The sequence below is a fragment of the Tumebacillus amylolyticus genome, from assembly GCF_016722965.1.
Classification (GTDB): domain Bacteria; phylum Bacillota; class Bacilli; order Tumebacillales; family Tumebacillaceae; genus Tumebacillus; species Tumebacillus amylolyticus.
Window position 1 is genome coordinate 576714 of sequence record NZ_JAEQNB010000001.1, and the last position, 115343, is coordinate 692056.

Here is a 115343-nt window from a genome sequence, read left to right on the forward strand (position 1 = left end):
ATCCGATTTTTGGGCGAGACTTTGGAGTCGATATCCTCCCAAATACATACCCCATACAACCCTTTTGGAGATAGCCCTTATCCGTGCCTCAACCATGCAGCAGATCACTTTCGTGAATCGATCGTAAGCGATCTGAAAATCACGAGGTGTACCGACACGGGCAAGCCGGTAGGGACGTTCACGTGTAATTGCGGATTCCAGTACTCTCGCAGGGGGCCAGATCTTATAGAGACCGATCGCTTTCGAATCGGAAGGATCAAGGAGTTTGGGCCTGTTTGGCAAAGTCGACTGGAAAAATTGATTCACGTCGAAAAACTCTCCTATCGGGCAGCGGCTCGTATGTTGGGTGTTGACCCAAACACAGTGATCAAGTATTCCAAGCAATCGATCCCTAGCGTCATGGTTGAGCCCTCGAAGCCATGTGATCTGTTAGAGATTAAGCAAAAGCAGTGGGTCGACCTGCGCACTCGCTACCCACATGCTGGTACTACCCAGCTTCGTAAAGAGGACAATGCTCTCTATAGCTGGCTGTACCGAAATTGCCGTGACTGGCTGGCTGCGAATTCTCCAATGCCTACGGATAGCAATCAGTCAAAGGCGAGAATTGATTGGGGCGCTAGGGATCTCCGTCTTTCGAAACAGATCCATAAGGCCGCGCAACAGTTACGTCAAGAAACCCCACCGATCAGAATCACTCTGCATGGAATTGCCAGAAGAGTCCGAAGCAAAGCGCTAATTGAGCAACACTTGGACAAACTGCCCGAAACCAAAAAAGCACTGACGAAGTTGAGCGAATCAAAGGATGCATTTCATGTTCGCCGTATCCATTGGGCTGTACAAAAAATTCGGGAAGCAGGGGAAGAGCTGGTAGAGTGGCTGATTCTGAGAGTTGCCGCAATCAGGCAGCCGCTCAGTTTAGCGGTCGAACAAGAGATTCACAATGCTATGATTGATCCAGCCTTTGCAGAAAGGAGCGCCCTGTGAAACTGCGAATTAATGATCGGCAGTTAACCAATCGAACAGTAAAACTCCACTGGTTCGGAAACGTTCGAAAGACCCAGTACAACACTTGGAGAATTCGAGTCGGGTTCGAGAGCGATGGCGAACTCATTACCATAGACCGACCATTGGCGACACTCCCAATGCTTCGAATCGGGGAGCCCTACCACGACGGGGTTCCTCTCTCCTCTCAAAAAAAGGCCGATCTGGTAGACACAGTTTCGATTCCTGTTGAGGCGAGATCGTGGTCCTCAACGGCCCTGCAAGTATGTAGGCCGTTCAACTACTACCTGTACCGCCATCCGGAGTTGATCAACCAACGAGTTCACTCATTTGAATCTGGCGGCCGTGTATTTCACATTCCACATGTTGAACTGATCCGCGCATTATTTGCCCTGCACAAGCCTCTCTGCAATGCGATGCTCCATCCAAACGGGTTGGCCTTCATAGTGGAACGATACAATCAAATTGAGGGCAAGTTGGGAATTCGATTTTCCAATGAGGTTGCGGCTACCTCTTTGACAGAGGATTTTGTACACCATGTTGCTTGGATCATTTCAAAACAGGATGTCCTCCGATCCTACGAATCCATTTTCAGTGCGGCTTATGCAAGTCACCATCCCCAGTACGGGACGCCACTTTCATGTGTTGTGCCCCGACTCGACAACGTGACGATTACGTTCAGAGGACTGGAGTCAGGCAACGAGGTTCTGGTATTGGAAGTATTACGTATAGGCGGACTCGATCTTGACCTGCAAAAGATCATCTACAGGCATCCGTTGATCAAGGAGAAATCCTACGAGCAGGGGCATAAAAAGCGACGCATCCTGCGACCTGATGACGAGGGTTACGATATTGTGGATGAGATCCCCAAAGTAGATTCTCACCAGCCGGTTGTTTCGCACGAACCGACCGTCGTCGGATATTCCAAACGAGCCGAAATCGTGCGGGAAGCGGAGAGCTCTCGGGTGATTCATCAAGGGGGCGCATATGTCGAGAGACTAGGGAAGGGCGGAGCACTTGTTACCGCCAGCGTAGATGAATCTTTCGTTGGCGGTAAAACACAGCCGGTGGACATTCAAAGCCTTGAGATTACACAAGGAGCAGCACACGGAGAATTGAGAGAGTTTTTGGCCATGATACAAAAACTTCGCGCACTTCGCCCTGATCTCGAAATTGATACGAATATCGTTGATCTCCCGTTGGGGCGTCGGTTTTCAAACCTGCCCAATGGTGACCGTAGAAAGTGTGCAGTGGTTCGTGTGCGACGCCAAAGGAGATTGTTCTTCATCTTGGAGGTTGCTAGGCCAGATGGTCATTCTCTTTCCACATTGGTGCTCTATCCAACAACACTCGATCCAAGAGACAATCACAACCTCATCCAAGAGATCTTGCACAACCTTATTTACAATCAAGGCCATTGGGATCTTCAAACGATTGTATCCGCACGAACGCGTAAGCTTCGCCACACTCGCTCATGGGTTGAGGACTGGGCGAGAAGAGTCTCCGATACTTTGAAATAACAAGCCGACTTCAAAGCAAAACCTCCGGTCTACTCACAAGTAGACCGGGGTTTTTTTGTATCGTTTTGAATTGATACGAAGGCATAGTAAAAGACAATACAGCTTTTAAGAGGAAACTCTGTTATAATTATGAAATCTTTGTTATAATTGTCTGACGTAAAATAAGAACGGGAGGGCTCGGCATGAGCGAAAACATAAACATGCTGGTTTTGGGTCAAAAAATCCGCGAATGGCGTAAAGCTGCGGGTATGACTCAAAAAGAGCTGGCAGAAGGAGTTACCTCAGAATCTTTGATTAGCCAATTGGAGAATAATTCGTACCCCACCCTGCCGAATGAGGAAATCTTGGTGGGGATTTGCAGTAAATTGGGCAAGCCGGTCAGTGAGCTTTTCGCTGAGTCCGGGATCGACAAACGCCTCTGGGACAATGAGGTCTTGCTAGACCTGATCAAGGTCTTGTTGCACCAAAAAGATCTGGATCAGGCATACGAATCAATCCAAGAACTCATGGGGCGAGACAATGTTGCCGAACACCAAAAGTACCGGCTCACTCTTTGTCTTGGGGAGTATCACATCCGAAAACAAGAATGGCCTCAGACAATCGAAATACTCACAGGACTGGCAGATGAGTTACAAGGTAAGAGAGAGGCATACGGCCGTTTGCTGGCTGACCTGTATAATCTCCTCGGCACTGCATGGTATCTTTCGACGAAGTATCTAGATGCCTATAAAAACTACTCGTTGGCGTTCCAATATAGCAACAAGTTCCATGAGCCAGACCTACTGTTGGCTCGGATTACCTACAATCTTGGCAATACTTGTCGACAACTGCGATACCACGAAGAAGCGAAGGAATACCTAGAAAAAGCACGTACATACTTTGTTGATTTAGCTGATCATCTGAACTTGGCAAGATCTTTGTATCTCCTCGGAATTGTGCACCGAAATATGGACGACTTCGAAAATGCAGGGAGATATCTAAAACAATCTTTAGCACTCTACGAATCCCTTGAAATCTTTGAATGGGTTGAGACTGCCAAGCGAGTATATGCGTTCTATGTTTTATCGTACGATCATCCGCAGGAAGCGATTGAAGAATTGAAGTCTCAAGCATCGTTATTGAAAGACTCAAAGGATTTCAATACCTTGGCATTAACGTACGCACGCATTGCCGATCTACATCTAGAATCAAAGGAAACAAGTGAGGCTGGCCGTTTCGTTGGAATGGCAGCAAGTCTATTCGAACATGTCATCGAAGCACCGAATGAAGAGTATTTTGCTCATGTTTTGGCGACGAGCGCAAAGTACAATTTACAGCTTAACAAGTTTGATGACTGTATTGAACTGGCATTCAAGTCTGCAGAGATTCTTGGTAAAATGGATCTAGATAGGGACATGGCGGAATCTTTGGAAATTGTCAAATCTGCCTACAAAGCAAAGGGCGACACGTCCAAGGCATTGGAGACAGCGGAGCAAATAAACACAGTATTGTTCCGAACATTAAGACCGCAGGTTATGCCCTAACCAAGGAGGATGAATTATGAAAAAAATGCTTCTTGCAGTCGTGGCTTTTTGCTTTGCATGGAGTTTTACTAGCAATACGATCAATCTTTCTAATGCGGCAGCGGTTGAGGATCCAGGTCCGTTGAGGGTATCTAAACTTGCAGCAGTAGAAGATCCGGGTCCTTTGTTCATTTCCAAACCAATGTCCTTCTTTGAAGATCCGGGTCCCATGGGGATTACGAGAAACGCTTAAAACCGCATTGCTTAGATCTCCCGCTCTTGGCGGGGGATTTTTTTATGCTCAATAACGCCGTATTTCTACAATTAACTAAAGATTTATTGTTGCTACGCTACGGGTTAAGATAACTGCATATAAAGGGTTCCGATCTAACAGCAAATGAGTTCAATATCTTGCAAAGGCACCCCTTAACTCTACGAAACAGGAGGCAATTACATGTCACTTGGTACGAAGATCAGAGAGTTACGGCTCGTCAAAGGTCTTACTCAATCCCAACTTGGTGAGGGACTGGTTACTCCCAGCATGATCTCGCAGATCGAATCGGACAAGGCCAATCCCTCCTACAAAGTCCTTGAAGCGATTGCCATGAGACTAGAGGAGCCGCTTGAATACTTCTTGGCGGATGTCGCAGCCCAGATGGAGCAGACAAACAGCCTCAAAGTGGCAATCGCCTTCATGAAAGCTGAAAAGTATGACCGCGCCGTTACGTTGATGGAGCTTCTGTTGGAAAACTTGTCGCCGGGCATGAACGAAGCGGAATTTCGTTACAACATGGGGATCTGCTACATGAACATGGGGGAGTTTCAGAAATCAGAGGCATCACATGTACAAGCTTTGAAGCTGTATGAGTTGAAGCTCGACTTCGAGGGGGTGATCAAAGTATTGATTCAGTTGGGGCTCGTGTTCATGAACCAGAAAAAGCCCCACAAGTCTATCTACGAGTGGAGACGGGCGCTGGCTCTTTTTGATAATTTGCTTCACAGTCAACCATTGCTCAAATCGGAAGTGCTGATGCATCTCGCCGGTGTTTCCAACCAGTTGGGCGAGTTTCAGGACTCCCTTTTGTATTATCAGGAGGCCTACAAAATGCTCCACAAAACAAACAACCTCAAGGAGATCGGGCTGCTCTACATGGAGATGGGGTCGAGTTACGCGCAAACGCAAGAGTACGAAAAAGCCGGCGAGTACGCCCAGCAGGCGATTGCGATTTTTGACTCCCTGAACATCATCAAACTCAGGTTGAGGATCAATATCCAATACGCGGTCACTCTCCGGGAGCAAGGGAAGCCCGAGGAATCCATGAAGATACTCGAAGCATGTATCAAGACGTGCCACCATCAGTCACTCGAGGAAGAACTCTGCCACATCTATGGCGAGGTAGCTCTTCACCACTACTTCCAACGTGAATTCGATCAGGCTCGAGAAGCGGTTCAGCATGGGCTTGCCTCCTTGTCTATTGATTCCCTACCTACAGGGCATTTGTACAAGACTTTGGGTAAAATTGACGCAGCATGTGGGGACGTTTCCTTGGCTCTTCAAAACTTTAAGATGGCAGTCAACGTGTATCGGGAGCAAAGTCGGCATCTCGACTTAGCGACGAGCTACAAGGAGATTGCAGATCTGTACGAAATGATGGGCGATTTCAAAAAGGCCACGCAGTATCTCAATCTCATGAACGAAGCCTATATGGAAAACCTGCGAGAGCGTGGAATCTTGCTCACGTAAGCGTACTGAAGTGGGAACCATCATCTGTTGTTTTTTCGCTAGACTTGAGACGTTGGGCTTTCACAATATGTAGATCCAACTCCTGACTAATGGCGATCACACAGGCATCCGTGAGGGTGCCCTTTTCTTCATAGGCTTGTGTCATTTGTTGGCGTAATTGGTTGATCAGGGTCTCCAGTTCGAGTTCATGCTCCAAAACCGTCACACCTTTCACAAAAAAACAAGGTAGCATTTCGCTACCTTGGTTCAATCTATGCCGCCCAGGGGATACCAAAGCGACATTTAGGGAGGCCATCCAAAATGTCGTATTCCCCCAACCCATAGGTGAGAGAACCTACAAAATGAATGGTTTGCAAGGGCATACGGCAACACTCATCTTCATGAATGACCTCCCTTGCAAACTAATCGTAACAAAGAGGGTACACAACAACAATGGTTTAGTGGAATTATTACCTTGTTATAGAGATTGAAGTATTGAAAAGCAAAAGCATCCATTGGAGACAGGGCTGCTATCCTACTCGAATTCGCTTGCTGAGGGCGTTGGATGCTTTTTCAAGGGCATCGTAGCACGGTGTTCCAGCAATAACAAGGAAACAGTAAATTGAACAAAAACTGCGCGATTGAAGCTTTGACTGCTTAGTAAGGGAAGGATGTGCAAGCTGATGTTCAATGGTTGGAAAGAGGTACTTGTGAAATGGGAGGACGTAGAGGAGGGGAGGGTTCATAAAATAAATGGGGTATTGCTGACATCGGATCTGGCGCTTGGTATGTTTTATGGAGACGTGGAGATCCATCATGTAGGTTCAACTGCTAATTCAGAGGAATACGACCTAATCTATACCTTCGGACCACTTTTTCATGTAGGTGAGGATCAAGACTGGAAGAAGATTTTGCTTGAACTGCGGGACACCTCTGTTTTGGAGTTCGCGAGGAAGTATCCCCCCCTCGAATATCGCGAATTCAAAATGGAACGGGACGCTTTGTGAAAAAAGGCCGCTGCCAATGTAAGTTTGGCAACGGCCTTTTTTTGTAGGATGGTTCTAGCTTCTATTGTCGTTGAGCCTCCAAGCGACGACGAAGAGTACCCCTACGATAACTTCTCCTTTATGGGTGTAATAAAATTCGAGACCGGAGTTCATGAACCCACTGAGGATAATACGCACAACCATCCAAAGAAAAAATTTAGCCATTTTACTAGTCCTCCTTTTTTGACTACGGTGAATAAGGGCGCAAGAACAAAAAAGCCCCCTCACTAATAAGGGGGGACTTGTGAAAAAAATCGGGGGTTTTGAGTACTTCACAACCAGTATGACAAAAAAATTTCTTTGACTCATCCCCTCGGGGGGGATAAAATGCAGATAGGGAGTGAACTGCATGCACGAACATTCACATTCACATGAACACAAACATCGTAAAAAAGTGGTCAATCGTCTAGCGCGTATTGAGGGTCACGTTCGAGCGATCAAGGAAATGGCCGACTCGGACAGGGATTGCTCTGATATTCTCTTACAGATTGCCGCTGTACGAAAGGCACTAGACAACACGGCGAAAGTCATTCTACAAGATCATATCGAAAGCTGTGTTGCACATGCCATGACTCATGGCGAAGAGGGGCAGGTCTTGGAGGACCTTCGAAAAGCCTTAGAGCACTTCATTCGCTAGGGAAGGCTGGAACACAAATGTACGAGAAGCTACGAGTTATCCTCGCACTGGCGATACCGGCCATTGTCGAGAACATTTTGCAGACGGTCGTTGGATTTGTAGACACGCTGTTCGTCTCCCGGTTGGGTTTGGTCAACTTGACCGCCGTCGGTGTGACAAACTCGATCCTCGCGATCTACATCGCGGTTTTCATGGCGCTCGGGGTCGGGACTTCCTCGTTGATCTCACGAAGCATCGGAGCAGGTGACCTTACGCGTGCAAAAGCCATAGCGAGGCAATCGACTTGGATTTCAGGCGGGATTGGCCTGCTGTTTGGCTTGATCACTTTGTTTTTAGCAAGTCCTTTGCTAGAAGTAATGGGTGCAGAACCGGAAGTTCTCCAAGCAGCGACCGTTTATTTTCGAATTGTCGGGATGCCGGCTGTTTTTTTGTCACTCATGACGATATTCGGAAGTATACTGCGTGCCTCAGGAGATACCAAGTCGCCGATGCGAGTCGGTCTCTGGATGAACGCCGCTCACATCGTATTGGACTACCTCTTGATCTTTGGCCTGTGGAGCGTGCCGGGTCTTGGTCTCGCCGGGGCAGCTTGGTCCACGGTGCTGGTGAGGGCGGTCAGTACGGTCGCTTTGTATTGGAAGATTCGCCAATCACCCGTCTCTTTTCACTTGTTTGGCCGTTCCTCAGGAGAAGAACGGGCGACAGGCAAGGAACTGCTCACACTTTCCACGCCAACTGCCATTGAAAGATTGGTCATGCGTGGCGGGCAAGTTCTGTATTTTGGTCTCATCGTTCATTTAGGCACGTCCACATTTGCCGCGCACACGATCGCCGGAAACATCGAGTCGTTTGCCTATATGCCAGGCTATGGACTTGCTATCGCCGCCACGACTCTGGTAGGCAAAAGCATGGGGGCAAAACAGGAGCGTGATGCCTATTCGTACGCCATGCTGACGACAGCGGTCGGTGTGGTGATTCAAGCGGTGGCTGGGATCGTGCTTTTTACACTCACTCCGTGGTTTGCGCAGTGGTTTACTTCGGATCGGGATGTGATTGAACTGGTCACGACTGCGTTGCGCATCGACGCGTTTGGGCAACCCGCATTGGCGGTCAGCTTGATTTTGGCTGGTGCCCTGCAAGGGGCGGGTGATACCAAGAGCCCGATGTACAGTACACTGGTTGGCATGTGGGCAATCAGAATTATTGGGGTGTACATACTCGGGATTCACATGCAGATGGGAATTGCCGGTGTCTGGTTGTCCATTGTCATCGATTTGCTGATTCGAGCGGTGTATCTGTATCTTCGAATGAAAAAGAGATTTCAGGAGGGAATCGCATGGTGATCCAGGCAAATATGCCAGTGAATCGGATTGTAGAGGTGTGGGGAATAACACAAGAGGTCTTCCAAAGACTTAAGATTCAAGTCGACAGCAGAGAGACTTTGAAGGAACTTGTTCATGAAAATGAATTGCTTCACTTGATTGAGGAGCTGAACCATCTTGTCGGCAGCTCCGGAAAGACTTGCACGGAGGGTGGCTGAAAGGTTTAACAGAAGGAGTAGGTTACTTCTTGAAGCAACGATGAAAACGCGTGAGAGAAGGGCCTGTGAAAACGGGTCTTTTTTTGTTTACGCCGGGTCTCCTTTGGGGAAGATCGTAACGAACGATTTCACAACGGCTTGCATACCATATGGGGGTATGGTATTGTGGTTTCAAATCAAACAAAAGGAGCTGTTCCACATGACAAACGTCTTGAAGGTTGAAGGTATGTCCTGCGGTCACTGTGTCAAAGCCATCGAGGGGGCGCTGTCTGAAATCGGCGTCACAGGGAGCGTTGACCTTACCAACAAAACGGTTACCGTCGAATACGACGAGGCTCAAAAATCTTTGAAAGACATCAAAGCCACTATTGAAGATGCGGGCTACGATGTCATCTAACCGGCCGCTTCGTGCGGCTCTTTTTTTCAAACTCAACATACCCCATGTGGGTATCAATAGATGAGAGGGGGACTCTCAATGGAAATGAAACAAACCAGCCTTCAGATCACGGGTATGACCTGTGCTGCCTGTGCGAACCGAGTGGAGAAGGGCCTTCGAAAGGTGGAAGGTGTGCAAGAAGCGAACGTGAATTTTGCGTTGGAGCGGGCCACGGTTACCTACGATCCTACCCAGACGGACTTGACTGCATTTGAAGAACGCGTCCAAAAACTTGGCTACGGTGTCGCACATGATTCCGTAGAACTGGAACTCACCGGCATGACTTGCGCGGCCTGTGCGAATCGGATCGAGAAGGGCTTGAACAAAATGCCGGGCGTCACGAAAGCGACTGTTAACTTCGCGTTGGAGACTGCACACGTCGAGTACGCGAGCGGTGCCGTTACGGTGGAAGATATGACGCAACGTGTGAAAAAACTAGGCTATGAGGCCACTCCCAAACAGGAGAGCCGCGCAAGTGAAGGAGAACGCCGTCAAGTAGAGATCACCAAGCAGAAGCGCAAGTTTTTGATCTCAGCGCTCTTGTCCCTGCCGTTGCTTTGGACAATGGTTGGCCACTTCTCCTTCACCTCTTGGATCTGGACGCCCGAGTTTTTCATGAACCCTTGGGTGCAATTCCTCTTGGCGACGCCGGTGCAATTCGTGATCGGGGCGCAGTTCTACGTGGGATCCTACAAGGCCCTGCGCAACAAAAGCGCCAACATGGATGTCCTTGTAGCACTAGGCACTTCTGCTGCCTACTTCTACAGCTTGTACCAAACCATTGCCAGCTTCACAAACCCGCATCATAACGGCGTGGAACTCTACTACGAAACTTCTGCAATCTTGATCACGCTGATCCTGCTCGGCAAACTCTTCGAGATGATGGCGAAGGGCCGCACATCCGAAGCGATCAAAAAGCTTATGGGCCTGCAAGCAAAGACCGCCACGGTCATTCGCGAAGGCCAGGAACAAAGTGTGCCGCTCGAAGCTGTCATCGTCGGGGATCTCGTGCTCATCAAGCCGGGTGAGAAGATTCCAGTCGACGGCGAAGTACTTGAAGGCACCTCGGCGGTTGACGAGTCCATGCTGACAGGCGAAAGTCTCCCTGTCCACAAAGAACCGGGTGAATCCGTCATCGGCGCCACCGTTAACAAAAACGGTGTCCTGAAAGTCCGTGCGCAAAAAGTTGGCAAAGAAACAGCACTTGCCCAGATCATCAAAGTGGTGGAAGAGGCGCAGGGTTCCAAAGCGCCGATCCAACGGGTGGCCGACAAAATCTCTGGCATCTTCGTCCCGATCGTTGTTGGGATTGCGGTGGTCACGTTCTTCATTTGGTACTTTGGCGTCGATCCGGGCAATTTCCCAAGCGCGCTTGAAAAGCTAATTGCTGTCCTCGTCATCGCCTGCCCCTGTGCGCTGGGGCTTGCTACACCGACATCGATCATGGCAGGCTCCGGCCGTGCGGCGGAATTCGGCATCCTGTTCAAAGGCGGCGAACATTTGGAAGCCACACACAAACTGGACACCGTGCTGGTCGACAAAACAGGAACCGTTACCAAGGGAAAGCCCGAACTGACGGACGTACTGGTGTCCGGCACGCTCGACGAAACGGTATTACTCCGATTGGTTGCGAGCGCCGAGAAAAACTCGGAGCATCCCTTGGCGGAGGCCATCGTGGCGGGGGCTCTTGTAAAAGGCATCGACTTGGCACCGGTCGAGGGATTCGAAGCCATCCCAGGTTACGGCATTCGATCTGTCGTGGGAGGCAAGGAAGTCCTCGTCGGCACCCGCAAACTGATGATTCAACATCAGGTCGCAGCCGAAGAGGGATTCTCCGTGATGGAGACTTTTGAAATCCAAGGCAAAACTGCGATGCTGGTCGCTGTTGAAGGAACGTACGCAGGTCTTGTCGCCGTGGCCGACACCGTGAAGGAAACTTCCAAGGAGGCCGTCGACCGCTTGAAGCAGTTGGGTATCCAAGTCGTCATGATCACGGGAGACAATCAGCGCACCGCGAACACCATCGCCCGCGAAGTCGGCATTGAACACGTGCGTGCAGAAGTTCTGCCGGAGCAAAAAGCGGCAGAGGTCAAGAAATTTCAAGAGCAAGGCAGAGTGGTTGCTATGGTCGGCGACGGAATCAACGACGCTCCTGCCCTAGCGACTGCAGACATCGGGATGGCGATGGGCACAGGGACTGACATTGCCATGGAAGCAGCCGACGTAACCCTTATGCGTGGCGACTTGCGCAGTATCTCCGACGCAATCTTCATGAGCCGCAAGACGATGGCGAATATCAAGCAGAACTTGTTCTGGGCCTTGATCTACAACGCAATTGGCATCCCGATTGCTGCCAGCGGCTTCCTCGCTCCATGGGTGGCGGGTGCGGCCATGGCGTTCAGCTCGGTGTCGGTTGTACTCAATGCGTTGCGCTTGCAACGAGTGAAGTTGTAGGATGAAGGGTAGAGAGGGGGTCCTGCTATGGAGAATGAGAACGGACGAAGCAGTCACCATTCGCACAAAACGAAGTCAGACCTACTGACTCGATTGAATCGAATCGAGGGCCAAGTTCGCGGCATCAAGGGCCTCATTGAAAAGGACACCTATTGTGATGACGTGCTGAACCAGATCGCCGCCGTACAATCTGCACTTAACAGTGTGGGCAAACTCCTGCTGACCCAACATATGAAAACCTGTGTCGTCGAGCGGATTCAAGAGGGCGACCATGAAGTGATTGAAGAGTTGATGAAGACGATGGGAAAACTCATGAAATAACAGCACACAAAAAAGACCCGATGCCTATGGCAAACGGGTCTTTTTTCGTATTAGACGGCTTTGGCGATCTTCTCTAAGACGGTGAGGTCGGTGCCGAATTTGCACATCGCGTCGCAGTCACACCGGAGTTCGTTGAACAAGATGTAGGAGAGACGGAGCGATTCATTCGTGCGGAAGGACGGTCGTAACAGTTGGGCTTTGATCTCCTTCTCCCGCTTGTTCGGGGCGATGAGGAACAGTTTCTGGGCAGTGTGTCCCAATGAGAGCGAGAGATCATGCAGCCGCAGAATTCCGGAATAGATCGATGTGCTTTTTTCTACTTCGAAGGCGCTGATGATGTTGTGCTGTTGATCCAACCAGAGGACGTCGATCAGGGCCACAGTATCTCCAACGGCTTCCGGGATGTTTGGCAATGGCAGGGAAGACAGAGAGAATTCCCCGAGCTTGGTCCCATTCCATTCGCGGCTGTGATCGTTGCGCGCGATCCAGATCTTATACCCTAGCGCACGGCCGAGTTTGGCGAGGTGGTATTGCATCTCGCTGTGTGCATGCGTCTCTTCGAGGTCTTCAGCTACTTCCTTATGACGCTTTGCTTTGTATTTGTCTTTTTTGGGGTCTTCTGCCGCTTTCAATACAGTTTCATAGTTGGAATCCGTGACGAGTCGTCCCATCCCGACTTCAAACAGGAGGCCGCCGATCGCGCCGAAGTCCTTGGACAGTTGCGAGCGGAACGTATTGTTCGTTTCGATGATATGCTCTCTCATTTCCAAATAGGCAGTCCAAGAGCCGAGTTTGACCTTCTTGTTAAACAGCGCATTGAAGCCATTCACGATGGCGGTGTTAAACGGAGGGAACAAGGTGGGGTGCAGGAAATAGAGGATGTTGGCGACGGCCGGCCCCAACCCTTTGATTTGCAACTGGTCGAGCTTGAGGATTTCCTCCACGACTTGCTTTTCATTGGTGGCAGCAGAGCAGGCCTTGAGAAAACGACCAAAGGCAAGTTGGTTTTTCTCGTCTTCGTAAATGTCAGGTATACGCAGTTTCGGTTTCCAGAAAAAGGCATGTGCGGCACCTTCAAAGATTTGTTTTTGTTCGGAGATCACCGTAACCACCGTTTCAAGAGAAGATCCTTTGAAGTCGTTGCCAAACGTTCTCTGTTCAATTTCTCGGATCACATCTTGGAGACCCGTTTTGATCGTTCGGAATGCTTTCAGACGCTCTTCGTTGTTGAGAAACCAAGTATGGTAAACCGACTCGGTGTCGTTGCGGTAGTCCGTGATCAATTCAATAAATTCCATCTCTGCTAACCTCCCAGAACATTTCACAGTTTCCTAGCTTAATTATAACGGGACGAACTTCCGCAAATCCACACATTTTCTAGGTACGATAGAAACAAAAGCGTAAGGAGGGGACCGTCGATGTTTACAGCAGGAAATCCAACCTTTTGGATCGCGTTCTTGGCAGGGTTGTTGTCGTTCGTCTCGCCTTGCTGTCTGCCTTTGTATCCGTCTTACTTGTCTTACATTACAGGGGTTTCGTATGAGCAGATGCAAGACCAACGGGACCAAGGAGCGGTAAAAAGGCGTGCTTTGGCACACGCCCTGTTTTTTGTGTTGGGCTTCTCCATCATCTTTGTTGCACTCGGGCTCTCAGCAGGTACGATCGGGCGAGTGTTCTCTACTTATAGCACACTCATTCGCCAGGTCGGCGGGATCGTGATCATCGTCATGGGGCTGTTTATGGCGGGATTCCTGCGTGTCGAGTGGCTCATGCGTGAAATGAAATGGCACACGGCCAAAAAGCCGGCGGGGTATCTCGGGGCTGTTATCGTCGGGATCAGTTTTGCAGCCGGGTGGACGCCGTGTATCGGCCCGATTCTGGCTTCTGTGCTTGTCGTTGCCGCCACGAATCCGGTGAGCGGAATGAGTTTAATGGTGTTTTACTCGCTCGGATTTGCAATTCCTTTTTTGATCATGGCCTACACGTTGGGCTCCGTTCGTTGGTTGCTCAAATATTCCGGAATGTTGAGCAAAATTGGGGGAATCGGGATGGTCCTCATGGGTATCCTGCTGATCACCAATGCCATGACCTCGATTACGACATACTTGATCCGTATCTTCGGAGGATTTACAGGTTTCTAAAATGGAGTTGATATGTACCGGTGGCACAGCGGTCCGACATTTCGGAACGGAAAGCTACGCCTCCAAATCTCTTTCAGGGGGGATTTTTAGGGCCTGTTGGGTGTGGTACATGCAGAGAAGAGATGCCGGACCTGCTAGCCACATACAGTAAGTATCAGGACAAGATTGCGTTCTACGGGGATAAACCTAAGCGCTAGGGGGAATGAACAGAATGAATGAAGGGCTCAACGCTTTGATTTGGGGGATTGGCACGAGCGCAGTTGGGCTTGGATTGGCCGCCGTCGTGGTATTGCTGTTTCGGAGGTTCGTGATTAAAGTCATTGCGCCGGCACTTTGTTTATCTGCCGGCGTTATCTTTAGTCTGCTTCTCTTCCACCTTGTACCTGAAAGTCTTGAGGTTGCAAGTTTTTGGGTGCTTGTGATCGGGGTTGGTCTTGGGATGTGGGTCGTGAAAGTTTTGGATCACTGGTTTCATCGGGTGATCATCTTTACAGAGAATGCCGAACGTGACTTGTTGATCCGCAGTGGAGTCTTCGTCGCGCTCGGCATCTCACTACATAACTTTCCAAATGGGATCGCGTTGGGGGCTCTGTTGCATTCACAACCGAACATCGGACTCGACCTAGCGAAAGCGATGGTGGTACACTACATTCCGGAAGGCTTAACGATGGCTTTGCCATTGGTCGTTAGCCGGATGCGTATCTCGTTTCTTGTGGTGGCATATGGTTTGGCCGTAGTACCCACGGGGATCGGAGCTTGGATAGGTAGCCTTTTTGGGACAGTAAGTCCGCTTTTCACAGGATTGTTCTTGGCCGCCGCAATCGGCAGCATCCTCTACGTGGCAACGTTTGAGTTGTTGAAGCAAGGAATTTTACGTCTAGGATATGTGTATGGAATCGCGGCGGCCTTGGCCGGAGGGATATTGGGTGTTTTCATCGTCTAAAAAGCAATCACTTCAAACCAAAATTGCATGGATTTTGACGGGTTTGGCGTTTGTAGTCGTCGTCTTGGCAGCTTGGATTCTGGATTCGATCGACCATTACCACTTCATGCAATACGTTGATCAGAATCGGGAGATGCGCAACCAACGAATCGCCAACGTCTTATCGCAAGCCTACGAGCGAGATGGGGGATGGAAACAGCACACAGGGGAAGATGTCGCAAGATTAAGTTCCTTGGAAGGTTTGCACATCCATCTCCTGAATAGCGAGCATGAGAAAGTCTGGGCGAGTGACACGCCCTCCCAAGAAGGTGTTCACGACACGGTGACCATCCAGAGTGCCGGTCTAACGGTCGGCTACCTAGAGATTTCGTACGTTGATCCTGACTCATACAGCCAATTGGATTACCACTTTCGACAAGCGATGACGCAGGGCGTATTCAGCACCATTGTACCGGTGTTGATGATTGCGCTGGGTGTAAGCTGGTTCCTGTCACGTCGAATTTCACGGCCGCTCGTGGAGATGAACAAACTGGCAGGGCAGATGCGTCGGGGAAACTGGGGATTGCGTATTCAAAAACCGGGCGGAGGCGTAGAACTGACTCAATTGGCTGAATCGCTGAATCACCTGTCCGAAGAGTTGCAGAAACAGGATATGCTCCGCCGACATCTCACATCCGATGTCGCGCATGAATTACGTACTCCGTTGACAACGTTGAAAGGTCATCTCGAAGCGCTGAGTGATGGCGTTTGGGAACCCTCCAAGCAACGCTATGACACCATCAGCTCGGAGGTGGAACGGTTAATAGGCCTCGTGTCGAGTTTGGAGAAGTTGACGGCTGCGGAGAGTGACAGTCTGGACCTGAGAAACCAACCAATTGACTTGGTCGAGCTATCCAAAGACACTGTGGAACTGATCCAACCTTCTTTTGATCAAAAGGGGGTGAAACTGATCATGCACCCTGCTGAATCCGTCACAGTCATGTTGGATGCAGACAAATGGAAGCAGATTCTCTTGAATTTGCTGGACAACGCATTAAAGTACACCCCACCAGAAGGGCGAGTTGAAGTCACCATCAAAATGGCGAAAAGAAAGGTGGTTTTCGAAGTTTCAGACAAGGGTGTTGGGATTTCAGAGGAGCATCTGCCTTATCTATTTGAAAGGTTTTACCGCGTGGACCGATCCCGAAACCGATCAACGGGCGGTGCCGGAATTGGTCTTGCGATCGTCAATAAGTACGTAGAGGCTCATGGCGGGACCATACAGGTAGAGAGCAAAATTGGGTTAGGTACCACGTTTCGTATTGAGCTTCCAACTATAGAAAAAAGCCTTCCCCGTTAGAGCGGGAAGGCTTTTTTTTGACCTGTCGTAGCCGCAAAATAACTTAGAAAAAAGCCGGAGTTGTTACTCCGGCATGTTATTCGCGCTCGCGTCCGGGGTGAAGGATGGCTTGTAGCCTTCGTACTTCAGCTCCGTCATCATCCCGGCTGCCGCATGGTGCAGATCGTGGCAGTGGAACATCCAATCGCCGTCGTTGTTTGCTTGGAAGGCGATCACGTATTCTTCTCCGGGGCGAACATTTAGGGTGTCTTTCATAATGTCAGATTGAAGTGGTTGGCCGTTCTTCGTCAGGACTTGGAAGAAATGTCCATGCAAGTGCATCGGGTGATCGCTGGTGCCGACGTTTTTGAAGGTCACTTTGACCCAGTCGTCTTTTTTCACGGTCAGTGGCGGGATGTCGGGGAAGACTTGGCCGTTGATCGTGTATTTTTCCTCACCGGAGGCATCTTTGCTATTGTTCAAGATCATCTGGAACTCCTTATTGTATTTCTGGTCTTTGGGCGTTTCTTTCGCACCGTATTTGGTGAGGTCTACAGTCGACAGTTTGTCGTTGGAGGTGTGCTCCATTTGCGGTTTCTTTCCACCGACGATCACTGGGATGTTGATGTCTTCCGCTGCTGCGGAGTCGTTATAATCGTCAACCGTGAAGCTGTCACTTGCGGTGAATTCAATGTCATAACGCTCGCCCGGTGCGATGGCGACCAGTTCATTTTTCAGCTCGGTCGGGACTTGGATGGGTTGACCGTCTGTATCCGTAATTTTAAAGGGCTGATTATGCAGATTGATCAAGTGCGTTTGGAAACCAGCGTTGACGAAGCGCAACTTCACGCGCTCGCCGGCTTTGAGATTGATCGGCTGAATCTTGGAACCAGCCGCACCGTTGACTGTGAAGAGGTTGTACATTTGCTTCATCATCTCGTCATGAGAAGCGTTGCCGCTCATATTCATACTGCTGTGATCCATGCCAGACATCCCGGACATGTTGCTATGATCCATACCGCTCATCCCCGACATGCTGTTGTTCGAGCCAGCCATCCATTCGTCGAGGACGAGGGTTACGTCTTTGTCATACTTCACCGTGGGATTTTTCGGATCGACGATAATGGTGCCGTAGAGTCCCATGTCTTCTTGCTCCGCACTTTTCTGGTGGGAGTGGTACCAGTAGGTACCTGGTGTGGTCGCGGTAAATTCGTAGGTGAAAGATTCACCCGGTTTCACTGCGTTCTGCGTCACGCCCGGAATTCCGTCCATCGCGTTGGGGACCGGCAGACCGTGCCAGTGAATCGAGGTCGGGTCCGGCAGGTTGTTTTTCAGCGTGACGCGCACGGTGTCACCCTCCGTAACTCGGATCTGTGAACCCGGCACGCTGCCGCCGTACGTCCAAGCTTCAAACTGGACACCGTCTTTCAAGGTGATTTTTTTCGGCTCAGCAGTCAGGTTGAATTCCTTAACTGTCTTGCCGTTTTCAGAGATGACTTTTGCCTTTGCGACTTGAACTCTATTTGTAAAATCTCCGGGAGACTTCATAAAGACCATGAACCCGGAAGCGATAGCCAATGTGATAAAGGTTCCGCCAACGATCAATTTTGCCTTCTTGTTCATTGAGTTCTACCTCCACTCTTTCTGATCTGCATCCAGTATATTACCTAAATGTGTAGATGCAGTGTAGTAATACTGATTATTTTTTGCTCTGTCATCGTTACTCAATCATACCTGCAGGAAACCTACACTAAATGTACATAATTATGTTCTACGATTAGGAGGATCAAGTCTAAAGGAAGGGAAGAATATCAAATGAAAAAAATGATGCCCCTTGCACTGGGAATTGTACTGGTAGCAAGTCTGCTGACGGCTTGTTCCAGCAACTCCAAAAGCAACAACTCGGGGAATATGCCGGGCATGGACCACAGCAAGATGGACATGGGCGGCAACAACCAGCAAAATAATACCCAAACCAAGTAAAGCACGCAGTCCGCACGCCGAGTGCGGGCTTTTTTATACAGGATAGAAGGAAAATGCGGATATGCACTCATGGAAGCGGTACGTAAGAACACCATGCACTACTGGATTATGTAGGAGGGATCTGTATGCAGTACCGTGGGTTATTGACAGCCTTGTTGCTTATGGCTGTCTTGGCAGGAGTCAAGAATGCAAATGGGCTTGAGCAAAACGTCGCATCACGAAATGGGACTGAACCAGGAACGGTCGCTTCTTTGCCACAACCGGGTTATGCGGCTCCGGACTTCATCCTGACAGATTTAGAGGGTCGTCATGTGAAGATGAGCGAATTAAAGGGCAAGAAATTGTTTTTGAACTTCTGGGCCTCTTGGTGCCCGCCGTGCAATGACGAGATGCCGGACGTCGTAAAACTGAGCCAGAAGTACAAGGGGCAAGTGGAATTCTACGGCGTCAATCTAACCGCTCAAGACAAACTTGAGGCTGCACGAAAGTTCGTGGAAACTTACAAGGTCAACTTCCCAACCCTATTAGATCGCAACGGTGACGTCGCGCGGCGGTATCAGGCCTTCGCCATCCCGACCACCCTTACAGTTGACCAAAATGGGATTGTGGTGGATCGCCGAAATGGTCAATTGTCACCGACCGCAATGGAAGGATTAATTCGAAACTTGGTGGAGTTGAAGTGAAATGGCATTGCTGGGATCTTCTCTTAGTTTAGGCTTGTGGACGGTATCATCCACGTGGATTGGCTTGATTGTTGGATTTTGCATGATGCTGTGGTTCGTTCAAAATGAGACGCGCAAGGCAGGCTATGACGGAAAAAAGTTACGTGAAGCGGTAGGGGATAGTGTTTTCTATGGTGTTTTCGCTGCGCTGTTAACCCCCATATTTGTCATCCCGCGAGAGGTTCTGGATCGTCCGTTTCAGATTTTGCTGGGTGGATTGATCCCATATGCATCATGGGTAGGTTGGACAATCGGACTTGTGTACTTTTTCTGGAGACTGCGAAAGCAACAGATCCCGTGGACGACGCTGTTGGACGTTTTGGTGCCAGCATTTCTGGCAGGCTGGAGCGCTTATTCGTTGCTCGTTGTGGAATATGGAACTCGTACCGGGATGTTCTGGGGAGTGCAAGTCTCTGATGGGGTGTATCATTCTGTGAACCTCTATCGTTTTGTCCTCTTCGCAGTCGCGGTTGGAGGTTTGGTCAGGTGGATGCCACTGTCGGTGAAGGGGAGAAGGGGTACCTTCGCACTCGTCATTTTTGGGTTCTCAACACTGCTACTCTCTCTTGTTCAGTTTAATCAAAACCTTTGGTTGTACCTTACCCCATTGCAGTGGGTGGCCCTTCTGTCTGGGGTCACAGGGATTTATTTGTTGAACAAGGAACGTGAGGAGGAAGTGAACAGTGACCCCAAAGAAACGAATCTTGATCATTGAAGATGAGTCGAAAATCGTTGACGTGATCCGATCCTATTTGGAGATTAATGGGTATGACGTATCCGCCGCGGAAAACGGGGAGGAAGGGTTAAGGTTGCATGCAGACCAGCCGTTTGACTTAATCATTTTAGATCTCATGCTACCCGGTATATCCGGTGAAGAGACTTGCAAGCGGCTGCGGACGATGTCCCGCGTGAGCATCATCATGCTGACGGCCAGGTCGTCCGAGCAGGACAAGATTGCGGGGTTAGGCCTTGGAGCAGATGACTATATGACCAAACCGTTCTCGCCCAAGGAACTTGTGGCTCGTGTGGCAGCGGTGTTGCGGAGAGCTACCCAAGACGACCTGTTGGCCGAGCAGTTTTATCTCACAGACCAGTTGGTGCTGGACAACCGAACCAAAGAAGTTCGGAGGAACGGTGAGACCCTGAATATTACTCCGACAGAGTTCAAAATCTTATATACCTTACTTCAACACCCGAAGCGCTCGTTTTCACGATCGGAGTTGATCGAGAAAGTATTTGGGTTTGATTTTGAAGGCGAGGATCGTGTCATTGATACCCACGTCAAAAATTTGCGGAAAAAGATCGAGGATGATCCGAAGAATCCTCAGATTGTGATCGCCGTGTATGGAGTTGGGTATCGGTTGGGAGATAACGTTTTGTAAACTCGAATCCATGAATCGGAGGGGAGTCGCTTGAGCCGGTATGTTGTGACAGGCGCAGGATTTGTTCTTGTTCTGTGTCTAGTGGTCCTGTTCCGTGCAACATGGCGGGCATGTTACACGAACAGCATATTGAGTCAGTTGACAGGCCCCCTGGAGGGTTTTGAATCAAAAGCCGCAGGGCAACCGCGATTCAGATTCAAGACAAGTCCGGTAAACTGAAAAAAGGGTTGCCTCTGTGAGAGGCAACCCTTTTTTTCGGGCAGAAGCTTATGTCCAGACCGGAGCAGCCGCCGTGGGGGGGTACTAGAGAATGTATTTTAGGACATCTCTTGTCCGCAGTGTAACAAGGAACTATGTGGTTTTTATGAACAATTAGTACTGGGCGGAAGGGTACGCTCCAACCAAACCCGACAACTAACGGGTCAACCGGCTTATCTCGGTGCGAAGTCGTATTTCTAAACAATAAAAAAAGAAGCGAGTTCGCGAAGAACTCACTTCAAAGGGGAAAACAGAGAGAGTTACTCTCTGTCTTCTTACCATCCGTTTATACTATATCACTAAAAAGTGTGGTTTTAGTGAAGAAGCGTTCAATAAAAAAATGGCAAAAGCTCCGAAAACGACAAAGGGAGGTCGTCGGAGCTTTTGCTAGTTGAGAAGGAAGTTCTCTCAAACATTCTACCACTTGAATATGTGGTTTTCGTGAAGAATCGTGGTCTTATCGCCTAACAATAAATCGCCAGGTATTCAGGTCAAAAACGTAACGCAGGGCAGCCGCAAAAAAGCCAATCGTTGGCATCGGGTCTTCTGCCGACAGTGTGTCGTCGGGCAAACTAAAGTTCCAAAACGATGGAGACATCTGGTGACGATCTTTGTTACTCATGTAGTGAAGAAGATCGCCAGGTAAGAGCGCACGTCCTTGTACGCCCGTTTTGTATTTCAAAACAGGCTCAGTGTCTAAGCAAAGTGCGTGTCGATATAGAAGTGTGGGAAAGTCAACCCCACAGCGAATGGCCAAGTGAACGGAGCTCCAAAACCGCGGATTGATTTCCATGAGCTTCAGTTCGCCATTGCGTGGGTCCAACATAAATTCTACGTCTACCACACCATACCAAGGCAAGTTTTCCATGAGTTGCACAGCATAGCGAAGAGCTTCCGGGTACTCGATACTTTCATGGACTGTGCTCGGACCTCTCTCAATTGGATAGTTGCGAATCTGTTTTTGTACGAACGAGCCGGTTAATCGGTGGATAGAGTCATAGAGTAGGCATATGTCAAACTTAGGCCCGAATGGGATATATTCTTGCAAAAGCGGATTCGGGTAGGTTCTATGGATGCCAGGATAGATCTGGAGCAGTTCCTCCTGATTGTTGACGATTCTGACTCCACGGGAACCTGAACTTTTCCGGGGTTTGATCACAAGCGGGTAGGTAAGGTGTGCTGTCTGAACTTGCAAGTCGTGCAGATTCACTTCTCCTTGAAACATGAGTTCTAATGTTTGAGGATGAGGAATACCAGCCTGCTTGGCCAATCGAATCGTCTCACCTTTGTCGCTTGCAATCAGATAACTGTCCAAAGGGGGAACAGGTAAAGCGCAATGCTCCCGAAGCTCCTCTTGGTTACGGACTGCAATTTCCATTGTGTCATCGTCCATCGGGAGAAATACATCTACTTTTTCATTACGTAATAACTCGCGCAACCATTTGTAAAAGTTCTCGGGTTCCTTTTGCGGGTCCGGGTATAGGATGTTTTTGGAGCAAAATTTCGAAAACCCACTTGTATGGAATCGGATCTTCTCTCCGACAACGATACGGTTCCCTTGGCGCCCTAACGATCGTGTCACCGCAAGGGTTTTGCTTAGCATGCCGTTCGTGCAAAAAACGGTTTTCATACAGTCCCCCTCAAATGTTTCTCAGAACCGGGTAAATCGTCGAACCAGGCTGCTTCCTGAGAACAGGGAAGTATCATCATTTTACCGTAGTCGCCTTCCTTGGACTGGTGGTACTTTAAATAGGCCATACCGTTTTCAATCGCAAGTATTTCAATTTTTCCAGAAGAATGACTCATCACCAAGCGGACCCGTTTCCCGAAACCGGAGGTTTTACTCTTCGCTTCTTCGACGAGATCGTAGATGCGTTTCAAGGGCAGAACAAAGGCGGAATTTCCAACAACAGGTCGGTTCACGAAGAAATAATAAGGTGCCACGCCTGCCCAAGATAGTCGATTTAGCAACTCGGCAAGAACACCAGCATGATCATTAATACCACGGAGAATTGGTGTTTGATTCACGAGAACCACACCGGCACTCTGCAGAGCATTGAAGCATTGGAGAGCCTCGGGTGTAATCTCTCGTGGATGATTGATATGCGTAACCACATAGATTCGTTGGTCCGGTCTTGAGTATTTTTTGAGCACTTCGAGTACGTGTTCATCTTCATAGATTCTCATCGGATTGAATACAGGAATTTTTGAGCCGATCCGAATGACCTTGACATGGTCGATTTCTCTGAGGCTTTTTAGGATTGCTTCTATTCTAGCGGTGGACAAAGTCAAGGGGTCTCCACCAGTGAGCAACACATTATTGATCTCCGGGTGTTGTTGGATGTAGGATAACCCTTTTGAGATGTCAACTGTAGATTCATGAACGTCCTCTAAAAAAAGGCGTTTTCTAAAGCAGTAGCGACAATACGCTCCGCACACCTCAGAAACGAGCAGTAGTGCTGTCGTTTCATACTTGTGTTGGCAACCAGGTGCAACATAGTTATGTTCTTCATCTGAAGCGTCCCAGCGTCCGTATTCAGCAAGCTCATCTTGGTGGGGAATAACTAATTTGCGAATAGGGTCCGAAGGGTCTTCCCAATTGATGAGTTTCAGATAATAATCATTGGCCCGAAAGGCAAACTGAGAGGTGACCTCTTGCAACTGATTTCGTTCTTCTTCCGAAATCTGAATGACCTTGTTAATATCTGTGATGAATTGTGGTTTTCGCATTTGTTTTACCTCCGGAAGGTTGGTGGTTGTATTGTACTTCATGGTTGTGTGGTTTTGGTGAACTTGCAAGCGTCCTCACCACAGTAATAGAAAATGAAAATACCCTGTTGGAGAACGGGTCGCAATCCTCAGACCGGTCAGGAAATCACCATTCCGGGTGGTGCGATCCCCGCTTTCAAGCCGGGGAACAAATTGAAAGAAGCTGCGAAGGTCTAAGAAAGAAAACCATCGGGGAACTTGACCCGATGGTTTTTTTATTCACGATGCACTAGGGGGAATTTAATCAATGTAACGGCTTTCTTATGCATCTGTGATATGGTAAAAATAAAAAGGGTGAGAGTTGATTGACAAGTGGAGCAGAGGTTGGGAACGAAAACATACGTTAGATGAGATCAAGGACCTATACGCCTACTATGATCAGTGCGATGACGATACGTTGAACTATTATTTGCTGAGCCATGAGGTTAAGCAAAAATCGTATGAGAACGCTGCCGCTATGATCAATTTCTCGTTTGGCTCAGCTCTGCTGCCAATTTTCGTGGCCTTGCTGGCTGCCGGTTCTGCAACAACGGGAGCATGGATTACGCTACTGAACCAGTCTCGCAGCTCTCCTGGCGCTTATGGAAGCAATGAGTCTGGGCAATTCCTAGATCGTGTAACGGTTGTGTTAAACAAACTATGGCAGTCGAACTACTACTTTCTTCTTTGGTGTTTTGTGGCCTTTTTAGCCGTGATTTTCACAATTCATGTTCGAAGATCAAGGAGATTGAGAAGATATCTGGTCATTCAAAAGGTAATTGCAGATCGTGAGAAGCGCCGAGAGTGTGATGAAGCAACAGTAGTGAATTACGTGAAAAGGAAATATCATTAGTTTACGATGGGGATGTTCAAGTTAGGAGGGAAGTATAGTATGAATTACAGATTGATAGCTACACATGTAGGAGACCTACTAAAATATGACGTAAGCATAAATGTGATCAATCGAATTGCAGGGGCACTGTTTGCATTCCAACGAGACGTGTTCCAAAACGAATCGATAACATCTGAAAGAGCAAAATTAATTTTTGATTGGGCACTCTCTCTCGAAAGACAATCAATAAACCCAGAGGAGAGGGATAGATTGCTTTTTCAGTTCTGTCTTCAGATGGCACCGCCTGACAAAGTTGAAGAAGTACAAGCGATATTCGCAAGGCACGATTTAGGACGAAATAGAAATGCCAATGAAGAAGATCTCAATCTCTTCCAAAGCAGGAGCTTTCATCTGGAGGTTGTGCGCCATTGCCAAGATCTCTTCGTTCAGGGTAATTATTTTCATGCAGTCTTCGAAGCATCCAAAGCTTATAATCTTGCTGTCAAAACAAAGGCCAATAGTGGAAACGATGGGTATAGCCTTATGATGGAGGTATGGGGATGTCCAAATGGGGTTCTAAAGCTAACGGAATGCCAAACGGACACAGATCGAAATGTTCAGGAAGGAATCAAGTTTTTGTCCGGTGGCCTGATGAAAGCAGTAAGAAACCCAACCGCACATGAACCTGCAATTTCTTGGCCAATTGATCGTCAGGACTGTTTAGATAACTTGAGTTTTATCTCGTTTCTGTTTAGAAAATTAGATGCTTCTGTGTATAGTCCCTAGTGTCGTGTCGACCTATATCGTGATGCGTGCATTAATATAGAAAGGACCTCAAATTTGAGGTCCTTTTTTGTGGAGGCAGCCACATTTACTGCGGCGACCCCGTACGCTTCTCATACTGCTTTCGCCAACCATAAGGGGTCATACCCCGCGGCTTGAAAACCGACAGGATCGTGGCCACGAACACCGCCAGCAGGGCGAGACTAGAAACGACTACGAGTTGAATTTGCACTTGGAGATCGGCACTGGACAAAGACGTCTTTGCGGCTATGTTTGCCAAGTAATGAATGGGCTGCAAATGCACCAACAAACCGATGGTAGAAATGATGGTGATCAAGAGTTTCATCAGGATCCAATAATGCCGGAACAGGCCCCACTCAGATCCAAGTGATGAAACAATCCCTGTTAGTAGGGCAGCGAGGCAGAACGGGACGATGACGAACCGGGAGATGACCTCCATTGCAAGATAAGCGGAACGCGCCATCTGAGTATCTTCGCTGATCAGACCGGTAACAGCGAGAGCAAGGAAGCCAACAACCGTGCCGAGCCAACCGACTGAGGAAATGATATGAGCTGTAAGCACGACCTTACGGAGGCGGGGTTTCATACTCAATGCATATGGTGGCCGAGGCCACCGAAACTGTTGCCGGTGAGATGCAAGATGACAAAGAGCAGGACCAAGAGGAGGCTGATCACCCCGGACACCTTCACCCAGCGTGGAGTGCCGGGGTTCGATCCGTAATCTGGCTTGTTCATGTCCTCCTCTGTCGCGAGTTGCTCAAAACTTTCGCTCATTGAGTAATCCTCCTCATGATTTTATGATCTGTTCGTGCAAAACTAGTATAGCAATGTTGCGTGAACAGACGGTGAACGGAGGTTTACTCTCCATATTTGGCTTTGTTCGGAGCGACAGGCAGTGTAAAGGTAAAGGTAGTGCCCTGTCCCACTTCACTTTCGACATGGATATCTGTATGATGAAGGGCTACGATGTGCTTCACAATCGACAATCCAAGCCCTGTACCCGCCTTTTTCGTGCGAGACTTATCAGCTTTATAAAATCGCTCCCAAATAATTGGAAGGTCTTCTTGTCTGATTCCCGGTCCATCATCTCGGATCGAAACCACCGCTTGTTTTTCTTTTTTCAAAAGCAATACGACGGTGCTGCCGGGCGGCGAGAATTGTACGGCATTTTGAATCAAATTGACGATCACTTGATCAATTCGATCCAGATCAGCCAATACAAGGATGTCCTCTGATTCATCAGATATCAATTCAACATTGACTTGCTTAAATAAAAAATCAGGCTCCATGCGAGCCACGACGAGACGAACCAGCTCCGATAAATTAAAGATGTCTGGTCGGATCTCCAACTGCCCCGCTTCTATTCGGGCCATGTCCAGTAGATCATTGACCAGCTTTATCATCCGTTCGGTTTGTTCTTTCATGACCGTCAAATAATGACGCTTTCGGGCATCGGGAATCGTGTCATCCAGAAATGCCCTAACAAACCCATGGATGGAAGTGAGAGGAGATCGTAAATCGTGAGAAACATTGGCCACGAAATCCTTTCGCATTTGATCCAAACTGGCTAATTCTTGAGCCATATAATTGAAGGTATCCCCTAATTGAGCCAACTCATCATTGGTTGTGACATTCACTTTTCGATCAAATTGACCCTTGGCGATCTCATAGGCGGCCCGGTTCATTTCTCGAAGAGGGGCGGTGATTTTTTTAGAGAGGTAGCAGGTAAACAAGCCTGTGATGGTAAAGGAAATCATGGAGGCCAGTGCAAACAAGTGCTTCAATTGGTTGAAATCTCTTACTGAGTCTGGATGTAGATGCATGCCGGTTAGACTGGTTTGAAACAACAAAAAGTAGGCCGCCGCAAGGACGAGATGCGATACGACGATAATTACGATATAGGTGAGAAACAGCTTAGAGAAAATACTTTTGATTCGAATCATTGGTTGTCCACCTCGAATTTATATCCAACTCCGCGTATGGTCTTTACTACCCAATAGGAGTTGGGGTTCCCCAATTTTTCTCGAATCCTCTTAATGTGTACATCAACAGTCCGCGGATCTCCCTCAAAATCCAAACCCCATAACTCATTCAACAGTTGCTGACGTGTGAATACTTGATTGGGATGTGAGGCGAGAAAGTAGAGCAGATCCATTTCCTTGGGCGGTAACACGACTTCCTGATCTGCATTGGTAACTTTGTATTGATGAAGGTCAATCCTCAGCAAGGGTAGGTCAACGACCTCATTTGCATCCAACATTGGATTGACGCGCCGTAGCACTGCCTTCATCCGAGCCAGTAGTTCGTTCGGATCAAAGGGTTTCACCAAATAATCATCCGTACCGAGTTCGAAACCTTTCAGTTTATCGCAGTTTTCGCCTTTCCCGGTCAACATGATAACAGGAGTCTTATTGAATTTTCTTATTTCTTTGCAAACTTCCCAACCGTCCAACTCAGGCATCATAATATCCAGGATGACAAGGTCCGGAAGACTGTCATAAAACATTTCTACTCCTTTCATGCCATCGTTTGCGACATTAACTATATATCCGGCTTTTTCAGCGTATAACATGATCAAATCACAGATGTATGGATCATCTTCCATAACAAGAATTTTTATCTGTTTGTTCATTCCACGGCCCCCATTTCTCCTACATTATATAGTATCAAGTGATTATGAACGGAAAGTGAATCAATACGTACCATATCGAGAATCTCCTCGACATGGTCTCGGTTGCGACAGTCGAATCAGAGTTGATGAGCCTTGCTCTTACCTTCCAAGAATGCCTTTTCATGAAGAATCACAGATTCATCATACTTTCCGTCTATACTGGTGGGAACCTGAGAGATAGAGGTGGTTGGTTATGTTTCAAAGAAACGCAACGATCCTGGTGGTAGATGACGAGCGGCAGATGCGAGCTTTGATCCGGTCCGCTCTTGAAACTGAAGGAAGGGAAATCATTGAAGCTGCTTCCGGAGAGGAGGCTCTCTCACTCGTTCATCGAACACATTTTGATCTGATCATTTTAGATATTATGATGCCCGGGAGTGACGGTTGGGAGGTTTGCTCGCGGGTGCGTGAACATTGTAACGTCCCGATCTTATTTTTATCGGCGCGCAATGAAACAAGGGACAAGGTTCGGGGGTTGCGAATCGGGGCCGACGATTATTTGACCAAGCCATTTGATTTGGAGGAGTTAGCCGCGAGAGTGCATGCGCTTTTGCGAAGATCAGTCGCAGAATCTATTGATTCGGCAGACAACGAAGAAATCCACCTCCATGAACTTACGATCCTGCAGGAATCGAGGGAGGTCAAGGTCGACGGCCGCCAAGTTGCCTTCACTCCCAAGGAATTTGATTTGTTGATGCTCCTAAGCCGAAATCCCAAAAAAGCGTTCACACGAGACAACTTGCTGCAACAGGTATGGGGATTGGACTTTCACGGAGATATTCGCACAGTCGACCAACACGTCAAAAACATTCGTGAGAAGCTAAAGCGCGGCGGGTGTACATTCAACCCGATCAAAACCGTGTGGGGGATCGGATATCAAATGCAAGGCAAGGACGGGTTGTCATGAACCGGATTTCCGTCAAACTCGGCTTCTCCATCGTTGTGCTTTTTCTCATGGTCTATTTCCCGATTGGATATGTGGTGGATAAAGCGATGACGAGTTTTTTCTACCAGCACTCGTTTCAAGAACTTGACTCGCAAAGTGAGCAGATCGCCTTGTATATCAGGTCCCAAGGAGACCTTCGTCGAGTTCAAGACCTCCTTCCGGGGCTTCAGGTCACGTCCCGACAGACATTTGTGTTAGACGCCGATGAGCATGTGATCGCGCACTCCGGTTCTTACCCGACTGAGGTACCGTCCTTGTCGACTCAGGACTGGCAAACGGTAAAGGGGTCAGGTTCAGTTCAAAAGCAAGACACCACCACTGTGCTTGTAGCTCGTCCGATCTTGGTGGGGGAAACGCTTCTGGGAGCTGTCGTTATGACCGCTCCGCTTGAAGATATCGCTGCTTCGATCACTCGTGTCAGGAGCTTTTTGCTGTTGGCAGGTATCGGTGCTTTGTTTTTGGCCTTGGGTTTTACCATCGTTCTTTCAAGGCGATTGTCTGCTCCGCTGCTTCAGTTGGAACGGGTCACGAGGCAAATTGCACGTGGGGAGCTAGATGTGCAGGTAAAGTTGGCGTCCGAGGACGAGATGGGATCATTAGCTCAGGCGATTAACAGTTTGGCGGCTGATTTGAAACAATATCGGGACAGCCGTGCCGAATTTTTTGTCAACATCTCACATGAGCTGCGAACGCCTCTCACGTACATTGAAGGGTATATACAGGTGCTTCGAAATAAGCCTGATCAGACTGCAAGTACCTTGCAGATTCTCGAACAGGAGGCCAAGCGTATGCGTCTTCTCGTCAACGACCTGTTTGATCTGGCGCAATTGGAAGAGGGCAAACTTGCCTTGCTCCAAGAATGGGTCGATCTCTCGGAAATTGTTGACACCACGATACAGAATGTGAAGGCGCGCGCGAACGAAAAGGGGGTCAAGATACTTTTCGAAGAAGACCCCGTCTCTTTAGTTTATTTGGACGGCTACAGGGCGCAACAGATTCTGTTGAACCTGCTCGACAACGCGTTACGGTATACAAATGAAGGGATGATTTGCATTCGCCTCACAAACCGTGAAGAGCATGTACTCCTGTCAGTGAGAGACACGGGGATCGGCATCCCGCAGGAGGAACTGCCGTATATTTTTGACCGCTTTTATCGTGTGGAAAAGTCTCGGTCCAGAGATACCGGCGGAACGGGGCTGGGGCTTTCTATCGTAAAAAAATTGATCGACGTGCAAAACGGCAGGATCGAGGTTCGAAGTCAAGCCGGTTGGGGGACGGAATTTGTCTGTACGTTCCCGTTGTCAGAGGAGGGGAAGTCGGAGTGAAACTGTTGGAATGGTTGGTCGTCATGTTCTTGATTGCGGCCGGGCTGTACTGTCTCTCCATGGCGGCAACTGGGATGAGCATGGGAGCTGGTTCGGATCATTGGCTGCACACCCTGCTTACTGTGTGCTTGTGGACCGCGTTTCCTTTGATCGCCGTGGGAATTTGGCTCGCGGTTCGGCATTTTAAGAAAAAGTGAGACGTTCGAATCTCAGTCACGAATCTATCAAACTTTCTACACACCTGTCCGCTATGATAAACGCATGTACTTGAGAGGGAGGAAATCAAGATGTGGTTCAATGTTGCGGCCATCGTGTTGGTGACGGTGGCATGTATTGGGTTTACCTATAACAAACGGAAGAGACTGACCTGCATGACGGGTATGATGATTGCGATGACGATCGGGATGATGTCGAGTCTCTCGCTTGGTTTGTTGCTAGGGGTGCTGTTCAAGCACGATCTAACCCAAGCCACGATCGGGGCCGTCACGTTTGGTGCCCTCGCTGGATATCTAGCCGGGAAACCAATTAGTCTCATGGCCGCACTAGACGGAATGATGGCTGGAATCATGGGCGGTATGATGGGCGCGATGCTTGGGGTTATGTTGCTCGTTCCGCAGACTATGATCTGGTTCGTGGATTTCTTGTATGTTGTTATCACACTCTTGCTTATCAAACTGATTGAGGAAGAAACGGCCACATCTCGCGAAGCAAAACATGGCCAACCTTCATACGCTCGAACGTTCGGCATGTTTGGGGTTGCACTCCTCGTGGCAGGGCTTTTACTTGCTGCAAAATTTGGTTTGTTCCAGCAAGAGCAGACACCTACTACGCCGGCACCGGAATCCGCTGTTGCTCCTCAGCAATCTGAGCAGACATCGGGGGACTTCCAAACTGCGACGGTCAATGTCAGTACATCCGGTTATGGGCCACAGAACCTCGTCTTGAAAGCAGGTGTTCCAACCAAGATCAATTTTAAAACCCAATCCAATGCCGGCTGTCTCCGGCAAGTGCAGTCGGAGAGCCTCGGGCTGGACAAAATTCTGGAAGCTGGTGACAACTACGTCACACTTCAAGCTTTGAAGCCGGGTACGTATCAGTACGCATGCGGTATGGGTATGTACAGTAGTACCATAACGGTTAAATAAAATGGGATCAAAAAAATAAGTAAAAAGGACATTCCTCTGGTGGAGGGATGTCCTTGTTTTGTAGCCGCCCTAGTGTTCATGAGGGTGTTCGTGATCGTGTTCACGCTCTTCATCCGCACAGAGAATGGTGTTTTTGTGCGGGTGCTCTACGTCTTCCATTTGGATTGTGACGTGTCCGATATTCTCATGGATGAGTTTATGTTCAATCTCCCGAAGGACACCCTGACTGGCTTGGATGGTCATGTGACCGTCGAGCACAATATGACAGGAGAGTGCATTTTTGCCACTGGTAATGCTCCAAACGTGGAGATCGTGAACATCGTGTACACCTTTTACGGAACGAATCGAATCAGCTATCTCCTGGATGTTGATGCCATTAGGTGTACCTTCCATCAAAATGCTGACGGTTTGTTTTACAATTTTCCATGCTCCAAACGCGATCAGAATCGCGATCAGTACGCTGAGAATCGGGTCTACCACGTACCAACCGGTGAACAGGATAATCAAACCACCGATGATGACACCAGCCGAAGCAGCGGCATCTCCTAGAATGTGGAGAACGGCACTTCTAACGTTGATGTTGTCCTCCTTACTCAGGCCAAATCCTAGGTACAAGTTCATGACTAGCCCGACGGATGCGCTGATAAACATCCACGTACTGCCTACTGGTTCAGGATTTTGGAAGCGTCTGTACGCTTCCCAGAGAATAATGACCGCAATGACGATCAGAGTTGAGGCGTTGACAAAAGCCGCGAGAATGCCTGCTCGATGGTACCCAAACGTCATTTTCTCATTCGCTGGTTTCTGAGCTTGATTCATCGCGTACCACGACAATCCAATTGCAGCGATGTCTGTGAGAACATGCCCGGCGTCCGAGAGCAAGGCCAGGCTATGTGAGATCGTGGCCCCCACCAGTTCAACCACGAGAATAATCAGCGTAAGGAAGAAGGCGAGCTTCATCTTTCCAACTGGGGCGTGCGAGTGAAAAACATCTGAGTGGTCATGATCATGGTGATCATGTGTATGAGAATGATTCATTCAATTCATGCCTCCTTTGTTAGTAGTTTTCGTTTATGCGTGCGAAACATGCAACAGCCCCGTTTCAAACAGTGTCAAGACGTGTTCGTCATCGATGCTGTAATAGACCATGCGGCCGACTCTACGGTGCTTTACGAGGCGCAACGCACGCAAATTCCTCAATTGATGTGAAATTGCGGATTGCGTCATCTCCAAAGCGGCGGCAAGATCGCATACGCACAGTTCCTCTTGGATTAACGTATGGATGATTCGCAACCGGGTGGGGTCACTAAGGGCTTGGAACAGCATGGCGAGGTCCGCAGCGCGCTCTTGTGACAACTGGATGTTTCGAATTTTAGAAACGACATCATCGTGAATGATGGTGACTTCGCAACAGTCTTTGTCCAGATCTGAGGGGTCCATAGGTTCCTCCTTGTATCATATGTGCGATATATGAGCATATGTTCATGTATCTGTGATAACTGTAACTCGTGCGGCTTTTCTTTGTCAACGATAGGTATTAAGAAGAATTACGAAATAAAAGGCTGCCTCGACACACAAGGCAGCCTTTCACGTTATGGTTATTTCGTATTTTCTCGAATCGATAGCAAGATTGTGATAAGCAGAAACCCGACGAGTGCCAAAAACGGAATCGTGATAAATCCAAGCCAATTGATGTACTGGCCGCTGCAAGGAACGCCAATTGTGCAGGGGAGTATCTTTTGCATAGCCGGCACCTTTTGTTCTAGATACTGATAGAGGGGAATGCACATCCCTACGATACTTAAAGTCCGAGTATACAGAATGATTCCACGGTCGCTTCTGTAGGCTGCAATCCCTAAGAGCACAGCCAGCGGGTACATACAGATCCGTTGAAACCAGCAGAGTTTGCACGGTTCAAACAACATGATTTCGCTGAGATACAAACTTCCGCAGAGGGCTATAACAGATACGAGCCAAGCCAAGTAGAGATTGTACGATCTCAGAAAGCGCATCATTTTCCTGTTTCACCCTTGTGCTTTGGGCGCAAAATTTTGAATCATTTCACGCGTTTTCTTGGTACGGATATTAAACGCCATTTTGGCAAGATCATCAAGGGCCTTCCGTTGCAGGTAGCTCATGAAAATGAGCCTTCTATCATGGGTGGCAGTTACCAGCACATTTTACTCCGAAGGGGATGAGAAAATGAAAAGCAAGGAAAACGATATCCCACAGGTTTCACCGGAAGAAGTTTTGAATAGGTTATCCGGCATGAACGCCCCGACGATCGTGGATGTTCGAGAAAATGAGGAGGTAGCGCATGGGACGATCCGAGATGCCTTGCATATCCCTCTGGCCGACTTATCTATGTGGATTGAAGATTTGCGAGAACATGAGGAGATCGTGATTGTTTGCAAAACAGGGAGAAGAAGTACTGTAGCTTGTGAGATATTGATGGAGAAGGGGCTGCATCAAGTTAGGAACATGACTGGTGGTTTGGTCAATTGGAAGGGTGAACTAAGTATTTAAACTTGGTGAGACATGCCCTTATTGAACAGATAATCTGTGCAATTACGTAATTCCATCCGGAATGAGGTGCCAAGCTAGTATAGTAATTATGCTTGTCTTTGAAATTGATAGGTAGATACAATAATTGCGGCATGGCTAAGCATCCTGAACACTATTTGGAGCCCTATTCAACAGTCAGGTATTTGTGGCATATCGGCCAAGACCTACTGGAACGACAGGACCTGAGTATGCGCGGTAATGGTGCGTATGGACATCCTCAAACATGACATATCCCTCTGTGTAATGTAGATGGCTTCCGTCTGGCATCGGGATCGCAGGATGGGCAATCTAAGCATTGATGGTGGGGAGTGCCCCCTATCGGTTTTGGTATAAGGCGTGGGCGATCAACTTGATCGGTACCACACAAAAAAAGACTGCTTGCCGAGAGGGCAAGCAGTCTTTTTCATTACAGTTTCGTTTGAAATTCTTTCAGAGCGGCATTGAGTTGGTCGTTCAGGGTACTGAGAGCGTTTTTGTCCAGAGCTGCTGCTTGGGAGCCTGCTACTTCCGGGTTCAGGTACTTTTCGATTTTTTCGTACATGTCGGAGGAGCGCGGCTTCACACCATCTTCAAAGGTCGCCCAGGTCTCTTCGAGCTTCGGACCGAGTTCTTTGATTTTCACGTTGTTGTTGTCAGCAATCGCTTTTTTCAGATCTTCGGTGGTGGTGATCATCTTGGCGGTACCGGACTTGACTTCCTCAGTCGGAATGACTTTTTCGGACAGTTTGAAGAGCGAATCGATCAGTTGGTTGTCGACTTTGAGGATCAGGTCCTTGTCGAGCGGGGTTGCTTTTGTTGCTGCGATGGTTGGGTCAAGGCTCTTTTCGATTTCTGCGTAGAGGTCCGGGTATTTGGTTTTGACGCCGTCTTCGAAAGCACTCCAATTCTCTTCAAGTTTCGGACCGTTCTCTTTGATTTTCGCTTCATCGTTGGTGGTCACGCCTTTGCGAACGGCCTTTGCGGTTTTGACCATGGTGCCGAGGCTGGCTTTGATATCGGTAGAAGCAGCAGGTTTTGCTTGTTCAGCGGTCGCGGTGGCAGGTTTATCTGTAGTGGTGGAACCGCAACCGACGAGGGCGAAAGCGGCGATCAGAGAGAGGGTGACAAGAGACTTTTTCATGAAAAGAACCTCCTAGTTTTGGGCTTGCGTATGTGTTTTAGACGGCTGTTTTTTCCTAGAAACAACCAATACGATCAAGGCGAACAGAACAAGTGCAAACTGGGGAATTGCACTTTGCCAAGACGGGAAGAACCCGAGGAAGTCAATGCTCGGCAAGACTGACGTTGTCGTCGACGACAAGGTGCCGGCGAGTTGCAAGCTGTGCAAGCCGGTACCGGTGAATTTCAGGCAAAGATAGAACACGATGAGACTCGAAACCATGAAGAACGGGCGCATCGGCAACTTGATGCCCACGTAGAACATCAGGAACGCAACGATCACGAGGACACCCAGACCGATCACAATGCCCAACAACAGTTGGTTGATGCTGATCTGATTGACCATCCCAATGATGAACAACACGGTTTCCGTGCCTTCGCGGAAGATGGCGAGGAAGGAAAGCACTCCAAGCGAGATCATGTTTCCTTTGCTGAGTGCGGCCGTACTTTTTTCTTTCATATATTGGTTCCAGTCCGCGATGTTGGACTTGCTGTGCAACCAGTAGCTCATGTACAGAAGCATGATGGCCGCGACGACTCCTGTCCAACCGGAGATCAGGAAGTTGTTTTGACCAAAGGCCCCGGACGTGAAGATGTATTTGATGAGAATGGCGAGAACGGCACTTACTGCCAGGCCAGTTAGAACGCCTCCCCAGACCCACCGACCACCTGAGCGGTTTTTTTCTTTTTTGACGAAAGCCATCAAGGCGCCTACGACCAGCAAAGCTTCAAGCCCTTCGCGGATCGGAATCATCGCAGCATCCCACATGGTGTAGCCTGCTGTGTCGGCGATCGGGGATAAGTATTGAACCATGTTGCCAAGCAAGGTTTCTGCATCGGTCCATTTTTGGTCCGTGATCATGGCATTGGCAGTCACCATGTCGCGCTCCGTATCTGCATAGATACCTGCGGATTTGGCGACGACGACACCTTCTACGCTCAGCCAGGAGTCACGAACTTTATTTATATTGGTGAGGGCCGTTTGTTGATCTTGATCGTGAACAGACGATTTGGTTTGTTCCAAGAGGGTGATGAATTGTGCGAACGTCATGTTTTGATCGGAGATCGTATCCCCTTTGGTAAAGCGTCCCTCCACGTATTGTGCGTTGGCATCGTGTAAGCCTTGCAACGCTTTTACCACGTCATCCTGCTTATTTTGGAGTAATGCATAGTCGATTTGTCCCATGTTGGATTCAATCGCTTTGTAGGCTTCACCGGAATCGGATTTGACCGTGTCTTCGAAATCCAACCAGTCTTCGCGGAATTGATCGTATTGCTTTTGAGCTTCAGGTAAATTGCCTTGTTGTGCGGATGTTATGGCATGCTCGATGAGTGCTTGTGCCTTTTGGACATGTTCCGATCCTTCGCTTGCAGCGAATGCGGACAGTGGAGCCAACGCCAGCATGAGGAAAACCATCAGGACCGTTATTGACTTACGGAGCATCGTGCACCTCCTGAAATTTGGGTTATGTTTAATATTGAGAATCGTTTTCATTTGATCTACGGTGACAATTGTATGCGAGGGATCGGTATTCGTCAAGTGTTCTTGTATCAATTGGCACAAATGGAGGTACTAGGAGCCTATGACAATAGGAAGAGAATTCTCGTTGATTATCTTCGGAGTATGGGGTTCTTGTGAAGTCATGTGTAAATGTATGGATCGTGAACCCATCGCGCTTTTTTGATTGCGGTGTATGATACATGTGAATCTATCAGGTGTGTTTGCATTTGACACGTCATATAATTATATGTTTATATAACGATACGAGGTGAGCATACTATGGATCTAGATCTTCAAACGGAGTTCTACAAAGCGATGGGGGACAAAACGCGTCTTAAAATTTTGTCTTTGCTGCGTTCTGAGGAACTTTGTGTTTGTGAACTTGTCGAGATCGTTCAAATGACACAGCCTGCCGTTTCGCAGCATCTTCGAAAGCTGAAGAACGCCAAATTGGTGAAGGAACGTCGGGAAGGGCAATGGATCTTTTATGCGTTAGATGGGTCTCCCTATCCATTCTTAGAAGCGATCCTAACCGCCCTTCCGGACTTGAGCGAGAAAATTGAAGAACTGAAAGAAAAAGGCTTGAAGGTACGTTGCACGTAAAACTCCCATTATAGGAGGAAGAAACATGCTTGGTTTTTTCAAAAAGAACGAGGAGTTCTTTGATATGCTGAATCTGTCTGCCTCTAATGTTCATCAAGGGGCAGCCTCTTTTTTGAAGATGCTTCAAGATTTCACAGATGTAGAGCAAAAGTTTGACTACATTCAAGAGATTGAACACAAGGGCGATGCAATCACCCGTGAGGTAATCGAGAAAATAAACAAAACAACGATGACCCCGATTGATCGGGAGGATATCTCGGCCATCGCATTTACGCTGGATGAGATTCTAGACCGTATCACGGCCGTAGCAGATCGATGCTTGCTCTATCGAATTGGGACCCCAACCCCTCAACTCGTGGCGTTGGCTAAGCTGTCTACGGAGGCAACCAGTGAGTTGGTCAAAATGATCGAAGCACTTCGCCACTTGAAGTACAATGCGATCAAAGAACCGATAATGCGTGTAAAACAGTTGGAGAAGGAAGCGGACAAAATCTATCGTCATTCGGTTGCCGAATTGCTGAACGATGAGAGTCGCAACCCAATTGAAATTCTGAAGTGGAAAGAGATTTACGAGAAGATGGAGGACGGTCTTGACTTCTGTGAGGATGTCTCCAACCTTGTTGAAGGCGTCATCATTAAGCATCAGTAGCTCGTCATCTGGAAGGAGTGTTTACTACATGTCATCAATGGCATGGATCGCGGTGGCCATCTTCGTAATTACTTTGGTGTTTGTCATCTGGCAACCCAAAGGGCTCTCGATCGGCTGGTCGGCTATCGGTGGAGCGGTACTTGCTCTCCTGTTCGGAGTTGTCAGTTTTGGAGATGTGTGGACGGTTACCGGGATTGTTTGGAATGCGACGCTCGCGTTTGTGGCGATCATTTTGATTTCGCTACTTCTGGACGAAATCGGATTTTTTGAATGGTCTGCGCTGCATATGGCACGGCTTGCAAAGGGCAATGGCCGAAGGATGTTCGTGTATGTTGTGTTACTTGGGGCCGCGGTTGCAGCGCTGTTCGCCAACGACGGGGCTGCCCTGATCCTGACCCCAATCGTCTTAGCGCAGGTTCGGGCACTCAAATTACCTGACAAGATGATTTTCCCGTTTATCCTTGCTTCCGGGTTCATCGCAGATACCACATCGCTTCCTCTGGTAGTCAGTAACTTGGTCAACATCGTGTCAGCCGACTATTTCGGAATTGGTTTTGTAGAGTACGCAAGTCGCATGATCATTCCGAATTTCTTTTCTCTTTTAGCAAGTTTGATCGTACTGTACCTGTTCTTCCGCAAAGATATTCCGAAAACGTATGACTTGGCACAACTGAAAAAGCCACATGAAGCGATCAAAGAGAAGAAGTTGTTCCGACTTTCGTGGGTCATTTTAGGTATCTTGCTGGTGGGTTATCTATTTAGTGAGGCGTTCGGTATCCGTGTCTCGATCGTGGCGGGTGTCGCGGCGTTGATCTTCTTACTTGCAGCTCGCCAAAGCAAGGGCATCGAGACCCTACGCGTGGTCAAGGAGGCTCCGTGGACGGTCGTGGTCTTCTCGATCGGGATGTATGTTGTCGTCTATGGACTTCGAAATGTGGGCTTGACCGATCTACTGGGGCAACTCATCCAAGCAGCGGCCGACAAAGGGTTGTTCGTTGCAACGCTTTGGATGGGCTTCCTTTCGGCGGTGCTGTCCTCCATCATGAACAACATGCCTACCGTTATGATCGATGCCCTAGCGATCAAAGGTACGACCGCAACAGGCGTGGTGCAAGAATCGCTCGTATATGCCAATGTTATCGGGTGTGATCTGGGTCCGAAGATCACACCGATTGGTTCCCTCGCCACTTTACTTTGGCTGCACGTCTTGTCCCGTAAAGGTGTGGTCATTACTTGGGGACAATACTTCCGTAACGGGATATTGTTGACAATCCCTACCCTGTTCCTTACTCTCGTAGGGCTATATCTCTGGCTGAGCCTTATCCACTAAACCGAAAAGGATGACTACCATGACTACATTCAGAATGCACGTCGCCATCAACGTAACGGAATTGGAGGCGTCCCTTTCGTTTTACCGCGCAATGTTTGGTGCAGAGCCGACGAAGGTCAAAGAGAATTATGCGAAGTTTGAGTTGAACAACCCGCCGCTTCATTTTTCCATGAACGTGCGTCCGTACGAGAAAAATGGGGCTCTGAATCATCTAGGCTTCCAAGTCGAGAACACCGAGGCCGTTCACGCCATGAAGGAGCGTTTCCAAGCAGCTGGTCTCGTCCCGATCGACGAAATGAACACCACGTGCTGTTACGCCGTTCAGGATAAAATCTGGGTCCATGATCCGGAGGGTAACGCGTGGGAGGTATTCTACACGCGGGAAGACTCTGAATTCGAATCAGCCGGTGAAGCGGCTGTTGCAGGTGTATGCTGTGCTCCTGCTCCAGTTGATCTCATTAACTTGGATTAGTCTCCACACACAAAAGGAGGGCTTAACATGACGAACAACAAAAAAACCATCTATTTTTTATGCACAGGGAATTCCTGCCGCAGCCAAATGGCAGAGGGCTTTGGTAAAAAGCACCTCGGCGACCGTTTTGAAGTCTACAGTGCAGGGATCGAAGCGCATGGTCTGAATCCGAATGCAGTGAAAGCCATGGCAGAAAAGGGGATCGATATCTCCGAGCAAACCTCCGATATCATCAACCCGGAGATCTTGAACGAGGCGGATTATGTTGTAACTCTTTGTGGGGATGCCAACGACAAGTGTCCGATGACCCCTCCGCATGTTAACCGCGCTCATTGGGGCTTCGATGATCCGGCGAAAGCAACCGGCACTGATGAAGAGAAATGGGCAGTATTCCAACGTGTACGTGACGACATCGAAGATCGCATCAAGCGTTTTGCAGAACAAGGTGAGTAAGGAAAAGGCCCTCGTAAATGAGGGCCTTTTCTTTTTGTAGTTGATCTGGGCTGTAAAGGTACCCGAAACCATAGCTTTACATTGCCTTAATATAATACCTTGTTCCTATATCTCAAAATAACAACAACATGACGAAACAAGCATTGGGTCTTGCATTCATCGCAACTTTGAGTGCAAGTTTGCTGGCCGGTTGCGGCAGTGATAACAAACAAATTGCAAAGCCATGTCAAGCTGGTGGGAATAACAACAATTCTTCGCAACAAGCAACCAGCCTCACCGGAGCGGGCTCCACGTTCGTTTATCCGTTTTTCCTATGGTGGCTTGAACAACTTGCAGATTAACTATCAATCCATCGGCTTCGGTGGTGGCAGTAAGCTGCTCACTGAACAAACCGTTGACTTTGGTACTTCTGACATACCGATGATCACACAAGAGTAGGATGTAGCTTCGAAAACGGGCGGGGAAGTCGTGCAAGTGCCTGTGACTCTTAGGGCAGATACAATGTTCCGGAAGTCAAAGACAAGAAGTATGAAGTGATTGTGCGAGGCAATCGAGTTGAGTTAATGCCCAAAGAATTCAATTTGATCTATTATATGGCCCAAAAAATCGGGAAGCCGCTAAGTCGAAATCATCTCTTGGACAAAATCTGGGGATTGAGATACGAAGCAGACTCCAGGTCAGTGGACGTTCACATCTCTCATTTACTCGACAAGATAGAACTCGATCCCAAAAAAACCGAGTATATAAAAACTATTCGAGGGATTGGGTACAAACTGGTTGCATCGCAAGAAGATTGATGATTAGAGTACCAAAGTTGAGCCTTCGCGACCTTTGGAAGCAAGTCCCTTCGAATCTGTGGTCTACGATTCATAGAGCCTTTCTGGTTCTCTTGGGGTCGGATCTCAAGGAAAGCAAGTGCATCATAAAAACTAGAAAAAGGCCCCATCGGGGGCCTTTTTACATATAGGATGGCGTATTATTCTTTATTTTTCGGACAGACCGAACTTGAAATTCTGCAGCTCTTTAAGCACAGCGTCGTGCTTATTCGCCTCAGTGATTTTTTCTTCAGCTAGGGCGATTTCCCGTTCATTGCTCAGTACTCTGATTCTTCCTTTCACATACAACATCATATAAAACCAACAGGTTGCGATACCAAGAATAATTCCAATTAGAAATCCCATAGAAGATAAACACCCTTTCACATGGGGATGTAATGTAGTGGTGTATATTTATATAATCATATTCTTATTTTTATGTCAAGAATTGCGAGCATGTGACTTAGAATCTGAAACATCTTGAAAGCGGCCGGTATACCTTCGGGTTGTCGGCCGCTTTTTCTTGCGTTTTGCGTAGGAAGGACATACAATGACATCAACAACGTATAAAAAGATTTTGATTTGAGGTGAGATTATGAAGGAGCTTCCGATCTTCGAAGAAGGATCCGATATGTATGAAAGGTATGAAGCGAAATTCAAGGCTCTAGCCGATGCCAGAAGGTTGCGTATCATGAGCTTGCTCGTGAAACACGGCAAGGTGTGTGTATGTGACTTGGCGATGATGCTCGACATGCCTCAATCGAAACTTTCTTACCATTTAAAGATTCTGTTGGATCAAAACTTGATCCTAGTCGATACACGAGGCAAATGGAACGACTACCAGATTAACTTGAACGAAGTCAACCATATTCTATCGGAAGAACTTTGCTGTCTCTTTCGACTAGACCGCATGATGGATGATAACAAATGATGCTGACGGCTTCGAGTACCTGTGCCCCCTTTGTGATGTCTCATCACAAGGTTTTTTTTTGTGGACGGATTTTGTACCAACACACTGCAAGAATGACAAGCAACAAGGACGCGCCGTGATACGCGAGCGAATCGCCGAGTTGGAACGCAAGGAAGGGGCCAAGTGCTGCTCCAAAATCGACAAGGAACGAGTAAGTGCTCATGGTGCCCATGTTTGATCTGGCGGAGGCCATATCGGATGCGATGGCATCCATCAAGGTGGTTAACAGCGTGGCAGTTAGCTGAACGAAAAGCAATACACCAAACCACAGTAGACGAGGTAAGGGGGAAGGGATGAACCAAAACAAGATTGCCGCCAGCACGAGAGAGATGAGGAAATAAGGCATGCGTCCTCTTGGACCATCTGATAGAAATCCTATGCGTGGAGCAACAAATGGCTCCCAGCCCCAGCGCAACGCTTGTAGGAAACCCGCCAAGGAGGAGGCTTCGATGGTCACTCCCAGCAGTAGGAACCCCTCAGGTAGATTTTGTTGGATCGTCAAGCTCAAGGTTGAAGCAAGTACGCCTTGATAGATGTAGGCAAGAAGCATACCACTCCCCAACATCAGGAGCCAGGATTTATCTTTCCAATTCTCAGCGATCCCCCCAAGGAGCGTGGGGGTCCGTTGCTGGTTGTTAAGAATAGTATTGGAAGATGACGACCGGAATACCAACGGAATCGCTACGACAGTAAGTAGAGCAAACAGGAGTGATACGTTTCTCATACCGAACTTTTCAACTGCAAAACTCCCAACGAGCATGCCGATCAGACTGCCCAGACGATACAGGCCGTTGTACATCCCCATCAAATAGCCGCGGTTCACTGAAGTAGAGGAGTTGACGATGGAGAAATAGGAACCCAATCGTAAAAGTGACCAGGAAGCTCCCCATAAACAACGACAAATCAACCATGCGACGAACCCCTTTCCAAGTCCGTAACCAGCTGTCGTTATACCTGCAATCACGATGGCAATCGCCATTCCTGTCCGCAAGCTAATCCGTTGATAAAGCCATGTGACAAATGGATTTAATGGCAAGCGCACAAACCGATTGACAGACAAGAGCAGGCCCACTTCAAATAAGGAAGTGAGCCCGCCATCTCTCCAGTGGATTGGCAGTACAACGTAAAGCATCGAGTCACCGAACAAACAAATGGCTGTGATCAGCGCAATCGTGACAACGTCTCGTCTTCCTTGATTGTTCATCATATGTTTGCGCTTCGAACCGGCTGTCTTTTTAGTAAATGAGGAATGATCGTAAGAGCGGTCTTTTTCAATCCCAAAATGAAACGGAACGTTGGGCCGTGACTGTGTGAGGAAAGCGGTCCTGCAAAGTATAGCCCTGAGAGATTGGACTGAAAATGTTCATCCACTTTGGGGAACTGTTCGAAGCGATCCTCCCGTTCAATCTGCTCACGAAGTTCTTGATTCAAGAAAGGAACCCGGTCCAAGTTGATATGGAATCCTGTTGCAGAAATTATATGATCAAATTCCCGTGATTCTCCGGTTGACATATCGATTTTAGCTCTTCCATCTAAGGTCAGTGAAACACTAGTAATTTGCACCCCACCAAGTTCAGGAACTTTTCCCTCTACATAGGGACGAAGGAAATGAGCCACGCTGCCAGGGGAGTGACCCCATTCCTGAGACTTCTGTTCGATTGGAAGTTCGTAGAATATATTGCCCAATTCCCGCAAGTCAATCTCTGATTGATAGCTGCCACCATAGTTGGCATGGTCGCGACGATAGAGTAACTCCGATTCGGCCCCAGCAATGTGGAGCAACCCCGCGGCTTCCCAAGCGCTTTGTCCGCTGCCAAGCACCGCTACCTTCTGCCCTTGGAACTTGTTGAAGTCCGTGTAGCCCGAAGGGTGAGAGAAAACAGACGATGGTAGAGCGTTGAGTATCTCCGGAACGTATTTGTAATGTTCAACACCGGTTGCAACGATTACGTTGCGTGCGTAGAAGACCGAACCGGTTTCAGTTTGTACACGGTACTCCATGTTGTCAGTCAGCTCGACTTGATGGATCAGCTTCGGAGTGAACTCCACTCCTGCCTTTTCAGCAAACCATATACCGTATTGGACAAACGTCGTTCGGGGTAGTGGCGTTATGATCTCTGTCTCTGTCTCGTCTGCAAAACGGTGAATGGTCCATTCATCCTTCGGATCAGAGAAACTGACAAAATCATGCGGGGTACGGATGAACATGTTTTGTGGCATCTGATTCTTCCAAAAGTCCATGGGGTAGCCGAAAAGTTTATAGTTCAAGTCGTTGGCTACAGCATGCGCTGCAAGCGAAATTCCGAACGGGCCGGCACCGATGATGATAACGTCGAGGGTGTCCTTTTCTGTATGGGTTCGTTTGATGGGCATTGTACTCATCCTCTCTAATGGGTTTCAAATCAATATTTTTTGATGCATAGCTGTTGTTGACAGTATACGGAAAGTTGTTCCATTTTGCAATAACCCATCAAGAAAAATTGTTATGAGAATTTTCTCAGCCCTCCCTAGCGCAAAATGGTGTGACCAAGGACACAAAACGAACATATGTACTTCTCAACATTATGAACATCATTCATAATAGATTCTGTGCGTATGGACAATTAATTGAGTGAGGTGCTTTCGTGAAGGCAGAGGCAGAGAGTTTATTGAGTGCGTTTGAACAAATTTTACCCGAGCATTATCAATCGAGTATAGTCCGACAATCCCAAGTACAGATGGCAATCGATATCCTTGATTTTTTGCAACCGACCAATCCGAAAAGAATACTCATTGTCGAGGCACCAGTCGGAACCGGTAAATCGCTTGGTGCATTACTGCCGGCCATGCAGTTTGTACAAAACTCGATAAAGCGTGTTCTTTATGCGACCTCAACGATCAACCTACAAGGCCAGTTAATGAGAGAGGAAGTACCGTTGCTACAAAAAATGGGACTTATAAAAAAGCCTTTGTTGGCTATGGGAAAATCTAATTATTACTGCCACGTTGAATTCGAAAACAACATGGAAAAGCTGGAAGGGTTTGAAGGTAAGTTTTCACAATATTTTACGGATGCAGATACTGGTCAACGGAATGATTTTGAGAACTTATTTGAACCGGTTCCGAATGCGATTTGGGAACAAGTCCTCTTGAAAGCAAGTAGGTTTGAGTGTGGACGTTGCCGCTTTTGGCCAACATGTCCCACAAGAATACATCGGCAACGCTTTTTAAACCCATCCAACGATCTAGTGATTACAAACCATGACCAACTTATTCGCTCGACTCTAAATGCTATGAGTGAAGACACTTCTGAGGAGATCGTTCCAACAACACCTGGAGTCATTATCTTAGATGAAGCCCATGATTTTCAAGAGAATCATGCTGGTCAGTTGGAATCCGTTCTCCATGAATACGAACTTGGTAAAATAAAAAGGTTTCTGCCCAAGGACTGTCGGTCAGAGATGAATCAGGTAGAACAGGAATTGAGGCAGTTTATGATCAACGAACGGCAACGATTAGTAAGTAAAAACGGAAGATACAGCATTCCGGAGCGAGCCAAATTGTTGCTTGAGAAGATGAAGCCAATTTTACATAAAGCCTTGAACAATTTGGTCTCAAATATCAATCAGAATGATTCAAGAGATCCGTCAGATATTGTTGAAAGTATTCTGATAAAAATCGATCATCTACTAGATGAAAAGGCGAATATCTCATGGGTTGAGTACGAGGATTTGTCTTTTACCTCCATCACAAGAAAATTTCCGACTGAATTTAGAAAGCTCTTGATGCAGTTGAAGGTGAGGAACAAGTTAATCATCATGTCAGGCACACTGACAGCGGAAGGTGACTTTACAAGCATGCTTGAACGGTGGCGGCTTGGCAGTCACGAAGTCATCACCAGATCTTTTTCGTCACCATTTGATTTCAAAAAACAAGCAAGGATTTATGTACCGGACAACCTCGTTCGACATCGAGGTCACGTAGAGATAGATCCTATCTATTTGGGGAATCAAGTTCAGCATATCAAAAAATTGATTGAGGCAACGAATGGGCGAACTTTGATTCTTACCACGTCTAAGCAGCATATGGATGACGTTCATCAACAACTTCACGAACACACGAAGCAATTGAATTTGACCTTACTGAAGCAAGGACAAGCCAGTGTAGAACGCCTATCGAAAACGTTTAAGGAAGAGGAACATAGTGTGCTCATCGGTTCGGGGAGTTTTTACTCAGGGCTGTCCGTGCCAGGTAAGTCGCTCATTTCCGTCATTCTAACAAAACTGCCATTTCCAGTTCCGGATGACCCCTACCTCAGTTTGATCGGTGAAGGGATGGAGGACGACCTTTTCAATCTCGTCCTGTACCCCAATATGATGGTAAAACTGACTCAAGCTATTGGTAGGCTGATCCGTGATATTAAGGACTATGGGGTTGTGACGATTCTTGATCCTCGAGTTTATGAGAATGACCAATATGGTCATCTGATCCGTCGTGCGTTCGAAAGTCAAGGGTATCAATTTACCAGATCCGAACAACAGGTCTTCCGCTTTTTCAAGCGATGTGACAAGAACTTGCCGAAAGTGACTTATAAGCAGTATAAGCGTTCACAACTCCAGATCTCCACGAGGTTGAGTGGAAAACCTGAAAAACGGAACGTGCCGAGGAAGGTAGCAGTTGAAACTCATGCTGCCAAAAAGGAAGTTGTAAAAGTAACGGAGCAACAGTGGTTGTTCTACGAACGAGTTTGCGAGCTAAAAGGCAAACCCCTAGGTAGGCCTAAAAAATTGCGCTCACCAAGGGCTTTGTATGAAGCTTTGTACGCGATGTTCTACACAGGTAACGAAGATGTCAAATTCGTCGTTGAGGAGTTCCCGTATATTAATGAAGCGCAACGTGCGGAGTTCTCCACGTACAATGGCGCGGGTTTGATGCGATCGTACAGGATGTCTGAGGAAGAGTTGGCCCAGTTGCAACAGCGATTGTCGTCGAAAAATAAACTTGCATAAACAAAGGGAGGAAGCTATGGTTTTAGAGTTTCTGAGCAAATGGTGGGAAGAAGAAATAACCCTTAATGATCTGAAGAAATTGCGAGATTACTATGAGGGATTTGATGATGAGACTTTGCATTTTCTTATGCTCAACAACGAAGTAAAACAGAAGTCCCAAGAGAATACGACCGGCATGATCAACTTTTCATTCGGTTCTGCCTTTTTACCTATGATGATTGCTTTGATTGCATCGAGCGCGGCCACTACCGGTGCGTGGGTTACGTTGATTGGGCAGTTCCGCTCCCTTCCAAACTCCCCGATTCTTAGTGATCCCGATTTTTCACTGAATTCCCTTGAACACTCAATCGGTGATTTATGGGGTTCGAACTTCAAGTTTATATTGGGGTGCTTCGCGATCTATTTGTTGATTATCCTCACCGTTACTCGCAGAAGAGCGATGCGATTCAGACGGTTTTTGATCATCAAGAAGATTATTGAGGAACGAGGTAAGGAGAAGGCTTCATAAAAAATGACCTGACCGATAGTAATCCTAGATTGTTGGTTGCCCCACCATATCGAGGACTTCCTCGGAATGGTTTCCTACTGTAAAGGTGCCTGTAGGGAGATCATCTAAGCGGTGATTCGCTTCGATTGTGTTGGTCAGCCTCACTGGAGTTAGTGGCTACAGAGGGGCCTTACATTTGCAACGCTTTGGGATCAGGTCCGGATAGCTCTTTTCTCAAAAGGGCCTTCGTATGCGACTTGGGCGGCAGGGGTCCTGGCAGTTCTCTATCTACTTTGGCGGGCCCACCGCGAAGAAAGTCTGTCTTGGAAATGGCTCAATGCATGGGTGGTTCCCATTGGAATCGCAGTGGTGTTTTACTCCTTATGCCTTCCTGAATCCGGTCGAATCACCACAATGCCCTGGGGGGTATGGGGAGGCTCTGCGGACTATCATCCGGTCTCTTTCTATCGGGTTTTGTTGTGGGGGCTCGCAATCTGATTCTTGCATAGGGTCAAGTCAAGCGCCCCCGTAGAATTTTGTTGGCTGTGGCAGCATTCAGCGCAGTGGAAGTTGTGATCTCTTGGTTTTCCTACCACGATGAACTGTGGCATGGATTGGCTCCGATTCAGTGGGGAGCCTTACTACTTTTCATCGCCGGATTCATCGGGTTGACTTTTAGAAAGTCCTGCGTATAATAAAAGTCATCCGGCATACCCGTAGGGGTATGGGTATATGAAGGGTGGTGAAACGATGAACTGGATCCCGTTTCTGATCTTCGTTGTGGTTTTGTGGTTTGTTGTGTCGCGGATACTCCCTGTCAAGGGACTGCGCAATCTGACGGAGACGGAGATTGCGTCGTTGATGAAGAAGACGCGAGACAACGAATTCATTGATGTTCGAGAAGTTCATGAGTATGGCGGTGGTCATATCCGGGGCTTCAAAAACATCCCGCTCAGCCAGTTGTCTTCGCGCATTGCGGAGATCGACCCATCACACACCATTGTGCTGACCTGTCAAAGCGGGATGCGAAGCCGTCAAGCGGCACGAGTATTGCGCAAGCACGGCTTCCAAAACATCTGCCAACTTCCGACAGGAGTCAGCGGTTGGAGTGGAAAGCTGGTCAAATAACCATCCTATAAGGAGTCAAGGCGTGCTTCGTAGCCACTCCTTTTTATTAAAAGTCAAATATACCCCACAGGGTATGAGGTCTTTATCTGGAAGAAGGTGTACAACGTGAGCAAAGTGATCAACATTCTGTCCTTCGATGTGCAAGATCGTCTGAAAAACGGAGAATCTGTCACCATCATCGACGTCCGCGAACCGGAAGAGGTGGCGCAAGTACGAATTCCCGGCGTGAAGCACATCCGACTCTCTGAACTGCAAAGCCGTCAGAACGAAATCGACCCGGAAAAAGAGACGATCTTCGTCTGTCGAAGCGGCAATCGAAGCGCGATGGCCTGTGAGTACCTAATGGGTCAAGGCTACCGCAATGTCAAAAACCTGATGGGCGGTATGTCAGGCTGGAACGGCCACGTTGAAAAAAACTAACAAACTCTGGGAGGTATTCACCATGACGAAAAAACGTGTAGCGATTATCGCCTCGAACGGCGGTCTTGATTCTGCCTACAAAGTCTTGAACATCGCGACGGCAGCTGCGGCTACCGATGCAGAAGTTGCGATCTTCTTCACCTTCGAAGCGCTTGCCATCATTCATCGAGACGCAGCCACGATGCTGACGATGGGCCCAGGCAAAGAGCATTATGCAGAAGGTTTCAAACGCGCCAACGTCCCGTCAATTTCCGACTTGCTGGAGATCGCCACGGAAAGCGGCGTTCAAATGATCGCGTGCCAGATGACGATGGATGTCACAGGAATGACGAAAGACATGTTTATCGACGGGGTGGAAGTCGGCGGCGCGGTGACGTTCCTCGACTTTGCTTATGACGCCGATGTCACGGTGACGTTCTAAATCTGGTAGAACGTGTCTGGGGGAGGAGATACCTAATGACAATCGGGTTGCTGATCACACTGTTCCTGATCGGTTTTGTCGGCTCATTCCTTTCTGGGATGCTGGGGATCGGAGGCGCTATCATCAACTATCCGATGCTGCTTTTCATTCCCGCTTTGTTAGGAGTCGGTGCCTTCACCGCACATGAAGTGTCCGGCATGATTGCCGTTCAAGTTTTTTTTGCAACGCTTGCTGGAGCCTATGTTCTTCGCAAGCAGAAGATCATCCATCTGAAACTGGTCGCCTATATGGGAACTGCCATCATTATCGGCTCATTTGCAGGTGGGTATGGAGGCATGTTGTTGTCGGGGAAGATCGTGAACTTGGTTTACGCCATTCTCGCCACCATCGCAGCGGTGATGATGTTCATCCCGAAAAAAGGCATGGAGGAACGACCCGTCGAGGAAGTTACGTTCAATCGAATGATCGCCGTGATTGCCGCTCTCGTTGTGGGGACTGCTTCCGGAATTGTCGGAGCAGGTGGCGCGTTCTTGTTGGTGCCGGTCATGCTGTCCGTTTTGAAGATCCCGACCCGCATGACAATCGCCACATCGCTTGCAATTACGTTCATTTCTTCCATTGGGGCCGTCGGGGGCAAACTGATGGCGGACCATATCCTGCTTCAGCCGTCGCTTGTGTTGATCGTCGCCAGTTTGTTGGCCGCGCCGCTTGGCAGCAAGGTCAGCCGCTTGATGAACCCGCGAATGCTGCAAGCGGTTCTCTCGGTGTTGATCGTCGGAACCACTGTTAAAATCTGGTCCGATATCTTAATGAAGTAGAGAAAGGGCGGTAACTCAAGATGAATCTCGTTGATAAAACCATTGACTGCAAAGGGCTTTCCTGTCCGATGCCGATCGTGAAGTCCAAAAAAGCGATCGAAGAGATCCAGCCGGGTCAGGTTCTCGAAGTGGTGGCAACCGACCCCGGTTCCGTCGCTGACATGAAAGCTTGGGCGGATCGTACCGGTCATCAATTCATCGGCACGACGGAGGAAGACGGTGCCTTCAAACACTACATTCGAAAAGCGAACCCGAATGAAGTGAAGCCGGAAACGCAGCATCCGCATGTCCTGACAAATGAAGAATTACTCGGCAAACTGAGCAACAACCCGGTCATTCTCGATGTACGGGAACCGATGGAATTCCAGTTTGGTCACATCCCTCGTGCGAAATTGGTGCCGTTTGGCAAGTTGGAAGAAACACTGTCCGAGTTGTCTCATCTGCAGAACCAAGAAGTGCATGTCATCTGCCGCTCCGGCAACCGAAGCGATTTGGCGTGTCAAATCCTTACCGAAAAAGGCTTCTCGAACGTGAAAAACATCGTGCCCGGCATGTCCGAATGGAACGGGCCGCTTGAAAAATAATAGCAAGGGGTGACCATCTCATGGCTGTAGCAACGATCAATTCTCAAGAACTGCACAACAAAATCAACTCGGGCGAGTCGATCTTCATCCTCGACGTCCGCAACCCGAGTGACTTCAACGATTGGAAAATCGAAGCGCAACATCTGGTGTCGGTGAACATCCCGTACTTCGATTTTCTGGAAGAAGACGACGCGGTCTATCAAGGTCTTCCCCACGACACCGAGATCGTCGTCATCTGTGCCAAGGGCGGCAGTGCTCAAATGGTTGCCGAGCAACTTGATGAAAAAGGCTATCACGTAAGCTTTTTGGAACTCGGGATGCTGGAATGGAGCCAATTTTACAATCCTGTGACCGTCTACGAAGGCGAGAACATGAAGTTGATTCAGCTCAACCGTCTCGCCAAAGGCTGCCTGTCCTATATGGTGATCTCCGGAGGCGAAGCGTTGGTGGTCGATGCAAACCGTCATGTGGACGAATACACGAAACTGGCGGTGTCTGAAAACGTGCAGATCAAGCACGTCCTTGATACGCACTTGCACGCCGACCACATCTCCGGTGGGGCGGAACTGGCGAAAGCAACGGGAGCTCAATACTACATCTCGTCGAGCGAGATGCAAGGGGCGACTGGCTTGGACTACAAACCGCTTGAACAATTTGAAGCGTTGAAAGTCGGAGCCGTCGAAGCGAAAGTTCTGGCGATCCCGACACCCGGCCATACACCGGGCTCGACGTCCGTATTGGTTAACGATCAATTCTTGCTCTCGGGCGATACGATCTTCGTCGGCGGTCTGGGCCGTCCCGACTTGGGTGGCAAAGCGCGTGAATGGGCGCAATCTCTCTACGACACGGTGTTCACCAAAGTGGCAAATCTGTCGGACGAAACGGTCGTACTCCCGACTCACTTCGCAGATATCAAGGAAATCAACGACAACGGATATGTCGGTGCCACCCTGGGTGCAATCCGTGCAAGCAATGAAGTGATGCGCACCGAAAACCGCGAAGCCTTCACCGAGATGGTAGCGGGCGCATCCGGTGCCACCCCGCCGAACTTTGAAGAGATCGTCGGAATCAACCGTGGCGACATCCACGTCACACCGGAAAAAGCAACCGAGCTGGAAATCGGTCCGAACCGTTGCGCGGTTCATCATTCGTAAGATCAAGAGAGGGGATACTAAACCATGCAAGCTGATCTCGTAGTAGACGCAAAAGGGCTCTCCTGCCCGATGCCGATTGTGAAAGCGAAGAAAAGCATAGACACGCTGTCCAGCGGTCAAGTCATGCAACTGGAAGCCACGGACAAAGGTGCAGTCAACGACTTCCAAGCGTGGGTGAAACAAACAGGCAACGAAATGGTTCACATGGACGAGGAGAACGGCGTCTATCGTTTCTTTGTCAAAAAAGCCTAAGAGATGAGGGGGTCCAAAGGTGTTCCATTACACAGTTGATACGGACAAAACGATCGACGAAGCAGTGGCCGCAGTGGAAGCCAGTCTCAAACAACACAAATTCGGCGTGCTCTGGCAACTGGATCTGCCGAAGAAACTGCAAGAAAAAGGCGTGGACTACGAGCAACCTTATCGCATCTTGGAAGTCTGCAATCCGGTGGAAGCGAAGCGCGTGTTGACGCAGAACCCGCTGGTCGGGTACTTTCTTCCCTGCAAGGTCGTCGTCTACGAAGACAACGGTCAAACCAAGATCGGCATGCCCAAGCCGACCGTCATGATGGGTGTCGTCAACGACCTCGCTTTGGCGGAGATCGCGCAGGGTGTGGAGGACACGTTGATCAAAGCGTTGGAAGCAGCCAAGTAAGACATAGGGGCCTCAAGGCCCCTTTTTTAATCGAGAGGAGAACGGGGAAAATGAATATGGAGAAGAGTAGCACGCTCGTCGTGTTTAACGGGGATTTGGACAAAGCGATTGCAAGTTTTATCATCGCCACGGGATCGGCCGCGATGGGGAACAAAGTCACGATGTTCTTTACCTTTTGGGGGCTGAACATCTTGCGCAAGGATGAGTACGTCCCGGTGAAAAAGTCGTTTTTGGAAAACATGTTTGGAAAAATGATGCCGCGCGGTGCCAATCGTCTGGGCATCTCCAAAATGAACATGGGCGGGATCGGTTCGAAGTTGATGAAGAAGATCATGCGTGACAAAAACATCGCCACACTTCCCGAGTTGATGGAGATGGCGAGGGACTTGGATGTGCAAATCATCGCATGTGCGATGTCGATGGATGTGTTGGGGATCACCCGTGAAGAACTGATCGACGGCATCGAGTACGCAGGGGTTGCGACGTATCTGGCAGCCGCCGAAGAAAGTCAGGTGAATTTGTTCATCTAGGGAAAATCAAAAAACCAAGATCGCCTGTGAACAGGAAATCTTGGTTACGGAATACGCATTGTATTAGTGGTCGCGGTGATACGCAACTTGAACCCCGAGTACTGGGTGGGTCTCCAAGACGTAGTGACCTTGAGGGCAATGTTTGGATGTGCTGCGTTTCTCGGCTTGAAGAAAAACTAATTTTTGTCTGCACAATGGACATTCCTCACGAAACCATGATACGATTTTGGAAAGCACTCTAAACACCACCTTTTCCTACTGAATTACTTTGTCTACTATAGCATGTTGTCTTAGAATGCGACAACAACGTTTCATTTATACCGTGCCCACAGAGGCAAAGGAGGGATTCCAGTGGAGTACAACGATTCGATCAAAAATCGTTTGCGGAGAATTGAAGGACAAGTGCGTGGCGTACTCAGCATGATGGAACAAGAAAAAGACTGCCGGGATGTGGTAACGCAACTTACGGCCATCCGTTCGGCAATCGATCGTGCGGTCGGATACGTTGTGGGCTCCAACTTGGAGTCCTGTATTCGAGAAGAGATCGAAAAAGGAAATGTCCCCGACAAAGTGATCAAAGAAGCAGTCGAAATGCTTGTGAAGAGCAGATAGGAACGGAGGAAATTTCATGAGTCACGGACAACATCGCTTTAACCCGAAGCATGTGGAGAAACTACTCAATCCGGATCGCTTGAAGATGCTTCCGCCGGAACAGATTGTAGACGCGCTGCAAATTTCGCAAGATGATAACGTCGCGGATCTTGGATGTGGGCCGGGGGTATTCACTTTCCCAGCAGCAAAGCGAACGCAGCGCACCGTTTACGCAATCGACGTAGAGCCCCAGATGTTAGAACTTCTGCAACAGCGAACGGAAGAGGCAGGAGTTTCGAATGTTCAAACTGTCTTGAGCGATGCTGAGAAGATCGACTTGCCGGATCAGTCTGTAGACAAGGTATTGATTGCATTTGTTCTGCATGAAGTTGAGGATTTGAACCAGGCAGTACAAGAGGTGAAACGTATCCTGCGCCCGAATGGGAAAGTGTTGATTCTGGAGTGGGAGAAAAAAGAGACCGAAATGGGTCCTCCCGTGAATCATCGTTTGGATTCAAACGAGTTGCAACAAGTGTTGGTTGCCAACGGCCTGCAAACTGAGGTCAAATTGCTGAACGACAATCACTATATGGTGGTTGCTCAATAGGAAACGCTCCGGTGCTTATGCGCCGAAAAGCTCCCAAATACCGGGAGCTTTTTCTTTTTCTTGCACGCCACCATCTCGAGGACCTTCTCGATATGGTAGTCACAAGCCAAGCGTACAATCCCTTTTCTCATCCAAAAGGCGGTCTTACATTTGCGTCGCTTTGTGCCATTGTTACGTAATTTCCATTCGGATATATTGTGTGTAAGAGAGGAGGACAATCATTGAAATTGGATGAGATATTGCAACGGGTACCTTGGTTGACCAAGTCTGTTTTTCGCGATCTCGTAAGGAAGGGAGTACTTACAACGAGTAGCAAAGGTTCAGGAAAAGGAAGAGGGTTAGGAAGCGAAACTGGCACATATGCGGAAAACTCGATAGAGATCTTACATTCTGTTGCTCAGCTGCGGGATCAAGTACGGAAGGCAGATCTCGTGTACGCAATCCTTTGGGAAGGTCACGAAGTGAATTATGAAAAACTACGGGATCGATTATTTGATGACTTCCACGATCTGAATAAATATCTCAATCAGATGTCTTCGTTACCCGATGACTCGGAGGCAATTGAGAGGGCAGCCGAATATCGACTTCCCAAAATGAAGCCAGGTAAACCCACTCAAAATGAAGTAGATCGCAGAGAACAGTTAATGGAAAAGGAAATAGAAAACCTCCATCGTGAATTTGAGTTTGTAAAGCGAATCGCTCAAAGGCTCCCAATTGGACAATACATTCAAATGGTTACAAATGGGATTGAGATGGATGGAGAAGTGACCGGCTTTTTTGATGAGTGGTTTTCGAAAGACAGATGGCATTCCGTAATAAAAGCGACAACTAGTGACGATCTACGGCAGGTCCATCGTTCTATATTGCTACTCAAGGAATACATGAGCATTCTCATGCAAACAAATCCGGAGTTGTATGAGCAATTTTATGTTGTATTACGGCTCTTAAAAAAACCGGTATTCCTCAAAATCGGTACCTTTCTCTTGTTGGTCCCTGCGTTTCGTGGCTTTATCTTAGGGTTGGATGATCCTGCGAAAAAGGAGCTTTGGGTAAAGACCAGCATGGAGATGAAGGACAGCGAAAACCTGAGAGGAGGTGATACTCTATGAAAAATGTAGGAATCGCACTTGGCGGCGGCAAGGCATTTTCGGTCCCGGCTGTTGTTCTTGTCGGCCTAGCAATCCTCGCAGTCTACGGTTTGTGGAAGGCCACTTCGAATTAAAGATGAAGACAGCCGCAACGAGGGACGTTGCGGCTTTTCCAAGGACTTTTTTTCCAACTAACAGTAGGGCCTATTCGAACTAATAAGATGCAATTTACCATCCTAAAGAGAGTTGACATAACCTTATAGAGTCTACTAAAATAGGAACAAGTGTTTCTGTCCTTGGTTACTGAAGATTACCTAAGGAGGTATCTATGTTTAACACAAAAAACGAACAACTAGACGATCTTCTCCGACGAATTTGCGAAAGTCTCCAAGTAACGCCAACTATGTATGCGTTAGCTGAATCGCGGTATAAGGCCGTTGCTGATTGGTTAGACCGCTGGGATGAGCCGATGCAACTGCAAATCTATCCTCAAGGATCTTTTCGTATCGGAACTACGGTGAAGCCTATCAAAGGTGAGGAGTTCGATCTCGATTTCGTATGTGAGTTCTCTGTTCCTTGGCAATCGCAAAATCCGCACCTTGTGTTGCAAAAAATGTACAACCGGATGAAAGAGCATGGTACTTATCAAGGAATGGTTGAATTAAAGCGCAGATGTATCCGTGTTAACTACCGGAATGAATTTCATATGGACATCTTGCCGGCATTTCCTGTTGATGATACAGGCTGTCTGAAAGTCCCTGACAGAGAGCTGGGGTGGAAGGACAGTAATCCCAAAGGGTATGCGGAGTGGTTTGAAGAGCAGGGAACGATTCAAAAAATGGAATTTGTAGATAAACGAGCAGAAGTGGAGCCGCTCAGAGGTCATGAGACCGCTGAAGAAAAAACAATTCTCGCTAAAATTGTTCAGCTGATTAAACGGCACCGTGACGTATCGTTTGAAGATGATTTGGACAACGCACCGATAAGCATCGTGCTAACCACTTTGGCCGCAAAACATTATGCGGGGCATAGATCTGTATTCCAAGGACTTTTGCACATTGTCAACGCTATTAGCATTGATATCGTTGCAGTTGGGAATGGTCGGATCCAGGTTCTCAACCCAAGGAACTCAGCGGAGGACCTCAGTGAAAGGTGGGACGGGAACAGAAAGTTGTATTCTCTCTTCGTGGATTTTGTAAGGAAATTCCAAAATGAACTAATGAGTGTCCAACATGCGGTTGGCATTGACGCTGCCTCTAAACTGCTCATGTCTATGTTTGGAGAGAATGTCACCCAAACAGCTCTTCGCAAACAGGCAGAAGCAATGCAAAACTATCGGACTACAGGTAAACTTGCAGTCAATAGCAAGGGTACACTTACCTCTGCAGCTGTTGTAGGTTCCACTCTTGTAAAGGGGAATACCTTCTTTGGTTCAGAAGAGTAAGTATACCAAACCCAAGTCACTCAATATCGGGGAACAGGTGTATTCCATGAAGTTGCGTTACCCCGAATTTACAGAAAGAATTAGCTCAAACCGTGTTGTTTGGATAGGTAAGTTGACACCTACTCCATTAAGTGAGACATACAGCGTACTGGTAGAATTCTCAGGTGAGTGTGACATTTCAATCAAGGTGATTTCTCCCCCCCTTCGAATGCGTGGAACTGAAAAAATCCCTCATATGTACGATCAGGAACGCTTGTGCCTTTTTTATCCGCGAACTCAAGAGTGGGATAATACAAAATTCATTTCAAAAACTATTATCCCTTGGACAATCACCTGGTTGTTTTTCTACGAAATGTGGCATGCAACAGGGGAGTGGTTAGGTGGAGGTAAACACCCTAGAATACCAGTCAGACGGTTTGGATCAGTAAAAAGAATGAAAAAGGTTGAGCGAGGGTTCTGAAGTCGCAAATGATATTTTGAATTCGCGAATCATTCAGCGCTGACCAAATTGTAAGAGCCTAAAAAGTGGCGAACACAGGGGATGTTTCCTTCACAACAGTTGCGAAAGCAAGAAGGAAACCTCCCCTGTGTTTTTTATAAAGGAGGTACAAGAGAAATGTCCAAAACTAAAATCCCAGAAAAAATCAAGATCCGACTTTGGGTCATGGCAGCAGGGCGATGTCAATATGAAGGGTGTAATCAGACACTTTATACCGATACCATAACAAAGAAAGATTTTAATATTGCTTATATCGCTCATATTGTAGCAGATCGTCCAGAAGGCCCACGTGGCGATGAAGTACTATCCGATAAGTTGAAGTCAGATATATCCAATCTCATGTTAATGTGTGACACACATCACCGATTAATTGATCAGGAGGATGAAGAAGGACATCCAGTAGAGAAATTACAGGAAATGAAACGAAAGCATGAGCAGCGGATTCAGATGCTGACTTCTATTAAGGAAGATCGCCAAAGCCACGTTTTGCTTTATGGAGCCAATATCGGTCAGCATTTTGCCCCTGTCAGTTGGGAAAGAGCGAAGGAGGCGATGCTACCAGAATTCTATCCGGCTGAAAAAACAGCAATCGAACTTGGATTGCGAAATAGTTCTTTTCAAGATGAGGAAGACTTTTTCTGGGAAATGGAAAGACAAAACTTACGACGGCATTTTTTGGATAAGGTAAAACGCAGGATGGAATCAGGAGAGCTTTCAAAGCTTTCGGTTTTCGCTCTGGCACCTCAACCACTTCTGGTCGAATTAGGAACTTTGCTATCTGATATTCCTGCGGCTGACGTATATCAACTTCATCGAGAACCAGCCAATTGGTGTTGGCAGCCTCATCCAGAACCGTTTAGTTACACCGTGATCGAGCCAACAGCGATCTCAAGAAAAATAGCGCTGAACCTTTCAATTAGTGCAACCATTGATAACTCTCGCATTGCTAAAGTGGTGGGTGAGGAAACGTCAATCTGGACGATGACCGTAGAAACTCCGAATAATGACTTCTTACGAAGTAAGCAGCAACTAAGTTTGTTTCGTCAGGAGTTTCGATTACTTATGGATCGAATAAAGGCAGTGCATGGAGAAGATTCAGAGTTACATGTTTTTCCTGCTGTTCCCGTGGCTATTGCAGTGGAGATCGGTCGGGTGTGGATGCCAAAAGCGGATCTTCCTTTGATCGTTTACGATCAGAACCGAAGCAAGGGTGGTTTCACACAAACACTTGTTATCTCCTCGGAGAAAAAACACCTTATTGCAGGATTTGTCTCGTAAATATGGCGGAGATAACTAAGAGGGAGTTGGTGATTAATGGAGGATGCTATACAGATGAAGCTCACCCAATTTGCAAGTCGTTTTCGAAGGATGATGGAAAAGTGTGACCCATCAGAATTGCTACAGATTCCCGCTCTATCGAGATTCCCTCGTGGGGCGTGTGGTGATACATCTGATCTTTTGGCAATGTATCTGGTTGATAACGGTTTTTCAAATGTATCATACGTGTGTGGGATGGATGGTAGCCAGTCTCATGCGTGGTTGGAATTCGACGGTTGGTTAGTAGATATTACAGCTGACCAGTTTGTGGGTGTTGATGAATCCGTTATCGTGACCAAGGACCGGAGTTTCCACGATCGTTTCAAACGGCAAATAAGTGTTCATGGCAACCCTGAGAGACATAATAAGCAGGTATTTGAGAGGCTAAGTAGTGCTTATCTTTTAGTTCTGTCCAAAGAGAGCGAATGCAGCTAGATCAATCGTACTCGGAAGGAAGTGTGTTAATTAAAGAAGAGAAGTGTATCAGGCCGCTGTCAAAGAGATGGTTGACAGCGGCTTAATGCTATTGGGCTTTTGTATTCGATTGATTGGGTGTTCACTTGCGACCTAACTGGGATGTGTGTTCCTGTCTTAAATCTTGGGGGTAGTTACATTCTCGTGGTATCTAATTTTTGAGTAGAATTTCCTCGTGATCCTTTGGGAGAGGCTTGCGTAAATTAAAATGTGCAATTAATATTCCGGCTTGCTCCATGGTAAGTTCATCAATCGGAAATGACAGTTTCTTACCGTTTTTTGACAACAGTGTTTGAACAAAACTAATTTGCTTTACTGAAGCTGGGCGAATTGAACGATTAGAAACAGAACCCGCTTCATACCTTTTGGCGAATAAACTCCAGGCTTCTTTTGCCGACTTTGAGATGACAACATCATCCGCCATAGATTGAATAAACCAAGTGTCTTTGAAGAAATCACTATTCCTGAAACTCTCATCGTAGGCGAGAAATAATGGTTTTGACATGGCCTTTGCAAAGCCGACTTCGGCAACGGTGCCATAAGCATCGACTGAATCGATCCAGACAAATACAAAATCAGACTGAGTAATCCACTGTTGACACTTTTTTAAAACAGTAGAAGAGTTGTCAGCATTTTCTCCGCACCCATATCTGAAATTTCCTCGCCCATGCGTGTACTCTCCATGATAGCAACCATGGTCGCAAGTCAAGAAATATGGACCTGAGTATGAGAATCCGTCAACAGGTGAGGGGGGATGAATGGCGCCTTTTTCATTGTAGAGTTCAGCATCCCTGAGTTCAGAAAAGATGTCTGAGCGCCATCCATTTTTGGTGATCTTGCCAGCAAGGTAGACTTTTTTCATTTTATCATCCTTTCTGATAGGTAATTCGATCATACTTTAAATTAAGAGTGCGCAGCTGTCAATAAATGTGATCATTTTTGATCGTAGGGAACTTTTTTAAAATACTGCGAGAGAACATCTGTATCAGACCGGCAGCACAACGAGGAGGAGGACGTCAGATCCAAACAGAGTCTCGAATCATGGGACCAGTAGGCTTGTAGAACGCGTCCATAATTCCAAGGGAGGCTGGCACGACTCCTAAAAAACGGGTATTCCTCAAAATCTGTACCTTTCTTTTGTTGGTCCCTGCGTTACGTGGCTTTATCTTAGGATTAGAAGATCCAGCGAAAAGGAGAAATTGGGTAAAGACTTGCAGGGAACTGAAGGACAGCGAACAACCTGAGCGGAGGTGGTACTCTTTGAAAAATGTAGGAATCGCTCTTGGCGGCGGCAAGGCATTTTCCGTCCCGGCTGTTGTTCTTGTCGGTCTAGCAATCCTCGCAGTCTACGTTTTGTGGAAGGCCACCTCGAATTGAAGTTGAAGAAAGCCGTAACGAGGGACGTTGCGGCTTTTCTAATAAAAATGAACCGTGGTCAGTGTACAACGTTTTTATCCCTGAACAGGTTTTTGAAAGGATAGAGTACATAACGCTCAGTAAAGGACTTTTTTGTCCTGATAATTCAAGGATTTTGCCAATACTGCAAATTCAGTAAAGAACTATTTTGTCCTATTTTGAGTTGCATAGAACGGTATAATAAGGATTCATTGCCTCTATTAGTAAAGAACTTTTTTGTCCTGTTACACCTCCGTCCCTAGGGACGGAGGCCTTTTTTTGCGCGTGATAATGATTGCTTTCTACTTCTATCTCCTTGATCTGATGGTAATGCCATCTCTTCATGTTGGAAAAACTGTAGGCTGCAACTGTGATGAAAAACCCCCGGACTCCAAATACACACAGGAACTTCGAAGCGGGTTGACTTTTAGAAAGTCCTGCGTATAATAAAAGTCATCCGACATACCCGTAGGGGTATGGGTATCTGAAAGGTAGTGAAACGATGAACTGGATCCCGTTTCTGATCTTCGTTGTGGTTTTGTGGTTTGTTGTGTCGCGGATGCTCCCTGTGAAGGGACTGCGCAATCTGACGGAGACGGAGATTGCGTCGTTGATGAAGCAGACGCGAGATCACGAATTCATTGATGTTCGAGAAGTTCATGAGTATGGCGGTGGTCATATCCGGGGCTTCAAAAACATCCCGCTCAGTCAGTTGTCTTCGCGCATTTCGGAGATCGACCCGTCCCACACCCTTGTGTTGACCTGCCAAAGCGGGATGAGAAGTCGTCAGGCGGCACGAGTATTGCGCAAGCACGGCTTCCAAAACATCTGCCAACTTCCGACAGGAGTCAGCGGTTGGAGTGGAAAGCTGGTCAAATAACCATCCTATAAGGAGTCAAGGCGTGCTTCGTAGCCACTCCTTTTTATTCGAAATCAAATATACCCCATAGGGTATGATGCCCGTAGCTGGAAGGAGGTGTACAACGTGAGCAAAGTGATCAACATTCTCTCCTTCGACGTGCAAGATCGTCTGAAAAACGGAGAATCTATCACCATCATCGACGTCCGCGAACCGGAAGAGGTAGCGCAAGGGCGAATTCCCGGCGCGAAGCACATCCGACTCTCTGAACTGCAAAGCCGCCAGAACGAAATCGACCCGGAAAAAGAGACGATCCTCGTCTGCCGAAGCGGCAATCGAAGCGCGATGGCCTGCGAGTACCTGATGGGCCAAGGCTACCGCAATATCAAAAACCTAATGGGCGGTATGTCGGGCTGGAACGGCCCTGTTGAAAAAAACTAACAAACCCCGGGAGGTATTCACCATAACGAAAAAACGTGTAGCGAGTATGTTCATCGACGGGGTGGAAGTCGGCGGCGCGGTGACGTTCCTCGACTTTGCTTACGACGCTGATGTCACGGTAACGTTCTAAATCTGGTAGAACGTGTCTGGGGGAGGAGATACCTTATGACAATCGGGTTGCTAATCACACTGTTCTTGATCGGTTTTGTCGGCTCATTCCTTTCCGGGATGCTGGGGATCGGAGGCGCTATCATCAACTATCCGATGCTGCTTTTCATTCCCGCCTTGTTAGGAGTCGGTGCCTTCACCGCACATGAAGTGTCCGGCATGATTGCCGTTCAAGTTTTTTTTGCAACGCTTGCGGGTGCCTATGTTCTTCGCAAACAGAAGATCATCCATCTGAAACTGGTCGCCTATATGGGAACTGCCATCATCATCGGCTCATTTGCAGGTGGGTATGGAGGCATGTTGTTATCGGGGAAGATCGTGAACTTGGTGTACGCCATTCTCGCCACCATCGCAGCGGTGATGATGTTCATCCCGAAAAAAGGCATGGAGGAACGACCCGTCGAGGAAGTTACGTTTAATCGAACCATCGCCGTGATTGCCGCTCTCGTAGTGGGGACTGCTTCCGGAATTGTCGGGGCAGGCGGCGCGTTCTTGTTGGTGCCGGTCATGCTGTCCGTCTTGAAGATCCCGACCCGCATGACGATTGCCACGTCGCTTGCGATTACGTTCATTTCGTCTGTTGGGGCCGTCGGGGGCAAACTGATGGCGGACCATATCTTGCTTCAACCGTCGCTTGTGTTGATTCTCGCCAGTTTGTTGGCCGCGCCGCTTGGCAGCAAGGTCAGCCGCAGGATGAACCCGCGAATGCTACAAGCGGTTCTGTCGGTGTTGATCGTCGGAACCACTGTGAAGATCTGGTCCGATATCTTGATGAAGTAGACAAAGGGAGGTATTTCTAGATGAGTCTCGTTGATAAAACCATTGACTGCAAAGGGCTCTCCTGTCCGATGCCGATTGTGAAATCCAAAAAAGCGATCGAAGAGATCCAGCCGGGTCAGGTTCTCGAAGTGGTGGCAACCGACCCCGGTTCCGTCGCCGACATGAAAGCTTGGGCGGATCGTACCGGTCACCAATTTATTGGCACGACGGAGGAAGACGGCGCCTTCAAACACTACATTCGAAAATCAAACCCGAATGAAGTGAAGCCGGAAACACAGCATCCGCATGTCCTGACCAATGAGGAACTGCTCGGCAAACTGAGCAACAACCCGGTCATTCTCGATGTACGGGAGCCGATGGAATACCAGTTCGGCCACATCCCCAGTGCGAAATTGGTGCCGTTTGGCAAACTGGAAGAAACACTGTCCGAGTTGTCTCATCTGCAGAACCAAGAAGTGCATGTCATCTGCCGCTCCGGCAACCGAAGCGATTTGGCGTGCCAAATCCTGACCGAAAAAGGCTTCTCCAACGTGAAAAACGTCGTACCGGGCATGTCCGCATGGAACGGGCCGCTCGAAAAATAAGACAAGGGGTGACCATCTCATGGCTGTAGCAACGATCAATTCTCAAGAACTGCACAACAAAATCAACTCGGGCGAGTCGATCTTCATCCTCGACGTCCGCAACCCGAGTGACTTCAATGATTGGAAGATCGAAGCGAAACATCTCGTGTCGGTAAACATCCCGTACTTCGACTTTCTGGAAGAAGACGACGCGGTCTATCAAGGTCTTCCCAAAGACACAGAGATCGTCGTCATCTGTGCCAAGGGCGGCAGTGCTCAAATGGTCGCCGAGCAACTTGATGAAAAAGGCTATCACGTAAGCTTTTTGGAGTTCGGGATGCTGGAGTGGAGCCAATTTTACAATCCTGTGACCGTCTACGAAGGCGAGAACATGAAGTTGATTCAACTCAACCGTCTCGCCAAAGGCTGCCTGTCCTACATGGTGATCTCCGGAGGCGAAGCGTTGGTGGTCGATGCAAACCGTCATGTGGACGAATACACGAAACTGGCGGTGTCTGAAAACGTGCAGATCAAGCACGTCCTCGATACGCACTTGCACGCCGACCACATTTCCGGTGGGGCAGAACTGGCGAAAGCAACGGGAGCTCAGTACTACATCTCGTCGAGCGAAATGCAAGGGGCGACTGGCTTGGACTACAAACCGCTCGAACAATTTGACGCGCTGAAAGTCGGAGCCGTTGAAGCGAAAGTTCTGGCGATCCCGACACCCGGCCATACACCGGGCTCGACGTCCGTATTGGTCAACGATCAATTCTTGCTCTCGGGCGATACGATCTTCGTCGGCGGTCTGGGACGTCCTGACTTGGGCGGCAAAGCGCGTGAGTGGGCGCAATCTCTCTACGACACGGTGTTCACCCAAGTGGCAAATCTGTCGGACGAAACGGTCGTGCTCCCGACTCACTTCGCAGATATCAAGGAAATCAACGAAAACGGATATGTCGGTGCCACCCTGGGTGCGATCCGTGCAAGCAATGAAGTGATGCGCACCGAAAACCGAGAAGCCTTCACCGAGATGGTAGCGGGCGCATCCGGTGCCACCCCGCCGAACTTTGAAGAGATCGTCGGAATCAACCGTGGCGACATCCACGTCACACCGGAAAAAGCAACCGAGCTGGAAATCGGTCCGAACCGTTGCGCGGTTCATCATTCGTAAGATCAAGAGAGGGGATACTAAACCATGCAAGCTGATCTCGTAGTAGACGCAAAAGGGCTCTCCTGCCCGATGCCGATTGTGAAAGCGAAAAAAAGCATAGACACGCTGTCCAGCGGTCAAGTCATGCAACTGGAAGCCACGGACAAAGGGGCGGTCAACGACTTCCAAGCGTGGGTGAAACAAACAGGCAACGAAATGGTTCACATGGACGAGGAGAACGGCGTCTATCGCTTCTTTGTCAAAAAAGCCTAAGAGATGAGGGGGCCCAAAGGTGTTCCATTACACGGTTGATACGGACAAAACGATCGACGAAGCAGTAGCCGCTGTGGAAGCCAGTCTCAAACAACACAAATTCGGCGTGCTCTGGCAACTGGATCTGCCGAAGAAACTGCAAGAAAAAGGCGTGGACTACGAGCAACCGTATCGCATCTTGGAAGTTTGCAATCCGGTGGAAGCGAAGCGCGTGTTGACGCAGAACCCGCTGGTCGGGTACTTCCTTCCCTGCAAGGTCGTCGTCTACGAAGACAACGGTCAAACCAAGATCGGCATGCCCAAGCCGACCGTCATGATGGGTGTCGTCAACGACCCCGCTTTGGCGGAGATCGCGCAGGGCGTGGAGGACACGTTGATCAAAGCGTTGGAAGAAGCCAAGTAAGACAATCATCGGGGCCACAAGGCCCCCTTTTTAAATCGAGAGGAGAACGGGGAGAATGAATATGGAGAAGAGCAGCACGCTCGTCGTGTTTAACGGGGATTTGGACAAAGCGATTGCAAGTTTTATCATCGCCACGGGATCGGCCGCGATGGGGAACAAAGTCACGATGTTCTTTACCTTCTGGGGGCTGAACATCTTGCGCAAGGATGAGTACGTGCCGGTGAAAAAGTCGTTTCTGGAAAACATGTTTGGAAAAATGATGCCGCGCGGTGCCAATCGTCTGGGCATCTCCAAAATGAACATGGGCGGGATCGGTTCGAAGTTGATGAAGAAGATCATGCGCGACAAAAACATCGCCACACTTCCCGAGTTGATGGAGATGGCGAAGGACTTGGATGTGCAGATCATCGCATGCGCGATGTCGATGGATGTGTTGGGGATCACCCGCGAAGAACTGATCGACGGCATCGAGTATGCAGGGGTTGCCACGTATCTGGCCGCCGCCGAGGAAAGTCAGGTAAATTTGTTCATCTAGAGAAAATCAAAAAACCAAGATCGCCTGTGAACAGGAAATCTTGGTTACGGAATACGTATTGTATTAGTGGTCGCGGTGATATGCAACTTGAACCCCGAGTACCGGGTGGGTTTCCAAGACGTAGTGACCTTGAGGGCAATGTTTGGATGTGCTGCGTTTCTCGGTTTGAAGAAAAACTAATTTTTGTCTGCACAATGGACATTCCTCACGAAACCATGATACGATTTTGGAAAGCACTCTAAACACCACCTTTTCCTACTGAATTACTTTGTCTACTATAGCATGTTGTCTTAGAATGCGACAACAACGTTTCATTTATACCGTGCCCACAGAGGCAAAGGAGGGATTCCAGTGGAGTACAACGATTCGATCAAAAATCGTTTGCGGAGAATTGAAGGACAGGTGCGTGGCGTACTCAGCATGATGGAACAGGAAAAAGACTGCCGGGATGTGGTAACGCAACTTACGGCCATCCGTTCGGCAATCGATCGAGCGGTCGGATATGTTGTGGGCTCCAACTTGGAGTCCTGTATTCGAGAAGAGATCGAAAAAGGAAATGTCCCCGACAAAGTGATCAAAGAAGCAGTCGAAATGCTTGTGAAGAGCAGATAGGATTGGAGGCAATTTCATGAGTCATGGACAACATCGTTTTAACCCGCAGCATGTGGCGAAACTACTCAATCCGGATCGCTTGAAGATGCTTCCGCCGGAACAGATTGTAGACGCGCTGCAAATTTCGCAAGATGATAACGTCGCGGATCTTGGATGTGGGCCGGGGGTATTCACTCTCCCGATAGCAAAGCGAACGCAACGCACCGTTTACGCAATCGACGTAGAGCGCCAGATGTTAGAACTTCTGCAACAGCGAACGGAAGAGGCAGGAGTTTCGAATGTTCAAACGGTCCTGAGCGACGCTGAGAAGATCGACTTGCCGGATCAGTCTGTAGACAAGGTCTTGATTGCATTTGTTTTGCATGAAGTTGGGGATTTGAACCAAGCAGTACAAGAGGTGAAACGCATCCTGCGCCCGAATGGGAACGTGTTGATTCTGGAGTGGGAGAAAAAAGAGACCGAAATGGGTCCTCCTGTGCATCACCGTTTGGATTCAAACGAGTTGCAACAAGTTTTGGTTGCCAACGGCCTGCAAACTGAGGTTAAATTGCTGAACGACAATCACTATATGGTGGTTGCTCAATAGGAAACGCTCCGGTGCTTATGTGCCGAAAAGCTCCCGATGACCGGGGGCTTTTTCTTTTTCCTTTTGAGAGAAGGGATGAAGAAACTTGCCAAAGCTCAATGTAAAACTACAATCGACCAAGACATTCTTTGTCAGTCTGTTCGCTATCGGGCCTATCTGGATGGGGAACTATGAACAGTTGTCCGCCGTTTCCCTGATCCTCGGGGATCGAATTTGGCTCTCGATCCAGAGGGAGGAACAGCGCCGCGAAACAAAAGCGGCATGGGTTGCGACAGGCAGCCTGGCAGTCAGTGTATTGCTTCTCACCGGCTTCTTCGTGTTCTCGCCCATTGTGGTAGGAGGATCGTTAGTGGCAGCTGCCTTCTTGCTGATCGGAAGCATATGGGGAGTACGCAAACTTGTAACCGTTTTTCCACAGGGAACCTGGTATGAAAAAGCAGGGTTGGAGAGTCGCACTGTTGCGAGGGCCGCCGGACAGACTCTGATCGTGAAAAATACGGTTTCGAACGTTCCGAAAGAGCAGACCTTGCAAACACTTGTGGTTCTGAATCACGATGCAAAGATCGAAGGCCGTGTCACAGACGTGGTGTTTGTCTATAACGGCGACGTACAACTGACTTCAACTTCGAAAACTGGAGTCGTCGTCGTGCTTGGGGGACATAATCAACAGGAAAATGGGGCGTACGTAGAGGACGGTATTGCGGCGGTCACATTCGACTTTGTTGCTGGTCGTCATCCCTGTTTTGCTGGTCCCTCCGTCATGCCATTTCAAGGACAGGAGAGGTTGGATTGGTGGTGTTGGTTGGGGGGGCTGGGGATTAGCTTGCTACTCGCCCTTTCTGTGTTCGGGGCACCGCTTGCGCGTCTTTTTGGAGTCGTGCTGCTTCTCTTGTTTGCCGTTGGATATACATTGGTCGCCTATCACGTAGGGAAGATCGTGGTTGGTGGTCGGGCTTTTTCCAACGGGATTTGGAGACCGACATTTCTGGGGTCTGTTACAATCGTTGCCTTGAGTAACATTCCGTTATTTGGAGCGCTGCTACTCTTGATCGTACTCGTGCTCTCCATCGGGACCTCCACTGTGTGGCTCTGGCAAAAGAGGGCGAAACGGTAGGGGAGTGAAAGTAGATTGGAGGAGCTGATACTTCGTAATAGTGAGCACTACGAATATTTTGCTTTGTTTGGTTCCTTGGTTTTGGGTATCGTGGGTCTGCCAATCTCTAGTATTTTATGGCGATCATCGTTGCCTTCACGCCGGTGCGTCCACATGGTGTTGCAAACGGACTTCGAACAGCTCAGAACAGTTCAGGGAATCTTGATCCCCTCACTTATAAGGGGGATTTACGGTACATCAAGGCTTCGCGAGGCCTCCCAGTATAAACTTTTTGATCACCAAACAGAGGTCTTTCATGTGGAAAACTTCAGTTACACATATAATCATTTTATTGTTTGGACATCGCAATATCAAGGTACACCTTTTTTAGGACAGAACACTATCAACATGTTCTCGGCTAGCTCGATACTGAAAGGCGCGGCATTATTATGTGTTTCAGGTACCGGATGGATAATCATGTTTCAAACAACCATGTCAAGGATTTCCTCGACATGAGTGTTTCTCATTGTATAATTTTTTGAACTGTTACATTCAGAATTAATAAGGGAGCTTCTTTGCCGGAAATAGGGTTTTGTAGAATAATAAATAAGGTGTATCATGAGGCTTCGAATACTCGTTCTGCTTCTTTTTTTGATGTAACGCTTAGATGTAAGAATACCGGAATGACACAGATCTCGTGGCAGTAGTGGAGTCAATTACCTCTCACTAGACTTCGATGGGCCTGATTCTCAAAAAGAGAAGCAGGCCGTTTGTGTACGCTTGAATTTATTTTCTATTCGAATAAATGAAACGAATAAAATGGATTGACGTATTTGCCTTGTGAGAATAAAATATATTCATGTAATTTTATTTTATGCTAAATAGTAAAGTTGTAAAGTTGTGTACATGAAAGGGTGGTTGAAATGAGAACATCCGTTGAAGGATTTCGCTTGTCTCCGCAACAGATTCGTGTGTGGAACCAATACAGGTCTGCCCACTTGCATACTACCTTACTGGTGGAGGGCGCCATGCAAGATGATCAGTTGGCCGCTGCCTTGAACGATATGGTGCAGAGTCAAGAGATCCTGCGCACGGTGTTTCATAAAATGCCGGGTCTGACCCTCCCCGTGCAAGTCGTGCTGGAGCACTGCCCGGCGGCATGGAGCGTGTACGAATGTTCAAACACCTCTGATGTGAACAAATTCTTGCAGGAGTTTTCTGCAGCGGATTTTGATCTGGAAAATGGGCCCTTGCTGCGTGCAGCCGTGATCAGGCAGTCGCCTCAGCGCGCCATCGTCGCTCTCGACGTGTCGGCGCTGTGTGCAGACCCTGACTCTTCGTTTCTGGTACGGGAATGGTTCCGATTGTACGAAGCTCGCGTACAACAGCAGAACCTCTCGAACACAGAAGAGGAGGAACCGATTACATATGCCGTGATTGCAGAATGGCTGAATCAGATGCTGGAAGATGAAGAGAGCGAGACCGGACGGGCGTTCTGGGCCCGACAACGGCTCGATGTTGCAAACGCTGTTCCCGTTCCTTGGTGCGAGGAGACACCGAGTGAACTGAACCTGGTCAAGTCCATCCAAGTTCCAGCTCACGTCTGGCAAGGGGTTCGGGAGACGGCCCGCCACTGGAACGTGCAGCCGACGGATCTTGTCCTACACGCCTGGCGATCGATCTGGCACCAGTTGGCAGGGCTTGCGGAAGTGGTTATCGGGGTCGGATGTGACGGTCGCACCGATGAGGGCGTGGAGACCGCACTCGGTTTGATGACTCGCTATGTGCCGCTCACCAGCGTGTGGGAGGAGTCCGAGACCGTTCAGCAGGGAACTGCGCGGCTGAGCCAATCGTTGCGCGAAGCATATGAATGGCAGGAGACGTGGAGTTGGGACCTTGTTTCGCCCAAACCGGGAACGGCTGCTGAACTCGGAAGGTTCCAGATCGGTTTTGAAAGCCGGGATCGCTGGTCTGCCTTCGAGGCTGCGAACGTGCGCGTGACCTTGCTCCAAGAGCGCGGGCAGGTGGAACCGTTCGAGGCGTTGCTGTCCTGTCAGATCACAGCGGATAGCTCTTGCTTGACGATACAGACCGATTCGCAAGTCTGGCCCGAGCAAGCGGTTTTTCAATGGTTGGATGCGTTGCCCAGGCTATTGGAGCAATTCACTCAAACATCGAACCTGAACTGCGGGGAATGCCGCTGGTGGCAAGAGAATGCAAAGCCCCAATTCTTGCCCACTGAAGAGGGCGAACAGGCGGGAGCAGAGGCGGACGAATGGTTCTATATTTCGAAACATTCTAAAGAGTTGAAAATTTATAAACCCCTTCCTGATGTGCAGGCTCGGGTCGTCGACCTTTCAGGTCGCTACGTACTATTCGGCGCCAGCGGCATGATCGAGGTGCGCCGACCCAACGAGACTGAAACGTGGACGCCGCTGCAACGCGGACGGCTGTGGCCGGAGGGATTGGTGGAGCGTTATCCAACGGAATCGCCGAGCGGGACCGCTGCCGGGGAGTTGGTCGCGCCGCAAACAGAGGTGGAACGAACGCTGGCCGCCATCTGGTCGGAAGTGCTGGGGGTGGACGAGATCTATTTGTCCGACAGCTTCTTCGACTTGGGCGGGCATTCGTTGTTGGCCTCTCAGGTCGTGATGAGGATGCGGATGAGCTACGGCGTGGAATTTCCGATGCGCATCGTGTTCGAAACCAAGACGCTGAATGCGCTTGCAGACGCGGTGGAACGAGCATCCGGCGCACAAACGCAAGCGTCCACTGCGATGTACGCGCCGATCCCGCGTCAGTCCGGGCAATCGTACGCGCCGCTGTCTCCGTCTCAGGAGCGCTTGTGGTTCTCCGCCCAACTGTCCTCCAGCAATCAGTTCGGCAGCGGTTTTTATTATCTGATTGAGGACGAGTTGCATACTGAGAGCTTCGACCGCGCAATCGAAGCGCTGGCGGATCGATATGAAATCTTGCGCACGACCATCGAGGTGCAAGACGGCGTGGCCCGCCAAAAGTTAAACGCCGGGGTGCGGCCTGCGTATCACCGGCATGAGCTGCAGGGGCTGGCGGAGTCGGAGCAACTGGAGAAGTTGCGAGCACGGGTGTTGCAGGTGTGGACGACACCGTTTGATCTGGTCAACGAGTCGTTCTTCCGATTTGAATTGTTCCGCTTGAGCCCGCAGAAGTCGGTGCTGTTCCTCTGCGCGCATCACATTGGCTATGACGGGTGGGCGGTTCGGCTGTTGATCCGCGATTTGAACGAGTACTATTCGACGTTCCGTCGCGGGGAGGCAGATGTGCAACTTCCGGAAGCTGTGCCGTTCGCCGATGCAGCGGTATGGATGCACCAGCGGCTGGCGGACGGCGACTTGCAACACCAGCTCGATTACTGGTTGGTTCAGTTGCAAGACGATGTACAACCGCCGAGCCTGCCTGGCGATGCGGGAGATTGGGAGCGCAATCCGCTCGATGTGCGCACGATCCGGATGTCAGCAGAGGTGACCTCAGGACTGCAACGCTTGGCACAAGCGCAAGGCAGTTCGCTCTACGCAACGGTGTTGTCCGGGGTGATGGCCTGGTTGTCCCGCCAGTCGCGGGAAACGCTTGTCACCATCGGGGCTACGCTGTCAGGGCGTACGCACCCGGACTTGGAAGAAGTTTTTGGCCCGATGCTCAATCCAGTGGCGATGCGAACCGATCTGTCCGGCAACCCGACGTGCGCCGAGATGGTGATGCGAGGGGCGCAGACGTCTTTTGACGCGTATGCCAACCAAGACTATCCGTTTGATCTGCTGTGGCAGGAGCTACGGAAGCGGGGAGCTAAAGCTACGTCGTTGTATTCGGTGATCTTGATCGGGCAGAACGTGACGGATGGCGAGATTCTTTTGGATGGGATGCGGTTGAAGCCGCAGCCGTTGACCGAGTTGCTGGCGGATCGCGCACAAGAGGCGGTCGAGCGCTTGTATGGAAAGGGAGCGGCGGAATCGTCTCCGTATGAGTTGGTGATGTCATTGCGTGAGACGGACGGCGGGTTGGTGCTGGAGACGAACTATGCGGTGGCCAAGTTCCGTCCGGAGACGGTGGATCGTTTCTTGGCGCAGATCGTGCAGGTCTTGGAGCAGTTCGCCACCCAGCCGGAGCTTCGGTTGTCACAAATTCAGGTTGAGGAATCCGAGGCAGACGATGCTTGGGAAGAGCTCTTTTAAGGAGGGGAATTCAAGTGAAGATGAGTATTGCGGGACGTGAAAGCCTGCCGGTTGTCAATTTGCCGACCGATGCGCCGCGCCAAGCCGTGCCGTCTACGGACAGCCGTCGAGTGGCTCGTGAGGTGCCGGCCGGACTTTTTGAAGCGCTGAATCGGATGGGTTCGCGGTGGGAGGCGACGGCGGAAGAGGTCGTGCTGGCCGCTTTCCACACGCTGTTGTATCGCTATACCGGGCAAAACGATCTCGTCATCGGAGTCCAGTCGGTTTCAGGCAGCGTTCGCCCGTCGCGGGTGCAAGTGACAGCGGAACTCCCTTTTGCCGAGCTTGTGCAAGCGGTGCGTGACTCGTGGATGTTCGAAGCGGACGCGACGAGTGTTCAGATGGGATTCATGTGGGGGGCGGCCGAGTTGGCTGCCCCGAAACAGTCGCCGTATGAGTTGGTGCTGTTGACGGGCGAGACGACGCTGGCCGCCGACTATCGGGTTGAGCTGTTTGAACAGGCGACGATCGAGAAGCTGTTGGAAAGTGCAGGAGAGTTGCTGACCAGTATCGTCGAGACTCCCGAATCGGACCTGTTGGGCTTGCCGATGCTCAGTTCCTTCGAACAGGAACGTCTGTTGCGTAGTCTGAACGATACGCAGGTCGACTACGGACCGGAGGAATGCGTGCATACGATGTTCGAGCGGCAGGCGGAGCGGACGCCGAATGCGATCGCGCTGGTATTTGAAGGACAAACGATGACGTACCGGGAGCTGAATGAGCGGGCGAATCAGGTCGCTCATTACTTGTCCCGCTCGGGAATCGGGCCGGATGTTCGTGTTGGCGTGTGCATGGATCGCTCGCTGGAGATGTTGGTCGCGATCTATGGTGTGCTCAAGACGGGCGGTGTCTATGTTCCGATCGATCCCTATCATCCGCAAGAACGCATGGCGTTCACGATGGAGGACTCGCAGGTGCCGCTGATGCTGACACAGGAGCGCTGGTTGGCCTACTTGCCAAGCGACGGCTTGGAAGTCGTCTGCCTGGATACCGAGTGGTCCACCTTCGCGGGTGAAAGCACGGAGAATCTTGGCGGCACTTTTTCACCGGACAACATGATCTCCATTCTGTATACGTCCGGTTCGACGGGCAAGCCGAAGGGGGTCATGAGCACACACCGCGGGATCTGCAACTTGCTCAGGTGGATGCAGGACGTGTTTGGCTTGACTCCGGATGACCGCCACATTCTGAAAACGCCGTACAGCTTCGATGTGTCGGCGTGGGAGTTGTTCTGGCCGTTGGTCAACGGAGCACGTCTGATCATTGCGCGGCCGGAAGGGCACAAGGACAGCGCCTACTTGGTCAATCTTGTGCAAGAGCACGAGATTACCACGATCGTTTTCGCCCCGTCGATGATGCAATTGTTTCTGGAGGAGAGCGGCGTAGAGCGTTGCACGTCGATCAAGCGTGCGCTGTGTGCGGGGGAGGCCCTGCCCTTCGAGTTGCAAGAACGCTACTTCGCCAAATTGGATGCGGAGTTGCACAATCTATACGGCCCGACGGAAGCGGCGGTAATCGTGTTGCACTGGAAGTGTGAGCGCGGGTCGGACAAGCGGGTGGTCCCGATCGGGTTCCCCATCGCCAATACGCAGATCTATTTGTTGGACGAGCGGATGCAGCCGGTACCGCGCGGTGTGGCAGGCGAATTGTACATCGCCGGCACGGCGGTGGCGCGTGGATATCTCAATCGACCGGAATTAAATGAAGAAAAATTCGTGCGCGATCCCTACTCCGTGAAGCCGGATGCCCGCATGTACCGCACGGGAGACTTGGCGCGCCATCTGCCGGACGGGACGATCGACTATCTCGGACGCATCGACCACCAAGTCAAATTGCGCGGCTTGCGGATTGAACTCGGGGAGATCGAGGCCGTTCTGCAAACGCATCCCGATGTGCGCGAGGTCGTGGTGGTGGCACAAGAGGACCGCCACGGCGGCAAATTCCTCGTTGCGTTCCTGACAGCGGTAGAGGGAGCGGACTTGGAGCAAGCCATCCTGCGGCAGTATGTGCAATCCAAATTGCCGGAGTATATGGTGCCAAACGTGTTCGTCGTGCTGGAAGAGATGCCGTTGTCACCCAACGGCAAGATCGACCGCAAGGTTCTGCCGCAAGTCACTCTGTCCGACAATGCGCGCGAGGAACATATTAAGCCGCGCACGCCGATGGAGGAACTGATTGCGGGAGTTTGGCAAGATGTGTTGCAGGTGCCGGACGTGGGCGTGACCGACCACTTTTTCTACTTGGGAGGGCATTCGCTGTTTGCCAACCGCGTGGTGGCGCGTCTTCGTGAGACGCTGGGTGTGGAGTTGTCGGTGGGCGAATTGTTTGACGGCCCTACAGTGGAGGAGCTCGCACGGGTGCTGACTTCGCGTGCAGCAGAAAGAAAAGACACGCCCGTACAAGGGATGTCGGAACGACCGGAGCACGTAGCGTTGTCACAGGCCCAAGAAGCGATGTGGTTCGTGGAGCAACTAAACCCCGGCACCACGCAATTTAATGTGCCTTTCGGGCTTGAACTGCAGGGCGATCTGGTCGTGGAAGCGTTGCAACGCAGTTTGAACGCCGTGCTGGAGCGGCATGAAGCGTTGCGTACGGTGTTCACGGTGGTGGACGAGCGACCCGTTCAACACGTGCTCAACCCGAGTCCTTGGGAATTGCCGCTGCTCGATCTCAGCAAGCTCCCGGAGTCGGAGCGACAACAGGCAATCGACCGTCTGCTGGATGAGGAGGCCAACCGCCCGTTTGACCTGCAAAACGGTCCGCTGTATCGCGGGCATTTGGTGCGCAGAAGCGCGAAGGATCATCTGTTGATGCTCAACATCCATCACATCGTGTTCGATGCTCGTTCGCTGGATGTGTTCAAGCGCGAGTTGTTGGCGATGTATGGGGAGGCGGAGTTACCGGCGGTGCCGATGCAGTTCCCCGATTATGTCTATCAGGAGCAACAGCGCCTGCAGGAGGAGGCGAGGGTGCGCAGCCTTACCTACTGGAAGCAACAATTGGCAGGTCCGCTCCCGCAAGTCGAGCTCCCGATGGATCGTCCGTGGACGGCAGACGTGTCCACGCTCGGCCGGATGCAGCGCATCCCGCTGCCTGTCGAGCTGACGAGTGCGGTGAAACAACTGTGTCGTGAGGAGCGTGTGACGCCGTTCATGGTCTTCCTCGCGGTGTACAAGTTGTTGTTGCACCGCCTGTCAGGGCAGGACGATGTCGTCGTCGGGACACCTGTGGCGAACCGCGACCGCGTGGAGACGGAAGAGATGATCGGGCTGTTGTTGAACACGCTCGCGTTGCGCAGCGATCTGTCGGGCAATCCTAGCTTCCGAGAGCTGTTGCGCCGTGTGCGTCACGTGACGTTGCAAGGGTACGAACATGCGGCAGTGCCGTTTGAAAAAGTAGTGGAAGACGTGCAGCCGGAACGCAGTCTCACGCGCAGTCCGATCTTCGATGTGATGATCAACTATCTGGACAATCCGGAGACCACGGTGGACGTTGCGGGCGTGTGCGTCACGACGACGTATGACTTCCAACTCCTCTCCAAGCACCTCCTGACGTTATTTGTGCAAGAGGTGGAGCAGGTGTTGGTGCTGGAATTGGTCTGCCGCGCGGAGTTGTTCTCGGAGGAGCGCACGACGATCTTGCTGGAACAATTGCAAGTGCTTCTGCAACAAGCGCTGGCAGAACCCGACCGGCAGATTGGAGCGTTTACGCTCGTGACGGAAACAGCCCAAGCCTTGCTCCCGGATGTGGAGATGCCGATGGAAGCACCGAACTATCCTTCGGTGTTGACGGAGTTCCGAAGACGAGCCTTGGAGGCACCCGATCGGTGTGCCGTCGTTCAAGGAGAGCGCCGCGTTGCTTACGGAGACCTGCTCGCACGAGTGGATCGGTTGGCAAACCAGCTTCGAGCGGAGGGGTTGCAGCCGGGCGATGTGACAGCCGTGCTGAGCCGTCAGGGCATTGGCGTTGTGATCAGCGCGTTGGCCGTCCTGCAAAGCGGAGGCATTTTGCTCCTTGTGGACGTCAATCTGCCGTCGCTGCGTCAGCGCATGATGTTGGAGCAGGCCAAGCCGAAGCGCTTGTTGTACGCCGCCGAGCGCAACTTGACCGATGACATGCGCGAGGTCGTGGAGAGCTTGGACCTGCCGATGATGCGGATTTCCGAGGAAACGGGCGTGGCAGAGTCGGATACCCTTCGAGACGGCGAGATGTGCGGAGAGTGGCCCGAACTCGACCCGGAGGCGCCCGCGTACCTGTTCTTCACTTCAGGGACCACCAACTTGCCCAAAGGGGTGGTGGGCACGCACAAAGGCATGAACCACTTCCTGGCGTGGCAGCGCAAAACGTTCGAAGTTGGTCCTGAAGACCGGGTGGCGCAGATGATCCATCTGTCCTTTGATGCCGTGCTGCGCGACATGTTCTTACCGCTGACGGCAGGGGCCGCCTTGCATCTCATGGAGCAGCCGGAGGATCTCTCGCCGGATGTGGTGTTGCCGTGGCTGGAACGAGAACAGATCACCGTGATGCACGCCGTGCCATCGTTGGCACAATCTTGGCTTAACGGGGCACCGGAGGGGGCGACGCTCCCTACCTTGCGTTGGCTGTTCCTCTCGGGCGAACCGGTAACCGATGGGTTTGTGACGAGATGGTACGAGCGATTCCCGGCGGGCGAAATGGTGAATTTCTACGGACCGACGGAGACCACGATGATCAAAACTTCCTACCGCGTGCGACGCGGCGAGGTCAGACCCGGTCAGCAACCGGCAGGCTGGCCGCAACCGGATACGCAGGTGTGGGTACTCAATGCCGGTGGGAGCCTGTGCGGAATAGGCGAGGCCGGCGAGGTCGTGTTGCGCACGCCGTTCCGTACGCGCGGTTATCTCAATGCGCCGGAGGAACAAGCGTTGCGCTTCCGTCCGAACCCGTTCCGCGGGGAATCGGATGACATCGTCTATTTCACAGGCGATCGCGGCCGTTACCAGCCGGACGGGGCGCTCGAAGTGTTGGGACGCCTCGATGACCAGATCAAGATCCGCGGCGTGCGTGTGCAATTGGGAGAAGTGACGGCGGTGCTGATGCGTCATCCGGCCGTGGCCGCCTGTGCGGTGTTGGACGTCAAAGACGGGCATGGACAGACGCAACTCGCTGCTTATGTCGTGCTGACCGACGCCGAGGGTTTCCAAACAACCGAATTGCGTCATCATCTCGAACAGCGGCTCCCCAGCGCGTACGTGCCCGCCTTCTATCTCGTGCTGGAGTCGTTGCCGCTGATGGCGAACGGCAAAGTGGATCGCAAAGCGTTGCCAAGACCGGAGGCAGTTGAGCTTACTGCGTCGGAGATGCAGTTGGCAGAAACGGGAATTCAAGCGACGCTGAGCAAAATCTGGTCGGAAGTTTTAGGTGTGGAGCGTATCGGGGTGAACCAGAACTTCTTTACCCTCGGGGGTCATTCCTTGCTTTCCACTCAGGTGATGTCTCGCGTGCGTCGGCAGTTTGGCATCGACTTGCCCTTGCGCCAATTGTTCGAGGGACCGACGATCGCCCAACTGGCGACGGCGGTGGAAGCGGCGTTGCAAGAGCAGCCCGCGGCGGAAATCGAGACGATCACGGCGATCTCTCGCCAAGGGGACTTGCCGCTGTCTGATATGCAAAAGCAACTCTGGTTCTTCGAGCAGTTGGAATCGAAGACTGCGCTCTATCATGTCCCGTTTGCCTTGAGTTTCGAAGGGGAGTTGGAACTGGATCATCTGCAGGCCGCCTTGCAAGAGATCGTATCTCGCCATGAGTCGCTGCGAACCGCTTTCGTTGAGCGGGATGACGAGGCGATGGCAGTCGTCTTGCCGCAAAGTGACGTGGACCTGCCGTTGAGCGATCTGCAGGGGTACGCTTCCGATGAGCGTGAACAGGTGCTGGAGCGAATGATGCTGAATCATAGCGCTCGTCCCTTTGATCTCGGGGCAGGTTCCCTGTACCAGTTCCATCTGTACCGTCTGACACCGAGAGAGCATGTGTTGCTCATCACGTTGCATCATATTATCTCCGACGGGTGGTCGGCAGGCGTCTTCACGCGAGAACTGGCGGCACTTTACACGGCATTTGCCGAAGGAAAGCCCTTGTCGTTGACAGTGCCGGCCCTGCAATATGTCGATTATGCGGCTTGGCAACAGCGCTATGTCCACACGGCCGACTATCAGCGGCAGATGGCGTATTGGAAAAAGCAATTGGCAGGTCAATTGCCGATCCTCGAACTGTCTGCTGACCATGCGCATCCTGCGAAGCCGAGCTACGCAGGGGCTGTGATCCGCGCCGCGCTTTCCGATGAACTGGCGGCGGCCGTCGAGGCGTTCGCGCTAGAGCACGGGGTCACCGCGCAGATGGTTCTGTTAACCGCCTTCCAAGCGCTGCTGTATGCCCGCACCCGGCAGGAAGACCTGTTGATCGGGGTGCCGGTCGCCAATCGCCCGTTCGAGGAGACGGAAGGGATGATCGGGTACTTTGTGAACACGTTGGTCTTGCGCACAAGTTTGGCGGGCAATCCGTCGATCGCGGAATGGCTACACCGTGTGCGGCTGACGTCTCTGGAAGCGTACGCTCACCAAGGCGTGCCGTTTGAAAAACTGGTCGCAGAGCTCCAGCCGGAACGTCATGTCAACGTCTCGCCGCTCTTCCAGGTGATGTTCAACTACCAGTCGGTGGGTCAAAGCCGCTATGAGTTGCCTTGCCTGCAGATGAGCACGCTCTCGCTTGGCCGCGAGACCGCCAAGTTCGATCTCAACGTACACATCCACCACTATCAGCATGGCATCGACGCGCTCTTCGAATATCGTACCGACTTGTTTGAGCCGTCGACTGTGCGGGGAATGATCGAGCAGTTCCAAGACCTGTTGCATCGCGTGACAGAAGACGCGCAGGCACGACTGCGCGAGATCGTCCAGTTTCCGGTTGAAGAGATCACGGACGAGTTATTCGAGTAAGGACGGGAGGCTGGAACTTTGAACTATCTATCCAAAGAGAATGTGCAAGAGGTGTTGGAGCTGTCAGTGCTTCAAGAGCGGATGATCACAACGCCCGACGCGCATCTGGATCAGTACGCGTACGAGTTAGAAGGCGTGATCGATCCGGTTTTGCTGGAACAGGCGTTGCAAACGGTGATCGCCACACATCCGGAACTTCGCTCTGTCTTCCGCCCGCTGAAGAAACGCACCGTGCAAGTGGTTCTGAAAAATCGCCCGATTCCGCTGGCGCTCTACGATCTGCACAGCCAAACAGAGGCGGAGATCGCCGTGGAGATGGACGCCCCGGCCGAGATCGGGTCGGGCCCGCTCTTGCGTTGTGCCTTGGTGCGCATCACGGAGGAACAAAGCCAGTTGCGGGTCGCTCATCACGAGTTGATCCTGGACGAGCAGAGCCGTTGTGCTCTGCTGGAAGATTGGATGGCCGTCTACGAAGCGTTGGCGGCTGGGAAAGACCCGGCGCAACCGCCGGAACGTCCGCGCTTCTCCAGTTATCTGCAGTGGTTAACCCGCAAGGACTGGATGCCGGCCAAGGCATTCTGGCGTGCGCAGGCAGGCGAGATCGCGACATCGGCGATGTTTTCCGCGAGACGCCGCGAGACGGGTCCGATGGAACGCCGGATCTGCAGCACGCAAAGTTTGCCTTCGGAGTTGAGCAGCAAACTGCGTGACGTGGCGAGTCAAGCGAAGGTATCGCAAAAAGCCGTCGTTGCGACGGCGTGGGCCCTTTTGGCGGCTTTGTATAGCGGCGAGGAACACGTGACGTATGGCTGGCGAGCGAATGGACGGCCTGCCGAGATCGCTGATGCCGAAAAGATGTTGGGTTCGCTTGCCCACCTCTTGCCGCTCACGCTGCAGGTGGCGGGCGAGCAGATGCTGGACGACTATCTGCGTCATGTGGAGCAGCAGTTGCAGGGAATCGAGGCCGCTTCCTTCCTCCCCGAGACCGAAGCGCGTCGCGATGCGGAAGTGCCGGAAGGAGTGGCACTGTATGACACGAGCCTCTCCTTCACGACCTCCTCAGATGCCCGTTTGACTCCCTCTTGGGAGCAAGTGAGTACCGGAAAGCAACCGGTGTTGCAAGTCGCGGTCAGAGCGGGTGAGTCGTGGCGGATCGATTGGTCGTTCGCGGGCGACGCCTTGTCGGCCTCGATCGTCGAGCGCCTGCAACAGCAGTTTTGCACACTGCTCGAAAGTGTAACGGAAGCCAGTCTGACAGCGCCGCTTGCACAGTTGCGGCTGATCTCTGAACAGGAAGTCCGCGAAATCGAAGTCTTCAATGTGTCTTCTTTGCCGAACCCTGATCTGAGTCTGCTCGCCCATCACGTGATTGAGCGGCAAGTGGCACAGACGCCGGGGGCGACGGCCGTGCGTTGCGGCGCAGAGCAGTGGAGCTATGTAGAGTTGAACGCCAAAGCCAATCAATTGGCGTGGCATTTACGCGAGTCGGGATTTGGACGTGATGATGTCGCCGCACTCTTTGCAGAGCGCAATATCGAGATGCTGGTGGGGATTCTCGGAGTGCTCAAGGCCGGTGGCGCTTATGTGCCGTTGGATGCCGCCAATCCGGTTACGCGCAATCGCACGGTGGTGGAGACATCCCGGTCCAAGATCGTCCTCACACAATCACCGCTACTGGAAGCGAGTCGTGAACTGATCGCGGACATTGAGGCAGCCCCTGCCATCGTGAACTTGAGCGATTTTGCAGTCAGGGCGAACTATCCAACCGACAATCCGCCTGCCCTCAATGAACCGGGCGACCTCGCCAATGTGTTCTTTACTTCAGGATCGACCGGGTTGCCGAAGGGGGCGATGGTTGAGCACATCGGAATGTTAAATCACCTCTACGCCAAGATCAACCTCGTGAAGATGAGCGCCGCCAGCGTGGTCGCGCAGACGGCGTCACACTGCTTCGACATCTCCGTCTGGCAATTCCTCGCTCCCTTGATGGTCGGAGGCGTGACGGTGATCTATCCCAATGCCGTATCGGGCGACCCTGATGAGTTGTTGGTGGCGACCGAGCGCGACGGTGTGACGGATCTGGAACTGGTGCCCGCGATGATCGAGATGATGGGGCGTGCGGCACAGGAGTTGCAGTCGGTGCCGCTGAAGTCGCTGCGCCATCTGATCGCCACCGGCGAGGGCTTGCCAACCGAATTGTGCAACCGATGGCGGAGCCTGTATCCCGAAGTGACCATGATCAACGCGTACGGCGCTTCGGAGACGTCCGATGACTTCACACATGAGGTGATCGACGAGTGGGTGGAGGAGGAGCGTCCCTACGTGTCGGTCGGCACCGTCATTCCGCATCACCGGGTGTACGTGCTGGATCGTTTTCTTCGCCAAGTGCCGATTGGGGCAATCGGGGAGATCTGTGTGACAGGCGTCGGGGTGGGCCGCGGGTATCTGCATGATCCGGAACGAACGGCGAAGGCGTTTTTGCCGAATCCTTTTGCTGACGGGATGGGCGAGCGGTTGTATCGGACCGGAGATCTGGGGTGCTTTGCACCGGATGGACGGCTCACGTACATCTCCCGCGTCGATTTCCAAGTCAAAGTGCGGGGGCATCGCATCGAACTCGGCGAGGTGGAGGGCGCGCTGCGCCGTCATCCGCTCATCGATCAATGCGTTGCGCTCGTACGCAAAGATGATTTCGGACAAAACCGGCTGCTTGCCTACATCGTTGCCTCGAAGCCGGTCACAACGGAGGAACTTCGCGACCATCTAAAGCGGTGGGTGCCGGAGTATATGATTCCAGAGGCGCTGGTTCTGCTTGACAAAATGCCTTTGAACCGCAACGGCAAGGTCGACCGCAAGGCTCTGCCTGACCCTGAACAGAGCGATACGGGCGCAGTCACCCCGCCGCGCAATGCGGCTGAGGAAGCGCTGGTGAGCATCTGGGAGGACGTGCTGAAGGTGAGCGGGCTTGGGATCGATCATAATTTCTTCGCGCTCGGCGGGCACTCGCTCAAGACCATTCAAGTGCGCGCCCGGATTAAAAGACAGTTCGGCATCGACATTCCGTTGCTTCAGCTCTTTGAAAAGCAGACGATTCGAGAACTGTCCGACTTGGTGGGAGAGGTTGCGGCCGATTGCGTTGCAGGCGAGACGTTGTTGATTCCTAAACTCCCTCCGGCCGAGGCGTATGAGATGTCGCATGCGCAGCAAAGACTCTTTTTCCTTCATTGGATGGATCGTGAGAATGTGTCGTACAACATGCCCGCTCTGCTGGAGCTGGAGGGGGCGTTGGACCAGCAGGCGTTGGTGCGGGCGTTTGAAACGATCCTGGCCCGACATGATGTGTTGCGCACGACCTATGAGATGAGGTCGGAGCGGCCTGTTCAACGCGTGCATGCCATGCAACCGCTGGATGTGCCCTTCACGGATGTTTCCGGCTTGCCGGAGACAGAGCGGGAGAGCGCTCTCTGGGACGAAGTGACGGCGGAGATGCAGACACCGTTCGATCTCACCGTCGGGCCGGTCTTTCGCATGCGGGTCTTCCGTCTGGCACCTGAACGACATTGGCTGATGTTGCAGGTGCATCATATCGTCGGAGATTTCTGGTCGTGGCAAGTGATTCTGCGCGAGTTCCAGACGCTGTATGCGGCACAGGCGGCAGGGGATCAAAAACAAAACCCATTGGCTCCGCTGCCCGTTCAGTATACGGACTATGCGGCATGGCAGAATCAGCGGCTGGAGCAGGGGCATCTGCAGGCGTCGCAAGCGTTTTGGCGGGAAACTTTGGGAGGGGAATTGCCGGTGCTGGATCTGCCCAGCGATTATCCGCGGCCGGCGATGATGCGATCAGAGGGGAGACAAGTGCGGTTTGTCCTCGACCAGGAGTTGGCGAACGGTTTGCAACAGCTGACCCAGCAAGGGGATGCCACGTTGTTCCTCGTGCTCCTGACGGCGACGGGGATTCTGCTGTCACGGTTGAGTGGACAGCGGGACTTGGTTCTCGGCACCCCGGAAGCGGGCCGCAGCTTGCAGGAGTTGGAGGGGCTGGTAGGTCTCTTTATCAACACGTTGCCGTTGCGGTTGCACGTGGAGCCCGGTCTTTCGTTCCTTCAATTGTTGGAACAGGTGAAGCAGAGGGCGCTGCAAGCTTACGAGCATCATGAGTATCCGTTTGACCAGCTGGTGGAGGAGATCAATCCGGCCCGCGATCTGAGCCGCACGCCGATTTTCTCCGTGATGTTCCAAGTGTTGCGCGACGGGGAGGAGCGCTTCCACGAGGTCGCAGGCTTGCAGATGCGCCCTGTTGATCTGGAAGTGACGTCGACCAAGTTCGACTTGCAGATCGATTTCGCCGAGCGTCCGAATGCGTTGGAGTGCTTGTTTACGTATCGTTCCGATCTCTACAAGCGCGAGACGGTGGAACGCTGGATGCACCATCTGCATCTGCTCCTGCGCGAGATCATCGCCGCGCCGGAGTCGGAGGTCGAATCGTTGCGACTGGTGGATGCACAGGAGCGCACCCGCATGTTGACGGAGTGGAACCAAACGGATGAGGAGTTCGCGCAGAGCGTTTGTGTGCACACTCTGTTCGAGCAACAGGTCGAACGCACTCCCGACGCTGTAGCTGTCGTTTGCGACCAAGAAACACTGACCTATCGTGAACTCAATGAACGGGCGAACGCTTTAGCGCATCACTTGCGAACGCTAGGGGTCAAGCCGGAAGTGCGCGTCGGGCTGTGCCTGGAACGCTCGGTCGAAATGGTCGTCGCGATCTACGGTGTCCTGAAAGCGGGCGGGGCTTATGTTCCAATCGACCCGAACCATCCGGACAAACGCATTGCGGAAGTGGTGGAGGATGCGGAACTCGTGCTGGTGCTGACTCAAGAGCGCTTCCATGATCGATTTGCCGCACACACTCTGCGCGTGATCCAAATGGACTCCGCCGAAGCCGATCAATGGCGGATCGCCGAGGCGGTGGTGAATCCCGTCCATGTGAACACGCCTGAGCATCTGGTCTACATGATGTACACCTCCGGATCGACAGGCAAACCGAAAGGGGTCATGAACGAACACCGCGCCATCGTCAATCTTTTGCTCTGGATGCGCGATCAGTACGCGTTGACGAGCGAAGATCGCATGATGCTCAAGACCGCGTATACGTTCGACGTGTCGGTGTGGGAATTGTTCCTTCCGCTGATCAGCGGTGCGACGCTGGTCGTGGCACGGCCGGAGGGGCATCGGGATCTCGGGTATCTCCAGCACTTGATCGCAGAGCAACAGATCACGCACGCCGTGTTCGTTCCTTCCGCACTGCAGGTATTTTCAGAGCAAGAGGAACTGGACAGACTCACCTCTCTCAAGGCGGTGTTGTGCATCGGCGAAGCGCTACCTGTGGATTTGCAAGAGCGATTTTTCCGAGTCTTCCCTCACGTGGAGTTGCACAACCTGTATGGTCCGACGGAGGCGGCGGTCAACGTCACGTTTTGGAATTGCCAGCGCGGTGAGGAACGGCGGTATGTGCCGGTCGGTGCTCCGATTGCCAATGCCAAGCTGTACGTGCTGGACGCATGTCTGGAGCCGGTTCCGATCGGCGTGACCGGCGAGTTGTTCATCGGCGGGGTTCCTGTCGCCCGCGGGTATCACAACCGTGCCGAACTGACGGCGGAGCGGTTCTTGTCCGATCCCTTCTCGACGCGGGACGGGGCGCGTATGTACCGCACGGGGGACATGGTTCGGCGTCATGCAGACGGCACCATCGAGTTCCTCGGACGTGCGGATGATCAAGTGAAACTTCGCGGTTTCCGCATCGAGCTCGGAGATATCGAAGCCGCCTTGCTCAAGATCCCGAGTGTGCGGGAGACGGCCGTCTTGCTGCAACAAGATGCGGGAGAGCAGGTGTTGGTTGCCTATGTGGCGGCAGACTCCTCGATTGACACGGGGGACTTGCGCGCAGGCTTGCTGGGTCAACTGCCCGAGTACATGCTTCCGACGCGCTTCGTGTTCCTTGACAGACTGCCGATGCTTGGCAACGACAAATTGGATCGGAAAACGTTGCGTACCCTTGATCCCGGCCCTGATGTACAAGCGATGTCCGATCAGTACGTTCCGCCGCGGACGGCGTTGGAGCGCGAGATGGCGAACCTGTTCGAGCGCATCTTGAAAGTTCGACCGATCGGTGTGCAGGACGACTTTTTTGCAGCAGGCGGTCATTCGTTGAAGGTACTGGCTCTGATCAGCGAGGTGCAACGAGAGTTTGGAGTGGCGTTGCCGCTCGTGGACGTGTATCAGCGTCCGACCGTCGCGCAACTTTGCGAATGGCTGGAAAACACCGCCAGCGCGCACAACAGTCTGCGTGACGGAGCGATTCTCATCCAGCAAGGGGAGGGAGCGCAACCTCCGCTGTTCTTGGTGCACGGACAGGGAGGCGGGATCGCTTCGTTCTTCTTGCTCGCCAAAGCGCTGGGCACGGAGGAGACGGTGTACGGGTTGCAGGCGTTCGGGTATGAGTCGGCCGAGGAGCCGCTGACGTCGATCGGAGAGATGGCCGATCGCTATGTCGAAGAGATTTGCCGCATCGCCCCGCACGGACCGTACCATCTCGCCGGGTGGTCGTTCGGCGGGACGGTGGCCTTTGAAGTCGCCCGCCGGTTGGAGCAACGGGGCGAGCGTGTCGAATGGCTGGGCTTGTTCGATGCACACCCGATGGATTTGCCGGATGACCTGCGTGAGAGACAGGCCTGGACGGAGAGCGATGTGCTGCGGTTCGCCTTGGTCGATCTCGGACTGCAAGCCGATGCGCTGGACGGCCTACGCGATGCGGAGGCGTTCGCTTATGTCATGCACCAGTTGGAGCGCGCCGGACATGTACCGCGCGGACTGTCTGCGGACAGTATGCGTGCCAAGCTGAACACGATGGCCGCACACGGGACGGCCGCTGCGTTCTACCGATATGAAGGGCCTGTGCAGGCCGATCTGCATCTGTATCGTGTCTCGGAAGTGTCGGCGCAAGGTCATTCCTTAGTCGATGCCAACGAATGGAGACCTCGAACAAACGGAGAAGTGCTGATTGTTCCGGTGTCCGGCACCCACAACACGATGCTGGATCAAGCCCATGTCTTCGCCCTGGCTGAACAGATGAAACAACGAACAACTTCGAAAAAAGGGTGCTGAAATGAAATACCGTGATCTGCATATCAACGTGAAAGTACGATTGGTCGAGGCGTTTTTAGTCAACTTAGTGGGCAATATGATCTATCCGTTTATGGCGATCTATTTTGCAGATCGCTACGGCCCTGCGATCACCGGGTTTCTGTTTGTCGCGAACATCCTGATCGGGCTGTTCTTTGGACTGTACGGCGGGGTGCTCGCCGACCGTTTTGGTCGGCGAAAGATGTTGCGAATCGCGGAAACGGGCCGTTTCCTCTCGCTGTTGATCATCGGTTTGGCGAACTCGCCTTGGTTTGATTCACCATTGACGACGCTGGTTCTCGTGTTGATTTTGAACGGATTTGGCGGTTTGGCCTTCCCGGCGATGCAAGCGATGATCGTCGATTGCACCACGCCGGAGGACCGTAAGTTTGTGTACAGCCTCGATTATTGGACGTTGAACACCTCGCTGCTGATCGGCGGGATGGTCGGGGCGTTTTTCTTCCGATCCTACCTGTTTGAGCTGTTCTCGGCGGCGGCTTTGATCTCGTTTGGCTCGCTGTGCTTGCTGTTGTTCGTCATTCGAGAGACTCACTTCCCCAAGTCAAAATCTGCGCAGGAAAAAGCGGGTGAACCCGCTCCGAAATCTCAAGGCGGCGGCTACGGGATGGTGTTGCGTGACCGCACGTTCATGCTCTATATCTTGGCGGTGGCACTGTTGCTCTCGCTCGAGCAGATCTTTTTCAACTATGCGGGCGTCCGTCTGTCCGGCGAGATGACGACCCAATCGCTGTTCTCATGGGGCGATCAAGATGCGAAGGTCGACGGAGTCGGCATGTTCGGGATCTTGCGCACCGAAAACGCTCTGTTCGTCGTGTTGCTGGCCGGGGTTGCCACGCGGTGGTTCAAACGTTTCCGGGACACAGGCGTGCTGATGGCAGGCATCTTGGTTACCATGATCGGGTTCGCCGTGCTGGCGGTCTCCAACAGTCCGTGGCTGTTGCTGGTCTGCATGTTGATCGCCACGCTGGGGGAACTGATGCACACCCCGATTCGCCAGTCCTATCTCGCGGAGATCATTCCGCCCGCCAACCGGGGCACATACATGGCGATGACGGGGTTGAACCCGGTCATCGCACAGCTGATCGGAGCCGGTTCGATCACAGCCGGCGCCGTCGTTTCCTCTTGGGTGATCAGCATTGCCACGCTTGTGATCGGACTGGCGAGCGCAGGGCTGTTCGGGAAAACGTTACTCAATTTGCCAAAGCGCAAACAAGCGATGGAAGCAGAAGAGGCTTTGCAACAAGGAGCTTCCACATAAGGTTTGAGGACGAGGAGGAACGTGACGATGACCGATAGATTGAAACAAGGGTATGAACCGATCGCCATCGTAGGGATCGGTTGCAGATTTCCAGGCGGTGTCCGCGACCCCGAGAGTTTCTGGAACTTGCTTCGCGAAGGCGTGGATGCGGTGACGGAAGTGCCGGCCGACCGTTGGGATACCCAACGCTTCTATCACCCCAATCACAAAAAGCCGGACACGTCCGATATGCACTGGGGCGGATTCGTGGACGATGTCGACAAGTTCGATCCGGAGTTCTTCGGCATCTCGCCCCGGGAAGCGGATGAGATGGACCCGCAACAACGAATGATGCTTGAAGTGAGCTGGGAGGCGCTCGAGGACGCGGGCTTGCGGCCGGAGAAATTGATTGGCTCCAAGACGGGCGTTTACGTAGGAAGCTACACGTCTGACGATCAGTTCTTGCAGACCGCCCAGCACAAGGTCGATTTTCTCGACTTGAACTCGCTTTCCGGGTTCATGACGACGATGACCTCCAACCGGGTCTCCAACGCATTCGACTTCCAAGGACCTTCGATGACGATCGACACGGCTTGCTCCTCCTCGTTGGTCGCTGTGCACCTCGCCTGCCAGAGCTTGATCACGGGGGAATCGAACCTCGCCTTGGCGGGCGGTGTGAACATCATGGTCACGCCGCACATCACGCTTGATAAGACCGAAGGCGGCTCTTTTTCCCCGGACGGCCGTTCCAAGGCGTTCGACTCTCGGGCGAACGGCTATGTGCGCGCCGAAGGGGGCGCCATGGTCGTGCTCAAGCGATTGGAAGAGGCGTTGGCGGACGGGGATCCGATCTATGCGGTGATCGCCGGGTCGGCGTGTAACCAAGACGGTAGCAGTGATGGGGTAACGGTGCAGAACGAACAGTCGCAAGAAGCGCTGATGCGGGACGCCCTGAGTCTTGCAGGCATCGAGGCGCATCAGATTCAATACATGGAAGCTCATAGCACGGGAACCTCGGTGGGCGAACCGATCGAAGCGAATGCGCTCGGGAATGTGCTGTCTGAGAACCGTCCGGATGGCGAGTATTGCTGGGTCGGATCGGTGAAGACCAACATCGGCCACACAGAAGGAGCCGCCGGGGTAACCGGGCTGATCAAAGCCGCGCTGAGCTTGTGGAAGGAAGAGATCCCACCACATCTGCATTTGCTTGAAACCAATCCGGAAATGGATCTGGAAGCCCTGCGTCTGCGCGTGCCGACCACCCTCCAACCGTGGGAAAAAACGACGAAACCCCGTTATGCTGGCATCAACTCCTTCGGTTTTGGCGGCACCAATGTTCATGTGATTTTGACCGAAGCTCCGGCAGTTGCTGAAAAAACGGAGGTGCCGAGCGCTCCTACCGATCAGTTGATCCCTTTGTCCGCCCGCACGCCGGAGGCGTTGCAAGACGTTGCCGCCTCCTATCGGGCGGCGCTCGCAGAAGGAGGCAAACTGGCACAGGTCAGCTTGGCTGACCTCGCACACAGCACCGCCTTGCATCGAGGACACCATCCGCAGCGCATGGCCTTGGTTGTTTCGAACAAGGACGAGCTGCTTGAAGCGCTCGACGCCGTTGTGACTTCGGAAACCCATCCGCGCGCCATCGAAGGAACTGCGCCCGTTACTCCGGAGAAAACGCGCCGCCTCGCTTTTGTCTTCACAGGAATGGGGCCGCAATGGTGGGGTATGGGACGCCAACTGTATGCGGAGGAGCCGGTCTTCCGCGCCACTCTCGACGAGTGTGACCGCGTGTTCCAAGCGATGTCCGGATGGTCGCTGCTGGAGGAGATGTTGAGGAAGGACGAGTCACAGTCCCGCATGGAAGAGACACAGATCTCCCAGCCGGCCCATCTGTTCCTGCAGATCGGTCTGACGAATTGGTGGCGGTCGATGGGCATTGAGCCGGAGGCTGTCGTCGGGCACAGCGCCGGGGAAGCGGCCGCTGCCTACGCGGCGGGCATCCTGTCCATGGCAGAAGTTGTGCGGATCGTCTATCATCGCAGCCGCCTGCAACAGCCGATCACCGGTCAAGGACAAATGATCGGTGTCGGGCTGTCGGAGTCGGCGATCCGTCAACATCTGCAAGGATACGAAGACCGGATCAACCTCGCCGCGATCAACTCGCCGGGCGGCGTCACGCTGGCGGGAGAGACGCAAGCGCTGGAGGAAGTGCTCAGACCTTTGCAGGAGGCGGATGTTTTTGTCCGCGATCTAAAAGTGGGCATGGCGTTCCACAGCCATTACATGAACCCGATGAAAGAGGAGTTCTTGGAACAATTGGAAGGGATGAAAGCTCAAAAGAGCGCGATTTCCTACTACTCCTCGGTGCTGGGTGTGCAAGCGGACATTCACGAACTTGGCACCGAGTACTGGTGGCGCAACTTGCGGGATACCGTGCAGTTTGCACAAGCGGTGTTGATCATGATCGAGGACGGCTATGACACCTTCCTTGAGATCGGCCCGCATCCGGTGCTCGCGGGTTCCCTTCGTGAATGCCTCGCGCTGAAAAATCGCACGGCTGAGGTACTCCCTTCGATTCGGCGTGCGGAAGCGGAACGTCCGCAATTGATGAGCACTCTGGGTGCCTTGTATACGCTCGGCTATGAGCCGAACTGGAGAGCGTTGGTTGGACAGGCTGCGTTCGTTCGCTTGCCGAGATATGCGTGGCAGCATGAGTCGTACGGGCACGAGACGTCTGCTTCCCGCCGCCACCGTCTGGGGGATGGAGAGGCACACCCGTTGTTGCAACAGCGCCTGTCCACGACGCGTCCGGTCTGGGAATCGAGCCTCGACCTACGGGGCTTGCCTTATCTGGGCGATCACCGGATTCGCGGGGCGGTCGCCTACCCGGAGGCCGCCTATATGGAGATGGGAATGGCCGCGGCTCGCACTCTGTACGGCAGTCAGTCCGCCGGGTTCGAGCTATCCGACATCTCGTTTGAAAAAGCGTTCTTCCTGAATGCAGAGACGGGAAATAAAGTGCAACTGCATTTCAACGGCGCAAGCGGGCACTTTGAAGTTTACTCCACCGAGTATGAGAGTGATCATCCCGTCTGGACGAGACATGCAGCGGGCACAGTCAGACCGAGGCCGTCCACTGACGCGCGCAAGGCCGACCTCAACGCGTGGCGTGTACAATGTGTCCACGCTATTTCGAAACAACAAGCCTACGCGCATTTCCAAAGCCTCGGACTTGAGTGCGGTCCGTCGTTCCAAGGCATGGAACAACTTTGGCAAGGACAAGGAGTGGCGTTTGCTGAGTTACGGATGCCACAGCTGGTGGAGGCGGAAGCGGCCGACTATGTGTTCCACCCGGCGATGCTCGACATCGCCTTGCAGATGATGGCAGCCGTGATGCCGTATGACGGGGGCGATCGTTCGGCGCTGTTCATGCCGGTTGCGATCTCGCAGGTTGTGTTGCGGCAGGCACCGACTCCGCGCATGTGGGCGTTTGCCCGCCTCGATGAACACACAGACAGCGCGGTTCGCGCCTCGATCACCGTCGTGGACGAACAAGGCCATGTCGTACTGGAAGTGACCGACCTCCTCGCGCAGTCCTTCCAAACGGTCGCAGCAGGACAGGCCGAGGCAGCGGCCACGGTCGATTTTGGCGATATCTATCGCCAGACCGAAGACCATGAACGGCAAGAGCTGTTGACCGAGGAACTCACCGGAATTGTCTCGCAAGTACTGAACGTGCCCCGCGCCAAACTGCAGACGGGACGTTCTCTGCAAACATATGGATTGGATTCGATGATGGCGATCAGGCTCAAGGGTCGCTTGGAAAAAACACTCGGCTCGTCCGTGTCGCTCGTCGACTTGATCCAAGGGGTGAGCGTCGACGAATTGGCGACCGCCCTGCGTCCGCAAGTGGATGAGTGGGCGATGCTCTCGTCGGTCGATCTTGAAGAAGACCTGCTGGCGGAACTGAGCGAACTCTCGTCGGACGAACTGGATGCCATGCTGGCTGAAATCGCCGTTTCCAAGGAGGACTAATGCATGAGTAACGTAAAAGATCGGCTGTCCCAACTTACGCCGGAACAGCTCCATGCTTTACAGGCCCGACTGAAAAAAGACAGAGTGGCAGCTACCGCAAAAGGCAACTCGATTGCGGCGCTGCCTCGTGACCGCGAGATGTATCCGGTGTCGTTTACCCAAAAACGGATGTGGCTGCTCCAGCGAATGGACCCGGACAATGCCTCCTATAACAACGCGTCGATCATCCGGTTAACAGGGAGCCTCGACCCGGCGCTGATGCACAAGAGCCTCCAAGAATTCGTCAACCGTCATGAAGCGCTCCGCACGACCTTCCACGAACAGGGGGAAGGGGAGTTGTATCAGCGGGTGCATGACACGCTCGAACTTCCCTTGCCGTTGTACGACCTTGAACACCTCCCGATCGAGCTGCGGGAGGAGGAAGCGAAGCGGTTGATGCGCCAAGAAGCGCATCAGCCCTTTGACCTCGAAAACGGTCCGTTGATTCGCACCTTCCTCTACCGCCTCTCGGAGCGGGAGCATCTCATCATGTTCATGGTGCACCACATCGTCATCGACGGTTGGTCGGCCAGTGTGTTCCTTTCCGAGCTCGGGCTTCTGTACGGGGAAGCCAGCACCGGAACCCGCGCCAACTTGCCCGTCCCGGAACTGCACTTCATCGATTTTGCCGCTTGGCATAACGAATGGTTCAACGGTGAGGTCGCCGCGAAGCAGCTTGCATATTGGAAAGAACAGCTCGCCGGCAAAGTCCCGGCGCTTGAACTGCCGGCGGACCGCCCGCGCCCTCTGATCCCGCGTTACCGCGGGTCGATCTGCCGCTTGCACATCGAAACTGACTTGATCGCTCGCTTGCAAGAATTGAGCCGTGAAGCGGAGACCACGATGTTCATGACCCTGATGGCGGGCTTTCAGGCGCTCCTGCACCGCTATACGGGCCAAACCGATTTTTCGGTCGGGTTCCCTGTTGCCGGCCGGTCTCGCGAGGAGACTCACGGCATCTTTGGACCGTTGATGAACACCGTGCCACTGCGGGCGCTCGTCTCGGAAGAAGAGTCGTTCCTCGAACTCTTGCAGCGCGTGCGTGAGCGAGTATCCGGCGCGATGGCCAACCCGGATGTACCGCTTGAAAAACTGGTCGAAGAGTTGCAGCCGGAACGCCAGCCGGGCACTTCGCCTTTTTATCAGGTCATGTTCAACCTGATCTTCGAAATTCCGGAAACGCACCTGCCGGAGCTCAGCATCGTCTACGAAATGTTTGATTCAGGCGTCGCCAAGTTCGATCTTGTGATCGAAGCGTTCTTGAAACCGGACGGATTGCATCTTGTGTTCGAATACAACACCGATCTGTTCGACGAAGCGACGATGGTGCGTCTGGCCAACTCGTACCGCATCCTGTTGGCCGGTGTCGCCGAGCAGCCGGAACGCCCGGTTTGGCAATTGCCGGTACTCACGCCGGAAGACACCCACCGCGTGCTCGTCGAGTGGAACGACACCGCAACGGAGCAAGACCCGCGCACGCGTCATGTTGTACAAGCATTCGAGGAGATGGCAGCGCATCATGCGACTGACATCGCGGTGGTTGGAGGCGATGTGCGCCTGACCTACCAAGAGTTGAACGAGCGCGCGAATCGACTCGCCCGTTTCCTGCGCGAACGAGGCGTGGTGAAGGACAGCCGCGTAGGTCTCTGCGCGGATCACACACCGGACATGGTCGTGGGGGTACTCGCGGTGCTCAAAGCGGGCGGGGCCTATGTCCCGATCGATCCGGCTTACCCGCAGGATCGGATCGCCTACATGATGGAGGACAGCGGGATCGAACTCTTGCTCACCCAGAGCAAGTTGGCGGAGCGTCTGCCTGACAAAACGCGGCGCTTTTTGCTGGACACCGAATTCGAAACATTGACCGAGTTCGCAACCGACAATCTCGATCTTCCCATCACGCCAGACGACCTCGTGTATGTCATCTACACCTCCGGCTCAACAGGCCGTCCCAAGGGTGTTCTGATCACACACGGCGGCTTGATGAACTACCTGACCTGGGCGATCGACACCTACGCGCAAAAAGGTCACGGGGCTCCCGTGCATTCCTCGCTGGCGTTCGATTTGACCGTCACCTCGATGTACGTTCCGCTGCTCAGCGGCAAGCGCGTCGTGTTGGCGGCTGGATCGATGGGGGTAGACGCCTTGGTCGAAGCGATGCGCCAGTCGCCGGGCTACAGCTTGACGAAAATCACTCCGGCTCACCTGCAACTGCTCGGCATGGAAGCACAGTCCGGCGGGGATGCCCATACCTGGAATCACGTCTTCGTCATCGGCGGTGAAGCGCTCACCTATGAAAGTATCGCTCCGTGGCAACAGCTCGCCCCCGACACCGTGCTGATCAATGAATACGGCCCGACGGAAACGGTGGTCGGCTGCTGCGTCTACAGCGTGCCGCGTGGAGAACAAGCGGCCGGGACCGTCCCGATCGGACGACCGATCGCGAACACGCAGCTCTACGTGCTCGACCGACATTTTCAACCGGTGCCGATCGGGGCGGTTGGGGAACTGTACATCAGCGGCTACGGCGTCGCTCGCGGCTACTTGAACCGTCCAGAGTTGACCGCGGAACGTTTTGTCGAGAATCCTTTTGTCCCAGGCACCCGCATGTACAAAACGGGCGACCTCGCCCGCTACCTGTCCGACGGCAACCTCGTCTACCTCGGCCGTCTCGACGACCAGGTGAAGATTCGCGGATACCGCATCGAGCTCGGGGAGATTGAAACGGTGCTGGCCACGCACGCCCAGGTCAAGCTGGCGGCCGTCGTTGTACAAGACGACGGACAAGGGGACAAGCGTCTCGTCGGCTACTACACCACGGCAGACGGTGGACCCATTCCCACTCGCGACTTGCGCAGTTTCTTAAAAGACACGCTCCCGCCGCACATGGTCCCGGCCGCACTTGTGCATCTGGAGAACATGCCGCTCACCGTCAACGGCAAGATCGACCGTAAGGCGTTGCCCGCACTCGAACGCACAGGTACCCAAGAGGCTGTGGAGGCTGTACCGATCACACAATTGGAGTTGCAGGTGAAGGCGGTGTGGGAAGCCGTGCTGAAGCGGGAACAAGTGAATGTGACGGACAACTTTTATGAAATCGGCGGGCACTCCGTCAATGCGATCTTGATCACCTCACGTCTGAAAAAAGCGCTGCAGGTCGACTTCCAGATCCGCGATATCTTCCAAGCGCCGACCGTGCGTGAACTGGCAACGTTCCTCGGCGCGAAACTGCGTGCGGAACATGGGGACGAACTGCCTGCGTTGACGCATGTAAAACGAGATCAGCCGTTGCCGCTCTCGTACGAACAGCAGCGCCTCTGGCTTTCAGATCAGATGCAACAGGATACGCAATACAATGTGCGGTTTGTGTGGGAGTTGGAGGGGCCGGTGCAGCCGGGGGCGCTTGAGCAAAGCTTCCTTGAAATCATTCGACGGCATGAAGCGTTGCGCACCGTGTTCCGCCTGGAGGGCACGCAACCTGTGCAAGTCATCCTCCCGGAAGTCGCCTTCCAGATCGAGCGGTTCGACCTGCGGGGCCTTTCGGACGAACAGCAGCAAGCACAGCTTGACGAGCATCTGCAAAGCATCAACACGCCGTTCGATCTGGCGGAAGGTCCGATGTTGCGTGCGAAGCTGTTGCAGCGAAGCGAAGTGCGTCACGTCCTGCACCTGTGCGTGCATCACATCATCGGCGACGGCTGGTCGCTCGACATCCTCGCTCGGGAGTTGACCGCCCTGTATGAAGCCTATGCGGAGGGACGCGACGTTTCACTGCCTGAGCCGCGCCTGACGTATGCGGACTACGCGGTCTGGCAGCGGCGCTTGCTGGAGGAAGGCTATCTGGACGGGCAACTGCACTATTGGCAAAATAAGCTGGCCGGGGCTGCTCCGCTACTCGACTTGCGCCCCGACTTTCCTCGCCCGGCTGTGCAGAGCGTCAACGGAGACACGTTGCGCCTCCAACTTCCCGCCGGCTTGCAAGAGGGCTTGGAAGCGTACTCCCGTCAAGAACGCGCTACGCTGTTCATGACGTTGCTCTCCGCCTATAACCTCGTGCTCAGCCAGCGCAGCGGCACCGATGACATTCTCGTCGGTATCCCGATCGCCAATCGTCATCAGGAAGAGACGCAAGCGGTGTTCGGCATGTTCCTCAACACGCTGGCGATCCGCTCGGATCTGTCAGGGGTGGAGACCTTCCGTGACTTGCTGGCGAGCGTGCGCGACAGCTCGCATGAGGCGTTTTCCAATCAAGAGGTGCCGTTTGACCGTGTGATCGAAGCTGTGAATCCGGAACGCAATACCGCCTACTCGCCGCTGGTGCAAGTCTGGTTCAACCACCAGAACACGCCGCGCCGCGAGTTCGAATTGAAGGGGCTGACTTTGCGCCAGCAACCGGTCGCGGAAGAAGCGGTCAAGTTCGATTTTATGTTGGAAGCGTTGACGGAGACGGACGGGCAACTGAACGTCTCGTTCTCCTACAACACCGATCTGTACCGCGCGTGGACCGCCGAACTTCTGGCCGGCCAGTGGCAAGCCGTCCTCACCCGCATCGTGAAACAGCCAGAGGTGACGCTGTCTGAACTGCGTCTGGAATTGGCAGAGCTGGCACGACTTGCGGAAGAACAACACAAGCAGTCCTTCCAATCGGCGCGCCGTTCCAAATTGCAAGCGATCAAATCGAAAAAAACAGGGGGTACGACGGAATGAAGAAAGGTCTGTCTGAGTTCAAAACGAAAGCTGTGAAATTGTCCTCGGAGCAAGAAATGATGCGAATCGAAGACTTCGCACCGGGTCAGCGTCTGCCGCTCTTGATCACACCGATGATGCCGGGCGTCAACCTGCTGGACTGGTGCGCGCGCAACCGTACCAAGTTGGAGGAGTTGCTGTTGGAAACGGGCGGTCTGCTGTTCCGCGGGTTCGACATCTCCACGCAGGAGCGTTTTGACGAGTTCGTCTCGGGCATGTGCGATGAATTGCTGGTCTACAACGAGTCCTCCTCGCCGCGCACGAAACTGACCAGCAACGTGTATACCTCGACCGAACATCCGAAGGAACTGGTGATCCTTCAGCACAATGAACTCTCCTATTCGAATGTTTGGCCGCAGCGTATCTGGTTCTGCTCTGTGGTGGAAGCACAAAGCGGCGGCGAGACTCCGCTCGCAGACATGCGCCGTGTCTACGAGCGTATCGATCCGGAGATCCGCGCCAAGTTCGAGGAAAAAGGCTGGATGCTGATGCGCAACTACGGCGATGGATTCGGCCTGCCTTGGGAGGATGTGTTCCATACGGAGGATCCTGCTGAAATGGAAGCGTACTGCCAGGAAAATGGAATTGAAGTCGAGTGGAAGGCAGACGGGAACTTGCGCACGCGTCAAGTCCGCAAGGCGGTGCGCCTCCACCCGACCACTGGTGAGAAGCTTTGGTTCAACCACGCCGCATTCTGGCATGAATCCAGTCTGGAGCCGGAAATTCGCGAACTGTTGACAGCGGAACTCGGCGTGGAAGGGTTGCCTTACAACACCTACTATGGGGACGGGACACCGATTGAAGAGGAAGTTGCGGCGGCGTTGCGTGCTGCAACCGAAGCGGAGACGATCGCCTTCCCTTGGCAAAGAGGGGATCTGCTGATGCTGGACAACATGCTCGTTTCGCATGGCCGCAACTCGTTCACGGGCGAACGCCGCACGCTGGTAGCGATGGGCGAACCGCTCACCAGAGCAAATGCTGACCGCATTGAAGCGGAGATGAAGAAGTAGACAAAAAATCCCCTGTTTTAGTAGGAGGGAATGATTCGGGCATTGACTCGGGTTCGCAAATAAAGGTTACTCTCTGTAGCTAATGGTGCCGAACACGAGACCTTGCCTGAGTTGACAAGGATTCAGATTCATGACAAAAGGGATTCAGAACCGTGAGGTTCTGAATCCCTTTTTGTCAATTACGACCGCCCTATAGGCCCTGCGCTGGCGAGTAAGGGAGCCCCATTTTTCGCAAAAGTTACGAATCGTATTCTTGGAGTGACCTCCTAAAGTCTTAGGGGTACAACGCCCCTTAAGATCCGTGATTACAGTGTGGTATGGTGTCGATGCAAAATGGCGAACTATTCAATCCTGATAACCTCCGGTGTTTCTTCATGTCGCTGTTCAATCTGGGCGGTGCAAGCAGATGGCGTAGACGCTCTAGTCGCGGACGAGTCCAGCTGATCTCAGCAGCAGCCTTAGTGCTGGAACTGGGAATTGAGGAAGACAAGTTGTATGGTGATAGTATCGGTTCCCTTGGAATGACAGACTGGAACTCATTCGCAAAAACACCAAACATCGGAAGTGCCACTTTTTGTACATCAAGGCGGCCGTTCTTACGTTCTCTTTTGTGATCAAAAAGATTGCGGCGGCGGGACAGTAAAGCTTATCAACTCGACGAAAATAAAGTTGTAATGAACTAGCGTCCCTTGGGAGTTAGTTTTTTTTAAGGTGAAGAAACCGAAATGTTACGTGAATCGGGTTACTTACAAATAGGGAGCCGACTTTTTATTCAAAAACACCGCTTTTCCAAGGTCATCCCTGAGAGGGCAATTCAATGCCCGGATTCTTTTTTCAATCCTGTGTTGACATGGAGTTGACTCTAAGTTGTAAAGTTCGTCATCGGTGCAGGACGGGGCATGGGCGTTGATTTTGCGAAGTCCGTCCTGGCAGCAGATCATCAAGTTGTCGCGACCTTTCCTTTCGCATTGGGAGCCGTGTACATCCTCTTGTTCCTCTTGGGACATTTCGTCGTTGCGATGTACTTCATCGTGTTCCTGTGGGGAGTCTTGGCGGGGATGGGGTCGAATTACGGGCAATATTGGATCGCGTCTGCAGCTCCGGAAGCTCCGGATTTCGCGAATGGACTTTTTTTAACATCCGCGAACTTAGGAACCACGATGGGGACAGCTGTCGGGGGATTCCTGATCTCCACGACCAACACACAGTACGTCGTATTCGTAGGATATCTCTCGTTGATCTTGTGCGCGGCCTTTATTTATATGAGAAAAGAACACAGGTGGTATTGATATGGATCGCGTCGAGAAAAGTAAGGAAAAGTTCAAGCAACTGTTTGGAGAGGTTGTACTTTTCATTTTTGGCGAAGTTTTTTATCAGGGGAATCTGGATGACAAGCAGTGCGAATTGATCACTTTGGTGGTGTTTGCCACCAACCAGACTTGGCCTCAGCTTCAGGCACATGTACACGCCGCGCTGAACGTCGGGCTGACACCGGTGGAAATCAAGGAAGCGGTCTACCAGTGCGCACCATACCTTGGATTTCCCAAAACGCTCAACGCCTTGCCATGTATTAAGGAAGTGATTCCGGAAGTGGAGCGCTAAGTTGCGAGAGGCACACAGGAGCAACTCCTGGAAAATTTACAGGTTGGCCCTTATCACCTTGTGGTTGACTTGGAGCCGACTCCAAGTTGTAAGATACCCTTGTATGTTCTGAAATTTCCTGAAAACAGGTGATGAAGGTGGAGGAATTGTCGATTAAGCAAGCGGCAGAAAGAACGGGTCTCAGCGAAGATACGATTCGGTACTACGAAAAAATCGACCTGCTCCCCCCTGCCAAACGAAACAGCGGCGGGCGACGGGTCTATGGGGCTGACGATCTGGAGCTCATGGTCTTCATTACGCATTTGAAGTCAGCGGGCATGTCGCTGGAGACCATTAAGTATTACTTGAGTCTGAGCTTGGAAGAGGACCCGAACGCCGCTTCGGAACGACTGGCTTTGCTGACGGAGCAAAAGAAACTGGTGGAATCCAAGCTTGCGGAATTGCAGGCCGTTTACAAGGTTCTTGAGCACAAAGTGGAGCATTACACAGAAGTTTGCTTGCCGGAGAAACTTCGTCTCAAAAAAGAAACGGTCCCCAAGTAAAAAAACCAACTTCCATCCGGGTATGGAAGTTGGTTTTTTTATGGATCGAGGGGTTGACTTGGAGTCGACTCCAAGTTGTAGGCTTTACACAGACACACAATACAGGAGGAGAGAACATCACATGTGCCAAACTCATACGACATCTACCCGAGTTCTGAGCGTTGCGAGTGCAAAAGCACCGTTTGAACGTACCACGTTGGAGCGAAGAGCTTTGCGTCCGCACGATATCTTGATCGACATTCAATTCAGCGGCATCTGCCACTCCGACATTCACAGCGCCTTCGATGAATGGGGCGGCGGCGTTTTCCCGATGGTTCCGGGCCACGAAATCGCCGGCGTCGTGGCGGCAGTCGGTTCGGAAGTGACCAAATTTGCTCTCGGTGACCGCGTCGGAGTTGGATGCTTTGTAGATTCCTGCGGCGAGTGCGAATACTGCCTCAGCGGGGAAGAACAATACTGCAAAAAAGGCGTCGTCTCCACCTACAACGCCCTGGATTACGACGGCAACCCCACTTACGGCGGATACAGCCAAAAAATCGTCGTCACGGAAGGCTTCGTCGTCCGCATTCCGGATGCGCTGTCTCTGGACGTGGCAAGTCCGCTTCTGTGCGCAGGCATCACCACGTATTCCCCGCTGAAACACTGGAACGCCGGCCCCGGCAAGAAAGTCGCCATCGTGGGCATGGGCGGGCTTGGCCACCTCGCGATCCAATTTGCACATGCGCTGGGTGCAGAAGTGACTGTCCTCAGCCGCTCTCTGAATAAAAAAGACGAAGCCCTGAGCTTTGGCGCAGATCATTACTTTGCAACCGGCGATCCCGCAACCTTCACGGAGCTGGCGGGCCGTTTTGACCTCATCTTGAACACCGTGTCGGCGAATCTCGATGTGGACGCGTACTTGTCGCTGCTGCACATCGACGGAACGCTCGTCAACGTCGGCGCACCGGCCGAGCCGGACAAGTACCATGTGTTTTCCTTGATCATGGGCCGCCGCAGCATCGCCGGTTCGCTCGTCGGCGGGATTCGGGAAACGCAAGAGATGCTGGACTTTGCCGCTGAGCACGGCATTGCCCCGCAAATTGAAGTCATCAGCGCCGACCATGTCGACGAAGCGTATCAGCGTGTTCTCCAGAGCGATGTGCGGTACCGCTTCGTGATTGATGTCTCGACTTTGTAAGGAGGAGAGTTCCAAATGGAATACCGGACTGTAGGCAAGACCGGCATACAGGTCTCCAGTTTGTGTTTTGGCACGATGTCGTTTGGCGGGAATGCCGATGCGGAAACCTCGAAAGCGATGTTCAAGCGTTGTCGGGAAGCGGGCATCAATTTTTTCGATACGGCGAACGTGTACAGCATGGGTCGGTCGGAAGAAATCCTCGGCGAGTGCATCGCGGATTGCCGGGATGAGATCGTCCTCGCTTCCAAAGTCTATTACCCGACTTGCGCTGACATCAACGCCAAGGGCCTCTCCCGCCGTCACATCATGCTGGAAGTGGAAAACAGTTTGCGTCGGTTGAAGACCGACCGCTTGGATTTTTACTTCGTGCATATGTTCGATGACCACACTCCGATGGAAGAAACGCTCCGTGCGTTGGACGACCTGCAAGCACAAGGCAAGATCCTCCACCCGGCGGTCAGCAACTGGGCGGCATGGCAAATCGCCAAAGCCTTGGGGATCTCGGCGAAGGAACAACTGGCCCGCTTTGAATTGATCCAACCGATGTACAGTTTGGTGAAGCGCCAAGCCGAAGTGGAAATTCTGCCGCTCGCCGCTTCCGAACAGGTCGGTGTGATCTCCTACAGTCCCTTGGGAGCCGGACTTTTGACCGGCAAATACGGCGTGAACAAACGACCCGAGCAAGGACGACTCGTGGAAGAAAAACGATACACCGACCGCTATGCCGATGAGACGAACTATGTGGTAGCGGAACGATTCAGCGCCTATGCCGCAGAACACGGCATCAACCCGGCCACGCTTGCAGTTGCATGGGCGATGTCCCATCCGGCGGTCACAGCCCCGATCATCGGGGCAAGACATGTGGAACAGTTGGAGGATTCGCTGGCTGCTGTGGATGTGGACATGACTCCCGAATGGCGGGATGAAATCTCGTCCCTTTCGGCACCTCCGCAACCTGCAACCGACCGCGGGGAAACGCTGCTGCCGATTTGGAGCTAACCATCACGAGAAAAGGAACTTGGTACAAGCGTCCTTCCCCTTGTAAGAGACCCTGCATATTCTCAGGAGTATCAAACTGGTGCCGCATCATCGGTACACAGGCACGACAGAACCGGCTCCGAGATGTAAGTGCGCACAAAAAAACGGCAACCGATCTTGGTTGCCGTTTTTGCGTTCGCAGATGTCTTCGCAAGCACGGCTCCCGCAGGACCCGTGCCGGTGACGATCTAGTCGTAGGCTGATCATACTCGCTACCACCCCCTTTGCTTATACCTCGTGAATATGCCGATACCTCAGCTCCGTTCATGGCATATGCTATTCCAAATTCATGGGGAGGGAGGTGTAAGAAATGAAACGAGTACAGATCCGAATCGGGCGACCCAACCGTTTGTGCCGCCAATTTGCACGGATTCTGGGCGGAACGCCGATTGTGATCAACGGTATTTGCACCGCACAATTTGGTCGTGTGATCCCGGCAACAATTCTTGGCCGTCGCACGGAATCGCCGTTGGCACTGCCGGCTGCATTTTCTTTTGAAAAAATGGACAACCGTGGACGAACCCTCAATCTGGGGGAGACTGTCCTGCTGCAGAGCGAAGCGAACCCGTTGATGCGCGAACTGAAAAAACGCGGCATCACCGTGACCGCCCTGCACAATCACTGGCTGTTTGAGAACCCCCGCTTGATGTACATGCACTTCGAGTCCATCGACCAGCCGCTGAACTTTGCGCGGAAGGTCAGAGAGGCATTCCGCGTTCTGAAGTAAGTAAACGAAAGACGGCCTGTGTAGGTCGTCTTTTGTTTGACAAAGTTATAAGCAAATGATTATATAACGATGAGGTGATTAGATGGAGATTGAGGTTCTGGAGGAGTGTTTCAAAGCCTTCGCAGACAAAACGAGATTGCGCATCCTTGCCTTGCTTCGGACCGAAGAGCTATGCGTATGCGAATTGGTTGAGATCTTGCAGATGACGCAACCGGCTGTCTCTCAACACCTTCGAAAGCTCAAGACTGCAAAACTGGTCAAGGAACGCAAAGAAGGTCAGTGGGTATTCTATTCCTTGGACGGTTCTTCGTATCCGTTCTTTGAAGATAACTTGAAAGTCTTGCCTGACTTGAGCTCGAAAATCGAAGAACTCAAGCAAAATGGCCTCAAAGTCTGCTGTAGGTAAGGAGGATGACAATCATGACTACATTCCGTATGCACGTCGCGATCAACGTGACAGATTTGGAAGCTTGCCTTGCGTTTTACCGCGCGATGTTCGGTGCAGAACCGACGAAGGTCAAAGAGAACTACGCGAAATTTGAGTTGAACAACCCGCCGCTTCACTTCTCCATGAACGTGCGTCCGTATGAGAAAAACGGAGCCCTGAATCATCTTGGCTTCCAAGTGGAGAACACCGAAGCCGTTCACGCCATGAAATCGCGGTTCCAAGAAGCCGGGCTCGTCACGATCGATGAAATGAACACGACATGCTGTTATGCGGTGCAAGACAAAATTTGGGTTTCCGATCCGGAGGGCAACGCATGGGAAGTGTTCTACACGCGGGAAGACTCCGAATTTGAATCTGCGGGAGAAGCGGCAGTAGCAGGTGTCTGCTGTGCACCGGCTCCTGTGGAACTCATCAACCTCGACTAACGGAGGGCTCTCCATGACAGACAACAAAAAAATCATCTATTTCCTCTGTACCGGCAACTCCTGCCGCAGTCAAATGGCGGAAGGCTTCGGGAAAAAGCACCTCGGCGATCACTTTGACGTCTACAGCGCGGGGATTGAAGCGCATGGACTGAACCCGAACGCTGTCAAAGTGATGGCCGAACAGGGCATCGACATCTCCGGGCAGACGTCCGACATCATCAACCCGGAGCTCTTGAACAAAGCGGACTACGTAGTCACCCTCTGCGGCGATGCCAACGACAAGTGCCCGATGACTCCGCCGCATGTCAACCGTGCTCATTGGGGCTTCGATGATCCGGCGAAAGCAACCGGGACTGACGAAGAGAAGTGGGCCGTGTTTCAACGAGTACGAGACGACATCGAAGCACGCATCAAGCGTTTTGCCTTGAATCAATAAAGCACGGCATGTCAAAAAAGGGCACAGCTCATCAGCTGCGCCCTTTTCGCTTTGGCACAACAACGTTTGAATATTATGAAATTATATTTATGAATCTCTTGAATTACACTCTACAATTATGTTATAACTGAACTACTAACTGAGACATACATCCTTGGATACTCAAACTCTAAAGGAGGTAGTTTCCCATGGAAAAAATGTTTGATCTCGACGTGCAAGTACAATCGACCAAATCGGCGGGCACTGTAAACGCTGCTTGGACGACGTCTTGCTTCTGCTCGATCGGCACCGACAGCAGCTGCTGGCTCAACCAGATGTAAGGATACCTCTGCCATTACCCGTTTGAGACGGGTGATGGCTTTGTATTATTAGAATTTTCTCGCTATGCCCAAGATCCGATGATCCGCGAAGCGATTGCCGTAGCTTCCACCTCTCTGCTTGCGTCGCTTCCCCAATTGGAAACGAGATCGACACCGTTTGGTCTGTTTTCGGGTGTCGCGCACGGACGTTTCGCAGCTGCATCGGCTCTGCAGATCTCAAGCAAGAACAAACGACGTACATTCTGACTCGCCATGCGCTGCAGGCGATGAAACATTTTCGGAGGGGAACACAATGAACGAAAACGAACAGATCGGTATAAAAGAGGTTCTGCAATCGTTCCGGCACTGGCGCAATCTGTTCGCCCTGATCTGGAGAGCGAATCCCAGCTATCTGATGCGGGTCGTCCTGATCTATCTCTTGCTCGGGGTGACGCCGATCGTGACGCTCGTCGCGACGAAGAAGTTGATCGACGGGGTTATAGCCGGACAAGCGCTGGCCGCAATGGGCTGGTATGTCGGGATCTTGGTGTTCAAGCAGGCCTTGACCATCGCCCAATCCTACTATGAAGGACTGTTCCAGCAGTTGGTCGCCAACGCGGTACAGGAAAAAATCATCGAAAAAACGACCCAACTCAGCTTGGCCGACATCGAAAATACAGACGTGCAGGAGCAACTGAAACGGGTGCAACAAGAAGCGATGTATCGCCCGTATCAGATGTTCACCCAGATGCTGAACGTCATCAACAACGTTGTCACCTTCGTAGGTGCGGTGGTGCTGTTGATCTCGTGGAAGTGGTGGGCGGTGCTGGTGGTTGCCTTGACGACGGGGATCTCGTTCTACACGAGTCTGCGGATCAACCAAGAGCAGTTCAAGATCGTCTACGAGCGGGCGGCGAAGCAACGGGAAGCGTGGTATTACACCCATCTGCTCACCTTCGACAAAACGTTCAAGGAGATCCGACTGTTTCAATTGGGCGAGTTCTTCCTAACCAAGTTTAAAGCCATCTACCGCGACTTCTATATCGTCGACCAGAAGATCGCCAAGAAACGACTGAACTGGTCGGCCGCCAGCGAAACGCTGAATCTGGTGGCGCTCATCAGCGTGATCTACCTCGCCGTGCGGGAAGCGATGCGCAATGTGTTCGGCGTCGGCAACCTGTACAGCTATGTGCAAGGGATTTCGCTGACCCAAACCAGCGCGCAGAGCGTGTTTTCGAACATCTTGGCGATCTGTCAGCACAACTTGTACATCGAGCAGTTGTTTGTGTTTCTCGCGTTGCCGACTGTCGAACCGAAGCTGTTAAGCGGGGTGCAAGACGTCGAGCGGATCGAGACGTTCGAGTTTCGAGATGTTTCCTTTTGCTATCCGGGGACGGAGCGCGAGGTGTTGCACAACGTGAGTTTCAGCTTGCAGCGGGGGCAGTGCATCGCAATCGTCGGGCGAAACGGTTCGGGGAAAACGACGCTCGCCAAACTCATCACTCAACTCTACGCCGGGTATGACGGCGAGATTCTGGTCAACGGAGAGTCGGTGCGCACATTGGATGTCGAGCAGTTGCAAAAGCGCATCGGCGTCGTCTTCCAAGACTATGTCCATTATGAGATGACGCTGCGCCACAACATCGGGCTTGGCAATACGGAAACCATCGAGGACGACGAGAAGATCTGGGAGGCGAGCGAGAAAACGGGCATCGGGTCGTTTGTCCGCAACTTGCCGCATCAATTGGATACCGAACTCGGACGCTGGGTCGTCAAAGGTGAGCAGTTGTCGGGCGGTCAGTGGCAACGGATCGCCATCGCGCGCGCCTTCATCCGCAACGCCGATCTGTATGTCTTGGACGAGCCGAATTCGGCGCTCGACCCGATCGCGGAGTTTGAAATGTTTGAGCGCATCCGCGACCTGTTGCGCGATCGATTGGGAATTTACATTGCGCACCGACTCGCTTCTGCACGGTTTGCCGATCGGATTTTGGTGATGGACGGCGGACAAGTCATCGAGCAGGGGACGCACGACGAACTGATGGCGCTCGACGGGCAATATGCCGAAATGTATAACGTGCAAACGAATCTCTATGAGGTGAAAGCGTAAGGAAGCAGCTTGGAACAAATCGAGGCTGCCGCTAATGTCCTAAAAAAAGCAACACCCGTTCACTTGGAAACGGGTGTTGCTTTATTGAATTTTATAACATTGCGGTGTGTATTATCAAGTATAAGGTCGGACAGCCCGGAGGCTCGGGGCTGGGGTTGAACTTGTGCGGTGGGATTGAATTTTTTCACCAACTTACTCAGCAATATGTTCACCCCGTTTAAATGCGCAAGCAAGAAGGCTTCGACTATTTTGTCACCCATGAGGATGAAGATTTTCACCAGTTTTACGAAACGATGCACAAGCCGACCATGAACTCCCGCTATGGGGAGTTCGCTCGCAGCGTCTCTCAGCTTGATCCGAGTAAAAACTGGTTGAACGCCCGTCTGATCGGCGTGCGCAACGGGGACGATCTCTACCGGACCAACGGCGCGCAGAACTTCGTGTACCACGCGATCCTCCATTGGGCCTCGAACGTCGGGAACATCGACGTGGTCGACTTCCAAGGCTGCGAGCCGTTTTTGACCAAGGGGACGTTCCAGTACAAAAAAAGGTTCGCGACCGAAGCGATTCTGCCGCCGAACCATTTTCATGACAAGCGCTTGCTGGTACAGGCGAATGTTCACTCGCCTGCCGTGCGCCAGTATCTGATCGAGAATCCCATGTTGGTGATCGACGATGAGGACAACCTCGGAGCCGGCTATTTCTTTGATGAACAGAACAAGCCGAGACTCGACCTGCCGTACCAATGCCCGGGGATCGGCTACCACGTACTGCTCGATCTCGATGAGCGGGCCGCGGCGACGAAGAAACCGATGTTCACCTGAAAAAAGGAGCTTCCCATTACGGAAGCTCCTTTTTTTCAAGAGCACCGAGAGAGTCATAGTTCCTGCTTAGGGTTTCCAGAGCAAGTACGAATCGATACAATATGGATAAGCCTACGGAAATCGAGGATGAAGAGAAAGGAAATCCCCTCTATGAACGTTCCCGCCTTATTTGAAGTATTACGAGTCTCATTCAAACTGGGTCTGACCTCATTTGGAGGACCTGTTGCTCACTTAGGGTACTTCCGAGCGGAGTACGTGGAGAAGCGAAAGTGGCTCGATGAGCGAGCCTTTGCCGATTTGGTGGCACTGTGTCAAGTCCTACCGGGACCTGCGAGTAGTCAGGTGGGGATCGCCATCGGCATGATGAGGGCTGGATGGTTGGGGGGCGTGGCTTCGTGGATTGGATTTACGATGCCGTCCGCGATCCTCTTAGCTGTATTTGCATGGCTTCTACAAGGAATGGATGCAGGTGAACCGAGTTGGCTCCACGGGTTGTTGGTCGCAGCTGTGGCGATCGTGGCACAGGCCGTCTGGGGGATGGCGAAATCTCTGACCCCGGATCGTCCACGAGCAACGCTTGCCGTCTGCGCAGCGATTGTGACGCTGCTCTGGCCTTCCGCACTGGTTCAAATCCTACTGATCCTTGCCGCCGGTTTGATTGGATGGACGTGGTTGGCTAAGCCGTCCGTAGTCAATGTCCAAGAGGCACCTCTGCATCTCTCAAAACGCGGGGCCGTGCTTTGCTTGCTCCTACTTGCCGCATGCTTGCTGGGTTTGCCGTGGGTTCGTCCTACATCTCCTTTGCTTGCGGAGTTCGATAGCTTTTTCAGAGTTGGTTCCCTGGTATTTGGCGGCGGGCACGTCGTGTTGCCTATGCTGCAAGCGGAAGTGGTTCCAACAGGTTGGATAACCGAAACGCAATTTCTAGCCGGGTATGGAGCGGCGCAGGCCGTGCCGGGGCCGCTGTTTACGTTCGCCTCATACATAGGTGCAATTCTGGCAGGTTGGAAAGGGGCCGTGATCGCCACGGTCGCCATTTTTCTCCCGTCGTTCTTGCTGGTGGGTGGCTCTCTGCCGTTTTGGTCGACTCTGCGGGGGATGCCGAAGGTTCAAGCGGTGTTGAATGGAATCAACGCAGCGGTGGTCGGCATTCTGCTCGCTGCCTTGTACAATCCGGTCTGGACCAAGGCGATCCGAGAACCGATAGACGTGGCGTTGGCGTTGTTGACATTCGGGTTGTTGGTTTTTTGGAAAGTACCCGCGTGGGTGGTAGTCCTCGTGTGTGGTGGGATTGGGAGCCTCTTGTACTAGAAGCTCCCCTTTTAATAGGAAGGAAGAACTTGATTTTTCACGATTGTCCCTAGAGCACGCGGCGAGACTACGGCAGAAAAACGAATCGAGGGTTAGCTAAGAGACGCTACCCGTCTTTGGGGCACCCTAGACCTCAGAAGCGGTGTGGTAAAATTGAGTATATAAACCGTGCTCGCAGGAGGTATTCATGCATTCTCATGCTGTCGAACTCGCTCAAACCTTTTTAACGGCAATCTTACTTGTCTTCTTCGTAGGGACGCTTGGCGGGAAGCTCTCCGAAAAGCTGCGCATCCCGGACGTGGTGCTGTTCATCCTCATCGGGATGTTGCTCTCGCCATCCGTATTGGATCTGGTGGACATCCGATCCGAATCGACCGCCAATCAAGCGATTCTCCTGTTCGGGGCGTCGTTCATCCTCTTCCACGGCGGCATGATTACGCGCCTGTCCGTGCTCAAGGAAGTCTGGCGGACGATCACGTTGCTTTCAACACTCGGGGTTGTCGTGACGGCTCTCGTGGTCGCCGTCGCCGCAGTCTGGATTTTCGACATGTCGTTTATGCCGGCGCTGTTGCTCGGGTCAATCTTGGCTTCCACAGACCCGGCGGCTCTCGTGCCGATCTTTCAAAAGTTTCCCGTGCGTCGCAAAGTCAGCCAGACGGTCATCACGGAGTCGGCGTTTACCGATGCGACCGGGGCGATCATGGCGACCGTTGTGTTCTCGCTGTTGATGACGACCGGAGCCGCCGTCGAGTGGGGCTCGATCGGGTTGCAGTTCGCACAGCTCGCATTGGGCGGGATCGTCGTCGGCGCCATCGTCGGATGGATCGCCGCTTTCCTAATCTCCGAGAACGACCGCGGTCTGCTTCGGGAGTTTGCCCCGATGGTCATCGTCATTACGGTGCTCGCCGCGTACTTGGGTGCGGAGTGGATTCATGCCAGCGGATTCATGAGCGTGTTCGTCGCCGGGTTGATGATCGGGAATGCGGAGTCGTTCAAACTGACCATCCTCCCCAAACAAGAGCACGCCGCTCACGAGTTCATCGACGCGGTGTCCTTGAAGTTGCGCATGTTGATCTTCATCTTGCTGGGCAGTCAAGTCGATTTCAGCGTTCTCCAGGATTACGGACTGCAAGGGCTGCTCGTCGTCTTGGTCTTCGTATTCCTCGCACGTCCGATCACCGTGCTGAGCTGCTTGCTGCCGGATCGCAGGGCGAAATGGAAACGCAACGAAATTCTCTTCCTGTTCTGGACGCGCGAAACGGGCGTCATCGCCGCCGCGTTGGTCGGGATCGTCGGAAGCTCCGGCTTGGAAGACGCGAAGCTGATGTCGGCGATCGCTTTCGTTGCGATTCTGTTCACGTTGCTCTTGCAAGCCAGCACGACGCCGTTCGTCGCGAAAAAGCTGGGACTTTTGGAGGAACAGCAAGTTCGCGAAAAAGGCCACCTGTGAAAAGGTGGCTCTTTTTTTATTCACGGACATACAATGAACACAATCGTCGTCTATCCTAAAGGTATTGCTTAATTCCTGATACTCCTATTGGGAAGCGGGGGAACCACATTTCCTGGGGCGCATCGTTGCTTGGGTGAATACCAAGCTCGTAGGGAACCATCTTTCCCGAGCCCGTCAGCTAACCTCGTCAGCGTAGAGATGGGTCAATTGCATGCAGGTTTCACACACATTGACCCGATGAGAACCGATGGGGTCTTTTTTGCGTAGTTTTTTTCGGACCCTATCGTTTTTTGGTAGGGTCTTTTTGCATGTTCACAGCCAAAAGACCCCGCCAAACCTGGTACACCAGCAATTGGGAGGGGATGTTGAAGTGAAAAGAAATGCAGTCGAGTTTCGCAATGTCACCAAATCGTATGGGGACAACGTGGTGATCGACAACTTGAATTTGTCGATCCCACAGGGCAACATCGTCGTGCTCGTCGGACCGTCCGGGTGCGGCAAGACGACCACGATGAAGATGATCAACCGCCTCATCGAGTCCACCTCAGGCGAAGTCCGCGTGTTTAACCAAGACATTCAAGCGCAGAATTCCGCCGAGCTCCGCCGCCGCATCGGGTATGTGATCCAGCAGATCGGTCTGTTTCCACACATGACGATCGCCGAGAACATCTCACTGGTACCGCGTTTGACCGATGGCAAAAAAGGTCATGATCTGACCAAGATTGATCAGTTGCTGGAACTGGTCGGGCTTGATGCAGCCTCGTATCGTGACCGCTACCCCGCCGAATTGTCGGGGGGCCAACAGCAGCGTGTCGGTGTGGCACGCGCGCTGATGGCGAATCCGCCCATCATCTTGATGGACGAACCGTTTTCCGCGCTCGACCCGATTACGCGGGAACAATTGCAAGACGAACTCATCCGTTTAAACCAAGAACTCCACAAAACCATCGTATTTGTCACGCACGACATGGACGAGGCGCTGAAGATCGCCGATGAACTCATCATCATGCAAGGCGGTCAAGTCATCCAGCAGGGCACTCCTGACCACATTCTGCGCCATCCTGTGAACGACTTTGTACGTGGTTTTATCGGGGAAAAACGTCTCGCGGCCAAACCGGCGCTCACCGTCGCCGACGTGATGCTCCTTCAACCGGTCAAGATGAGCCGCTACAAAGGCCTCGCCGAAGCGGTGCAGACCATGCAACGCAAGCGGGTCACCGCGATTCTCGTCGCCGATCAAGACGGCCGCTACCACGGAATTGCCGACACGGCCGATATCTACAAGCGCTATTCGGAGGAGTCCAAGACGCTCGCCGATGTCATGCGCACAGATGCACCGACCCTGCGTCCCGAAACTCCGCTGTGGGATGCGATCACGTTGGTGCAAGATGCACCCTACGGACACGTACCGGTCGTGAGCGGAGAGGGGAAACTCGTCGGGATCGTAACCCGCGCTTGCTTGGTCGATGTGCTTTCCAAACCTTATCTGGAGGAGGCGGCTGCAAGTGGTGAATGAACTTTTGACGACGTTCGCTGACCGTTGGACAGACATCTTGGAGTCGAGCCTGCAACATATGACGCTCTCGTTGATCGCGTTGTTCTGGGCGATCTTGATTTCGATTCCCTTGGGCGTTCTGTTGACTCGATATCGTAAATTGGCAGGGGCAGTTCTCGGACTCGTTTCCATCTTACAAACCATCCCGAGCCTTGCGTTGCTTGGGTTCATGATTCCCGTCTTCGGCATTGGGTCGGTTCCGGCGATCATTGCGATGGTCGCGTATGCGCTGCTTCCGATCCTTCGCAATACCTACACGGGCATTCTCGATGTGGATTCGGCGCTTCTCGAAGCGGGACGCGGCATGGGCATGACGCGTTTTCAATTGCTGAGAATGGTGGAACTGCCGCTCGCACGTCCGATGATCTTCGCCGGTATTCGCACCGCGACGGTCATGACGATCGGCGTGGCCACGCTCGCTTCGTTTATCGGGGCCGGTGGCCTCGGCGACTTGATCCTGCGCGGGATCTCGATGGTCGATACGGGCGTTATCTTGGCAGGGGCCGTTCCGGCGGCGGTGCTGGCGATTGTGTTCGACTTGCTTCTGGCTTGGATTGACCGCTTGGCAACGCCCAAAGGTCTGCGTATTCGAAAAGAACTGAACTAATTTTACGAGGGGGACGATTTTTTGAAAAAAGGAACAATCAAAGCTTTGCTTGCAGGTACACTCGCTGTTTCGCTTGCCGGATTGGTGACGGGGTGCTCCGCCGTGACCGGTTCGAAAGCGTCCGATGAAATCACAGTCGTCGGCAAAAACTTCACGGAACAAGACATCATGGCGAACTTGGTCGGGCTGATGTTGGAGAAAAACACCGACCTCAAAGTCAAAACCAAATCCTACCTCGGCGGCACGGACGTCTGTTTCAGCGCCATGAAGAGCGGCAGCGCCGACGTCTACGTCGAATACACCGGCACGGGCCTCGTGAACATCATGGGAGAAAAAGTGATGAGCGACTCCGACGCCGTCTATCAAAAAGTGAAAAACGAGTTCCCCGACAAATACAAAATCGAATGGCTGAACCCCATCGGGTTCAACAACACGTACGCGATCGCCGTCACACAGGAAACGGCGAAACAGTACAACTTGAAAACCGTCTCCGATCTCAAAGCGCACCAAGGCGAGATCGTGTTCGGCACGGAGCAGGAATTCCTCGACCGCGACGACGGCCTCAAGGGGATGAAGAGCACCTACGGCTTGAACTTCAAAGACGTCAAAGCGATGGACCCCGGACTCAAGTACCAAGCGCTCACCTCCGGAAAAGTCCAAGCGATTGACGCGTTCACCACAGACGGCCAATTGGCGAAAAACAACCTCGTGCTGCTCGCAGACGATCAGCATTTCTTCCCGCCGTACTACGCTGCGCCGATCGTGCGAAGTGAAGTGCTGAAGCAACACCCGGAAGTCGGAGATGTGTTGAACAAGCTGGCCGGAAAAATCGACGAGAAGCAAATGGCGGAACTGAACGCCGAAGTGGATATCGAGAAGAAAAAGGCCGGCGACGTTGCAGAACACTGGTTGGAAGAGCAAGGGCTCGTGAAAAAGTAAGACAAGCAAAGAGGTGTACCCGACATGCAGAGCGGGTACACCTCTTTTTTTTGAGGAAGTCAGCTTTCTTCCGTTTGCAAGAGAATCAACTCGTCCAGTTTTTGTTCCCGTTTTCTGCGGAGGCGCGAAATTTCTTTGTACTCAGCCCGCAGGGCTTTGTGGATCGAGTAGCACATCAGCAACATGATGATGGAGAAGGGGAGCGCAGTCACAATGGAAGCGGTCTGCAAAGCTTGGAGCCCGCCGCTGAGCAACAACACGACAGCGATTGCGGCTTGTAGGACCCCCCATGTGATTTTGACTCTGTTCGACGGGTTCAAGTCCCCCTCGGAGGAGAGCATGCCGAGAACGAACGTTGCCGAATCGGCGGAGGTGACGAAGAACGTCACGATCAAGAGCGTGGCCAACAACGATACCCAATACCCTAAGGGAAGGTGTGCGAGCGTGCTGAAGAGGGCGGCCGTATTGTCCTGTAGCACGGCTTGTGCGATCCCGTAGTGCTCGAAGAGTTCAAAGTGCAACGCGGTGCCGCCAAAAACGGAAAACCAAACGAAACTCATGAAACTGGGTACCAACATCACACCGATCACAAATTCCTTGATCGTTCGACCTTTGGAAACCCTCGCGATGAACATGCCGACAAACGGGGCCCACGCAATCCACCACGCCCAGTAGAACAAAGTCCAGTCGCCCACCCACGTACCGCCGGAAAAAGGGGTCAGCCGCAAGCTCATCTGCACGAGATTCTGCAGATAGTCCCCAAGGGTCGTCGTGAAGGTGTCAAACAAAAAGGAAGTCGGGCCGAGCAGGAGCGTGAACAGAAGCAGCGCAAACGCCACGTAGAGGTTGAGGTTGCTGAGTGCTTTGATTCCTTTTTCCAGACCGGTTGTGGAAGAGAGCAGATACAGAATCAACAGAACCACCATGATCCCGATCTGCATCACAGGAGAGATCGGAGAGTTGAAGACGGAATGCAAACCGCCGTTGATTTGCAAGGCTCCAAATCCAAGCGATGTCGCAACGCCGAACACAGTGGCCAAGATCGCGAGGATGTCGATGGTTTTGCCGATGGGTCCGTTCACACGGTCTCCAAGCAGCGGGAGGAACGTGGAACTGATCAACCCCTTCGCACCTTTGCGGAACTGGAAGTAGGCAAGCACCAAACCGAGAATGGAGTAGATCGCCCAAGGCTGGAGACCCCAATGGAAAAACGAGTAGCGCATGGCAACGCGCGCGGCTTCCGGCGTGCTACCGGGAGTTCCAAGCGGTGGGTTCACGTAATGGTCGATCGGTTCTGCCACGCCCCAAAACACCAACCCGATCCCCATGCCGGCGCTAAACAGCATGGCGAACCACGTCAAGTCGGAGAACTCAGGCTCGGAATCATCCGGACCAAGTCGAACGGTGCCGTACTTGCTAAACGCTAAATAGATGGAAAAGCCCAGCACAAACACGGTGGCAATCAAATAAAACCAGCCGAACTTCGCCGTTGTAAGCGCCAATAATTGATTGGCCACGTCCAACAACTGGCTGGGAAAAACGGCACCCCATATAACAAATAATCCTACGATGGCAATCGCGACATAGAAGACCATGTGAACCCCTCCGAAAGTATGGATGGTAACAGTGTCTCCAAAAAGTAGAAGATCAACGAGGAATTATGGAAGAGGACGATGTGAGATCGTTGCGTGTACATCGCATATTTAAAGCGCATTCATCACTTGGAAGTTTATTTACTAATCAGCCTTACATTTCCTGATTGGCGGGACAACTGGATTCAAGGGATTAAATTTTGCTAGACAGCCCCTACTTGTATCACTAGAATGAGTCTGTATCAGTAGAATGTTACTAACTTGGCGGGGTAGCTGAGGTAGACAAATTTGGGGGAAAACGTGATGAATACTGGGATTTTAGGCAAAAAAACGGAAGTGAGTCCCGTTGTCGCTGCACTGTCCCGTGGTCAGCGAGCGATGTGGTTTTTATGGAACATGAACCGAAGCGGAGCCGAATACGGCCTGCCGATGGCTTGGACCGTTCCATCGACGCTCGATATCACCGCTTTGCAAGGAGCTATGCAGGATCTGGTTGCTCGACACCCGATCATGCGCACGACGTATGCAGTTCGTCAGGGAGAGCCTGTCCAAGTGATCCACCCTGAGGGCGAAGCACACCTTCAACTCGTGGACGCATCGGGTTGGGACACGGAGCAACTGCATTCCCATTTAATAGAAGAAACACACGCTCCCTTTGATCTTGAAAAAGGGCCTGTTTTCCGCGCTCATCTTTTTTCCCGTTCCCACAACGAACACGTCCTCCTCCTGAACAGCCATCACATCGCGTCGGACACATGGACGCTGATCGTTTTGATGGAGGAGTTG

108 protein-coding genes, 3 pseudogenes and 1 riboswitch (2 of these 112 cut by a window edge) are annotated in these 115343 nt (G+C 51.6%); of the genes and pseudogenes, 90 read left to right on the plus strand and 21 right to left on the minus strand.

Annotated elements, in window-relative coordinates; all coding sequences use genetic code 11:
* The 5 genes from JJB07_RS02725 to JJB07_RS02745 form a co-directional block, all read left to right on the plus strand.
* Positions 1–984, plus strand: the 3' portion of a protein-coding gene (locus JJB07_RS02725; protein WP_201630902.1) for a TnsD family Tn7-like transposition protein. It extends 888 nt beyond the left edge of the window; 984 of the gene's 1872 nt are visible here — the last part of the coding sequence; its start codon lies off the left edge, out of view; its stop codon occupies positions 982–984.
* Positions 981–2522: a Tn7-like element transposition protein TnsE gene (locus JJB07_RS02730; protein WP_201630904.1), complete on the plus strand. Its 1542-nt coding sequence runs from the start codon at positions 981–983 to the stop codon at positions 2520–2522. Before JJB07_RS02725 ends, JJB07_RS02730 begins: the two co-directional genes overlap by 4 nt.
* Positions 2523–2704: 182 nt before the next feature.
* Positions 2705–4045, plus strand: a complete 1341-nt coding sequence (locus JJB07_RS02735) for a helix-turn-helix domain-containing protein (RefSeq protein WP_201630906.1) — start codon at positions 2705–2707, stop codon at positions 4043–4045.
* Between the two features lie 16 nt (positions 4046–4061).
* Entirely contained in the window at positions 4062–4277 is a 216-nt protein-coding gene (locus tag JJB07_RS02740; RefSeq protein WP_201630908.1) for a hypothetical protein, read from the plus strand.
* Between the two features lie 201 nt (positions 4278–4478).
* The gene (locus JJB07_RS02745; RefSeq protein ID WP_201630909.1) at positions 4479–5768 is read left to right on the plus strand and encodes a helix-turn-helix transcriptional regulator; all 1290 of its coding nucleotides are present in this window, start codon (positions 4479–4481) and stop codon (positions 5766–5768) included.
* On the opposite strand, the gene JJB07_RS02750 is transcribed toward JJB07_RS02745, so the two are convergent.
* Positions 5761–6018 (minus strand): aspartyl-phosphate phosphatase Spo0E family protein, encoded by a 258-nt coding sequence (locus JJB07_RS02750; RefSeq protein ID WP_236587569.1) that lies wholly within the window; start codon positions 6016–6018, stop codon positions 5761–5763. The genes JJB07_RS02745 and JJB07_RS02750 overlap by 8 nt on opposite strands.
* A gap of 412 nt (positions 6019–6430) precedes the next feature.
* Here JJB07_RS02750 and JJB07_RS02755 point away from each other — a divergent pair, with 412 nt between their 5' ends.
* The 7 genes from JJB07_RS02755 (at position 6431) to JJB07_RS02785 (ending at position 12181) form a co-directional block, all read left to right on the plus strand.
* A complete protein-coding gene (locus JJB07_RS02755) occupies positions 6431–6754 on the plus strand; it encodes a hypothetical protein (protein WP_201630910.1) in 324 nt (107 codons plus the stop codon).
* Positions 6755–7142: 388 nt separating this feature from the next.
* Positions 7143–7430 (plus strand): metal-sensing transcriptional repressor, encoded by a 288-nt coding sequence (locus tag JJB07_RS02760; protein WP_201630911.1) that lies wholly within the window; start codon positions 7143–7145, stop codon positions 7428–7430.
* A gap of 17 nt (positions 7431–7447) precedes the next feature.
* Positions 7448–8773: an MATE family efflux transporter gene (locus tag JJB07_RS02765; RefSeq protein WP_201630912.1), complete on the plus strand. Its 1326-nt coding sequence runs from the start codon at positions 7448–7450 to the stop codon at positions 8771–8773.
* On the plus strand, positions 8767–8970 hold the full coding sequence (locus tag JJB07_RS02770) for a hypothetical protein (RefSeq protein WP_201630913.1): 204 nt from the start codon (positions 8767–8769) through the stop codon (positions 8968–8970). The genes JJB07_RS02765 and JJB07_RS02770 overlap by 7 nt, the downstream gene beginning before the upstream one ends.
* Positions 8971–9169: 199 nt before the next feature.
* Entirely contained in the window at positions 9170–9367 is a 198-nt protein-coding gene (locus JJB07_RS02775) for a cation transporter (RefSeq protein ID WP_201630915.1), read from the plus strand.
* A 78-nt stretch (positions 9368–9445) separates the two neighbouring features.
* Positions 9446–11860, plus strand: a complete 2415-nt coding sequence (locus JJB07_RS02780; RefSeq protein WP_201630916.1) for a heavy metal translocating P-type ATPase — start codon at positions 9446–9448, stop codon at positions 11858–11860.
* A 27-nt stretch (positions 11861–11887) separates the two neighbouring features.
* Positions 11888–12181, plus strand: coding sequence for a metal-sensitive transcriptional regulator (locus tag JJB07_RS02785; protein ID WP_201630917.1), 294 nt, complete (start codon positions 11888–11890; stop codon positions 12179–12181).
* Between the two features lie 50 nt (positions 12182–12231).
* Here the strand turns inward: JJB07_RS02785 and JJB07_RS02790 are convergent, their stop codons facing one another.
* Positions 12232–13479, minus strand: a complete 1248-nt coding sequence (locus tag JJB07_RS02790) for a hypothetical protein (protein WP_201630919.1) — start codon at positions 13477–13479, stop codon at positions 12232–12234.
* 120 nt (positions 13480–13599) lie between these two features.
* Here JJB07_RS02790 and JJB07_RS02795 point away from each other — a divergent pair, with 120 nt between their 5' ends.
* The 3 genes from JJB07_RS02795 to JJB07_RS24345 all read left to right on the plus strand — a co-directional run bounded on the left by JJB07_RS02795 (position 13600) and on the right by JJB07_RS24345 (position 16604).
* Positions 13600–14322 (plus strand): cytochrome c biogenesis CcdA family protein, encoded by a 723-nt coding sequence (locus tag JJB07_RS02795; protein ID WP_201630921.1) that lies wholly within the window; start codon positions 13600–13602, stop codon positions 14320–14322.
* Between the two features lie 211 nt (positions 14323–14533).
* Positions 14534–15265 carry a ZIP family metal transporter gene (locus JJB07_RS02800; protein ID WP_201630923.1) on the plus strand — a complete coding sequence of 244 codons (732 nt, stop codon included), beginning with the start codon at positions 14534–14536 and terminating at the stop codon, positions 15263–15265.
* Positions 15249–16604, plus strand: a complete 1356-nt coding sequence (locus JJB07_RS24345) for an ATP-binding protein (RefSeq protein ID WP_201630925.1) — start codon at positions 15249–15251, stop codon at positions 16602–16604. The genes JJB07_RS02800 and JJB07_RS24345 overlap by 17 nt, the downstream gene beginning before the upstream one ends.
* A 63-nt stretch (positions 16605–16667) precedes the next feature.
* Here the strand turns inward: JJB07_RS24345 and JJB07_RS02810 are convergent, their stop codons facing one another.
* The gene (locus tag JJB07_RS02810; RefSeq protein WP_201630927.1) at positions 16668–18206 is read right to left on the minus strand and encodes a multicopper oxidase family protein; all 1539 of its coding nucleotides are present in this window, start codon (positions 18204–18206) and stop codon (positions 16668–16670) included.
* 192 nt (positions 18207–18398) lie between these two features.
* Between JJB07_RS02810 and JJB07_RS02815 the strand changes: the two genes are divergently transcribed.
* The 4 genes from JJB07_RS02815 (at position 18399) to JJB07_RS02830 (ending at position 20670) form a co-directional block, all read left to right on the plus strand.
* The gene (locus JJB07_RS02815) at positions 18399–18566 is read left to right on the plus strand and encodes a hypothetical protein (RefSeq protein WP_201630929.1); all 168 of its coding nucleotides are present in this window, start codon (positions 18399–18401) and stop codon (positions 18564–18566) included.
* 125 nt (positions 18567–18691) lie between these two features.
* Positions 18692–19249 carry a TlpA family protein disulfide reductase gene (locus JJB07_RS02820; RefSeq protein ID WP_201630931.1) on the plus strand — a complete coding sequence of 186 codons (558 nt, stop codon included), beginning with the start codon at positions 18692–18694 and terminating at the stop codon, positions 19247–19249.
* Position 19250: 1 nt separating this feature from the next.
* Positions 19251–20003, plus strand: a complete 753-nt coding sequence (locus JJB07_RS02825; RefSeq protein ID WP_201630933.1) for a hypothetical protein — start codon at positions 19251–19253, stop codon at positions 20001–20003.
* Positions 19972–20670 (plus strand): response regulator, encoded by a 699-nt coding sequence (locus JJB07_RS02830; RefSeq protein WP_201630935.1) that lies wholly within the window; start codon positions 19972–19974, stop codon positions 20668–20670. The genes JJB07_RS02825 and JJB07_RS02830 overlap by 32 nt, the downstream gene beginning before the upstream one ends.
* A gap of 715 nt (positions 20671–21385) precedes the next feature.
* Here the strand turns inward: JJB07_RS02830 and JJB07_RS02835 are convergent.
* The gene (locus tag JJB07_RS02835; protein ID WP_201630937.1) at positions 21386–22558 is read right to left on the minus strand and encodes a carboxylate--amine ligase; all 1173 of its coding nucleotides are present in this window, start codon (positions 22556–22558) and stop codon (positions 21386–21388) included.
* Positions 22555–23658 (minus strand): KamA family radical SAM protein, encoded by a 1104-nt coding sequence (locus tag JJB07_RS02840; RefSeq protein ID WP_201630938.1) that lies wholly within the window; start codon positions 23656–23658, stop codon positions 22555–22557. Before JJB07_RS02840 ends, JJB07_RS02835 begins: the two co-directional genes overlap by 4 nt.
* A 111-nt stretch (positions 23659–23769) precedes the next feature.
* Here JJB07_RS02840 and JJB07_RS02845 point away from each other — a divergent pair.
* The 3 genes and pseudogenes from JJB07_RS02845 to JJB07_RS02855 all read left to right on the plus strand — a co-directional run.
* Positions 23770–23874: pseudogene (locus JJB07_RS02845) on the plus strand (HU family DNA-binding protein); the annotation flags it as partial.
* Positions 23875–23998: 124 nt separating this feature from the next.
* Positions 23999–24529 (plus strand): hypothetical protein, encoded by a 531-nt coding sequence (locus JJB07_RS02850; RefSeq protein ID WP_201630940.1) that lies wholly within the window; start codon positions 23999–24001, stop codon positions 24527–24529.
* A gap of 39 nt (positions 24530–24568) precedes the next feature.
* Positions 24569–25294 (plus strand): TIGR02391 family protein, encoded by a 726-nt coding sequence (locus tag JJB07_RS02855; RefSeq protein ID WP_201630941.1) that lies wholly within the window; start codon positions 24569–24571, stop codon positions 25292–25294.
* Positions 25295–25379: 85 nt separating this feature from the next.
* Here JJB07_RS02855 and JJB07_RS02860 read toward each other — a convergent pair whose 3' ends face one another.
* From JJB07_RS02860 to JJB07_RS02875, 4 genes are all read right to left on the minus strand, one after another.
* Positions 25380–25898: a DUF2269 domain-containing protein gene (locus JJB07_RS02860; RefSeq protein ID WP_236587571.1), complete on the minus strand. Its 519-nt coding sequence runs from the start codon at positions 25896–25898 to the stop codon at positions 25380–25382.
* A 2-nt stretch (positions 25899–25900) separates the two neighbouring features.
* Positions 25901–26086: a hypothetical protein gene (locus JJB07_RS02865; RefSeq protein WP_201630943.1), complete on the minus strand. Its 186-nt coding sequence runs from the start codon at positions 26084–26086 to the stop codon at positions 25901–25903.
* Between the two features lie 83 nt (positions 26087–26169).
* Complete coding sequence (locus JJB07_RS02870) at positions 26170–27255, minus strand: HAMP domain-containing sensor histidine kinase (RefSeq protein WP_201630945.1); 1086 nt, start codon at positions 27253–27255, stop codon at positions 26170–26172.
* Entirely contained in the window at positions 27252–27944 is a 693-nt protein-coding gene (locus tag JJB07_RS02875; RefSeq protein WP_201630947.1) for a response regulator transcription factor, read from the minus strand. Before JJB07_RS02875 ends, JJB07_RS02870 begins: the two co-directional genes overlap by 4 nt.
* A 232-nt stretch (positions 27945–28176) precedes the next feature.
* Here JJB07_RS02875 and JJB07_RS02880 point away from each other — a divergent pair, with 232 nt between their 5' ends.
* From JJB07_RS02880 to JJB07_RS02895, 4 genes are all read left to right on the plus strand, one after another.
* Positions 28177–28890, plus strand: coding sequence for a response regulator transcription factor (locus JJB07_RS02880; RefSeq protein WP_201630948.1), 714 nt, complete (start codon positions 28177–28179; stop codon positions 28888–28890).
* The gene (locus tag JJB07_RS02885; protein ID WP_201630949.1) at positions 28887–30254 is read left to right on the plus strand and encodes a sensor histidine kinase; all 1368 of its coding nucleotides are present in this window, start codon (positions 28887–28889) and stop codon (positions 30252–30254) included. Before JJB07_RS02880 ends, JJB07_RS02885 begins: the two co-directional genes overlap by 4 nt.
* Positions 30251–30451 carry a hypothetical protein gene (locus JJB07_RS02890; RefSeq protein ID WP_201630950.1) on the plus strand — a complete coding sequence of 67 codons (201 nt, stop codon included), beginning with the start codon at positions 30251–30253 and terminating at the stop codon, positions 30449–30451. Before JJB07_RS02885 ends, JJB07_RS02890 begins: the two co-directional genes overlap by 4 nt.
* 90 nt (positions 30452–30541) lie before the next feature.
* Positions 30542–31399: a cupredoxin domain-containing protein gene (locus JJB07_RS02895; RefSeq protein WP_201630951.1), complete on the plus strand. Its 858-nt coding sequence runs from the start codon at positions 30542–30544 to the stop codon at positions 31397–31399.
* 69 nt (positions 31400–31468) lie between these two features.
* Here JJB07_RS02895 and JJB07_RS02900 read toward each other — a convergent pair whose 3' ends face one another.
* From JJB07_RS02900 to JJB07_RS02910, 3 genes are all read right to left on the minus strand, one after another.
* Positions 31469–32437 (minus strand): cation diffusion facilitator family transporter, encoded by a 969-nt coding sequence (locus JJB07_RS02900; protein WP_201630952.1) that lies wholly within the window; start codon positions 32435–32437, stop codon positions 31469–31471.
* Positions 32438–32470: 33 nt separating this feature from the next.
* Positions 32471–32839, minus strand: a complete 369-nt coding sequence (locus JJB07_RS02905) for an ArsR/SmtB family transcription factor (protein WP_201630954.1) — start codon at positions 32837–32839, stop codon at positions 32471–32473.
* A 158-nt stretch (positions 32840–32997) separates the two neighbouring features.
* Positions 32998–33414, minus strand: coding sequence for a disulfide oxidoreductase (locus JJB07_RS02910; protein ID WP_236587573.1), 417 nt, complete (start codon positions 33412–33414; stop codon positions 32998–33000).
* Positions 33415–33601: 187 nt separating this feature from the next.
* Between JJB07_RS02910 and JJB07_RS02915 the strand changes: the two genes are divergently transcribed.
* The gene (locus JJB07_RS02915) at positions 33602–33925 is read left to right on the plus strand and encodes a rhodanese-like domain-containing protein (RefSeq protein WP_201630955.1); all 324 of its coding nucleotides are present in this window, start codon (positions 33602–33604) and stop codon (positions 33923–33925) included.
* 189 nt (positions 33926–34114) lie between these two features.
* Here JJB07_RS02915 and JJB07_RS24350 read toward each other — a convergent pair.
* The 3 genes and pseudogenes from JJB07_RS24350 to JJB07_RS02925 all read right to left on the minus strand — a co-directional run.
* Positions 34115–34265, minus strand: a pseudogene (locus JJB07_RS24350) (YmaF family protein); the annotation flags it as partial.
* Positions 34266–34370: 105 nt separating this feature from the next.
* The gene (locus tag JJB07_RS02920) at positions 34371–35084 is read right to left on the minus strand and encodes a hypothetical protein (RefSeq protein WP_201630956.1); all 714 of its coding nucleotides are present in this window, start codon (positions 35082–35084) and stop codon (positions 34371–34373) included.
* Between the two features lie 12 nt (positions 35085–35096).
* The gene (locus JJB07_RS02925) at positions 35097–36566 is read right to left on the minus strand and encodes an FTR1 family iron permease (protein WP_201630957.1); all 1470 of its coding nucleotides are present in this window, start codon (positions 36564–36566) and stop codon (positions 35097–35099) included.
* A 336-nt stretch (positions 36567–36902) separates the two neighbouring features.
* On the opposite strand from JJB07_RS02925, the gene JJB07_RS02930 reads away from it, so the two are divergent.
* From JJB07_RS02930 to JJB07_RS24475, 7 genes are all read left to right on the plus strand, one after another.
* Positions 36903–37226: an ArsR/SmtB family transcription factor gene (locus tag JJB07_RS02930; protein WP_201630958.1), complete on the plus strand. Its 324-nt coding sequence runs from the start codon at positions 36903–36905 to the stop codon at positions 37224–37226.
* Positions 37227–37251: 25 nt separating this feature from the next.
* Positions 37252–37875, plus strand: coding sequence for a DUF47 domain-containing protein (locus JJB07_RS02935; RefSeq protein ID WP_201630959.1), 624 nt, complete (start codon positions 37252–37254; stop codon positions 37873–37875).
* A 37-nt stretch (positions 37876–37912) separates the two neighbouring features.
* Positions 37913–39205, plus strand: coding sequence for an arsenic transporter (locus JJB07_RS02940; protein ID WP_430727212.1), 1293 nt, complete (start codon positions 37913–37915; stop codon positions 39203–39205).
* 19 nt (positions 39206–39224) lie between these two features.
* Positions 39225–39677, plus strand: coding sequence for an ArsI/CadI family heavy metal resistance metalloenzyme (locus tag JJB07_RS02945; RefSeq protein ID WP_201630962.1), 453 nt, complete (start codon positions 39225–39227; stop codon positions 39675–39677).
* Between the two features lie 27 nt (positions 39678–39704).
* Positions 39705–40130 (plus strand): arsenate reductase (thioredoxin), encoded by a 426-nt coding sequence (gene arsC / locus JJB07_RS02950; RefSeq protein WP_201630964.1) that lies wholly within the window; start codon positions 39705–39707, stop codon positions 40128–40130.
* Between the two features lie 128 nt (positions 40131–40258).
* Positions 40259–40471 carry a hypothetical protein gene (locus JJB07_RS02955; protein WP_201630966.1) on the plus strand — a complete coding sequence of 71 codons (213 nt, stop codon included), beginning with the start codon at positions 40259–40261 and terminating at the stop codon, positions 40469–40471.
* A 198-nt stretch (positions 40472–40669) separates the two neighbouring features.
* Entirely contained in the window at positions 40670–40927 is a 258-nt protein-coding gene (locus JJB07_RS24475) for a winged helix-turn-helix domain-containing protein (RefSeq protein ID WP_430727199.1), read from the plus strand.
* Positions 40928–41113: 186 nt separating this feature from the next.
* Here the strand turns inward: JJB07_RS24475 and JJB07_RS02965 are convergent, their stop codons facing one another.
* Complete coding sequence (locus JJB07_RS02965; RefSeq protein WP_201630970.1) at positions 41114–41311, minus strand: hypothetical protein; 198 nt, start codon at positions 41309–41311, stop codon at positions 41114–41116.
* Positions 41312–41540: 229 nt separating this feature from the next.
* Here JJB07_RS02965 and JJB07_RS02970 point away from each other — a divergent pair, with 229 nt between their 5' ends.
* Positions 41541–41876 carry an ArsR/SmtB family transcription factor gene (locus JJB07_RS02970; RefSeq protein ID WP_201630972.1) on the plus strand — a complete coding sequence of 112 codons (336 nt, stop codon included), beginning with the start codon at positions 41541–41543 and terminating at the stop codon, positions 41874–41876.
* A 43-nt stretch (positions 41877–41919) separates the two neighbouring features.
* On the opposite strand, the gene JJB07_RS02975 is transcribed toward JJB07_RS02970, so the two are convergent.
* Both JJB07_RS02975 and JJB07_RS02980 read right to left on the minus strand, forming a co-directional pair.
* Positions 41920–43122 carry an MFS transporter gene (locus tag JJB07_RS02975; protein ID WP_201630974.1) on the minus strand — a complete coding sequence of 401 codons (1203 nt, stop codon included), beginning with the start codon at positions 43120–43122 and terminating at the stop codon, positions 41920–41922.
* A complete protein-coding gene (locus JJB07_RS02980) occupies positions 43119–44288 on the minus strand; it encodes an NAD(P)-binding domain-containing protein (protein ID WP_201630976.1) in 1170 nt (389 codons plus the stop codon). Before JJB07_RS02980 ends, JJB07_RS02975 begins: the two co-directional genes overlap by 4 nt.
* A gap of 251 nt (positions 44289–44539) precedes the next feature.
* Here JJB07_RS02980 and JJB07_RS02985 point away from each other — a divergent pair, with 251 nt between their 5' ends.
* The 18 genes from JJB07_RS02985 to JJB07_RS03070 all read left to right on the plus strand — a co-directional run bounded on the left by JJB07_RS02985 (position 44540) and on the right by JJB07_RS03070 (position 59081).
* On the plus strand, positions 44540–46903 hold the full coding sequence (locus tag JJB07_RS02985) for a helicase C-terminal domain-containing protein (protein ID WP_201630978.1): 2364 nt from the start codon (positions 44540–44542) through the stop codon (positions 46901–46903).
* 16 nt (positions 46904–46919) lie between these two features.
* On the plus strand, positions 46920–47411 hold the full coding sequence (locus JJB07_RS02990) for a hypothetical protein (protein WP_201630980.1): 492 nt from the start codon (positions 46920–46922) through the stop codon (positions 47409–47411).
* Between the two features lie 729 nt (positions 47412–48140).
* Complete coding sequence (locus tag JJB07_RS02995) at positions 48141–48518, plus strand: rhodanese-like domain-containing protein (RefSeq protein WP_201630982.1); 378 nt, start codon at positions 48141–48143, stop codon at positions 48516–48518.
* Positions 48519–48623: 105 nt separating this feature from the next.
* On the plus strand, positions 48624–48938 hold the full coding sequence (locus tag JJB07_RS03000; RefSeq protein WP_201630984.1) for a rhodanese-like domain-containing protein: 315 nt from the start codon (positions 48624–48626) through the stop codon (positions 48936–48938).
* Between the two features lie 22 nt (positions 48939–48960).
* Complete coding sequence (locus JJB07_RS03005; protein ID WP_201630986.1) at positions 48961–49359, plus strand: DsrE/DsrF/DrsH-like family protein; 399 nt, start codon at positions 48961–48963, stop codon at positions 49357–49359.
* 35 nt (positions 49360–49394) lie between these two features.
* A complete protein-coding gene (locus JJB07_RS03010; RefSeq protein ID WP_201630988.1) occupies positions 49395–50177 on the plus strand; it encodes a sulfite exporter TauE/SafE family protein in 783 nt (260 codons plus the stop codon).
* Positions 50178–50197: 20 nt separating this feature from the next.
* Positions 50198–50761, plus strand: coding sequence for a sulfurtransferase TusA family protein (locus JJB07_RS03015; RefSeq protein WP_201630990.1), 564 nt, complete (start codon positions 50198–50200; stop codon positions 50759–50761).
* Between the two features lie 20 nt (positions 50762–50781).
* Positions 50782–51915 carry an MBL fold metallo-hydrolase gene (locus tag JJB07_RS03020; RefSeq protein ID WP_201630992.1) on the plus strand — a complete coding sequence of 378 codons (1134 nt, stop codon included), beginning with the start codon at positions 50782–50784 and terminating at the stop codon, positions 51913–51915.
* A gap of 24 nt (positions 51916–51939) precedes the next feature.
* On the plus strand, positions 51940–52167 hold the full coding sequence (locus tag JJB07_RS03025; protein WP_201630994.1) for a sulfurtransferase TusA family protein: 228 nt from the start codon (positions 51940–51942) through the stop codon (positions 52165–52167).
* A gap of 19 nt (positions 52168–52186) precedes the next feature.
* Complete coding sequence (locus JJB07_RS03030) at positions 52187–52570, plus strand: DUF302 domain-containing protein (protein ID WP_201630996.1); 384 nt, start codon at positions 52187–52189, stop codon at positions 52568–52570.
* Positions 52571–52620: 50 nt separating this feature from the next.
* Complete coding sequence (locus JJB07_RS03035; protein WP_201630998.1) at positions 52621–53100, plus strand: DsrE/DsrF/DrsH-like family protein; 480 nt, start codon at positions 52621–52623, stop codon at positions 53098–53100.
* A 351-nt stretch (positions 53101–53451) separates the two neighbouring features.
* A complete protein-coding gene (locus JJB07_RS03040; RefSeq protein ID WP_201631000.1) occupies positions 53452–53712 on the plus strand; it encodes a metal-sensing transcriptional repressor in 261 nt (86 codons plus the stop codon).
* A gap of 16 nt (positions 53713–53728) precedes the next feature.
* Positions 53729–54298 carry a class I SAM-dependent methyltransferase gene (locus JJB07_RS03045; RefSeq protein WP_201631002.1) on the plus strand — a complete coding sequence of 190 codons (570 nt, stop codon included), beginning with the start codon at positions 53729–53731 and terminating at the stop codon, positions 54296–54298.
* A gap of 221 nt (positions 54299–54519) precedes the next feature.
* A complete protein-coding gene (locus JJB07_RS03050; RefSeq protein ID WP_201631003.1) occupies positions 54520–55407 on the plus strand; it encodes a hypothetical protein in 888 nt (295 codons plus the stop codon).
* Between the two features lie 307 nt (positions 55408–55714).
* Entirely contained in the window at positions 55715–56830 is a 1116-nt protein-coding gene (locus JJB07_RS03055) for a nucleotidyltransferase domain-containing protein (RefSeq protein WP_201631004.1), read from the plus strand.
* Positions 56831–56876: 46 nt separating this feature from the next.
* A complete protein-coding gene (locus tag JJB07_RS03060; RefSeq protein WP_201631005.1) occupies positions 56877–57290 on the plus strand; it encodes a type II CBASS E2 protein in 414 nt (137 codons plus the stop codon).
* Positions 57291–57446: 156 nt separating this feature from the next.
* Complete coding sequence (locus tag JJB07_RS03065) at positions 57447–58607, plus strand: HNH endonuclease (RefSeq protein WP_201631006.1); 1161 nt, start codon at positions 57447–57449, stop codon at positions 58605–58607.
* A gap of 54 nt (positions 58608–58661) precedes the next feature.
* Complete coding sequence (locus JJB07_RS03070; RefSeq protein WP_201631007.1) at positions 58662–59081, plus strand: hypothetical protein; 420 nt, start codon at positions 58662–58664, stop codon at positions 59079–59081.
* Between the two features lie 190 nt (positions 59082–59271).
* Here the strand turns inward: JJB07_RS03070 and JJB07_RS03075 are convergent, their stop codons facing one another.
* Complete coding sequence (locus tag JJB07_RS03075) at positions 59272–59982, minus strand: hypothetical protein (protein WP_201631008.1); 711 nt, start codon at positions 59980–59982, stop codon at positions 59272–59274.
* A 1035-nt stretch (positions 59983–61017) separates the two neighbouring features.
* Between JJB07_RS03075 and JJB07_RS03080 the strand changes: the two genes are divergently transcribed.
* The 24 genes and pseudogenes from JJB07_RS03080 (at position 61018) to JJB07_RS03190 (ending at position 101795) form a co-directional block, all read left to right on the plus strand.
* Positions 61018–61395 carry a rhodanese-like domain-containing protein gene (locus JJB07_RS03080; protein WP_201631009.1) on the plus strand — a complete coding sequence of 126 codons (378 nt, stop codon included), beginning with the start codon at positions 61018–61020 and terminating at the stop codon, positions 61393–61395.
* 105 nt (positions 61396–61500) lie between these two features.
* Complete coding sequence (locus JJB07_RS03085; protein WP_201631010.1) at positions 61501–61815, plus strand: rhodanese-like domain-containing protein; 315 nt, start codon at positions 61501–61503, stop codon at positions 61813–61815.
* Between the two features lie 49 nt (positions 61816–61864).
* Positions 61865–61945: pseudogene (locus JJB07_RS23905) on the plus strand (DsrE/DsrF/DrsH-like family protein); the annotation flags it as partial.
* Between the two features lie 35 nt (positions 61946–61980).
* Positions 61981–62763 carry a sulfite exporter TauE/SafE family protein gene (locus JJB07_RS03090; protein ID WP_201631012.1) on the plus strand — a complete coding sequence of 261 codons (783 nt, stop codon included), beginning with the start codon at positions 61981–61983 and terminating at the stop codon, positions 62761–62763.
* A 20-nt stretch (positions 62764–62783) separates the two neighbouring features.
* Positions 62784–63347: a sulfurtransferase TusA family protein gene (locus JJB07_RS03095; protein WP_201631014.1), complete on the plus strand. Its 564-nt coding sequence runs from the start codon at positions 62784–62786 to the stop codon at positions 63345–63347.
* 19 nt (positions 63348–63366) lie between these two features.
* Entirely contained in the window at positions 63367–64500 is a 1134-nt protein-coding gene (locus JJB07_RS03100) for an MBL fold metallo-hydrolase (RefSeq protein WP_201631016.1), read from the plus strand.
* A gap of 24 nt (positions 64501–64524) precedes the next feature.
* Positions 64525–64752 (plus strand): sulfurtransferase TusA family protein, encoded by a 228-nt coding sequence (locus tag JJB07_RS03105; RefSeq protein WP_201630994.1) that lies wholly within the window; start codon positions 64525–64527, stop codon positions 64750–64752.
* A gap of 19 nt (positions 64753–64771) precedes the next feature.
* Positions 64772–65155, plus strand: coding sequence for a DUF302 domain-containing protein (locus JJB07_RS03110; protein ID WP_201631018.1), 384 nt, complete (start codon positions 64772–64774; stop codon positions 65153–65155).
* Positions 65156–65210: 55 nt separating this feature from the next.
* Positions 65211–65690 carry a DsrE/DsrF/DrsH-like family protein gene (locus JJB07_RS03115; RefSeq protein WP_201631019.1) on the plus strand — a complete coding sequence of 160 codons (480 nt, stop codon included), beginning with the start codon at positions 65211–65213 and terminating at the stop codon, positions 65688–65690.
* 351 nt (positions 65691–66041) lie between these two features.
* The gene (locus tag JJB07_RS03120; RefSeq protein WP_201631000.1) at positions 66042–66302 is read left to right on the plus strand and encodes a metal-sensing transcriptional repressor; all 261 of its coding nucleotides are present in this window, start codon (positions 66042–66044) and stop codon (positions 66300–66302) included.
* 16 nt (positions 66303–66318) lie between these two features.
* Positions 66319–66888 carry a class I SAM-dependent methyltransferase gene (locus tag JJB07_RS03125; protein ID WP_201631021.1) on the plus strand — a complete coding sequence of 190 codons (570 nt, stop codon included), beginning with the start codon at positions 66319–66321 and terminating at the stop codon, positions 66886–66888.
* Positions 66889–66973: 85 nt separating this feature from the next.
* Complete coding sequence (locus tag JJB07_RS03130) at positions 66974–68002, plus strand: hypothetical protein (protein WP_201631023.1); 1029 nt, start codon at positions 66974–66976, stop codon at positions 68000–68002.
* Positions 68003–68904: 902 nt separating this feature from the next.
* Positions 68905–72189: a condensation domain-containing protein gene (locus JJB07_RS03135; RefSeq protein WP_236587575.1), complete on the plus strand. Its 3285-nt coding sequence runs from the start codon at positions 68905–68907 to the stop codon at positions 72187–72189.
* A gap of 20 nt (positions 72190–72209) precedes the next feature.
* Complete coding sequence (locus JJB07_RS03140) at positions 72210–79202, plus strand: non-ribosomal peptide synthetase (RefSeq protein WP_236587727.1); 6993 nt, start codon at positions 72210–72212, stop codon at positions 79200–79202.
* A gap of 18 nt (positions 79203–79220) precedes the next feature.
* Complete coding sequence (locus JJB07_RS03145) at positions 79221–86369, plus strand: amino acid adenylation domain-containing protein (RefSeq protein WP_201631029.1); 7149 nt, start codon at positions 79221–79223, stop codon at positions 86367–86369.
* 1 nt (position 86370) lies between these two features.
* Entirely contained in the window at positions 86371–87666 is a 1296-nt protein-coding gene (locus JJB07_RS03150; RefSeq protein ID WP_201631031.1) for an MDR family MFS transporter, read from the plus strand.
* 27 nt (positions 87667–87693) lie between these two features.
* Positions 87694–91680 (plus strand): type I polyketide synthase, encoded by a 3987-nt coding sequence (locus JJB07_RS03155; protein ID WP_201631033.1) that lies wholly within the window; start codon positions 87694–87696, stop codon positions 91678–91680.
* Positions 91681–91683: 3 nt separating this feature from the next.
* Entirely contained in the window at positions 91684–96426 is a 4743-nt protein-coding gene (locus tag JJB07_RS03160) for a non-ribosomal peptide synthetase (RefSeq protein WP_201631035.1), read from the plus strand.
* The gene (locus JJB07_RS03165; protein WP_201631037.1) at positions 96423–97475 is read left to right on the plus strand and encodes a TauD/TfdA family dioxygenase; all 1053 of its coding nucleotides are present in this window, start codon (positions 96423–96425) and stop codon (positions 97473–97475) included. Before JJB07_RS03160 ends, JJB07_RS03165 begins: the two co-directional genes overlap by 4 nt.
* A gap of 899 nt (positions 97476–98374) precedes the next feature.
* Complete coding sequence (locus tag JJB07_RS03170; protein WP_201631039.1) at positions 98375–98764, plus strand: MFS transporter; 390 nt, start codon at positions 98375–98377, stop codon at positions 98762–98764.
* A gap of 1 nt (position 98765) precedes the next feature.
* A complete protein-coding gene (locus JJB07_RS03175) occupies positions 98766–99077 on the plus strand; it encodes a carboxymuconolactone decarboxylase family protein (protein WP_236587577.1) in 312 nt (103 codons plus the stop codon).
* Positions 99078–99214: 137 nt separating this feature from the next.
* A complete protein-coding gene (locus tag JJB07_RS03180) occupies positions 99215–99619 on the plus strand; it encodes a MerR family transcriptional regulator (RefSeq protein WP_430727200.1) in 405 nt (134 codons plus the stop codon).
* A 121-nt stretch (positions 99620–99740) separates the two neighbouring features.
* Positions 99741–100796 (plus strand): NAD(P)-dependent alcohol dehydrogenase, encoded by a 1056-nt coding sequence (locus JJB07_RS03185; protein WP_201631043.1) that lies wholly within the window; start codon positions 99741–99743, stop codon positions 100794–100796.
* Between the two features lie 15 nt (positions 100797–100811).
* Positions 100812–101795, plus strand: a complete 984-nt coding sequence (locus tag JJB07_RS03190) for an aldo/keto reductase (protein ID WP_201631045.1) — start codon at positions 100812–100814, stop codon at positions 101793–101795.
* An 87-nt stretch (positions 101796–101882) separates the two neighbouring features.
* Here JJB07_RS03190 and JJB07_RS03195 read toward each other — a convergent pair whose 3' ends face one another.
* Entirely contained in the window at positions 101883–102041 is a 159-nt protein-coding gene (locus JJB07_RS03195; protein WP_201631047.1) for a hypothetical protein, read from the minus strand.
* Between the two features lie 103 nt (positions 102042–102144).
* Here JJB07_RS03195 and JJB07_RS03200 point away from each other — a divergent pair, with 103 nt between their 5' ends.
* The 12 genes from JJB07_RS03200 (at position 102145) to JJB07_RS03255 (ending at position 112965) form a co-directional block, all read left to right on the plus strand.
* Complete coding sequence (locus JJB07_RS03200) at positions 102145–102561, plus strand: DUF1259 domain-containing protein (protein ID WP_201631048.1); 417 nt, start codon at positions 102145–102147, stop codon at positions 102559–102561.
* Positions 102562–102643: 82 nt separating this feature from the next.
* A complete protein-coding gene (locus JJB07_RS03205) occupies positions 102644–102967 on the plus strand; it encodes an ArsR/SmtB family transcription factor (protein ID WP_201631049.1) in 324 nt (107 codons plus the stop codon).
* A 14-nt stretch (positions 102968–102981) separates the two neighbouring features.
* Positions 102982–103434, plus strand: a complete 453-nt coding sequence (locus tag JJB07_RS03210) for an ArsI/CadI family heavy metal resistance metalloenzyme (protein ID WP_201631050.1) — start codon at positions 102982–102984, stop codon at positions 103432–103434.
* A gap of 13 nt (positions 103435–103447) precedes the next feature.
* A complete protein-coding gene (gene arsC / locus JJB07_RS03215; protein WP_201631051.1) occupies positions 103448–103870 on the plus strand; it encodes an arsenate reductase (thioredoxin) in 423 nt (140 codons plus the stop codon).
* A gap of 188 nt (positions 103871–104058) precedes the next feature.
* Entirely contained in the window at positions 104059–104190 is a 132-nt protein-coding gene (locus JJB07_RS03220) for an FDLD family class I lanthipeptide (protein WP_201631052.1), read from the plus strand.
* A gap of 292 nt (positions 104191–104482) precedes the next feature.
* Positions 104483–106279, plus strand: a complete 1797-nt coding sequence (locus JJB07_RS03225) for an ABC transporter ATP-binding protein (RefSeq protein WP_201631053.1) — start codon at positions 104483–104485, stop codon at positions 106277–106279.
* Between the two features lie 221 nt (positions 106280–106500).
* Complete coding sequence (locus JJB07_RS03230) at positions 106501–107103, plus strand: hypothetical protein (protein WP_201631055.1); 603 nt, start codon at positions 106501–106503, stop codon at positions 107101–107103.
* Positions 107104–107253: 150 nt separating this feature from the next.
* Positions 107254–108414: a chromate transporter gene (locus JJB07_RS03235; protein ID WP_236587579.1), complete on the plus strand. Its 1161-nt coding sequence runs from the start codon at positions 107254–107256 to the stop codon at positions 108412–108414.
* 187 nt (positions 108415–108601) lie between these two features.
* Entirely contained in the window at positions 108602–109864 is a 1263-nt protein-coding gene (locus JJB07_RS03240; RefSeq protein WP_201631069.1) for a cation:proton antiporter, read from the plus strand.
* Between the two features lie 55 nt (positions 109865–109919).
* Positions 109920–110071: riboswitch (cyclic di-AMP (ydaO/yuaA leader) on the plus strand.
* Between the two features lie 163 nt (positions 110072–110234).
* Positions 110235–111380 carry an ABC transporter ATP-binding protein gene (locus JJB07_RS03245; protein WP_347338312.1) on the plus strand — a complete coding sequence of 382 codons (1146 nt, stop codon included), beginning with the start codon at positions 110235–110237 and terminating at the stop codon, positions 111378–111380.
* Complete coding sequence (locus tag JJB07_RS03250) at positions 111331–112026, plus strand: ABC transporter permease (RefSeq protein WP_430727201.1); 696 nt, start codon at positions 111331–111333, stop codon at positions 112024–112026. Before JJB07_RS03245 ends, JJB07_RS03250 begins: the two co-directional genes overlap by 50 nt.
* 21 nt (positions 112027–112047) lie before the next feature.
* Complete coding sequence (locus JJB07_RS03255; RefSeq protein WP_236587580.1) at positions 112048–112965, plus strand: ABC transporter substrate-binding protein; 918 nt, start codon at positions 112048–112050, stop codon at positions 112963–112965.
* A gap of 59 nt (positions 112966–113024) precedes the next feature.
* On the opposite strand, the gene JJB07_RS03260 is transcribed toward JJB07_RS03255, so the two are convergent.
* Complete coding sequence (locus JJB07_RS03260; protein ID WP_201631073.1) at positions 113025–114560, minus strand: glycine betaine uptake BCCT transporter; 1536 nt, start codon at positions 114558–114560, stop codon at positions 113025–113027.
* Positions 114561–114860: 300 nt separating this feature from the next.
* Here JJB07_RS03260 and JJB07_RS03265 point away from each other — a divergent pair, with 300 nt between their 5' ends.
* Positions 114861–115343, plus strand: partial view of a hybrid non-ribosomal peptide synthetase/type I polyketide synthase gene (locus tag JJB07_RS03265; RefSeq protein ID WP_201631075.1) — the beginning only. 6552 nt of this gene lie beyond the right edge of the window; 483 of the gene's 7035 nt are visible here — the first part of the coding sequence; its start codon is at positions 114861–114863; the stop codon falls past the right edge of the window.

Coding starts and splice junctions, on each gene's coding strand:
- JJB07_RS02735 (WP_201630906.1), top strand. CDS start 2,705: ATGAGCGAAAACATAAACATGCTGGTTTTGGGTCAAAAAATCCGCGAA.
- JJB07_RS02740 (WP_201630908.1), top strand. CDS start 4,062: ATGAAAAAAATGCTTCTTGCAGTCGTGGCTTTTTGCTTTGCATGGAGT.
- JJB07_RS02745 (WP_201630909.1), top strand. CDS start 4,479: ATGTCACTTGGTACGAAGATCAGAGAGTTACGGCTCGTCAAAGGTCTT.
- JJB07_RS02755 (WP_201630910.1), top strand. CDS start 6,431: ATGTTCAATGGTTGGAAAGAGGTACTTGTGAAATGGGAGGACGTAGAG.
- JJB07_RS02760 (WP_201630911.1), top strand. CDS start 7,143: ATGCACGAACATTCACATTCACATGAACACAAACATCGTAAAAAAGTG.
- JJB07_RS02765 (WP_201630912.1), top strand. CDS start 7,448: ATGTACGAGAAGCTACGAGTTATCCTCGCACTGGCGATACCGGCCATT.
- JJB07_RS02770 (WP_201630913.1), top strand. CDS start 8,767: ATGGTGATCCAGGCAAATATGCCAGTGAATCGGATTGTAGAGGTGTGG.
- JJB07_RS02775 (WP_201630915.1), top strand. CDS start 9,170: ATGACAAACGTCTTGAAGGTTGAAGGTATGTCCTGCGGTCACTGTGTC.
- JJB07_RS02780 (WP_201630916.1), top strand. CDS start 9,446: ATGGAAATGAAACAAACCAGCCTTCAGATCACGGGTATGACCTGTGCT.
- JJB07_RS02785 (WP_201630917.1), top strand. CDS start 11,888: ATGGAGAATGAGAACGGACGAAGCAGTCACCATTCGCACAAAACGAAG.
- JJB07_RS02790 (WP_201630919.1), bottom strand. CDS start 13,479: ATGGAATTTATTGAATTGATCACGGACTACCGCAACGACACCGAGTCG.
- JJB07_RS02795 (WP_201630921.1), top strand. CDS start 13,600: ATGTTTACAGCAGGAAATCCAACCTTTTGGATCGCGTTCTTGGCAGGG.
- JJB07_RS02800 (WP_201630923.1), top strand. CDS start 14,534: ATGAATGAAGGGCTCAACGCTTTGATTTGGGGGATTGGCACGAGCGCA.
- JJB07_RS02810 (WP_201630927.1), bottom strand. CDS start 18,206: ATGAACAAGAAGGCAAAATTGATCGTTGGCGGAACCTTTATCACATTG.
- JJB07_RS02815 (WP_201630929.1), top strand. CDS start 18,399: ATGAAAAAAATGATGCCCCTTGCACTGGGAATTGTACTGGTAGCAAGT.
- JJB07_RS02820 (WP_201630931.1), top strand. CDS start 18,692: ATGCAGTACCGTGGGTTATTGACAGCCTTGTTGCTTATGGCTGTCTTG.
- JJB07_RS02825 (WP_201630933.1), top strand. CDS start 19,251: ATGGCATTGCTGGGATCTTCTCTTAGTTTAGGCTTGTGGACGGTATCA.
- JJB07_RS02835 (WP_201630937.1), bottom strand. CDS start 22,558: ATGAAAACCGTTTTTTGCACGAACGGCATGCTAAGCAAAACCCTTGCG.
- JJB07_RS02840 (WP_201630938.1), bottom strand. CDS start 23,658: ATGCGAAAACCACAATTCATCACAGATATTAACAAGGTCATTCAGATT.
- JJB07_RS02855 (WP_201630941.1), top strand. CDS start 24,569: ATGAATTACAGATTGATAGCTACACATGTAGGAGACCTACTAAAATAT.
- JJB07_RS02860 (WP_236587571.1), bottom strand. CDS start 25,898: ATGAAACCCCGCCTCCGTAAGGTCGTGCTTACAGCTCATATCATTTCC.
- JJB07_RS02865 (WP_201630943.1), bottom strand. CDS start 26,086: ATGAGCGAAAGTTTTGAGCAACTCGCGACAGAGGAGGACATGAACAAG.
- JJB07_RS02870 (WP_201630945.1), bottom strand. CDS start 27,255: ATGATTCGAATCAAAAGTATTTTCTCTAAGCTGTTTCTCACCTATATC.
- JJB07_RS02875 (WP_201630947.1), bottom strand. CDS start 27,944: ATGAACAAACAGATAAAAATTCTTGTTATGGAAGATGATCCATACATC.
- JJB07_RS02880 (WP_201630948.1), top strand. CDS start 28,177: ATGTTTCAAAGAAACGCAACGATCCTGGTGGTAGATGACGAGCGGCAG.
- JJB07_RS02885 (WP_201630949.1), top strand. CDS start 28,887: ATGAACCGGATTTCCGTCAAACTCGGCTTCTCCATCGTTGTGCTTTTT.
- JJB07_RS02895 (WP_201630951.1), top strand. CDS start 30,542: ATGTGGTTCAATGTTGCGGCCATCGTGTTGGTGACGGTGGCATGTATT.
- JJB07_RS02900 (WP_201630952.1), bottom strand. CDS start 32,437: ATGAATCATTCTCATACACATGATCACCATGATCATGACCACTCAGAT.
- JJB07_RS02905 (WP_201630954.1), bottom strand. CDS start 32,839: ATGGACCCCTCAGATCTGGACAAAGACTGTTGCGAAGTCACCATCATT.
- JJB07_RS02910 (WP_236587573.1), bottom strand. CDS start 33,414: ATGATGCGCTTTCTGAGATCGTACAATCTCTACTTGGCTTGGCTCGTA.
- JJB07_RS02915 (WP_201630955.1), top strand. CDS start 33,602: ATGAAAAGCAAGGAAAACGATATCCCACAGGTTTCACCGGAAGAAGTT.
- JJB07_RS02920 (WP_201630956.1), bottom strand. CDS start 35,084: ATGAAAAAGTCTCTTGTCACCCTCTCTCTGATCGCCGCTTTCGCCCTC.
- JJB07_RS02925 (WP_201630957.1), bottom strand. CDS start 36,566: ATGCTCCGTAAGTCAATAACGGTCCTGATGGTTTTCCTCATGCTGGCG.
- JJB07_RS02930 (WP_201630958.1), top strand. CDS start 36,903: ATGGATCTAGATCTTCAAACGGAGTTCTACAAAGCGATGGGGGACAAA.
- JJB07_RS02935 (WP_201630959.1), top strand. CDS start 37,252: ATGCTTGGTTTTTTCAAAAAGAACGAGGAGTTCTTTGATATGCTGAAT.
- JJB07_RS02940 (WP_430727212.1), top strand. CDS start 37,913: ATGGCATGGATCGCGGTGGCCATCTTCGTAATTACTTTGGTGTTTGTC.
- JJB07_RS02945 (WP_201630962.1), top strand. CDS start 39,225: ATGACTACATTCAGAATGCACGTCGCCATCAACGTAACGGAATTGGAG.
- arsC (WP_201630964.1), top strand. CDS start 39,705: ATGACGAACAACAAAAAAACCATCTATTTTTTATGCACAGGGAATTCC.
- JJB07_RS02955 (WP_201630966.1), top strand. CDS start 40,259: ATGACGAAACAAGCATTGGGTCTTGCATTCATCGCAACTTTGAGTGCA.
- JJB07_RS02965 (WP_201630970.1), bottom strand. CDS start 41,311: ATGGGATTTCTAATTGGAATTATTCTTGGTATCGCAACCTGTTGGTTT.
- JJB07_RS02970 (WP_201630972.1), top strand. CDS start 41,541: ATGAAGGAGCTTCCGATCTTCGAAGAAGGATCCGATATGTATGAAAGG.
- JJB07_RS02975 (WP_201630974.1), bottom strand. CDS start 43,122: ATGATGAACAATCAAGGAAGACGAGACGTTGTCACGATTGCGCTGATC.
- JJB07_RS02980 (WP_201630976.1), bottom strand. CDS start 44,288: ATGCCCATCAAACGAACCCATACAGAAAAGGACACCCTCGACGTTATC.
- JJB07_RS02990 (WP_201630980.1), top strand. CDS start 46,920: ATGGTTTTAGAGTTTCTGAGCAAATGGTGGGAAGAAGAAATAACCCTT.
- JJB07_RS02995 (WP_201630982.1), top strand. CDS start 48,141: ATGAACTGGATCCCGTTTCTGATCTTCGTTGTGGTTTTGTGGTTTGTT.
- JJB07_RS03005 (WP_201630986.1), top strand. CDS start 48,961: ATGACGAAAAAACGTGTAGCGATTATCGCCTCGAACGGCGGTCTTGAT.
- JJB07_RS03010 (WP_201630988.1), top strand. CDS start 49,395: ATGACAATCGGGTTGCTGATCACACTGTTCCTGATCGGTTTTGTCGGC.
- JJB07_RS03015 (WP_201630990.1), top strand. CDS start 50,198: ATGAATCTCGTTGATAAAACCATTGACTGCAAAGGGCTTTCCTGTCCG.
- JJB07_RS03020 (WP_201630992.1), top strand. CDS start 50,782: ATGGCTGTAGCAACGATCAATTCTCAAGAACTGCACAACAAAATCAAC.
- JJB07_RS03025 (WP_201630994.1), top strand. CDS start 51,940: ATGCAAGCTGATCTCGTAGTAGACGCAAAAGGGCTCTCCTGCCCGATG.
- JJB07_RS03035 (WP_201630998.1), top strand. CDS start 52,621: ATGAATATGGAGAAGAGTAGCACGCTCGTCGTGTTTAACGGGGATTTG.
- JJB07_RS03045 (WP_201631002.1), top strand. CDS start 53,729: ATGAGTCACGGACAACATCGCTTTAACCCGAAGCATGTGGAGAAACTA.
- JJB07_RS03055 (WP_201631004.1), top strand. CDS start 55,715: ATGTTTAACACAAAAAACGAACAACTAGACGATCTTCTCCGACGAATT.
- JJB07_RS03060 (WP_201631005.1), top strand. CDS start 56,877: ATGAAGTTGCGTTACCCCGAATTTACAGAAAGAATTAGCTCAAACCGT.
- JJB07_RS03065 (WP_201631006.1), top strand. CDS start 57,447: ATGTCCAAAACTAAAATCCCAGAAAAAATCAAGATCCGACTTTGGGTC.
- JJB07_RS03070 (WP_201631007.1), top strand. CDS start 58,662: ATGAAGCTCACCCAATTTGCAAGTCGTTTTCGAAGGATGATGGAAAAG.
- JJB07_RS03075 (WP_201631008.1), bottom strand. CDS start 59,982: ATGAAAAAAGTCTACCTTGCTGGCAAGATCACCAAAAATGGATGGCGC.
- JJB07_RS03080 (WP_201631009.1), top strand. CDS start 61,018: ATGAACTGGATCCCGTTTCTGATCTTCGTTGTGGTTTTGTGGTTTGTT.
- JJB07_RS03090 (WP_201631012.1), top strand. CDS start 61,981: ATGACAATCGGGTTGCTAATCACACTGTTCTTGATCGGTTTTGTCGGC.
- JJB07_RS03095 (WP_201631014.1), top strand. CDS start 62,784: ATGAGTCTCGTTGATAAAACCATTGACTGCAAAGGGCTCTCCTGTCCG.
- JJB07_RS03100 (WP_201631016.1), top strand. CDS start 63,367: ATGGCTGTAGCAACGATCAATTCTCAAGAACTGCACAACAAAATCAAC.
- JJB07_RS03105 (WP_201630994.1), top strand. CDS start 64,525: ATGCAAGCTGATCTCGTAGTAGACGCAAAAGGGCTCTCCTGCCCGATG.
- JJB07_RS03115 (WP_201631019.1), top strand. CDS start 65,211: ATGAATATGGAGAAGAGCAGCACGCTCGTCGTGTTTAACGGGGATTTG.
- JJB07_RS03125 (WP_201631021.1), top strand. CDS start 66,319: ATGAGTCATGGACAACATCGTTTTAACCCGCAGCATGTGGCGAAACTA.
- JJB07_RS03135 (WP_236587575.1), top strand. CDS start 68,905: ATGAGAACATCCGTTGAAGGATTTCGCTTGTCTCCGCAACAGATTCGT.
- JJB07_RS03140 (WP_236587727.1), top strand. CDS start 72,210: ATGAGTATTGCGGGACGTGAAAGCCTGCCGGTTGTCAATTTGCCGACC.
- JJB07_RS03150 (WP_201631031.1), top strand. CDS start 86,371: ATGAAATACCGTGATCTGCATATCAACGTGAAAGTACGATTGGTCGAG.
- JJB07_RS03155 (WP_201631033.1), top strand. CDS start 87,694: ATGACCGATAGATTGAAACAAGGGTATGAACCGATCGCCATCGTAGGG.
- JJB07_RS03160 (WP_201631035.1), top strand. CDS start 91,684: ATGAGTAACGTAAAAGATCGGCTGTCCCAACTTACGCCGGAACAGCTC.
- JJB07_RS03165 (WP_201631037.1), top strand. CDS start 96,423: ATGAAGAAAGGTCTGTCTGAGTTCAAAACGAAAGCTGTGAAATTGTCC.
- JJB07_RS03170 (WP_201631039.1), top strand. CDS start 98,375: ATGGGCGTTGATTTTGCGAAGTCCGTCCTGGCAGCAGATCATCAAGTT.
- JJB07_RS03175 (WP_236587577.1), top strand. CDS start 98,766: ATGGATCGCGTCGAGAAAAGTAAGGAAAAGTTCAAGCAACTGTTTGGA.
- JJB07_RS03185 (WP_201631043.1), top strand. CDS start 99,741: ATGTGCCAAACTCATACGACATCTACCCGAGTTCTGAGCGTTGCGAGT.
- JJB07_RS03190 (WP_201631045.1), top strand. CDS start 100,812: ATGGAATACCGGACTGTAGGCAAGACCGGCATACAGGTCTCCAGTTTG.
- JJB07_RS03195 (WP_201631047.1), bottom strand. CDS start 102,041: ATGATCAGCCTACGACTAGATCGTCACCGGCACGGGTCCTGCGGGAGC.
- JJB07_RS03200 (WP_201631048.1), top strand. CDS start 102,145: ATGAAACGAGTACAGATCCGAATCGGGCGACCCAACCGTTTGTGCCGC.
- JJB07_RS03205 (WP_201631049.1), top strand. CDS start 102,644: ATGGAGATTGAGGTTCTGGAGGAGTGTTTCAAAGCCTTCGCAGACAAA.
- JJB07_RS03210 (WP_201631050.1), top strand. CDS start 102,982: ATGACTACATTCCGTATGCACGTCGCGATCAACGTGACAGATTTGGAA.
- arsC (WP_201631051.1), top strand. CDS start 103,448: ATGACAGACAACAAAAAAATCATCTATTTCCTCTGTACCGGCAACTCC.
- JJB07_RS03220 (WP_201631052.1), top strand. CDS start 104,059: ATGGAAAAAATGTTTGATCTCGACGTGCAAGTACAATCGACCAAATCG.
- JJB07_RS03225 (WP_201631053.1), top strand. CDS start 104,483: ATGAACGAAAACGAACAGATCGGTATAAAAGAGGTTCTGCAATCGTTC.
- JJB07_RS03230 (WP_201631055.1), top strand. CDS start 106,501: ATGCGCAAGCAAGAAGGCTTCGACTATTTTGTCACCCATGAGGATGAA.
- JJB07_RS03235 (WP_236587579.1), top strand. CDS start 107,254: ATGAACGTTCCCGCCTTATTTGAAGTATTACGAGTCTCATTCAAACTG.
- JJB07_RS03240 (WP_201631069.1), top strand. CDS start 108,602: ATGCATTCTCATGCTGTCGAACTCGCTCAAACCTTTTTAACGGCAATC.
- JJB07_RS03250 (WP_430727201.1), top strand. CDS start 111,331: ATGTGCTTTCCAAACCTTATCTGGAGGAGGCGGCTGCAAGTGGTGAAT.
- JJB07_RS03260 (WP_201631073.1), bottom strand. CDS start 114,560: ATGGTCTTCTATGTCGCGATTGCCATCGTAGGATTATTTGTTATATGG.